The sequence below is a fragment of the Clostridium sp. ZBS2 genome (genome assembly GCF_023845855.1).
GTDB classification, from domain to species: domain Bacteria; phylum Bacillota; class Clostridia; order Clostridiales; family Clostridiaceae; genus Clostridium; species Clostridium aquiflavi.
In genome coordinates, this window is the sequence record NZ_JAMQIF010000007.1 from 1 (window position 1) to 93,876 (window position 93,876).

74 protein-coding genes, 20 tRNA genes, 2 pseudogenes, 2 riboswitches and 1 other annotated feature are annotated in these 93,876 nt (G+C 27.4%); of the genes and pseudogenes, 9 read left to right on the plus strand and 87 right to left on the minus strand.

Features of this window, described 5'->3' with window-relative positions; all coding sequences use genetic code 11:
* Positions 1-317: 317 nt before the first annotated feature.
* From NG918_RS04540 to rph, 24 genes are all read right to left on the minus strand, one after another.
* Positions 318-2,360, minus strand: a complete 2,043-nt coding sequence (locus NG918_RS04540) for a M13 family metallopeptidase (protein WP_252216952.1) — start codon at positions 2,358-2,360, stop codon at positions 318-320.
* Positions 2,361-2,575: 215 nt separating this feature from the next.
* Positions 2,576-2,652, minus strand: a tRNA-Arg gene (locus tag NG918_RS04545).
* Positions 2,653-2,790: 138 nt separating this feature from the next.
* Positions 2,791-2,864, minus strand: a tRNA-Gly gene (locus NG918_RS04550).
* 15 nt (positions 2,865-2,879) lie between these two features.
* Positions 2,880-2,954, minus strand: a tRNA-Gly gene (locus NG918_RS04555).
* 5 nt (positions 2,955-2,959) lie between these two features.
* A tRNA-Leu gene (locus tag NG918_RS04560) sits at positions 2,960-3,044 on the minus strand.
* Positions 3,045-3,051: 7 nt separating this feature from the next.
* Positions 3,052-3,127: transfer RNA gene (locus NG918_RS04565), tRNA-Lys, on the minus strand.
* A gap of 161 nt (positions 3,128-3,288) precedes the next feature.
* Positions 3,289-3,363, minus strand: a tRNA-Gln gene (locus NG918_RS04570).
* A gap of 5 nt (positions 3,364-3,368) precedes the next feature.
* A tRNA-His gene (locus tag NG918_RS04575) sits at positions 3,369-3,444 on the minus strand.
* Positions 3,445-3,452: 8 nt separating this feature from the next.
* Positions 3,453-3,528, minus strand: a tRNA-Lys gene (locus NG918_RS04580).
* An 11-nt stretch (positions 3,529-3,539) separates the two neighbouring features.
* Positions 3,540-3,613: transfer RNA gene (locus NG918_RS04585), tRNA-Gly, on the minus strand.
* 13 nt (positions 3,614-3,626) lie between these two features.
* Positions 3,627-3,701: transfer RNA gene (locus NG918_RS04590), tRNA-Gly, on the minus strand.
* Between the two features lie 5 nt (positions 3,702-3,706).
* A tRNA-Leu gene (locus NG918_RS04595) sits at positions 3,707-3,791 on the minus strand.
* Positions 3,792-3,797: 6 nt separating this feature from the next.
* Positions 3,798-3,873: transfer RNA gene (locus tag NG918_RS04600), tRNA-Lys, on the minus strand.
* A 33-nt stretch (positions 3,874-3,906) separates the two neighbouring features.
* Positions 3,907-3,981, minus strand: a tRNA-Gln gene (locus tag NG918_RS04605).
* A 3-nt stretch (positions 3,982-3,984) separates the two neighbouring features.
* Positions 3,985-4,060: transfer RNA gene (locus NG918_RS04610), tRNA-His, on the minus strand.
* Positions 4,061-4,065: 5 nt separating this feature from the next.
* Positions 4,066-4,142, minus strand: a tRNA-Arg gene (locus NG918_RS04615).
* A gap of 14 nt (positions 4,143-4,156) precedes the next feature.
* Positions 4,157-4,230, minus strand: a tRNA-Gly gene (locus NG918_RS04620).
* A gap of 22 nt (positions 4,231-4,252) precedes the next feature.
* A tRNA-Pro gene (locus NG918_RS04625) sits at positions 4,253-4,328 on the minus strand.
* A gap of 6 nt (positions 4,329-4,334) precedes the next feature.
* Positions 4,335-4,411: transfer RNA gene (locus tag NG918_RS04630), tRNA-Arg, on the minus strand.
* Positions 4,412-4,643: 232 nt separating this feature from the next.
* A tRNA-Gly gene (locus NG918_RS04635) sits at positions 4,644-4,717 on the minus strand.
* 17 nt (positions 4,718-4,734) lie between these two features.
* Positions 4,735-4,810: transfer RNA gene (locus NG918_RS04640), tRNA-Pro, on the minus strand.
* Positions 4,811-4,939: 129 nt separating this feature from the next.
* A complete protein-coding gene (locus NG918_RS04645) occupies positions 4,940-5,419 on the minus strand; it encodes a YfcE family phosphodiesterase (protein WP_252215341.1) in 480 nt (159 codons plus the stop codon).
* A gap of 11 nt (positions 5,420-5,430) precedes the next feature.
* Positions 5,431-6,048, minus strand: coding sequence for an XTP/dITP diphosphatase (locus tag NG918_RS04650; protein ID WP_252224910.1), 618 nt, complete (start codon positions 6,046-6,048; stop codon positions 5,431-5,433).
* 3 nt (positions 6,049-6,051) lie between these two features.
* Positions 6,052-6,801 carry a ribonuclease PH gene (rph, locus tag NG918_RS04655; protein WP_252215335.1) on the minus strand — a complete coding sequence of 250 codons (750 nt, stop codon included), beginning with the start codon at positions 6,799-6,801 and terminating at the stop codon, positions 6,052-6,054.
* A 227-nt stretch (positions 6,802-7,028) separates the two neighbouring features.
* Between rph and NG918_RS04660 the strand changes: the two genes are divergently transcribed.
* Entirely contained in the window at positions 7,029-8,675 is a 1,647-nt protein-coding gene (locus tag NG918_RS04660) for a hypothetical protein (protein ID WP_252215332.1), read from the plus strand.
* A 72-nt stretch (positions 8,676-8,747) separates the two neighbouring features.
* Here NG918_RS04660 and NG918_RS04665 read toward each other — a convergent pair whose 3' ends face one another.
* On the minus strand, positions 8,748-10,229 hold the full coding sequence (locus NG918_RS04665; RefSeq protein WP_252224914.1) for an ABC transporter substrate-binding protein: 1,482 nt from the start codon (positions 10,227-10,229) through the stop codon (positions 8,748-8,750).
* Positions 10,230-10,489: 260 nt separating this feature from the next.
* Between NG918_RS04665 and NG918_RS04670 the strand changes: the two genes are divergently transcribed.
* On the plus strand, positions 10,490-10,789 hold the full coding sequence (locus NG918_RS04670) for a hypothetical protein (protein WP_252215326.1): 300 nt from the start codon (positions 10,490-10,492) through the stop codon (positions 10,787-10,789).
* A gap of 60 nt (positions 10,790-10,849) precedes the next feature.
* Here the strand turns inward: NG918_RS04670 and gatB are convergent, their stop codons facing one another.
* From gatB to NG918_RS04920, 50 genes and pseudogenes are all read right to left on the minus strand, one after another.
* Positions 10,850-12,280 (minus strand): Asp-tRNA(Asn)/Glu-tRNA(Gln) amidotransferase subunit GatB, encoded by a 1,431-nt coding sequence (gene gatB, locus NG918_RS04675; protein WP_252215323.1) that lies wholly within the window; start codon positions 12,278-12,280, stop codon positions 10,850-10,852.
* Positions 12,281-12,300: 20 nt separating this feature from the next.
* Complete coding sequence (gatA, locus tag NG918_RS04680) at positions 12,301-13,758, minus strand: Asp-tRNA(Asn)/Glu-tRNA(Gln) amidotransferase subunit GatA (RefSeq protein ID WP_252215320.1); 1,458 nt, start codon at positions 13,756-13,758, stop codon at positions 12,301-12,303.
* An 18-nt stretch (positions 13,759-13,776) separates the two neighbouring features.
* Positions 13,777-14,070, minus strand: coding sequence for an Asp-tRNA(Asn)/Glu-tRNA(Gln) amidotransferase subunit GatC (gene gatC, locus NG918_RS04685; protein ID WP_252215317.1), 294 nt, complete (start codon positions 14,068-14,070; stop codon positions 13,777-13,779).
* 98 nt (positions 14,071-14,168) lie between these two features.
* Complete coding sequence (locus NG918_RS04690) at positions 14,169-14,441, minus strand: hypothetical protein (RefSeq protein WP_252215314.1); 273 nt, start codon at positions 14,439-14,441, stop codon at positions 14,169-14,171.
* Positions 14,441-16,444: an NAD-dependent DNA ligase LigA gene (gene ligA, locus NG918_RS04695; RefSeq protein ID WP_252215358.1), complete on the minus strand. Its 2,004-nt coding sequence runs from the start codon at positions 16,442-16,444 to the stop codon at positions 14,441-14,443. The genes NG918_RS04690 and ligA overlap by 1 nt, the downstream gene beginning before the upstream one ends.
* A gap of 91 nt (positions 16,445-16,535) precedes the next feature.
* Positions 16,536-19,862 carry a UvrD-helicase domain-containing protein gene (locus NG918_RS04700; RefSeq protein ID WP_252215311.1) on the minus strand — a complete coding sequence of 1,109 codons (3,327 nt, stop codon included), beginning with the start codon at positions 19,860-19,862 and terminating at the stop codon, positions 16,536-16,538.
* 536 nt (positions 19,863-20,398) lie between these two features.
* Positions 20,399-21,115, minus strand: coding sequence for a pseudouridine synthase (locus tag NG918_RS04705; protein WP_252215308.1), 717 nt, complete (start codon positions 21,113-21,115; stop codon positions 20,399-20,401).
* A 215-nt stretch (positions 21,116-21,330) separates the two neighbouring features.
* Entirely contained in the window at positions 21,331-22,071 is a 741-nt protein-coding gene (locus NG918_RS04710) for a lytic transglycosylase domain-containing protein (RefSeq protein ID WP_252215305.1), read from the minus strand.
* 195 nt (positions 22,072-22,266) lie between these two features.
* Entirely contained in the window at positions 22,267-24,294 is a 2,028-nt protein-coding gene (locus NG918_RS04715) for a triple tyrosine motif-containing protein (RefSeq protein ID WP_252215302.1), read from the minus strand.
* 150 nt (positions 24,295-24,444) lie between these two features.
* Positions 24,445-24,891, minus strand: a complete 447-nt coding sequence (locus NG918_RS04720) for a YaiI/YqxD family protein (protein ID WP_252224922.1) — start codon at positions 24,889-24,891, stop codon at positions 24,445-24,447.
* 3 nt (positions 24,892-24,894) lie between these two features.
* Positions 24,895-26,244: a glucose-6-phosphate isomerase gene (locus tag NG918_RS04725; protein ID WP_252224925.1), complete on the minus strand. Its 1,350-nt coding sequence runs from the start codon at positions 26,242-26,244 to the stop codon at positions 24,895-24,897.
* A 201-nt stretch (positions 26,245-26,445) separates the two neighbouring features.
* Positions 26,446-27,114, minus strand: a complete 669-nt coding sequence (gene fsa, locus NG918_RS04730; RefSeq protein WP_252215293.1) for a fructose-6-phosphate aldolase — start codon at positions 27,112-27,114, stop codon at positions 26,446-26,448.
* Between the two features lie 158 nt (positions 27,115-27,272).
* Positions 27,273-28,094 (minus strand): SDR family oxidoreductase, encoded by an 822-nt coding sequence (locus NG918_RS04735; protein WP_252224928.1) that lies wholly within the window; start codon positions 28,092-28,094, stop codon positions 27,273-27,275.
* A gap of 269 nt (positions 28,095-28,363) precedes the next feature.
* On the minus strand, positions 28,364-28,729 hold the full coding sequence (locus NG918_RS04740; RefSeq protein WP_252224931.1) for a PTS glucitol/sorbitol transporter subunit IIA: 366 nt from the start codon (positions 28,727-28,729) through the stop codon (positions 28,364-28,366).
* A 46-nt stretch (positions 28,730-28,775) separates the two neighbouring features.
* Positions 28,776-29,765, minus strand: a pseudogene (gene srlE / locus NG918_RS04745) (PTS glucitol/sorbitol transporter subunit IIB).
* 80 nt (positions 29,766-29,845) lie between these two features.
* Complete coding sequence (srlA, locus tag NG918_RS04750) at positions 29,846-30,406, minus strand: PTS glucitol/sorbitol transporter subunit IIC (protein WP_286673952.1); 561 nt, start codon at positions 30,404-30,406, stop codon at positions 29,846-29,848.
* A gap of 31 nt (positions 30,407-30,437) precedes the next feature.
* Positions 30,438-30,854, minus strand: a complete 417-nt coding sequence (locus tag NG918_RS04755; RefSeq protein ID WP_252215288.1) for a transcriptional regulator GutM — start codon at positions 30,852-30,854, stop codon at positions 30,438-30,440.
* 3 nt (positions 30,855-30,857) lie between these two features.
* Positions 30,858-32,822 (minus strand): BglG family transcription antiterminator, encoded by a 1,965-nt coding sequence (locus NG918_RS04760; RefSeq protein ID WP_252224935.1) that lies wholly within the window; start codon positions 32,820-32,822, stop codon positions 30,858-30,860.
* 352 nt (positions 32,823-33,174) lie between these two features.
* A complete protein-coding gene (locus tag NG918_RS04765) occupies positions 33,175-33,624 on the minus strand; it encodes a Yae1 family protein (protein WP_252224939.1) in 450 nt (149 codons plus the stop codon).
* A 308-nt stretch (positions 33,625-33,932) separates the two neighbouring features.
* Positions 33,933-34,784: a polysaccharide deacetylase family protein gene (locus tag NG918_RS04770; RefSeq protein WP_252224943.1), complete on the minus strand. Its 852-nt coding sequence runs from the start codon at positions 34,782-34,784 to the stop codon at positions 33,933-33,935.
* A gap of 101 nt (positions 34,785-34,885) precedes the next feature.
* Positions 34,886-36,049, minus strand: a complete 1,164-nt coding sequence (fliB, locus tag NG918_RS04775) for a flagellin lysine-N-methylase (protein WP_252224946.1) — start codon at positions 36,047-36,049, stop codon at positions 34,886-34,888.
* Positions 36,050-36,363: 314 nt separating this feature from the next.
* A complete protein-coding gene (guaA, locus tag NG918_RS04780; RefSeq protein WP_252224949.1) occupies positions 36,364-37,905 on the minus strand; it encodes a glutamine-hydrolyzing GMP synthase in 1,542 nt (513 codons plus the stop codon).
* An 87-nt stretch (positions 37,906-37,992) separates the two neighbouring features.
* Positions 37,993-39,447 carry an IMP dehydrogenase gene (gene guaB, locus NG918_RS04785; protein WP_252215276.1) on the minus strand — a complete coding sequence of 485 codons (1,455 nt, stop codon included), beginning with the start codon at positions 39,445-39,447 and terminating at the stop codon, positions 37,993-37,995.
* A gap of 140 nt (positions 39,448-39,587) precedes the next feature.
* A riboswitch (purine riboswitch) is annotated at positions 39,588-39,685 on the minus strand.
* A 98-nt stretch (positions 39,686-39,783) separates the two neighbouring features.
* Positions 39,784-40,188: a type II secretion system protein gene (locus NG918_RS04790; protein WP_252215274.1), complete on the minus strand. Its 405-nt coding sequence runs from the start codon at positions 40,186-40,188 to the stop codon at positions 39,784-39,786.
* Between the two features lie 215 nt (positions 40,189-40,403).
* Complete coding sequence (gene groL / locus NG918_RS04795; protein ID WP_252215272.1) at positions 40,404-42,026, minus strand: chaperonin GroEL; 1,623 nt, start codon at positions 42,024-42,026, stop codon at positions 40,404-40,406.
* Positions 42,027-42,039: 13 nt separating this feature from the next.
* The gene (gene groES, locus NG918_RS04800; protein ID WP_252215270.1) at positions 42,040-42,324 is read right to left on the minus strand and encodes a co-chaperone GroES; all 285 of its coding nucleotides are present in this window, start codon (positions 42,322-42,324) and stop codon (positions 42,040-42,042) included.
* A gap of 413 nt (positions 42,325-42,737) precedes the next feature.
* Positions 42,738-43,775, minus strand: coding sequence for an ABC transporter substrate-binding protein (locus tag NG918_RS04805; protein WP_252224955.1), 1,038 nt, complete (start codon positions 43,773-43,775; stop codon positions 42,738-42,740).
* Between the two features lie 20 nt (positions 43,776-43,795).
* Positions 43,796-44,635 (minus strand): DUF3919 family protein, encoded by an 840-nt coding sequence (locus NG918_RS04810; RefSeq protein WP_252215267.1) that lies wholly within the window; start codon positions 44,633-44,635, stop codon positions 43,796-43,798.
* Between the two features lie 29 nt (positions 44,636-44,664).
* Positions 44,665-46,074, minus strand: coding sequence for a sensor histidine kinase (locus NG918_RS04815; protein ID WP_252215265.1), 1,410 nt, complete (start codon positions 46,072-46,074; stop codon positions 44,665-44,667).
* A gap of 3 nt (positions 46,075-46,077) precedes the next feature.
* Entirely contained in the window at positions 46,078-46,773 is a 696-nt protein-coding gene (locus tag NG918_RS04820; RefSeq protein ID WP_252215263.1) for a response regulator transcription factor, read from the minus strand.
* A 197-nt stretch (positions 46,774-46,970) separates the two neighbouring features.
* On the minus strand, positions 46,971-48,455 hold the full coding sequence (locus NG918_RS04825) for a 4Fe-4S dicluster domain-containing protein (RefSeq protein ID WP_252215261.1): 1,485 nt from the start codon (positions 48,453-48,455) through the stop codon (positions 46,971-46,973).
* Positions 48,456-48,625: 170 nt separating this feature from the next.
* On the minus strand, positions 48,626-49,552 hold the full coding sequence (locus tag NG918_RS04830; protein ID WP_252215260.1) for a DNA-3-methyladenine glycosylase family protein: 927 nt from the start codon (positions 49,550-49,552) through the stop codon (positions 48,626-48,628).
* A gap of 259 nt (positions 49,553-49,811) precedes the next feature.
* Positions 49,812-50,246, minus strand: a complete 435-nt coding sequence (locus NG918_RS04835; protein ID WP_252215257.1) for a C-GCAxxG-C-C family (seleno)protein — start codon at positions 50,244-50,246, stop codon at positions 49,812-49,814.
* A gap of 158 nt (positions 50,247-50,404) precedes the next feature.
* The gene (locus NG918_RS04840; protein ID WP_252215254.1) at positions 50,405-51,253 is read right to left on the minus strand and encodes a 3-hydroxybutyryl-CoA dehydrogenase; all 849 of its coding nucleotides are present in this window, start codon (positions 51,251-51,253) and stop codon (positions 50,405-50,407) included.
* 102 nt (positions 51,254-51,355) lie between these two features.
* Positions 51,356-52,363: an electron transfer flavoprotein subunit alpha/FixB family protein gene (locus tag NG918_RS04845; protein WP_252215251.1), complete on the minus strand. Its 1,008-nt coding sequence runs from the start codon at positions 52,361-52,363 to the stop codon at positions 51,356-51,358.
* A 22-nt stretch (positions 52,364-52,385) separates the two neighbouring features.
* The gene (locus NG918_RS04850) at positions 52,386-53,168 is read right to left on the minus strand and encodes an electron transfer flavoprotein subunit beta/FixA family protein (RefSeq protein WP_252215248.1); all 783 of its coding nucleotides are present in this window, start codon (positions 53,166-53,168) and stop codon (positions 52,386-52,388) included.
* 19 nt (positions 53,169-53,187) lie between these two features.
* Complete coding sequence (locus tag NG918_RS04855) at positions 53,188-54,327, minus strand: acyl-CoA dehydrogenase (RefSeq protein ID WP_252215245.1); 1,140 nt, start codon at positions 54,325-54,327, stop codon at positions 53,188-53,190.
* 84 nt (positions 54,328-54,411) lie between these two features.
* Positions 54,412-55,194: a short-chain-enoyl-CoA hydratase gene (locus tag NG918_RS04860; RefSeq protein ID WP_252215242.1), complete on the minus strand. Its 783-nt coding sequence runs from the start codon at positions 55,192-55,194 to the stop codon at positions 54,412-54,414.
* 348 nt (positions 55,195-55,542) lie between these two features.
* A complete protein-coding gene (locus NG918_RS04865) occupies positions 55,543-56,175 on the minus strand; it encodes a redox-sensing transcriptional repressor Rex (RefSeq protein ID WP_252215239.1) in 633 nt (210 codons plus the stop codon).
* 544 nt (positions 56,176-56,719) lie between these two features.
* A complete protein-coding gene (locus NG918_RS04870; protein ID WP_252224965.1) occupies positions 56,720-58,987 on the minus strand; it encodes a heavy metal translocating P-type ATPase in 2,268 nt (755 codons plus the stop codon).
* A gap of 17 nt (positions 58,988-59,004) precedes the next feature.
* On the minus strand, positions 59,005-59,370 hold the full coding sequence (locus tag NG918_RS04875; RefSeq protein ID WP_252215234.1) for an ArsR/SmtB family transcription factor: 366 nt from the start codon (positions 59,368-59,370) through the stop codon (positions 59,005-59,007).
* A 130-nt stretch (positions 59,371-59,500) separates the two neighbouring features.
* Positions 59,501-60,082, minus strand: coding sequence for a zinc dependent phospholipase C family protein (locus tag NG918_RS04880; protein ID WP_252215353.1), 582 nt, complete (start codon positions 60,080-60,082; stop codon positions 59,501-59,503).
* 288 nt (positions 60,083-60,370) lie between these two features.
* Positions 60,371-61,438: a mannose-1-phosphate guanylyltransferase gene (locus NG918_RS04885; protein WP_252215230.1), complete on the minus strand. Its 1,068-nt coding sequence runs from the start codon at positions 61,436-61,438 to the stop codon at positions 60,371-60,373.
* 141 nt (positions 61,439-61,579) lie between these two features.
* On the minus strand, positions 61,580-62,794 hold the full coding sequence (locus NG918_RS04890; RefSeq protein ID WP_252215227.1) for an SEC-C metal-binding domain-containing protein: 1,215 nt from the start codon (positions 62,792-62,794) through the stop codon (positions 61,580-61,582).
* 180 nt (positions 62,795-62,974) lie between these two features.
* The gene (locus tag NG918_RS04895; RefSeq protein WP_252224970.1) at positions 62,975-63,817 is read right to left on the minus strand and encodes a patatin-like phospholipase family protein; all 843 of its coding nucleotides are present in this window, start codon (positions 63,815-63,817) and stop codon (positions 62,975-62,977) included.
* Positions 63,818-64,222: 405 nt separating this feature from the next.
* Entirely contained in the window at positions 64,223-65,626 is a 1,404-nt protein-coding gene (locus NG918_RS04900) for an FAD-binding oxidoreductase (RefSeq protein WP_252215221.1), read from the minus strand.
* A gap of 4 nt (positions 65,627-65,630) precedes the next feature.
* Positions 65,631-66,821 carry an electron transfer flavoprotein subunit alpha gene (locus NG918_RS04905; RefSeq protein WP_252215218.1) on the minus strand — a complete coding sequence of 397 codons (1,191 nt, stop codon included), beginning with the start codon at positions 66,819-66,821 and terminating at the stop codon, positions 65,631-65,633.
* Between the two features lie 102 nt (positions 66,822-66,923).
* The gene (locus tag NG918_RS04910) at positions 66,924-67,712 is read right to left on the minus strand and encodes an electron transfer flavoprotein subunit beta/FixA family protein (protein ID WP_252215215.1); all 789 of its coding nucleotides are present in this window, start codon (positions 67,710-67,712) and stop codon (positions 66,924-66,926) included.
* Positions 67,713-67,738: 26 nt separating this feature from the next.
* Positions 67,739-68,032, minus strand: a pseudogene (locus tag NG918_RS04915) (L-lactate permease); the annotation flags it as partial.
* A 406-nt stretch (positions 68,033-68,438) separates the two neighbouring features.
* Complete coding sequence (locus NG918_RS04920; protein WP_252215213.1) at positions 68,439-69,137, minus strand: FadR/GntR family transcriptional regulator; 699 nt, start codon at positions 69,135-69,137, stop codon at positions 68,439-68,441.
* A 374-nt stretch (positions 69,138-69,511) separates the two neighbouring features.
* Here NG918_RS04920 and NG918_RS04925 point away from each other — a divergent pair, with 374 nt between their 5' ends.
* Together NG918_RS04925 and hydE are read left to right on the plus strand one after the other, a co-directional pair.
* A complete protein-coding gene (locus tag NG918_RS04925; protein WP_252224976.1) occupies positions 69,512-72,181 on the plus strand; it encodes a cation-translocating P-type ATPase in 2,670 nt (889 codons plus the stop codon).
* A 171-nt stretch (positions 72,182-72,352) separates the two neighbouring features.
* On the plus strand, positions 72,353-73,399 hold the full coding sequence (hydE, locus tag NG918_RS04930) for a [FeFe] hydrogenase H-cluster radical SAM maturase HydE (protein ID WP_252215207.1): 1,047 nt from the start codon (positions 72,353-72,355) through the stop codon (positions 73,397-73,399).
* A gap of 139 nt (positions 73,400-73,538) precedes the next feature.
* Here the strand turns inward: hydE and NG918_RS04935 are convergent, their stop codons facing one another.
* Together NG918_RS04935 and NG918_RS04940 are read right to left on the minus strand one after the other, a co-directional pair.
* The gene (locus NG918_RS04935) at positions 73,539-74,387 is read right to left on the minus strand and encodes a YitT family protein (protein WP_252215205.1); all 849 of its coding nucleotides are present in this window, start codon (positions 74,385-74,387) and stop codon (positions 73,539-73,541) included.
* A gap of 67 nt (positions 74,388-74,454) precedes the next feature.
* Positions 74,455-75,180, minus strand: coding sequence for a DUF3298 and DUF4163 domain-containing protein (locus NG918_RS04940; protein ID WP_252215203.1), 726 nt, complete (start codon positions 75,178-75,180; stop codon positions 74,455-74,457).
* A gap of 243 nt (positions 75,181-75,423) precedes the next feature.
* On the opposite strand from NG918_RS04940, the gene NG918_RS04945 reads away from it, so the two are divergent.
* Positions 75,424-76,347: a polysaccharide deacetylase family protein gene (locus NG918_RS04945; RefSeq protein ID WP_252215200.1), complete on the plus strand. Its 924-nt coding sequence runs from the start codon at positions 75,424-75,426 to the stop codon at positions 76,345-76,347.
* A 175-nt stretch (positions 76,348-76,522) separates the two neighbouring features.
* Here the strand turns inward: NG918_RS04945 and NG918_RS04950 are convergent, their stop codons facing one another.
* Positions 76,523-77,554 carry an anti-sigma factor domain-containing protein gene (locus NG918_RS04950; protein ID WP_252215198.1) on the minus strand — a complete coding sequence of 344 codons (1,032 nt, stop codon included), beginning with the start codon at positions 77,552-77,554 and terminating at the stop codon, positions 76,523-76,525.
* 445 nt (positions 77,555-77,999) lie between these two features.
* On the opposite strand from NG918_RS04950, the gene ispF reads away from it, so the two are divergent.
* Positions 78,000-78,473 carry a 2-C-methyl-D-erythritol 2,4-cyclodiphosphate synthase gene (gene ispF, locus NG918_RS04955; protein WP_252215195.1) on the plus strand — a complete coding sequence of 158 codons (474 nt, stop codon included), beginning with the start codon at positions 78,000-78,002 and terminating at the stop codon, positions 78,471-78,473.
* Between the two features lie 211 nt (positions 78,474-78,684).
* Here the strand turns inward: ispF and NG918_RS04960 are convergent, their stop codons facing one another.
* The 3 genes from NG918_RS04960 to NG918_RS04970 all read right to left on the minus strand — a co-directional run bounded on the left by NG918_RS04960 (position 78,685) and on the right by NG918_RS04970 (position 81,720).
* A complete protein-coding gene (locus NG918_RS04960) occupies positions 78,685-79,281 on the minus strand; it encodes a hypothetical protein (RefSeq protein WP_252215350.1) in 597 nt (198 codons plus the stop codon).
* Positions 79,282-79,716: 435 nt separating this feature from the next.
* On the minus strand, positions 79,717-81,045 hold the full coding sequence (pgtP, locus tag NG918_RS04965; protein ID WP_252215192.1) for a phosphoglycerate transporter protein PgtP: 1,329 nt from the start codon (positions 81,043-81,045) through the stop codon (positions 79,717-79,719).
* Between the two features lie 114 nt (positions 81,046-81,159).
* On the minus strand, positions 81,160-81,720 hold the full coding sequence (locus NG918_RS04970; protein WP_252215190.1) for a glycerol-3-phosphate responsive antiterminator: 561 nt from the start codon (positions 81,718-81,720) through the stop codon (positions 81,160-81,162).
* A gap of 256 nt (positions 81,721-81,976) precedes the next feature.
* On the opposite strand from NG918_RS04970, the gene NG918_RS04975 reads away from it, so the two are divergent.
* Together NG918_RS04975 and thrS are read left to right on the plus strand one after the other, a co-directional pair.
* Complete coding sequence (locus tag NG918_RS04975) at positions 81,977-82,390, plus strand: HNH endonuclease (protein ID WP_252215187.1); 414 nt, start codon at positions 81,977-81,979, stop codon at positions 82,388-82,390.
* A gap of 71 nt (positions 82,391-82,461) precedes the next feature.
* Positions 82,462-82,713: a binding site (T-box leader), on the plus strand.
* Positions 82,714-82,782: 69 nt separating this feature from the next.
* Positions 82,783-84,714 carry a threonine--tRNA ligase gene (gene thrS / locus NG918_RS04980; protein WP_252215184.1) on the plus strand — a complete coding sequence of 644 codons (1,932 nt, stop codon included), beginning with the start codon at positions 82,783-82,785 and terminating at the stop codon, positions 84,712-84,714.
* 308 nt (positions 84,715-85,022) lie between these two features.
* Here thrS and NG918_RS04985 read toward each other — a convergent pair whose 3' ends face one another.
* Both NG918_RS04985 and NG918_RS04990 read right to left on the minus strand, forming a co-directional pair.
* Positions 85,023-86,288 (minus strand): O-acetylhomoserine aminocarboxypropyltransferase/cysteine synthase family protein, encoded by a 1,266-nt coding sequence (locus tag NG918_RS04985; RefSeq protein WP_252224985.1) that lies wholly within the window; start codon positions 86,286-86,288, stop codon positions 85,023-85,025.
* 131 nt (positions 86,289-86,419) lie between these two features.
* Positions 86,420-86,532, minus strand: a riboswitch (SAM riboswitch).
* Positions 86,533-86,618: 86 nt separating this feature from the next.
* Positions 86,619-87,200 (minus strand): 5-formyltetrahydrofolate cyclo-ligase, encoded by a 582-nt coding sequence (locus NG918_RS04990; RefSeq protein WP_252215177.1) that lies wholly within the window; start codon positions 87,198-87,200, stop codon positions 86,619-86,621.
* A 249-nt stretch (positions 87,201-87,449) separates the two neighbouring features.
* Between NG918_RS04990 and NG918_RS04995 the strand changes: the two genes are divergently transcribed.
* A complete protein-coding gene (locus NG918_RS04995) occupies positions 87,450-88,010 on the plus strand; it encodes a beta-class carbonic anhydrase (RefSeq protein WP_252215175.1) in 561 nt (186 codons plus the stop codon).
* A gap of 96 nt (positions 88,011-88,106) precedes the next feature.
* On the opposite strand, the gene NG918_RS05000 is transcribed toward NG918_RS04995, so the two are convergent.
* From NG918_RS05000 to NG918_RS05015, 4 genes are all read right to left on the minus strand, one after another.
* A complete protein-coding gene (locus NG918_RS05000) occupies positions 88,107-88,511 on the minus strand; it encodes a hypothetical protein (protein WP_252215174.1) in 405 nt (134 codons plus the stop codon).
* A gap of 260 nt (positions 88,512-88,771) precedes the next feature.
* Positions 88,772-89,533: a formate/nitrite transporter family protein gene (locus NG918_RS05005; protein ID WP_252215172.1), complete on the minus strand. Its 762-nt coding sequence runs from the start codon at positions 89,531-89,533 to the stop codon at positions 88,772-88,774.
* Positions 89,534-90,143: 610 nt separating this feature from the next.
* A complete protein-coding gene (locus NG918_RS05010; protein WP_252215170.1) occupies positions 90,144-91,556 on the minus strand; it encodes a potassium/proton antiporter in 1,413 nt (470 codons plus the stop codon).
* A 389-nt stretch (positions 91,557-91,945) separates the two neighbouring features.
* Positions 91,946-93,469, minus strand: a complete 1,524-nt coding sequence (locus NG918_RS05015; protein ID WP_252215167.1) for a phosphohexomutase domain-containing protein — start codon at positions 93,467-93,469, stop codon at positions 91,946-91,948.
* Positions 93,470-93,876 lie beyond the last annotated feature (407 nt).

Sequence of the window (93,876 nt, forward strand, 5' to 3'; positions counted from 1 at the left end):
CAAAGACCAAATTTTCTTTTTGTTGACTTTATTGTCAACTTTTGTTTTAATCTGTCGCACTTAAGCGACTTCTTAATATTATCATTTATCTCAATTTGTGTCAACACTTTTTTTAATGTTTTTGTTTAAACATTATTTTGAGTGTTGTTTGTTGTCACCTCAGCGACGAGATTTATTCTATCATATCAGATAATGTAAATATATATCTAATTATCTGATATTAGAGAATATCTTTAATTTATTATTATTTGTTTTATTTTTCTTAATTATCCATATGCGGATACACTAGGCTATGTTTTTACCATATTATTAACTTACTACCATACTTTTATTCTATTTTCTGGAGATACATACATATCATCGCCTTGTTTTATACCATAAACATTATAAAATTCTTCAAATTGACTTAATACAATATTAACTCTTGCCTTTTTAGGGGAATGTACATCATTTTTCAAAAGATAGGATTCCATTTCTTTAGTATTAATTCCCCTCCAAATAATTGCGTAATTTTTAAATAGCTCCTTTAAATTAACATTATTAATGTTATTAGCTATATCTATTATGCATGCAACTCCACCTAAATCGCTTATATTTTCACCTGATGTAAGTTTTCCATCAACAAATTCCCCACTGTTAATTTGGATATGTGAGTAATAATCCATTACTCTCTTGCTTCTAATATTAAATTCTTTGTAATCTTTATCTGTCCACCAATTATTTAAATTTCCACATTCATCAAATTTAGAACCAGTATTATCAAATGCATGAGTTAACTCATGACCAATAACTGCTCCAATCCCCCCTAAATTTTCTACTTTATTATTTTTTATATCATAAAATGGCTTCTGAAGTATTGCTGCTGGAAATACTATTTCATTTTTAGTTGGATTATAGTATGCATTAACTGTTTGAGGTGACATTTCCCACGAATTACGTTCTACTTCTTTATTTAACAATGATAGTTCTTCTTTTAATTGAAAACTATATACATTTAATACGTTTTCTAATAAACATCCACAATTATTGTGACTTTTTATTGTTAATTGTGCATAATCTCTCCACACATCTGGATATCCTATCTTAACATTAATATTATTAAGTTTTTTCACTGCTTTTTCTTTTGTAATTTCACTCATCCACTCTAAATTATTTATTCTATATTTAAAATTATCTATTATTTCAGAAGTTAATGTTTCTACCTCTTTCTTTGAATCTTCACTAAAATGTTTTTTTACATATATTTTTCCTAATGGCTCACTTAAAACTGAATTAACTAAGTTAATTGCTTTTTCTTCATCACTTATTTTATCCTTTATTCCATAAATTGTTTTACTTAAACCATCACTGGCATCTCTAAAATCTTTTGATAAGTAATCTGAACTCTTCATAAGTATATTAGTTTCTAAAAATAATTTTATATCTTCAATATTATTTTCAATCATTAATTTATTTAATTGTTTGATATACTGTGGATTATTTACAACTATTTTATTTGGATCATCTATATTTAACTTCTTAAATATTTCATTAAATTTAATATTAGATGCTAATTCATCTAATTCTTTTACTGAATATATATTGTAAGATTTCTTTATTATATCTAAATCTTCTGCATTTTGTTTTATAGTAGGAATATTTTTAGCTAATTTTTTTTCCATTTCATAGAATCTATCTGCTTTCTTATTAGCATTGTTTCTAGATTCTCCAATCAACTTGTATAATTTCGATATGTATTTCTTATATTCAGTTTCTATTTTTTTATTTAAATCATTTCTTTCTATATAATATTCTGAGTTGTTTAATCCAAGATCACTTTCACCTATATAAAGAATATTAACAGTGCTATTTTTCAAATCAGCTCCTACTCCTATATTAATTATAGATTGCGTAGAGAATGCATTTAAATCTGTTAAATAATTTCTAAAATCATCTAGTGTCTGTATATTATGTATATTTTCTATATAATTTCTTAATATTTTTATTCCTTCTGTTTTTTTATTATTTTCATCTAAATAATTATCATATAAATTTAGAATCTTTATTTCTTCACTACTATCTTGATACTTATTTTTATTGCTTCTTATATCATTTATAATGTTCTTTAAATCTTGTTTTACTTTTATATTTGCTTCTTCAAAAGAACTATAGGTTGTATAACCTTTAGGTAATTTGGCTTTACTTAGCCAATCATCATTTATGTAATTATAAAAATCATCTTCTAATCTTACTTCACTCTTGCTATTTACTTTATATATACTATATGCATAAGCATAGGTATAATAATTATTAAAAAATAATAATATAGTTAAAAACATTACTAAAAATCTATATAGCATTTTATTTGATAACTTTCTCATTATTTATAGTCTCCCCTTATATAAACATTTTTATATGCAATTTAAAATCTACTTGTAATATTATTTAACATTAACTAATAAATAATACATATAACACTATAAAGTTTTAGTTACTATGAAACAATATTCAAATATTGCACTAAAAATATAAGAAGATAACAAAAAAAATACCAATAGTTTATACTGTCTATAAACTATTGGTATCACTATGTTTATGGTACATCTAACAGGATTCGAACCTGCGACGCTTGGATTCGAAGTCCAACGCTCTATCCAGCTGAGCTATAGATGTATAAATATAAAATAAAAAGTCGCCTTAGCGATTTTTTGAAGCTGTCAATTTTTTTAACCATGTGCCTTTTTAAGAGCTAATCTAAGAATAACATAATTTCTCAAAGAATAAAAAAACAACTGACATCAGTTGTTTTAATGGAGCGGGTGATGAGAATCGAACTCACGTAACTAGCTTGGAAGGCTAGGGCTCTACCATTGAGCTACACCCGCATATTTAATTTTTTTTGGAGCAGAAGACGGGACTCGAACCCGCAACATCCACCTTGGCAAGGTGGCACTCTACCATTGAGTCACTTCTGCTTATTTGGTGCAGATGAAGGGAGTCGAACCCCCACGCCGTAAAGCGCTAGATCCTAAGTCTAGTGCGTCTGCCAATTCCGCCACATCTGCATTTTTTTGGTGGCTCACCCGGGAATCGAACCCGGGACACCATGATTAAAAGTCATGTGCTCTACCGACTGAGCTAGTGAACCATATTTCTTACTCGCTTATTAATCTTTATTACTTCGTTAACTATAAAATTTATTCATTCCTGTACATAAGTACTACTCATTTCATAAATTCATTGTTTCATCGTAGTAAACCTTACTAAGCTTCGTAATTAATTTACTTACTTAATTTTAGTAAAAGTAATTGGCTGGGATGGCAGGATTCGAACCTACGCATAATGGAGTCAAAGTCCATTGCCTTACCGCTTGGCGACATCCCATTACATGGGGTGAACGATGGGACTTGAACCCACGACAACCAGTGCCACAAACTGGCGCTCTACCAACTGAACTACATTCACCATTTATTTGGTGCGTTATCAGGGGATCGAACCCGGGACACCCTGATTAAGAGTCAGGTGCTCTACCAACTGAGCTAATAACGCATATTTTTTAATGGAGCGGGTGATGAGAATCGAACTCACGTAACTAGCTTGGAAGGCTAGGGCTCTACCATTGAGCTACACCCGCATATTTAGTTTTTTGGAGCAGAAGACGGGACTCGAACCCGCAACATCCACCTTGGCAAGGTGGCACTCTACCATTGAGTCACTTCTGCTTATTTGGTGCAGATGAAGGGAGTCGAACCCCCACGCCGTAAAGCGCTAGATCCTAAGTCTAGTGCGTCTGCCAATTCCGCCACATCTGCATTTTTTGGTGGCTCACCCGGGAATCGAACCCGGGACACCATGATTAAAAGTCATGTGCTCTACCGACTGAGCTAGTGAACCACATTTTTTACTTACTTTATTTAATAAAGTAATTGGCTGGGATGGCAGGATTCGAACCTACGCATAATGGAGTCAAAGTCCATTGCCTTACCGCTTGGCGACATCCCAATATGGGGTGAACGATGGGATTCGAACCCACGACAACCAGTGCCACAAACTGGCGCTCTACCAACTGAACTACGTCCACCATAATGGTGCGTCTTAAGGGATTCGAACCCCTGGCCCACGCCTTAGAAGGGCGTTGCTCTATCCAGCTGAGCTAAAGACGCATATTTTGTTTTAATGGAGCGGGTGATGAGAATCGAACTCACGTAACTAGCTTGGAAGGCTAGGGCTCTACCATTGAGCTACACCCGCATATTTATTTTTTTGTTGTAATTGGTCGGGGTGACAGGGATCGAACCTGCGACCTCATGGTCCCAAACCACGCGCGCTCCCATCTGCGCCACACCCCGAGATAATGGTGCGTCTTAAGGGATTCGAACCCCTGGCCCACGCCTTAGAAGGGCGTTGCTCTATCCAGCTGAGCTAAAGACGCATATTTTGTTTTTTGTATCTCTTGTTACAACGTTTATCATTTTAATTCATAAGGTTTATTCTGTCAAGTTTTTTAAAAACTCTTTTTTGAATTTTCAAAAATCGCTTTAAACTTTTAACCCAAGAACCTTTATCATTATAAATTATTCTCTAAGTTATGTCAAGTAACTTTTTCATTCTCATGTTTAAATTACTTTTAACATTCATCAAGGATTATTAGTTATTAATGTTAATGGAGCGGGTGATGAGAATCGAACTCACGTAACTAGCTTGGAAGGCTAGGGCTCTACCATTGAGCTACACCCGCAATATTACATTTTAACTTGGTCGGGGTGACAGGGATCGAACCTGCGACCTCATGGTCCCAAACCACGCGCGCTCCCATCTGCGCCACACCCCGGAGTCATTGTTGTTATCTCCTGACGACAATGACTATTCTACAATATACAAATTAATTCGTCAATACTTTTTTTGAAAAATTATTATATTTTTTTATATCTATACCTAAAATCATCTCTTACATTTTATTCTATATATCAATTTCTTTTAGATAAACACTGGGTTCTAGTCCTTTTTTTATTTCTATAAACCCTATATGTCTCCCCCTATTTCTTGGTAATGATAAACTACCTGGATTCATCAATATTACATCATCATACTTTTCTATCATTGAAATATGTGTATGTCCAAAAAGAGCTATATCTGCTTTTAGCTCTTTTGATTTATAATAAATATTATTTAAACCATATTTAACGCCATATAAATCACCATGAGTAAAAAATATTCTAATACCCTCTATGTCTATAATTCCTTCTTTAGGATATTTATCTTTATAATCACAATTTCCACTTACAATATAAATCTCACCATTAAATTCTTTTGATATTTCTTCTGCATCTTCAACGTTATCTCCTAAATGTATAGCAATATCAGCATCTTTTATATATTCACTAGCTATTTTTATATAATTGCTCATTCTATGAGTATCACTTATTACTGCAATTAACATGATTTGCTCCCCTATTCGCTTATCAGATTTAATATTGTGCCTTTTAATTTTTTTAAAGCTATTCCTCTATGACTTATATCATTCTTTTCTTCTAGAGTTAACTCTGCAAAAGTTTTATTTAATGGACCATAGAAAAATAAAGGATCATATCCAAAGCCATCATCTCCCTGTGGCTTTTCTAAAATATATCCATTTACATCTCCAGTTATTGAATAATACTTTCCGTATTCATCAAACATAGCTATTTGACACACAAATTTGGCGGTCCTTTTATTAGTAGGAACATTTGATAATTCTAATAATAATTTTTCATTATTCTTTTTATCATTACCATGCTCTCCTGCATACCTAGCTGAGTATATTCCTGGTGCACCCTTTAAGTAATCAACCTGCAATCCAGAATCATCGCTTAAAATTAAAAAGTCCTTTTCATATCTTAATTTTAATAAATTATATATTTCTTTAGCCTTTTTCTTTGCATTTTCTTCAAATGTACTACCATCTTCTTCTACATCTATATCTATATTTTCTTCATTTAAAGATTTTATTTCAATATTTAGATCTTTTAATAATTCTTTCATTTCTTTTATTTTTTTTACATTATTACTAGCTAAAATAAGTTTTTTCATAATCTAATTATTTCCTCCAGTACCAATCCAAAGAGATTCCATCTTTAATGATTCTTTTTGAACATTAATCATTTGTTTTATTCCCTTTTCTCCTAAATCCAATAACTCATTTAACTCATTTCTAGTATATGGACTCTCTTCTCCAGTACCTTGAACTTCAACAAAGCTACCTTCATCAGTCATAATTATATTCATATCTACTTTTGCTTTTGAATCTTCTTGATAACATAAATCTAATATTTTCTCATCATTAACTATACCAACACTTACTGCTGCAACAAAACTTCTAATAGGATATACCTTAAAAGGTTTTATTTTATGCAATTTATTGACAGCATCAACTAATGCTATAAATGCTCCTGAGATAGCTGTAGTTCTTGTACCACCATCAGCTTGAATAACATCACAATCGATCCATAATGTCTTTTCTCCTAAAGCTTTTAAATCTACAACAGATCTTAATGCTCTTCCTATAAGCCTTTGTATCTCCATTGTTCTTCCATCTATTTTTAATCTTGCGATATCTCTTATCTTTCTCGTTTCTGTTGATCTTGGAAGCATATTATATTCTGCTGTAATCCATCCTGATCCTGTTCCCTTCATAAATGGTGGAACTTTGTCTTCAATAGAAACATTACATAAAACTTTTGTATCACCTACTTCTATATACACTGAACCTTCTGCATACTTTGTATAATGTCTTGTCACTTTAACATGTCTTATTTGATCATTTTTTCTTCCATCAATTCTCAACGAAATCACACTCCAAACACATATATTTCAAAATTTATTATATTATTATATTGTATATATTTTTACTTAATTTATTAATATTAACATATATAAATAATAGATTGATTTAAAGACCTCTTTAATACCTTTATTAAAAAATTTCACCTTTTATTTAGATTTTATGCACTATTTTTGAATTTAACTCATATTAATTAATAGTATGAGAATTTTTAGAGAGGTGAATATAATTGAGATATATAGGGCCATTTTTTAGAATGAATAGTCTTTCTCAAAAGGAAATTAGTAGTCAGCTTTTTTATTTATCAAAAGAATCAGTAAAAACTATTGTTCTTAATTCAAAATCTGGTCTTCTAATTCCTATTAGAGTTTCAAAAAAATCTTCTTCTACAAATGATATTAGCATATTAAATGACTTTTCTCCACTAATATGTATATATAGGAAATCATCACCTATGTTTATACACAATAAAACTTCACATGGGTTTGACGAATCCACTTTTAAAAAGGAAATAAACCCTTCAACAAATGCTTTAATGACCTTGTGTCTATTGGAGTTAAGTGATTATTATTCTAATTACGATAAAGATAATAGAAATATTATATCTTTCGAAAAGCCATTTAAATATATAGCAAAACAACAGCTAAAATTCTATTCAAAAAACCTTCGAAATAATGAGGGCGTTTTTGTTGATAAAAAAAATACGTCTGATGGAAATTCTAAAGGTTTTAATCTAATAGATAAAAATGATAAGTTCAAATTCTGTGACCAAGCTTTTATGATGGCAGCTTATTACTTATATTCTTTTTATAATAAATCTGATGTCGACAGTAATGATTATGAAAGATTTTCTAATGAAATTTTATGTGTATTAAGAGATTATAAAGAATCTCTTTACGACTTATCATTTGAAGAAAACTTAAATATTTTATTATGCTTAAATATTTTTTACAAGTATTCAAAAAGTTCTACAGCTAAAGATCTAATATTAGACTTAAGTGATTTCTTGATAAATAGGTTTATGATAAAGGACTATTATGTAAATTCATTAGAAAATTGTTGTTTATTAGCTATATGCTTAATGGAATCTTACAAACATACAAATATAATTTCTTTTAAAGAAACTAGCAAAGAAATTAATGATAAATTATTAAGTCTATATGATAATGATAAAAATATGTTTATTAAGCTTACAGATAAAAAAGAAACTAAGTATTCTTGCTTAGAAATTAATCTTTATTTGTTATCTTTAATGATCTATTCAAAAGAAGAAGATAAAATATCAGAATTAAAACCTATTATATCTAACATATATAGAAAACTTTATGTGAATAATAATCTGTTAACAAGTTGGCCTGAAGCTCCAACTTTAGATGAAGTAGAACGCTATAAAAATTTAAGCTTAAAATCTGATGATATGCTAGATGAAACTTATTTTAGAATGCCTAACTTACCTACTCCAGAAAGTAATGGCTTAGCCCCTATATTTGTTAAAAACTTAAGTTATTCTAGAAAAAAAGATTGTTTTACAGTACCTAAAGTATCTTTTGATTCAAATAAAAACATGTTTTCTTTTCTACTATTTATATATTTTCTTAAAGACGATATTGAAAAAGAAATGGGATTTAGTAAAACTAAAACAAATATAACTGACTGCAGAACTACAACAGATATTAATGATGTAGTGAATAATGAAGTCATTAATTCATCAGAATTAAATAATATTGAAATAGAAGATGTTGATGTTAGTACAAACTTAAATTTAAAAGTTCCTGATTCTCCAAAATTAACAACTAATCTAAATAAAACAACATCTGATTCAGATGCTAAATCAAAAAAATCTTCTAAAGACAAATCTAATAATAAAAAAAGTTAATACAGTATTGTAAAATATATAAGGCTATATCATTGATGTATTACCAGTGATATAGCCTTAATCTATAATAAACTATTTTATAGATGAAAAATCCATATTTCCATTACCATCCATTTTAATATTTGATATTTTTTTAGAATACGCTATGTTTTCATTATAAAATATCAATGGCACTATTTTATATTCTTCAAAAATCTTATTCTCTAAATTTAGATATACATCATCATTGCAATTATTAGATAATAAAATTTCTTTTTCACTATCACTCATGTAATTAACAAATTTTTTATAAAATTTATCTTTATCTAAAATATTTGCTTCATTATTAATTAGTATCATATCATATCTTTTTTGTAATTCCTCATCATTAAATTCATCTTCTTTTAATAAACTATACTTTATGGATATATCTGTGTTTTCGTCAAACCACTTTTCTATAACCCTACATAACTCTCTGTTAATGCTATTGTCTCTACATAATATAGTAAGTACTTTTGGGGGAGACCACTCCTCTTCCTTATTACTTATTACTTTTCTTGTTTGTAATTTAGTTAAGTCTTCTTTATTTTCTCTAAAATAACTACCTTCAGCCAACTCAAATGATTTTTCATTTGAAGAAGAATAATCTTCCATAGATTCTGATATATACTTATATATTTCTCTTCTGCCTTGTAAAGAAATATTATTTTTATCATTTATGTATAAATACACACCTGTATCTTTGGGCATTGTTATTAAACTTCCATCATTACTTAACTTATTTAATTGGCTTTGCGGTGGATTTATAACAATATCTCTTTCTCCAATTTCAAATGATGCCATAGACAATTCTACATTACTATCATTTATTAAATTTATAACTCTTCTATTTCCATCATTGCTATTTGATTCTAATGTTATTTTATCATCCATAAATGATGTTATTTTATAATCTCCACTATAAATCACTTCATTATAATTCTTTTTAATATTTTCCCACATAACTAAGTACTTTCTTAATCTATATTGTGGCTTAGTTAATTCGCTTAAAAATTTATCATTTTTAGCATTAAGTCTTATAATGACACTGTTATCTTTAGATTTTATTGCAACTCCTTTTTCAAAAGTAGTTTTCCCATCTTTAAATTCTCTAGCACCATAAACATCTAATAATGCATGTATATTTTCTTCATCATCCTCTTTTAGTAGTTCTCTAAAAAACACAATTACATCACCTGAAGTTATTTTGCTTCCATCACTCCAATATATATTATCATCTATCTTAAATTCATATTCTATTCCATCTTCACTTTTAATTATTTCTTTAGCTAAAGAGGGCAATATATTATTATCTATATCCTTTGAAACTAAACCTTTACTAACAGCACAAATTATATCTTCATTTCGCTTAGATAAGTTAGTAACAGTCTTTAAATTATCCGGTATATCTTCTACTCCATAATTGATAATATCATCACCTTTTTTATCTGATGAAACATTATCAATCTGAATAAATCCTAATAAAAAAGCACCTATGATAAAAATTAAGGATATAGGTAACAAGTATTTTTTCAATGTTAATAACCTCCTTACTCTTATAATATACATAATTAAATTATTAACATTTTATTTAATTTATAATCATTAATATTTATAATTAATTTTATTGCACTATCCATCTTTACTTATGCATATATCATATATTATGCTAAAATAGGGCATTATATTTAAAATACATATTTTATCATTTTTGTTCTACTATACCATAAATATATATTTAAAATAAATATTCTATTATGGTATAATATTACCATATTTTATTGGAGGTTTTTAAAATGAAATTTTTAACGGCTACATTTCTAATAGTTGCAATACTATTCATGTTCGTTTTTATGTTTATAGGAATATGGTTATTTATAGTAGCAATAAAATCACATAAACAATTACGATATCAAAACTATATATTAGAAAAGATCTGTCAAAAGCTTAATGCATTATCTAATAAAATGTATTTTAATGAATCCATAAAAGATAATCCAAATTATTCAACAGATGATTTTGATTTAAATCAAACTACTGAAGACAGTGACTATGATGATATATCTAGTTTTGATAAATCCGAAGAATTAAAATAAGAAAAACCTACTATGAAACATCTTATTTCATAGTAGGTTTTTTACCTCTAATAGTTTTTTCTATCTTTTCTCTACTTCTTCAGTAACTAATTTGTTAACAATTCCTGGGTTTGCTTGACCTTTAGTTTCTTTCATTACTTGACCAACTGCAAATCCAAGTATTCTAGTTCTTCCACTCTTGTATTGTTCAATAACTTGAGGATTTTCATCAAGAACTTTATTAACTAATTGACGAATAGCATCTTCATCATTATTTTGTTTTAAGCCTTTTTCATCAATTATAGTCTTTGGTGATTTTCCTTCTGCAAACATATCATCAAGTACTTTTTTACCTATAGCACTTGATATAGTTCCGTCTTTTATTACTTCTATTAATTCTGCTAAATCTTTAGGAGAGAATTTTAAATCTTCTACCCAAGTACTTTCTTCTTTCATAAGTCTTGAGATATCTCCCATGATCCAATTTGATGCTGCTTTAGGATCTCCAGATAATTTAGCACATTCATCAAAATAATCTGCCATTGAATCTGTAAGCGTTAATACATGTGCATCATATTTAGGTAAACCATATTCTTTTACAAATCTATCTGCCTTTTGATATGGAAGTTCTGGAATAGTAGCTCTTATTTCTTCAATCCATTCATCAGAAACATTTAAAGTTACTAGATCTCCTTCTGGGAAGTATCTATAGTCATTTGCTTCTTCCTTACTTCTCATAACTATAGTTTTATTGTTTGTTTCATCCCATCTTCTAGTTTCAACACTTAAAGCTTCTCCATTAGTTACAGCTTCAACTTGCCTGTCAAATTCGTAATTTAATGCCTTTTCTAATGCTTTAAATGAATTCATATTCTTAATTTCTGATCTTATACCAAATGGTTCTGTTCCCTTTTCTCTAATAGAAATATTTCCATCACACCTTAAAGAACCTTCTTCCATCTTACAATCTGATATTTCAGCAGAACTTAATATGCTTCTAAGCTTTGTAAGATATAGTGTAGCTTCTTCTGGAGTTCTAATATCAGGTTTAGATACTACTTCTATTAATGGAACGCCTGCTCTATTAAAATCAACTAGTGTACCTCTTTTAGTATGTAGTAACTTACCTGCATCTTCTTCTATATGAATTCTTTCTATTCCGATTCTCTTAACTTCTCCACTTTCAAGTTCAATATCAATATATCCATTTCTACATATTGGTAATTCATCTTGTGTTATTTGATAATTCTTAGGACAATCTGGGTAGAAATAATTCTTTCTATCCATTCTCCCAACTTTAGTTATTTCACAATTTAAAGCTAATCCTGCTTTTATTCCTAGCTCTAAAACTCTTTTATTTAATTGTGGTAATGATCCTGGAAGACCTAAACATACAGGACAAACATGAGTATTAGGTTTTCCTCCGAATTCTGTTGTACAACCACAGTATATTTTAGTATTAGTTAAAAGTTCAGCATGAACTTCTAATCCTATGACTGATTCAAATTCCATTGTTTCTTCACTCCTTACCCCTATAGATTTGGATGCATTTCATGCCATTTAGTTGATTGCTCATAGCTATATGCAAGGTTAAATAATGTATCTTCTTTAAAATAATTACCCATTATTTGAAGTCCTACTGGAAGACCATCAGTAACTCCACATGGAAGTGATATTGCTGGAATACCTGCTATATTTACAGGAACAGTATAAATATCCCCTAAATACATCTCTAATGCATTTTCTGTTTTTTCTCCAATTTTATAAGCTGGCGTTGGTGCTGTTGGTGATATTATAGCATCAAAATCTTTGAATATATTTTCAAATTCACCTTTTATAAGATTTCTAACTTTTAATGCTTTCTTATAATATGCATCATAATATCCTGCTGATAATGCATAAGTACCAAGCATTATTCTCTTTTTAACTTCTTTTCCAAATGCTTCACTTCTTGATTTAAAGTATACATCAACTGCATCTTCAACACTTTCACTTCTATGTCCATATCTTACTCCATCAAATCTAGCTAAATTTGATGATGCCTCTGCACATGCTAATAAATAATAAGCTGATATAGCATAATCTGCTAATGGAAGTGATACTTCTGTAATTTCTGCACCATTAGCTTTGAATACTTCTAATGCATCATATATAGCTTTTTGAACCTTAGGATCTAATCCATCTTTGAAAAATTCCTTTGGTAATGCTATTTTCTTTCCTTTAATATTTTCTGATAAAGAGTCTTCATAATTAGGTACATTTATATTAGCTGTAGTAAAATCTCTATGATCAACTCCTGATATTACTTGAGTTAATAAAGCGCAATCTTTAACATCTCTTCCTAATGTACCAACTTGATCTAAAGTAGAACCATAAGCTACAACTCCACTTCTTGAAACTCTTCCATATGTAGGTTTTAATCCAACTATTCCACAAAAAGATGCTGGTTGTCTTACTGATCCACCAGTATCAGTTCCTAATGCTAAAGGAATTTCTTTTGCAGCAACAGCAGCAGCGGAACCACCTGATGATCCACCTGGTACTCTATCTAAATCCCATGGATTTCTAGTTATCTTGTAAGCAGAATTTTCAGTTGATGAACCCATTGCAAATTCATCCATATTTAACTTACCTAATATAACTCCACCTTGTGACTTTACATTTTCAGAAACTGTAGCATCGTATGGTGATATATATCCTTCTAATATCTTAGAAGCACAAGTATTTTGCATATTCTTAACGCTTATATTATCTTTAATTCCTAAAGGTGCTCCCCCTAGTACTCCAATATCTTCACCCTTACTTAACTTTTCATCCAATACTTTCGCATCATTTAATGCTTCTTCTTCTGCAACATATAAAAATGCATTTACTTTATCATCTATATTTTTTACTTTTTCTAAATGAGCTTTAGTAACTTCTTCCACTGAAGCTTCTTTTTTAGAAATTAAGTTCTTTAATTCATGAGCTTTATAATTTGTAAAATCCATATTTCACCCTCCAATCTTCTATTGTTCTCTTATAATTGTTGGAACTAAAACATATTCTTCTAATGTTTCAGGCGCATTTTCTAAAACCTCTTCTAATTTAATTGAAGGGGTAATTTCATCTTCTCTAAATTTGTTTTCAATATAATAAGGGTTTACTATTATATCTTCCTTTTCAGTATCTAACTCTTGAAGCTTTTCAACATAATTTAAAATTTGATTTAAATCAGATGCTAAGCTTTCTTTTTCATCTTCATTAAAACTTAATCTTGCAAGTTCTGCAACATATTCAACATCTTTTTTAGTAACAGACATAGTTAACCTCCCTTTCAAAGTAAAGACAATTTAAAATTAAAATGTCTTATATATTATAAGTATCTTATTCAATACATTAAATTTTATCATAAAATCTTCTATTTTACTAAATTAACTATAAAAAATATTAAAGAAACAGATATTGTAAAACTAAAAGCAGAATACACTATTCTTTTTCTTCCAGTTTCATTAAGTAAAAATCTTACTGTAAGTACTAACATAGTTATACATATTCCCAGTTGAACAGGTAAATATGAATTAAAAATTTGGTCTATATAACAAAATTGATAACTAGTTAAAAAAGTGCATACTATTAAAATACTAGTTATAAAGCCACATATTAGTGTTAACCAATTTACTAGTGTCTTCATTAACTTTCACTTCCTAACATTCTTTCAAATTCCTCTTCTGAAATAACCTTAACACCTAATTCTTCTGCTTTAGTTAATTTTGATCCTGCTGATTCTCCAGCAATTACATAATCAGTTTTTTTACTTACACTACCTGAAACTTTAGCACCTAAACCTTCTAGCTTAGTTTTTATCTCAGTTCTAGAATAATTTTGTAATGTACCAGTAGCAACTACAGTTTTATCTTTAAAAATACTTTCCACTATTTTAACTTCATCAAATATAGGATTCACTCCTAAATTTAATAATTCATCAATAGTATTTATTACTTTTTCTTCTTTAAAGAATTCAATTATATCCTGTGCAACTATATCACCAACATCTTGCACTGATACTAAGTCTTCAAACATAGCATTTTTCAATCCATCAATTGATTTAAATTTATTTACAATATCCTTAGCTGTTTTTACTCCTACATTAGGAATACCTAAAGCATATATAAATGAATATAACTTACAGTCTTTGCTTTTTTCAATTGCATTTAATAAGTTTTCCGCTTTCTTTTCTCCAAACTTTTCTAAGCCTATTAAATCTTCTTTTTTTAATTTATATAAATCTGAAATAGATTTAATATTTAATTTTTCAAATAATTGTTCTGCTGTTTTTTCTGAAAATCCTGCTATATTCATAGCATCTCTTGAAGCATAATGAACTATAGTTTTAACCAATTGTGGTTTACAAGAAAGTGTATTTTCACAGAAATAATGCGCTCCATTTAAAACTACATGACTACCACATGCTGGACATTCAGTTGGCGGTACTATTTCCTCAGATTTTTCTAATGTATTCTCTACTGTTCCCATAATTTCTGGTATAACATCATTAGATCTTCTAACAAATACATCCGCTCCAATTCTTACACCTTTTCTTTTTATATCATCCATATTATTGAGAGTTGCTCTTTTAACAGTTACTCCTGCTAATTCTACTGGATCTAATATTGCTGTTGGACCTATTCTTCCACTTCTTCCAACATTCCATTCAACATCCAAAAGTTTTGTTGTAGCTTCTTGAGCTTCAAATTTATAAGCTATGGCCCATTTAGGGAATTTAACTGTATACCCTAATAATTCTCTTGTTCTAATATCGTCTATAGCTAATACTAAACCATCAATATCATAATTTAAATCAAATCTTATTTTTTCTATATACTCTATTTCTTTCTTTATATCATCAATAGATGTACATACTTTTAAATAATCATCAATAGGCAATCCTTTTTCTTTAATAAATTCCATCATTTCTAAATAAGTTTTAAATTGATATCCTTCTTTATATCCAACATCATAGAAAAATGCTGACAAATCTCTTCTAGCAGTTTCTTTTACATTAAGATTTCTTAATGCTCCAGCCGCACCATTTCTCAAGTTTTTTAATGGAACATTTGCACTATCATTATATCTTTCAAAAGCTTCTTGTGTCATAATGGCTTCACCATGTACTTCAAATAACTCATCATTTTCTTGAAGCTTTAGTGGTATAGATTTAATAGTTTTTACTTGAGATGTTACATTTTCTCCTATTTCACCATTACCTCTTGTAGCACTTACTTCAAGCAAACCTTCCTTATTATAAGTTAAGTTAACTGTTAAGCCATCAAACTTTTTAGTAGCTATATATTTTAAATCTGGTAATTCTTCACCTTTAGCTCTCATTTCATTAACAAATTTCACATTTCTATTATGCCAATCTTTTATTTCATCTAAGTTTTGAGCTTTATCTAAACTCCAAAGCTTTCCCTTATGTGTATATTTATTAAAACCTTCTAAAACAACATCACCAATTCTTAATGTAGGTGAATATGGTAGTACAAAGTCTGTTTCTTGCTCTAACGCCCTAAGTTCGTCATATTGTTTATCATAATCCTTATCACTTACAGATGGATTATCAAGTACATAATAATCATATGAATTCCTATTTAAATTTTCAACAAGTTCTTTTATTCTCTCTATTTTATCCACTATTATCTCCATCTCCTAAATTAAGAAATTTTATAATTAATCTATATATTAGCTTCATATAAAATTTTAAACTCTATATGAAGCTAATCTAACTTTAAATTCCTTTTAACTTAGCAAATGATAACATTAAATTTTTAACTCCTTGTTTATCAAATGCAATAGTTAACTTTTTATCATCTCCAGAATTCTGAACACTAACTATTGTACCAACGCCAAATTTTTCATGTTGTACTTTTCTACCTAATGTAATTTCGTTAGCATTTAAATATTCTGAATCACTATTTTTGTTATTAATTGTATCAGTAGATTTGCAAACATCTCTTATTATAGTGCTTCTTAAACTATGAGGATTATTATATGAATTGTTTTTTTGAGCCTTAACATTAGAGGTATTTCCAGATCCTATTCTATTTCCACTTACATATTCCTTAAGTTCTGGTTTTATTTCATTAATAAAATCAGACTGAGAATATGCTACTGTTCTACCAAATACTCTTCTAACTTCAGCCGAGGTCATAAATAATGTTTCTTTTGCTCTTGTTATCCCTACATAACATAACCTTCTTGATTCTTCCATCTCAGATTCTTTTTCAAACGACATATTTCCCGGGAAAATACCATTTTCCATTCCAACCATAAATACAACTGGAAATTCAAGACCCTTTGCACTATGAACTGTCATTAATACTATTGTATCCTCTTGTTCTTCAATCTTATCTGTATCTTGAACTAATGATACTTTTTCTAAATATGCAGCTAATGATTTATCTTCATTATTCTTTTCAAAATCAACTGCATCTGAAACAAGCTCTTTTAAATTTTCAATTCTACTTTTATCTTCTATTTCCTTAGATGACTCTAATTGTTTTAAATATCCTGTATCTTTAAGTATTGACTCAATTAATACAGATATAGGTGCTGTTTCACTCAGTGACATAAATTCTTCCATTAAATTTGTAAAAGCTTCTATATTATTAGCATTTCTAGGTGTTAGTGTTGGTATTGTTCTAACCTCCATTAAAGCATCCCACATGTCTAATTCGAAATTATTTGCAAATTCTTGAATTTTTGATACTGTAGCATCACCTATACTTCTTTTAGGAACATTTATTATTCTCTTTAAACTAACATCATCTCTTGGATTAACTATAGCCTTAAGGTATGCTAAAATATCCTTTATTTCTTTTCTATCGTAGAATCTCGTTCCCCCTATTATCTTATATGGGATTCCTCTTCTTCTTAAACTCTCTTCAAATATACGTGACTGAGCATTAGTTCTGTATAGTATAGCAAAATCTTTATACTCTTTATTTTCCTTAGATTTAATCTCTGTAATTTGCTTACTAACAAAATCCCCTTCATCACCATCCGAAAATGCCCTATATATCTTTATTTTATCTCCAGCTTCTTGTTCTGTTCTAAGTACTTTACTTTTTCTATTTGCATTATTCACAATCACTACATTTGCTGCATCTAATATATTACTCTTAGACCTATAATTTTGTTCTAATTTAATTACTTTAGCATTAGGATAATCTTTTTCAAAATCCAATATATTTTGAATATCTGCGCCTCTCCATTGATAGATACAATTATGCACTACAACATCATTTGCTATATAATTTCTAGCATTATCAATATTTAAATCATATACAAATCCATCATATTCTTCGCTTTCAACAGATACTATAATATCTTCTTTTATTACTCCATCACTTTCTATTGCAATTGCCATACCTTCTCTAAAACTTCCAAGTGGCATAAATAGAAAACTTTTTTCTCCAGTTAATTTAGCTTTTTTTAATATATCAAAATTTTCTTCAACTTCACTTAAACTTCTTGCAAATTCTTCTGCTTCATCATATAAAGCTCTTTCAGTCTCAACTCTATATGTATTTCTTTCACCATTTCTAACATTGAAACCCGCTTCTATAAATTTATTCTTTGTTTCATCACCAGAGGAATTAAGTCCTATTCTGTGAGAATATAATCCTCTTTGTAACGATTTTTTTCCTCCAAAGAAAGTCACATTAACTCTTTTTCTTACTGAATTTCCTCTTATTACTGCATTGCTCAAATGATGTGGATATTCCTTATATAAATGTTCATCATCCATTAGTTTTTCAGCAGCACTTACTGTATCAATGTCATTAAACATATTTTCTATTTGTTCTTGTGATACTGTTATATTTCTTCCTCTTGAATTAAATACAATAGTTGGTATTCCATATTTTACAGAATAATATTGTTCATAATAAGTTGCATCACCCTTTGAGTTACAAACTTTTATTATCCATATTTTATCTGCTTGCTCTCCATTTAATCTAACTGCTAAACCACTAGCTTCTCTTTCATCTCTAGATCTTACAGAAGATGTTTGACCTATTCTATATCCAAAACCGTTTTTATACATTAAATAAACATAGTAATTCTCTTCTTCTAATAGTACTTTTCCAAATGAAATATGGTTAGGTGTAGCTTTTATTACCTTATTACTCTTTGTAATAATTTTTATAACTTCTCCACAATACTTCTTTTTACTTATGTCACTTACTGATAATAATCCTATTTCTCCATTACCACATGCAACTTTAACTTTATCTTCGCAAGTTAATTTTTCTATTTCAACTTTTTTATCTTCGGTAGATATTAAAGTTCCTTCAACTAAACATTGATCATCATCCCCTACAACGCATATATTCTTATATTTTGATGCTAATAATTTAATTAATTCATATTGAGCACCATTAGTATCTTGATATTCGTCTACCATTATATACTTAAATTTATTTTGATAAAATTCTAGTACTTCAGGATTAGATTTAAAAAGCTCAACAGCTTTAAATATTAAGTCATCAAAGTCTAATGCATTATTTTCCTTTAGTCTTCTTTGATACATCTCATATGCTTCCGCAATTTTCTTTTCTCTAAAGTTAGATTCATTTTGTCTCATAAAACTTTGAGCAGTTTGCATAGTATCTTTTGCTTTTCCAATTTTACTTAGTATCTCTTGATCAGATATATCTTTATCATTAATATTTAAAAGCTTCATACATTCTTTTATTAATACTTTTTGATCAGATGTATCGTATATTGTAAAGTTACTATTGTAACCAATCTTATCTATTTCTCGTCTTAAAATTCTAACGCAAGTTGAATGGAATGTAGATATCCACATATTTTCAGCTTTACTACCAATTAGTGATATAACTCTATCTTTCATTTCCTTTGCTGCCTTATTTGTAAATGTAATAGCTAATATATTATATGGTGCTATGCCCATATTTTCTATCATATGTGCCATTCTATAAGTTAATACTCTCGTCTTTCCTGATCCAGCTCCAGCTAATATTAACAATTGGCCATCTATGGTAATTGCACCTTCATATTGTTCTTTATTAAGCAATGATTTTAACTCCATTTAGTTAATCTGCTCCTTTCTTAATCTCTAAATATTATAACATAGTGAAAGTATTAATAATATTTCTCTTTATATGTTGATTTAATCTTTATATACATTAATTATATCTAATTATTTCCTTTAAAATTATATACTTCTTTATTATCTCCTATTTTAAAATATAAAAACAAATAAAAATGAAGGAATTAAGTCATATTNNAATATGACTTAATTCCTTCACTTATTTTTTTCTATTTATTTTTTTATTAATCTCTATTAAAATGTACTATTTTTATGTTTTTTTATATATTAAATCAACTTTTCTTCAAAGTAAACATTTTCATAATTAAGACAAAAAAAACGCAACCCTTGGGGCTAGGTTGCGCTTTAGCAATAAGCAATAAGCAATAAATAAAAAGGGGGCTATATAATTCCTTTTATTTATCCTTGCAAAATTATTATAGGACATTCTATATTAAAATGCAAGTAATTTTACGAAAAATATTTACTCATGCGTCTAAAATGAATTATTTTATTGCATAATCTTTTAACGTTCGTTAATTTTTATTTAAAATAGCTAATTCTTCATCTGATAATTCTCTATATTCGCCTTCTTCTAAGCTTTCATCTAGAATCAAATTACCAAATTCTTCCCTTTTTAGATATACTACTTTTTTATCACGTGCTTCAAACATTCTTTTTACTTGATGATATTTTCCTTCTTGTATAGTAATTCTAACTTCTGAACCTTCTGGTGATGCAGATATAATATCTAATTTTGCTTCTAAGCATTTATACCCATCATCTAATACTACACCTTTTTTAAATGCCTCTTGATCTTTTTCATTTACTTCTTTATCTATTTTAGCATAATAAACTTTATCAACATGCCATTTAGGTGATATCATTCTATGATTAAAGTCCCCATCATTAGTTAATAACAATAATCCAACAGTATCTTTATCTAATCTTCCTACTGGAAATGGATTAAAAATTTGATGATCTAATTCTAACAAATCAATAACAGTTTCATCTTTTGAATCATGAGTTGCTGATATTACTCCTGTTGGTTTATTCATCATTAAATATATGTATTTACGATAAAATATCTCTTCTCCATTTATCTTAACTATAGATTTTTCAGGATCTATATTTACACTGCTATCTTTAATTATCTTTCCATCTACTTCAATTAATCCTTTTTTTGCTAACAATTTAGCTTCTTTTCTGCTTCCATATCCTAAATTAGAAATTATTTTATCCAATCTCTCCATTTACTTCACTCCACTCTATCATTTTATATGTCTCTCTACACAATAGTATATTATCACATATGTCAAAATAAATATTCATATAAATAAAAAATTATGTTTTAAATATATATTTATATATGCAATAGGCAAAGTGGCATATATAAAATTCTTACTAAAATAGAGCCAATAAAAAAATGAAGTTATTACTAAACAACTTCATTTTTTATTGATTCATGCTAAATTCCACTTTTATAATATCCCATTACTTTTGGAATATAGTTTTGAGTTTCTTTAGGCATTTTATATAAATGTTCAACAGAGCTAACTCCTCTTTTTTGCATTGTTCCAGGTCCTGCATTATATGCCATAAGAGCCATTTCTACATTTCCATCATACCTATCAATATATCCCTTTAATTGCTTAACTCCACCATTAATGTTTTGTTCTATATTAAAAGGATCACTTACTCCATCTTCTTCACAATTTTCCGGCATAAGTTGCATAAGTCCCATAGCACCCGCACCTGAAACTACTTTAGGATTAAAATCAGATTCCTGTTTTATTATTCCTAAAATCAAATTAGAATCTACACCATATTTTCTTGATGCTTCTTCTACTGCTCTATATATTCTTTGTTTACTTTCATCATCAGTATCTATATCGACAGTTGATGTAGTACTAGACCCATTTAATTTAGATGTTACATTCTCATTTAAAACCATTTTCATATAATCTAATCTTTGTCCAGGTGTTGTATTTGTATTTTCCAATGATTTCATTGCTTCTAATGCACTAGAATCCTTAGTTGATTCATTAGCTGATTCATTAGATTTATCTGTTAAAGCTTGCATAACTAAGGCAAATTCTAGTCCATTAGTTCCACTATTACTTTTATCATCACTACTATTACCACTATTATTAATTGCTGTTAATGCCATTAATTCATTTGAAAATGAATTTAAATTGTCTATACTCATAACTGCCCTCCAATTTTATTATGCTATATTTTAAATAATTGTTGATATATACAAATAGTACTATATTCCTAAGTTCAATTACTCAGTCCACTTTGCTTATTCATATATCAATGATTTGTTTAAATAGAATCTTTTATTAAAATCACAAACTTAAATTAATCTACTATATTTATTTTCGTAACAAGTTTATAAATCTTAATCTAATACCTTAAAAGATATTTCTGCATAATCTTCATAGTTAGTATTTTTATAATAACTTTTAGATAATACTAAAATCTTATACTTTCCTTTAATAAAAGGTATAAAGCTATAGTAATTTTTCTTACTATATGATTGAACTTTATTCCAGTTACCATGTTCCATTAAATAAAATTCATAGCAGACATCTTTTCCACCTGTACTCTTTACTTCAAATGATAATTCATGATTAATTTTAACCTTCTTTTTATTTATAATTATTTCTGTATTTATAACAGGTGATGCTTCATTTATATATAAACTAACTTCTTTTTTAGAATCATATTCATCTATACATTTTATATTTTTAGCATACACTTCTATTGTATATTTTCCTGAAGTTTTAGGAACAAATCTTAATTTTTTATTTTTAATAAATTCAGTTTCTTCAACTAAATGTCCATTAATTTTAGTTACATATTTAACCAAGACACTTTTTGTATTTTGAATTATTGATTCAAATTCTATGGTATCTCCAACTACATAATTATTTTTTAAAGGTAACATTATATAATCGATTTCTCCTGGTATATACTCATTTGCTTTTAAGTAAACAAAAGTATGTGCATCAAATTCTTTATCAGAATATCTGTCCTTAATAATAATCTCTATCTCATAATCTCCTTTTTCTTCAGGAGTAAAATTAATCCAATTTTTATTATTATTATTTATTTTTTCCACCTTTATTTTATTTCTATACACTACAAATGAATAATTTAATCTAGTTCCACCTTCTGCATTAACCATTATATTAACAGGTTGTTTAATCAAAACACTTTTTTCTTTATCTATAACAACATCAACTATTTTTACTGGCTTATTGCCTCTTTTTTCTATTTCAAATTCAATTTCTTCGCAAGCTTCATATTCACATTCAGACGATGCATCTTTGGCAAAAACTGATATACTATATCTTCCTGATTCTCTAGGTTGCCATATATATTCAGAATTCCTTATAAATCCAGTATCCTCTTCATATGAACCTTTTACTTTATATCTATATAGAATATTAATTCCACCCTCTACTTCTGCTTTGAATTTTATATCAGTTTCTATAATTTGAGGTGAACTTAAATCTGCTGCAAACCCTTTAATTAGTATATCCTTATATGGTTTTATATTATATAAAAGAACTGCCCTATCATCATATTCTTTATTTGAAAATATATCTTTTGCACATGCTAAAAGTCTATAACTACCATGAGCATGTTCTTTGTAATTCAAATAATTTTTAGTAGAATAATCTTGCATGCAGATTGCCTTTCCATCTTTTGAAATCTTATAAAATTTATATAAAATTGTTCTGTTACTTTCATTTTTGGTTTCTAATGTAAATTTAAGATCTTGTCCAACTATTAATTCAGTATTATGACATATAAAATTAGTTATTTCAACATCTTCAATATCATCCACATTTATTTTGATAGTAGTATAATCATCAAAATTTTCATCAGAAGTAGCTCTTTTACATTCTATTAAAAATTCTTTTTTGCCTGCATTATTTGCAGTATATAATAATGTATTATCTGTTGTATAGTCTATAATAGGTTCCCATCCTTGCTCTCCCTTTACATAAAATCTGTAAAGTAACTCTTCTTCCGCTGCTTTTACCTCTATAGAACACTTTTCTCCAACATTTAAACTAGTTTTATCAACCTTTACCTCATCTATAAGTCTTACTAAATCTTTGTTACTAATTAAATAATCTTCTTTAGCTACATAATCGAATGATTTTTTTCCTTCCTTATCTCTTGCTTGAACCATAACCGTATATTCCCCTTCATAAACTGGCTTCCAACAGCAATTATCTTTTTCTGAATAATCTTGTATAGTTGTCCATATACCATTTAAACCAATAATAAATTTATATTCTATGTCATCCTTAGGATTATTAACCTGACTTTTTATATTTATTTCCGTTCCTCTTGTTTGCGGTTTTTCTTTATTAAATATGAGTTCTATATTCTTTAACTGAAGCTCTTGCATCCTTCTCAAAACCCCTCTCTATATTACTCCTTAATTATATTATACAATTATTCCATTTTTTGTAAATAACTTCAGTTAATTTTTATTTAAATTATATCATATTTATATAATTCTTATCATATACTGAAAAAAAAATAGAGGTATTCTCCTCTATATATTTTTATTAACTAATTCAATTAGTTTTATTAAGTTTTTTTCTAATCTTAAATTATCCTCATTAGTCCTTTTTTTAGGATTGGAAGTTTTACCTCCACCTCTCCTAATTTTTTGGGATAAATGTCTTTCTTCTAATAATCGATCTATATTGCTTTCATCATAAATAAAACCTTTTGGATTTATTACTCTTGCTTTCTTAGGCAAACATATAGCTGCTACCCCATAATCTTGAGATACTACTATGTCATTAGCTTTAGTTTCATTAATTACAAACATATCCACACTTTGAAAACCACTATCCACAATTTTAACTTCTGAGTAATTACTTTGTATACAATGATTTATATCGCAATAAATTATTACTGATATATCTCTATCTTTAGCCACTTTTTCAATAATGGAGATACCTGGGCAGGCATCTCCATCAATTATAATTTTCATAAATTAAAGTCTCTTCTCTAATTCATCTTTCATATCTTCATATCCTGGTTTTCCAAGAAGCGCAAACATATTCTTCTTGTATGCTTCAACTCCTGGTTGATCGAATGGATTTATTCCTAAAAGATATCCACTTAATCCACAAGCTTTTTCAAAGAAATATACCATGTGACCAAAATAGTAAGGTGAAAGTTCTGGTACATTTAATACCATGTTAGGTACTTCACCATCATTATGAGCTAATAAAGTTCCTTGGAATGCTTTATTATTTACAAAATCCATAGTTTTTCCAGCTAAGAAGTTTAATCCATCTAAGTCGCCTTCGCTAAATTCTATTGTAATTTCTTTTCTAGCTTTTTCGACATTAATAACTGTTTCAAAAAGATTTCTTCTACCATCTTGAATATATTGTCCCATAGAGTGAAGATCAGTGCTAAAATCAACTGCTGCTGGGAATAATCCTTTTTTATCTTTTCCTTCAGATTCTCCATATAATTGTTTCCACCATTCATTGAAATAATGAATACATGGTTCATAATTAACTAATACTTCTATTTCTTTACCTTTATTATATAAAGCATTTCTTGTGACAGCATATTTATAACAATCATTTTCCTTAAGTGAAGGATTTGAATATGTTTCTCTTGCATCTGCTGCACCTTGCATCATTTCATCTATATTTATTCCAGCTACAGCTATTGGTAATAAGCCTACTGGTGTTAACACTGTAAATCTTCCACCAACATCATCAGGAATTACAAATGTTTCATATCCTTCTGAATCAGCTAAGCTTTTTAATGCACCTCTAGCTTTATCTGTAGTTGCATATATTCTCTTTCTTGCTTCTTCTACACCATATTTCTTTTCTAAGTATGATTTAAATATTCTAAATGCAATAGCTGGTTCTGTAGTAGTACCTGATTTTGAAATTACATTTACACTAACATCTTTTCCTTCTATAGCTTCTAATAGTTCTGCCATATAAGTTGAACTTATGTTATTACCTGCATAAAATATCTTTGGCACTTTTCTCTTATTGTCATCTAAAACGTTATGGAAATTACTTGTTAACATTTCTATTGCAGCTCTAGCTCCAAGATAAGATCCACCTATTCCTATAACTATTAATACATCTGAATCAGATTGTATTTTTTCTGCTGATTTCTTAATTCTAGCAAATTCTTCTTTATCATAATCTACTGGCAGGTCTATCCAACCTAAAAAATCACTTCCTTGACCTGTTTTACTATGAAGTCTATCATGTGAATCTTTTACCATTCCTTCCATGTAATCTAGTTCATAGTTTTTTACGAATCCTTGTGTTTTACTTAAATCTAATGTTAATCCTTTTTTCACAACCATACCTCCATATCTTAATTACGTAAATTTCACTTTTCAATTATATCACACTTTCATTAAACATTTCTTAAACATTTATGATATTATTCAAACCTTGGAATTTTATACTAAAGATAATAATTCTTAATTATTAAAGTAGATAGATCTATATAAATCTATCTACTTTATAATTAAAAATGTCTTTATTCTTTTACCTTATTATAATACTGTAATCTTATTATATGCATTTTCCCAATCATTAATGAATTGTTTTACACTTAATTCTGTTAATGGATGTTCTATAAGTTTATCCATTATGTCGCTTCCCACTGTTACTGATTGACATCCTCTTAAAGCAACTTCATTAACTTGTTGAACATTTTTAAAAGATGCTGCTAAAACTTTAGTATTTAAACTATTAAATTCTAACAATTTAATTATTTCTCCAACAACTTCTACTCCATTTCCGCTAATATTATCTATTCTATTAACATATGGTGCAACAAAGTGAGCTCCTGCTTTTGCTGCTATCAAAGCTTGTTGTGGTGTAAATATTGCAGTAGCTGTTATCTTATATCCAGCTTTATTTAATATTTTTATAGCCTTTATTCCATCTGGAGTTACAGGTATTTTAATATATATATTTCCTCCAACTTGCTCTGCTATATACTTAGCTTCTTCAATCATGTCTTCAGCTTTTAATGATAAAACTTGTGCATGTAACATGCTATCATTACCTATTATTTCTCTTATGTTTTTTAATATTTTTATAAAATCTTCTTTTTCTTTACTTATTATAGATGGATTTGTTGTGACACCTTCCATAGGATAAAATTCATACGCTCTTTTTATTTCTTGTAAGTTTGCAGTATCTAATATATATATCATTTTTTCCTCACATCCCTATTAATATTCTTAAAATTTATTTTTATAGCATTAAAAGTCCCTGATAATATTAGGAACTTTTAATGTTTATATTTATTTAAAATTTATGAGAGAGTACTAAATTGATTTAAAATACTTTTTTTGATTTTTACTAAATAAAATTAACCTCTAGTTTTTCCGCCAGCTACATTATAAGTTACTCCATGGATGTAACTTCCTCTTTCTGATCCTAAGTAACAAACTAAGTCAGCGACTTCTGATAATTTTCCTGATCTTCCAAGTGGAGTAGTTGATGTTTTGCTATATCCAGCTCTTAAATCTTCAACTGTAATTCCTCTAGTATAAGATAATGCTGTTTCATATTCTATAGTTCTTAATCCTGTAGCTTCTAATATTCCTGGTGCTACACCTACAACTCTAACGCCTTGTTTTCCTAATTCTTTAGACCAAGATCTTGTAAATGAATTTACTGCATTTTTAGTTGCTGCATAAATACTTTGACCTTCTGATCCTTCTAATCCACTTTCTGAAGACATATTTACTATTACTCCAGAACCTGCTTTTACCATTTCTCTAGCAACTGCTTGTGCACAGAAAAATACACCTTTTATATTAACATTAACTATTTTATCAAAAACAGCCTCATCTAATTCGTACTTACTATTTTCTTCTTTTGGATCTACTAATAATCTAGGTATATTTATACCTGCATTATTTACTAAAATATCTATTTTACCGAATGCTTCTTTAGTTTTTGAAACCATTTCTTTAACGCTATCATAATTTGTTACATCTGTATTTACATATACCATTTTTCCACTTGTTTCATTCATATCTAATTGTGGTGCATTAGGATTCATATCACATACAACAACATTTGAACCATTATTTAAAAATTCTTGTGCTACTGCCTTTCCTATTCCTGATGCTCCACCTGTAACTATTACTGTTTTTCCTTCTAAATTTAACCATGACTTTGTCATTTTTTATTCCTCCATTATTAAATTAATAATTTATATGAATATTGTTTCTCTATATCTGATAAATAAAATAGGTTTGATTATCTTTACTTATTTCCGATATAAGTACATTTATAATCAAACCTATTTAAAATTCAAAGAACAATTAATCCTCTAAATTATTTAATTATTTATATATAAGTTTGAAAATACTTTAAAACTCTTCGTTAAATTGACTTATTGTATAAATTGACTTATAATTTTCTTAAATATTATTTTTTAAATATTTAAAATTAATTTCTTATTATTTTTAAAATTGTACCAACGGCAATTGGTGCAATTTCTTTTTTTTCTAGATATAAAGTTCCACCTACTTGTGCTTCTTCTTCTCCTAGAAAATTATATGTTATATGTCCTAATTCTTTTAAATTTTTATTTACTAATTCACCTACTGCTTTTATCTCATAAGTAACATCACCTATTGAAAGTATGTCTTTTGGCATTATCTCTTCTAATAAATTATTTTCATTGTGAATAAAGCAATAATCAATTAATTCTTGAGGAGCATTGTCCTTAAAAGTTATGAACATATTTGCTGCAAAAAATTCTTCAGCATTTTCACCAATTTTTTCTATTTTAGTGCTATAAATCGTCTTCATAAAACTGTTCCCTTCTTTAACAATTAGATTCTTTAATTAATACAATTTAGCTGTATAGTCCAAAACTTACAAGCCAAGCTACTACAACTGTTGGAGCTCCTGTTAAGAATCTTGAGTATAGAACTGATGGAACACCCACTTGTACAGTGTCTGGTTCTGCTTCAGCTAATCCTAAACCTACTGGTATAAAGTCTGCTGCTGCTTGTGCATTTATTGCAAATAATGCTGGTAACGCTAAGTGTGGTGGTATAGTTCCTTTACCAATTTCAGTACCTATTAAAACACCAACTATTTGTGCTATAACTGCACCAGGTCCTAAGAACGGTGAAAGTAATGGGAATGAGCATATAAGTGCTAATACAACTAATCCGCCTACATTTCCTATTAATGGTGTAAGTAAATTTGCAATAAAGCTCCCTACTCCTGATTCATTTATAATACCTATCATTACTGCAACGAAAGCCATGAATGGTAATATTGTGTGAATTACTGTGTCAATAGTATCTCTTCCTGCTTGGAATAATGTACTACTAAAGTTCCCTATTGCTATACCAATCTTTCCAACAAGTCCCCCTGTTTGTTGACTAATCTTTTTACTAGTATCGTAACTCATTAAGTCTTCCTCCTTTAAATCCTATTCTTTATATCTTAGAAAATAAACCTATTCTATTACTTCTACATTTGCTGGTTTTACTGCTGAAACATAAATATCTTCTTTTATAAACATTGCTAAAGGTCCACTTCTACCTGTTTTCATAATATTAACTGTTGGTATCTTCTTTTGAGGATAGATTCCACATCTTAATGTTCCACCACAATTTATTATTACACAAGCAATTTCATCATCTTTAACTCCTGTTGTAAATCCATCTATTAATTCACATCCTGTTAATTCTGCTATTGTAACTGCTGTTTCTGGTTGAGCTCCTCCAGTAATATATACTACCTTGTTTCTTTTTTCTGTAGGTTCTATTAATAATGGTCCACCCCATCCGCCTGATCCTTTGTTTATCTTAACTTTTTTGTATCCCATAATTGCCAACTCCTTAATCTTTTATTTTTTTATTTATCTTATTTAACTTTAATTTTTATTCAATTAATTTTTTTATTTAATAATTATCCTAATTTAACTTCTGTGTTTAATTTAACACCTTGTTGTTTTTCTACATATGAAGTTGTGAAATCTGTTATCCAACCTCTAAAGAAGTTTGTTATTATACCTACTAATAAATATCTAACTGCTAGATCTGTAGTTGAAAAACCTAATGTAGTAATACCTGCTGCTATTCCTAAGAATACAAATAATTCACCTGGATTTATATGTGGAAATAATCCATTCATTGTGTGGCAAGAGAAACTTGCTGCTGCATAGTAACTTGGTTTATACTTTTCTGGCATAAACTTACCTAATGATAATGTCATTGGATTCGCAAATACGAATGTTCCTATAACCGGTAATAATAAGTATCTAGTTATTGGGTTTTTAGCACATTTCATAGCTAATTTTTCTACTTTCTCATCCCCAATAAATTTTATAATTGCATTCATTGTAACTAGTAGTGCTATTAGTAATGGTATTATGCCTGTTACAAAGCCCATAAATTGATTACCACCTGCTCTAAATAGATTCATGAATGAATCTGCACCTCTAGCTAATAATTCTAACATTTGTGTCATAAGAAAACCTCCTCATTATATATTACAATTCTTAAACAACCACTTCTAAGTCTGCTTCTTTTTTACTTCCCTCCTCATGTCTAAACTTTTTATAGTTTTTAACAGCATCTAAGATTGCTCTTTTAAGTGGTTTGTTAAATTCTTTTAAATCGTTTTCCTCAATACTATCTATGTACATATTTTCAAGACCTTTAAATTGCTTAACTCTTGCTGCTACTGTTACTCCCTGCATTTTTCTAGATTCTAAAATTAATCCATCATCTTGAATTCTTATAAGAACTATAGTACCTGAGTTAATCATTCCTTTTTTTCTTCCTATTGCTACTTTTCCTAATCTTCTTAATTCTATATAATTTTTATTGAAATCCTTGATTTGTATTAATCCAAAGATAAAATTAAGTATCCAAACAGCAATTCCTATAATTATTAAAAATACAACCGAATTCATAATTTATCTCCTTCCTAAAACTTCTTTAAACTCTTTATAATTTTTACTTTTTATTAGCTTTTGAACTATCTTCTTATCACTTGATAAGTCTATAATTTCTTGATATGTTTTTACTATAATATCTTGACTATTTTGGCTTTCTGAAGGTATTACAAGTAATATTATGAGTCCTACTTCCTTACCATCAACCACAAGTAATTTATCTAGTATTCCATATGAAACTATTACACTATTTACCTTTTCATCTACTGCATGTGGTAATGCTATATTTCCACCAAATGCTGTTCCTGCTTTCTTTTCTCTTGCTATAACTCTTTTCTTATATTCATTTGATACAATATTTGATTTTATTAAGCTATCCAACATATCTTCTAAATTGTCCATGAAATTGTTTTTGTTTAAATAAAATACTAATTTTTTATCCAACATTCCATTTAAAATATATTGTTCTGTATCATTTCTTTTCTCATTAGTCTTATTTAAAAATATTTGACTTTCTATTTCTCCTTTTAATTGACATTCATCAAAAATCGAAGTGATTTTTACTATTTGTGTTTCAGTATTTATATCTAAATCTACAAGAGTAAATATCATATCATAATTACTTGCTATTTCTTCTGTAAAATCTAAATCTGAAAATGATTTAAAATTAATTTCTTCTCCAAGTATTTTCTTTAACTTTATAATTAGTAACTTTGCTGTTCCTAACCCTGTCCCGCAAACAATTGCTGCTTTTTCTATTTGAATAAAAGATTTGCCTGCTTTTTCAACATAAGTTCCAAAATGTAATGCTAAGTATCCAATTTCATCATCTTCTACTTGTACCTGATACTTATCTTCAATTACTGAAGCAGCTATTTTAGCAACTTCATAAGGCAATTTATACTTTTCTTTTATTTCTTTTAACATAGGATTTTTATATTTTATATTTAGTACTATTCTATTTAGTGCATAATATAAATGATATTCTAATCCTTGTATTAATTGTTCATCTTCTTCTAAGCTTAATCCAGTAAATTCAAAAACCTTGTCAAAGATTTGCTTTCTTAATAAAGTTACATTTTCACCTATTGTTAAATTTCTTAATACTTCATGATACAAAGGTGCATTTCTTCCAAGTAAAGGCATTACTATAAAAATTATTTCTAAATCATCTATTTTTTCATCTTTTAATGTTTCAATTGTATTTTTTATAGTTTTTCCTATTTCATACTCTTCTGATTCCTTTATTATTTTATATTGTGATTGTAGTGAAATTATATTTTTATTATTCTTCAATCTCATTAGCATTACTGCTATATATCTTATTAAGTTATTTATTAAGGCTTCAGTTACACTAAATCTATTTTCTTTTAGATTTATTACTATTTGTTCTTGAAGTTTAATAATCTCTTTTTTAGTAAGAATATTATTGCTTTCTAATAAAATTATTGAATCATTATATGTTTTACATAAATGTTCAAGTATGATTAATCTTAAATTAATTTCATCGCCTTCAATTTTTATTCCTGAATTTGTTTTTCTCTTTAATATTAATCCATACTCATCTAACTTCTGATCTACTTTTTTTAAATCTTTAACTAAAGTAGTCCTTCCTACATTTATTTCTTCTGCTAAATCATCAATTGTCACAATCTCATTAAGTCCTACTAACCTGTTTATTAAATAATCAATTCTTTCTTCTGGATTATTTAATTGACAAAATTTTTGTTTTTGTCTTCTATTTAACTCTAGCAATTGCTTAAATTTTTCATCATCTTTCACATTTAGCTTATACTGAGAATTATTAGTCTTTACTATTTCTACAACATCCTTAGGTATTTCTTCCTGTAATTGCTTTAAGTAAGTTCTAATACTTCTAGTACTAACACCAAGTTCATCCGAAAAATCTTTTAAAGCTTTTTCTTTGCTATCAGCTAACATTTCAAGTATGGTAAATAACTTTCTTTCTAATGATTGTGTAATCATTTTCAACCCCTCATTCCATCTTACAATTATATAATAGTACATTAATGTAATTTATTTAATATTCACTTTTTCATTACAGTTTGGAAAAAATGTATACTAATAAAAAAAACTTAGATAAATGTGTTATAAAACTAATTTTGCAAACCATTTCATTTTTATTATAACATGTTTGTATACATTTATACTTATTTATACACATTTATACACGTTTCATAATTTTTCTCACATTAAATAGTCCTTTTTTTACTTAAATTAAAAAAGAAGAATTTATACAGAGTATAAATTCTCCTGTGGTAAGATTTTAGATTATTCTATTAAATTTAATATTATAGCTCAATTACGCTTTAAAAATTTAACAGCGTGAATTATTTCTATTTAAGCATTTCATAATATCTTGTATAGCTTTTTCATATCCTTCTCTAAAACCAGCTTTGCATCCTTCTTGGAAACCTTTTTCACGGCCATCTTTAAATCCTTTCTTATATCCTTTTTTACAGCCATCTCTGAATCCTTCTTCATATCCTTTTTTACAGCCGTCTCTGAATCCTTCTTCATATCCTTTTTCACGGCCATCTTCATATCCTTCTTCATATCCTTTTTCACGGCCCTCTTTAAACCCTTTCTTATATCCTTTTTCACAACCTGCTTTAAATCCTTTTTTATAACATTTTGCACATACTGAATTATTATCAGTTCCTGTTGTGTCTGAGCAATTCATTTCATTATAATCTGCTTCTTCACAATCACTAACTTCATCAAATTTACAAACTAATTCATCTTCATTACAATAATAATCGTTCATCTGTTTATCTCCTTTGGTAAATAATTATAATATATAGTATGTTAAAATTAGTGTATTGGTTAATTTTAATCAGACAAAATTTAAATATAATTTTGTATTCTTTAATAGTACTCATCATACCCTTAAAACACGGTATTCTAGAAGTTATCCTTAAATTTAAGATTTTTATAATTTCCTAAAGAAAAAAATAGTTATCATTTTGTATAATTAAATACACAAAAATCTAACTATTTTTTAATACTTGTATTCTAGATTTTATAAATAATATTAATTATAAGTTAAATTAATATTATTTATAATCTACTATTTTACTTTAAATCTCTTTTTATATGTCTTGGTTTATAAGTATAATCAACTAATACTCTGTTTATTTCATATTGATTGTCACCTTTATGTGCTTGTCCCTTTTTAACAGTAAATGCCATACTATATCCTGCTTCTTTAACAGCTTTTAAAGTCTCATCGTTATAACTACCAGAAGGATATGCAATAAAGTTAATATTTTTACCTGTTATATTTTCAAGCTTAGTTTTAGATTCTTTAACTTCTTTTAATTGTTCATCATAATTTAAAGTTGAAAGCTCTCTATGAGTAAGTGTATGACCTTCAATATCAATCCCATAATCACTCATCTCTTTTACCTGTGAAGGTAACAAATATACATCACCATCTAAATAATTACCTATTATAAACATAGTTGCATTCATTGAGAATTCTTTAAGAATAGGAAATGCATTTGTATAATTATCTTTATATCCATCATCTAATGTTATAACTACACTTTTCTTAGGAATTTCCGCTCCATTATATAGGTAATCATATAACTCATGTAATGTTATAGTTGTATAACCTGCATCTTTTATTGCTTGAAGATGCGTTCTAAATAAATCTTTAGATACAACTAATGGATCTTTCTTAAATTCATCTCCAATAGAGTGATATCCTAAAACAGTAACCCCCATATCCTCACTTGTAACATCTATACCTTCAAATGGATTTTTAATATCTTTATTTTCTAATACATCTGAATTTTCAGTTTCTAATGCTGGAACAATTTTTCCTTTAGTATTATTTTTAATTTGAAATGTAAATAAAGAAACAATTAATAATAATATTACTACTAATAATCCTTTCAAAATTGTATTTTTTTTATTCTTCAAAACTTGCCTCCTAAAAATATAAAGTTAAACTATACCTTTTGGTAATTAAAATATCTTTTTTATATTGACTTCTGTAAATAACCTCTAAGATACTAAATCTTTTAATTCATCAACATAGTCATTAGATTATTTAAGTTAAAAATTTTATTTGTTTCAAATATTTCTGCTAATGCTTCTAAATTTTCTTCTGAATGTTCAATATCTTTAGAGTACATATGCATTATATCTATCTGATCATCTTTATTAAATTTATATCCATTATCACACCATCGTACAACATCTAATTCTTTAATAATTAGATAGCTAATAAGTGCAAGTTTTACTTTTGCAATTACATCGTAGTCATAGATAGATTTCATAAAATATCTAAATATAAAATATACCATTAAATGTTCATATTCATACATTTTGTTTACATAATATTTATCAAATTTATCATGTTTACCCACATAAAACGTAACATTATGTTCTTTATCATAAAAATATTCTGTAGTATATTTTAAAACATTAGGCCATTCTTCATTTATATGATCAATATCTTGATATACTTTTAAACACTTAAAAATGTTTTTATATTTTTCTATATTTTTTGCTTTGTAATTATCTAATTGATCTATTAATTTTTTTATAAATTTATCATCCGAATACTTATTTCTAATACTTGTTATTTCAGATATTTTATTTGCATCTATTTTATCTTGAATTTCTTTTGCAAAATTAAGAATTATCGCCATTCTTTTATTTAATTCAATAGATCTATCCTGTAATATATCTATGAACATTTTTCTTGAGCTAATTATTTGAATAAACATATCATAACTAATATCATTATATGTACATACCATTTCATCATTTTCTTCTAATTCAAATTCAACTTTTTTAGAATTATTTAAGATTATTCTAGCTGCTTCTGGACATGATAACGAAATCCCTATTTCTCGTGTACTTCCATACTCTTCAATAAATCTTGGATATTGTTTGCATGTATTGCATAATCTCTCTTTTCCAAGATTAATATATATATCACATTTCTTATATTTATTTAAGAAAGAGCAATTATCTCCTTTTAATACAAAAATATTTTCTCCGTCTTCATCTGTAACTATTTCATTTTTCAACCTATCTCCAAATTCATCATTTACAGTTTTATAATAATCATATGTTTCATCATCTATCACAATTTCCCATCCTGCACAACATGTATCTTCACACTCTGATGCAATACATTCAAAATCCTTATAATAATCTGGTACTCTTATCCTCATTTTTCTACCTCTTGTTTTTATATTAATAAAATTTACTATATAATTCTATCATAACTTCACAAAATTCCCAAAATAAAAAAATTATAAAACCATCTCTTTTTAATTACAATACTTTACAAGCTCAAACTAGGAATAATAGTGTGTTGTATAATTATTTTTTATTCTTTAGATGTACTCATCATACCTCTAAAATACAGTATTCTATAAGTTATCCATAGATTTTTAAGTCTATATAATTTCCTAAAGAATAAAAAACATTTCAACAAACCTACTTAATTTAGATTTTGTTGAAATGCTTATTAACTTATTTAATATTATTCAAATTCTATAGTTGCAGGTGGTTTTCCTGTACAATCATACATTACACGGTTAACACCTTTTACTTCATTTACAATTCTAGTTGTTACTTTTCCAAGTACTTCCCATGGAAGATCTGCGCTTTCAGCTGTCATGAAATCACTTGTAGTTACAGCACGAAGTGCAATTGCATAATCATAAGTTCTTTCATCTCCCATAACGCCTACTGAACGCATATTAGTAAGAGCTGCAAAATATTGACCAATTTCTTTATCAATACCTGCCTTTGCAATTTCTTCACGATAGATTGCATCTGCATCTTGAACTATTTTAACTTTTTCAGCTGTTACCTCTCCAATAATACGTATTCCAAGACCTGGACCTGGGAAAGGTTGTCTAAACACCAATTTTTTAGGTATTCCAAGTTCTAATCCAGCCTTACGAACTTCATCTTTAAATAATAATCTAAGAGGTTCTATTATTTCTTTAAAGTCAACATAATCAGGAAGTCCTCCAACATTATGGTGAGATTTTATAACTGCTGATTTTCCAAGACCACTTTCAATTACATCTGGATAAATAGTTCCTTGAACAAGATAATCAACTACCCCTATTTTTTTAGCTTCTTCTTCAAATACTCTTATAAATTCTTCACCAATAATTTTTCTCTTTTGTTCTGGTTCTTCTACGCCAGCTAACTTTTCATAAAATCTTTCTTGTGCATTTACACGAATGAAGTTTAAATCATACTGACCATTAGGTCCAAATATTTCTTCAACTTCATCGCCTTCATTTTTACGAAGTAACCCATGATCAACAAATACACATGTTAATTGCTTTCCAACAGCCTTTGAAAGCATTACTGCTGCTACTGATGAATCAACTCCACCTGATAATGCACATAATACTTTACCATTTCCAACTTTTTCGCGAATTTCTTCAATTGTCTTCTCAACAAATGAATCCATTTTCCAATCTCCAGTGCATCCACAAATATTATATACAAAATTTGAAAGCATCTTTGTACCTTCTTTTGTATGCATAACTTCTGGATGGAATTGAACTGCATATAAATTCTTATCTTCACATTCCATACCAGCAACAGGACAAACAGGGGTATTACCTATTACTTTAAATCCTTCTGGTGCTTTTTCTATGTAATCAGTATGACTCATCCAACAAATTGTTGAAGGTGATACTCCTTCAAAAAGCTTAGATTCTACCTTTACATCAACTTTTGTTTTTCCATATTCACTTACAGGTGCAGTTGCCACTTTTCCTCCAAGCATATGAGACATAAGTTGAGAACCATAACATATACCAAAAATAGGTACTCCTATTTCAAATATAGCTTTATCACATAAAGGAGAATTTTCACCATATACGCTGTTTGGTCCACCTGTAAAAATGATTCCCTTAGGATTCATTTCTTTTATCTTATCAACACTTAAATTATAAGGATGAACTTCACAATATACATTACACTCTCTCACTCTTCTAGCAATTAATTGATTATATTGTCCTCCAAAATCTATAACTAAAACTAAATCTCTCTTCATCATTTCCTCCTAAATTGTTCTTTATAAATTTAATTATCTAACAACTAAGAACATTACTCAATAAAAATTAATAATTATATATATTTTTTATTGTCCTACACTATAATTTGGAGCTTCCTTAGTTATATTTATATCATGTGGATGACTTTCTCTATATCCTGATGCTGTTTGAACAACAAATCTAGCAGTTTCATATAAAGTATCTAAATCCTTTGAACCTAAATATCCCATTCCTGATTTTATTCCACCTATTAATTGGAATATTGTATCTGAAACATATCCTTTATACGCTACTCTACCTTCAACACCTTCTGGTACTAACTTTTTGTTTCCATCTTGGAAATATCTATCTTTTGATCCACAAGCCATAGCTGCTAATGAACCCATTCCTCTATATACTTTATAACTTCTTCCTTGATATATTTCCATTTCGCCTGGTGCTTCTTCACAACCTGCAAATAATGATCCCATCATTGCTACAGATGCACCTGCTGATAAAGCTTTTACTATATCCCCAGAGTACTTTAATCCACCATCAGCAATTACTGGAATTCCATATTTTTTACCAACTTCTGCACAGTCCATAACAGCAGTTAATTGAGGTACTCCAACGCCCGCAACTACTCTTGTAGTACATATAGATCCAGGACCTATACCTACTTTAACACAATCTGCTCCAGCTTTTATTAAATCTTCTGTTGCTTCTGCTGTAGCAACATTTCCAGCTATAACTTGTAATTCTGGATGCTTATTTTTTATTTGTTTAACAGCTTCCATAACTCCTCTTGAATGACCATGAGCAGTATCTACTGTAATAACATCTACTTTAGCTTTTACTAATGCATCTACTCTATCCATCATGTCTGCTGTAACACCAACAGTAGCTCCACATAATAATCTACCATTTTCATCTTTTGCAGCATTAGGGAATTGTTTAGCTTTATCAATATCTTTAATTGTTATTAATCCCTTTAAATTTCCTTCTGAATCAACTAAAGGTAATTTCTCTATTTTATGTTTCTTTAAAATTTCCTTTGCTTCATTAATAGAAGTATTCTCTGGAGCTGTAATTAAGTTTTCTTTTGTCATAACTTCAGATATTTTTTTAGTAAAATCAGTTTCAAAAGTCACATCTCTATTTGTAAGTATACCCACTAATTTACCATTTTCAGTTATAGGTACTCCAGATATCCTATATTGAGCCATTAAGTTTTCAGCATCTTGAAGTGTATTTTCTTTTGATAAAAATATTGGATCAGTTATGATTCCATTTTCTTGTCTTTTTACCTTATCTACTTCTTTTGCTTGCTCATCTATGCTCATGTTTTTATGGATAATTCCGATTCCACCTTCTCTTGCCATGGCAATAGCCATTTTAGATTCTGTTACTGTATCCATTGCAGCACTCATTAAAGGTATATTTAAAGATATTTTCTTAGTTAATTTTGTCTTTACACTTACCTCTCTAGGTAATATTTCTGATTTATTAGGTACTAATAATACATCATCAAATGTATAAGCTGTTTTTATTATTGTAGCCATAATTATGCCCCCTTGATTTTTATATTTCATATTTTTTGTTTTATGAATTTTTTCTTGCATTTTTTTCATATTTTTATGTATAAAAAAAAACGCATCAACCCCGTAAGTGAAGTTAATACGTTAATATATTTTAAATATACTAATATATTAATATCACTCATAGTCAGAAATTTAAGGTTTCCGGTAGATACTCCTTGCCATATCCAAGGTATATACGAGTTTTAAAATATTTTCTTTGTTTGATTAAAAATATTATAATGTATGCTATGCCCAAAGTCAATGAAATTGAAATTAAAATTGCAAAAATAGAAAAATTATTTTATTTAACCGATTTCATTAATTAATTGTAGATAAATCTAATATTTCACTATCCGTTTTTAATTTAAATTCTTTTCCATTTAACACATCATAACAATTTTGAATTGTTGTAGTTAAATCCAAATTATTAAATTCAACACCTTCTAAATATTTATTTACACTTTTATCTTCTTTAATATTAGATATATTTTTAGTTTTTTCATAATTGGACGAATGTGTTAAATTATATGATTCTACTGCCATTACAACTTTTCTACATTGATCTAAGACCTTAGTTTTTTTAGCTTCATTTATATATCCAGTTACTTTAGGTAAAATAGCAGTTGCTAAGATTGTTATAATAGCCATTACTGCTATAAGTTCCAATAAAGTAAATCCCTTATTCTTCTTATACTTATCATTTAAACAAAATTTGTTTTTCATAATATTATCCTCCAATAATTAAAATATAATTATTTTAATTATTGCTATCTAAGTTAGTTAATATACAAATTTTGTTAATATATCTCTAAATAAAGCTATTTTCAAATAAATACTTACCTAAAACTAGATTTCATCAGCTTTTCAATCTTAAAAAGTTATATAATTTTCTATACACAAAAGAGACTACCAAAGTTAGGTAGTCTCTTTTTATTACATTAATACATGCCGTCCATTCCCATTCCTGGTGCTGGCATTGCTGGTTCTTTTTGAGGAATATCAGCAACTGCAGCTTCTGTTGTTAAGAATGTTGCTGATACTGATGCTGCATTTTGTAAAGCTGATCTTGTAACCTTAGTTGGGTCAACAATACCAGTCTTTATCATATTTACATATTTTCCATATAGAGCATCATATCCAGTTCCTACTTCACTATTTTTAACTTTTTCTATAATAACAGATCCTTCAACTCCAGCATTACTAGCTATTTGTCTTAATGGTTCTTCTAATGATTTTACAATTATTTTTATACCAAGTTCTGTATCTTGAACATCAGATGTTAATTTTTCAACTTCTTTTATTACATTAATATATGCAGTTCCGCCACCTGGTACTATTCCTTCTTCAACTGCAGCTTTTGTAGCAGCTAAAGCATCTTCTATTCTAAGCTTTCTTTCTTTTAATTCTGTTTCAGTTGCAGCACCGACTTTGATTACAGCAACTCCACCAGCAAGCTTAGCTAATCTTTCTTGTAATTTTTCTTTATCAAATTCAGAAGAAGTTTCTTCTATTTGAGCTTTTATTTGTGATATTCTATCTTTTATGTTTTCAGGATTACCTTTACCATTAACAACAACAGTATTGTCTTTACTTACTTTAACACTCTCTGCTTGACCAAGCATGTCAAGAGTAACTTCTTTTAAATCTCTTCCTAATTCTTCAGCAATTACTGTTCCACCTGTTAATATAGCTATATCTTGAAGCATTTCTTTTCTTCTATCACCAAAGCCCGGTGCTTTTACAGCTACACAAGTAAATGTTCCTCTTAATTTATTTACAACTAATGTTGCCATAGCTTCGCCTTCAATGTCTTCAGCTATAATCAATAATTTCTTACCACATTGAACTATTTGTTCTAATATAGGTAATATTTCTTGAATATTTGAAATCTTCTTATCAGTTATTAAAATATATGGATTATCTAATATAGCTTCCATCTTTTCTGTATCTGTAGACATATAAGGTGATACATATCCTCTATCAAATTGCATACCTTCAACTACATCTAATTCTGTTCCCATAGATTTAGATTCTTCTATTGTAATAACACCCTCATTACCTACTTTTTCCATAGCATCAGCTATTAACTTACCAATTTCTTCATCTGCTGCTGAAATAGCTGCAACTCTTGCTATATCTTCTTTTCCTTCTACTGGCTTAGAAATTTTCTTAATTTCTTCTACTGCTTTTTCAACAGCCATTCTTATACCATTTCTAATTAACATAGGATTAGCCCCTGCAGTAACATTCTTTAAACCTTCTCTAATAATAGCTTGAGCTAATAAAGTTGCTGTTGTTGTACCATCTCCTGCAACATCATTGGTCTTTGTTGCTACTTCTTTAACTAGTTGAGCTCCCATATTTTCATATGGATCTTCCAATTCTATTTCTCTTGCAATAGAAACACCATCATTAGTTATTAATGGTGAACCAAATTTCTTGTCTAAAACAACGTTTCTCCCTTTTGGTCCTAATGTTACCTTAACTGTATCAGCAAGTTTATCAACTCCAACTTGCATAGATCTTCTTGCATCTTCTCCAAATTTCAACATCTTTGCCATTTATACCACTCTCCTATTCAACTATTGCTAATATATCATCTTGTTTTAATATCATATATTCTTCACCGTCTAATTTTACTTCAGTACCAGAATATTTAGAATATAAAACCTTATCTCCTACTTTAACTTCCATTTCTATTTTTGTACCATCAACAATACTTCCTGGACCTACTGCTACAACTTCTGCTTCTTGTGGTACTTCTTTAGCAGTTCCAGTTAAAACTATACCGCTCTTTGTCTTTTCTTCTGCTTCTAATCTCTTGATTACTACTCTATTTCCAAGTGGTTTTATTCTCATATAAGTCCCTCCTATATTTTAAATATTAAATATTTTTTAATTAACTATTAGCACTCGATAGCATTGAGTGCTAATACAATTATTATAATATCCTTTATGACCATATAATTCAAATATTTTTTATAATATTATATAGCTTTATAAGTTTAAAATTTGTAATTATATATATATTGCTCCTATTTACTTATATTTTCTCTTATTTTCTTTTTTAATTTCAATAATATGTTTTTGTGTATTATTTCTATTTATGTATTTTATTGTTTCATTGTATTTTTATTAATAAAACTAGCCTATTAATTAGTTTTTACTTCTAACAATTAATATATACATTAATATTTAAGGCATCATTAGCTTAACGATAAATTAGGATATTAAATATATCAATGATTTTATTTAATATCCTAATTTTCTTATCACATTATTTCTTCTAAATCTTCTAATAATTCTTTTCTATCTTTAGCTGCTTTTTTAAAATCATATTCTTTACTCAATTTGTATGAAGTAAAATCTTTTTCTATGTTAGGATAATTAACACCTGGTATTGTTGAAAATCCCATAGAAAAATCTTTAAGCGATATCCCTGCTTCTTTAGTTACACAGTAATTCATAAACGCTTCAGAAGCCTTCTTATTCTTTCCATCCTTTATTTTAGCTATAGGACATATTGTCCATCCTGTATTTTCTGGAACAATAGATTCTACATTAAATCCTGAATTTCTAACTATAAGTTGTTGATTTATAAAGTTTACCGTTATTAAATATTCCCCCACTCCAACTTTTTTAGCTGGCGTAAATCCACTATCAGTAAATTGCCCTACATTATTTTTCAACTTCTTAAAAAATTCCAATGCATTATCTTTTCCCATAGTTTGTACTAAGTAAGATAAAAAAGTATATCCTGTTCCTGATGTCCTTGGATCAGCAAGTACTATCTCACCTTTAAATTTAGGATTTATTAGTTCCTCTATTGTTTTAGGTTTCTCAACATCTTTAAATTCTTCATTCCATCTTTCTTCATTTATAGCTATAGATAAAGCCTCAACGTATAATCCTATCCAATACCCATCACTATCCATATACTCTATAGGGATTTCACTTGAACTGTTTATAGTATATTTTTCTAGACAATCATTCATTTTTAATAGTTCAACAGCATCAGCTGTTCCCCCTAAAAATATATCTGCTTCTCCTAAAATTTCTTTATTATTAATCTTATCAGCTAGTTCTTCTGTTGGATATCTTAAAAATGTATAATTGCACCCAGTTTTTTCTTTAAATCCATCAAGTAAAACTTTAGCTTCATCTTCATTAAACGCAACATAAACTACCAAATTATCATTTTTAAGATTTGGTAGTTCCTTACTACTAGACATATTATTAGAGCATCCATTAAGAATACAAAGCATAAGTAAAATAAATATTAATAAAATACCCCTTCTTTTATTTAACATATTTTTACCTCCAATAAATATTACTGATTAAACAAGTTGTTACATATATTATTCAAATCTCCCTCCATATAGAAGGAATTTACTATTTCATCACCATAATCTCTAACAATTACATAATCATTCTCATAAATATCAAGACTTATTACATCATAACTATTTATATCATCTTCTATTTTATTATCATAAAATTCCTCAGATTCTTCTCTGTAAATTCTAATATGATAATTCAAATCGCCCTTATTAGCTACAGCCCATTCTAATTTTTTATTATCTGTAATTCTTTTTAAATTCATAACTTCATCTTTTATTAAAATTTTATCATTACTACCACACTTTTTAGTATTATTATAAATATCTACAATGGTTATTTTATTCTTATCATTTATAAGTTCTGATAATACTGATGGTGTACAGAAAATATCATTAATGTAATTTTTAATTCTATTTATATATGCAGAACTTTCATTACCACCATAATAAATATCATCTATTCTAAGAGTATTATTTAAATATAATGTACCTTTTTCACCATCCAAATAATATATAGTACCTGTTATTTCATTAAAAGAATTTTCTATTTTTGAATTATAAAAATTATTACTTTTAGGCATAGATTCAACTATGTTCCAAAACTCTTTTATTTCATCATTAGAATTTATAACTAGCTTACCCCATCTTTTACTATATAGTTCTACTTTAACAGGTATTGAATGACTTGAATGCTGCATAACCTGTTCTTTATCATCTAAAATAATTAAATTGTTATAAATGCTACTTTTTAAATATACATATATACTAGCTAACAATATAACTAGTATAACAAATAGATTTATAACTATCTTGTAGTTAAAGTTTATCATAAATTTGTTTCACCCTACTTTGTATAATTTTAAATTGCATGTTTGAAACTTAATTTTACAGTAGTTCCATTTAAGCTACTTATTTCAATTTTTCCAGATTGCTTTTCCATAAATTCTTTACATATTGATAATCCTAGTCCACTTCCACCATATTTTTTTTGTAATGCTTTATGTGCTGTATAAAAATTTTCAAATACATTTTTTAAATCTTCTTTTGGTATACCTTGTCCATTGTCAATAATATATATTATTACATAAGATTCATTATATTCCATATATATATTTATCTCAGTACATTCACTATATTTAATTGCATTATCTAATAAATTAAGTATAACTTGTTCTGTTTTTTCTTTATCTGCATAAACATTTTTGCTAACTAAATTCATATTAAGTTTAATCCCAAATTTACTCATTCTAGGATTTAACATTATTGCAGCACTTTCAACCACAGATTTTATATCAACATTTTCATTTTTTATTTCTATTTCATTTTTATTAAGTCTTGATAAATCAAGAAGTTGTTCAACAAGTTTTAATAATCTATTACTACTTTGCACTATATATTTTACACATTGTTCAATATCTTTTTTTTCTTTTACTCTTAGTAACAAATCTGAATATCCTAGAATTGCTGCTAATGGAGTTTTAAATTCATGAGTGACATTATCCAAAAACCTCTTTTGAGTGTCTTTTTCTTCTTTTAAATTTTCAATCATTATTTCTATATTATTAGACATTATATTAAAAGAATTAGACAAATCTTCTATCTCGTCTTTACTATTTATACTAATTTTCTTAGAAAAGTCTCCAAATGATACTTTCCTTGCAATATTTTTCAGACTAACTATTGGTCTAACTATTCTATTAGAAAATGAATTACTCATTATACTAGAAAATATTATTGCTACTATAGCAAATAAAACCATACTAAGAATCGTATTAGTTATAATTGTATTTTCATTATCAAGATCATATACATATCTTATACACCCTATAGTACCATCTGAATAATAAATCGGGCTTGAAAAGAGTATGTAAGAAGATTCTTCAATTCTTCTTATAATATATGATTTATTTCCTTTTAATGCTGTTACCACATCATCATCTTTGCTTATATTAGGATAATTGTCTGAATCTCCAATTAAAGATGAATTATTATAAATTTGAACCCTAAATTTACAACCATTAGATAAGTATGTTGCAATAAAAGGGCTCATCTCATTCAAAACGTTTTCTACATGAAAATCATCTTCCGTCTCTAAATATTTCATAATAAATGATTGACTTGTATAACTTTCTTTTTTTAGCATATCTATTGAATTATTTATTACTCTACTATACAGAGTATAAATTGTTACTGCATATATACTTAATATAGCTATTATCAGTACAACTATATTCATTATTACTATTTTTCCTTTAATACCCAAATTCATCTATTATACCTCTAACCTATATCCTACTCCATATATTGTTTTTATAACGTCTTCATTTCCTGCGAGCTTTTGTCTAATTCTCTTTATATGAATGTCCACAGCTCTAGTATTTCCTACAAAACTATACCCCCATATCTTGTCCAATAATTCTTCTCTTGTAAAAACTTTATATGGATTTTGCACCATTAATAAAATTATTTCAAATTCTATATGTGTAAATATAACCTCTTTTTCCTCAATAAAAACTCTTCTTTCCGGAACAATTATTTTTATAAACCCTTTTTCTATAATATCATTTGTTTTATTTTTAACTTCATTTTTTCCAATGGCCTTAGCTTTATTTATTCTTCTAGATATAGCTCTAATCCTTAATATAAGTTCTCTACTGTCAAATGGTTTTGTTATATAATCATCAGCTCCAAGCTGAAGACCTAAAAGCTTATTATTTAATTGATCTCTTGCACTAAGTATAATAATTGGAACTTCACTATTTATACCTTGAAATTCATGTATAACTTCAAACCCATCTTTGTCAGGAAGCATTAGATCTAATACAATTAAATCAGGAGATTCACTTTTAAATAGGTTTATGGCATCTATTCCACACTCCGCAGTTATTACTTCATAATTTTCAAATATAAGATTCATTTTTATTAAATTTAATATTGATTCTTCATCATCAACCAACAAAATTTTCATAAATCTACCCCCTAAACATACCTATAATTTATATAATACACCTTTTAATAATTATATAGTAACTTTTTTTTTACTTAATGAATATTTTTTAATATTTTAGTTTAAAAAATATATAATTACGTTTTTTCTTTACATATAATTACCAATTTATTCACAAAAAAAGAAGTCCTAAAAGGGCTTCTTTTTTGAATTAAACTCTATCTTTCTAAATTTATATCTTTATAATCATCTATTTTAGAATTTTCCAATACATTTTTCATGCTTGCTTGCTGATTAATTTTGTTAAATGATGCTTTAGCTTTCATTGGTGATAATATTTTTCCTGACCCATTAATACATCCACCTTCACACATCATTCCTTCTATGAAGTTTCCAGATAATCTCCCCATTTTGGCCATCATCATAGTTTTCTTTATATCAGCTCCACCAGAAACTTTAACTGGTTTAAAATCACACTCTATCCCTTTATCTTTTATATAATTTTCAATAGCAGCAGTTAAACCACCACCAACTCCAAATCCTCTACCAAAGATTGAAGCTTCATCAACAACAATGTCATCAAAGTTAATTGGATCTATATCAAATCCTTCGAATAATGCTAATAATTCCTCAAATGTTAATACATAATCAACAGCATCCTTTATCGAGTCTCTTAAAATTTCTGATTTTTTTGCAGTACATGGTCCAATGAATACTACTTTTGCGTCTTTATCATTAGCCTTTATAAACCTTCCTGCTGCAACCATTGGAGAAACTGTTTCTGATATTCTCTCTACTTGATCTGGCATCATTTTTTCTATATAACTTAAAAATCCTGGACAACATGAATTAGTCATGTATGGGTCTCCATTCTCCATTCTGTGAACAAATTCATTACTTTCATGTACAGTTACTGCATCAGCACCACACGCTGCCTCTACCATATCTGTAAATCCTAATTTCTTTATTGCATTTTTAACTTGTCCATAAGTTGTTTTTGGACCTAATTGCCCAGTTATTGCTGGAGCCACAACAGCATATAAATTTCCAGTGTTAGTTAATTCTTTAACAACTTTAACTAAAAGACTTTTATCTTCTAATGCACCAAAAGGACATGCAGCCATACAAGCACCACAATTAACACATTTTTCTTGTTTTATCATGGCTCTCTTATCACTATTAATATCTAATGCTCCAGTTGGGCAAGATCTTTTACAAGGTCTCATATCTTCTGCAATAGCATCATAAGGACATGCTTTTTTACACATTCCGCATTCTTTACATTTATCAGGATCTATATAAGCTTTACCATCTACATAAGTAATAGCTCCAAAATTACAAACACTTTGACATTTATGTGCTATACAATTTCTACACGCATCAGTTACTTCAAACTTTTTAGTTGGACACATATCACATGCATTCTTTATAACATATAATATTTGTTTTTCATCTTCTATGTTAATTAATTCATCTGTACCTTTTCCATTTGGAATAAATCCAGCTGCTAGTTTCAATCTTTCTAATAATACTTCTCTTTCATGTATTACACTTTCTCTGTATTGAGGTTCATCCCCTGGTAACATATCGTAAGGTATTCTATCTAGATTTTCTTTAGTTATTTTATCTTCTTTAGCTAATCTTACAATATTACTTAATACTTCATGTTTTAACTTTATAAGTTGATTTTCAAATTTGAACATATTACGCACACACTCTCCCAGCAAATTATTATATTAATGTAATGATAGGATAATTATACCATAGTACTAATTAGATTCATGTCATAATCATATTATTCAAATTTTTCTGAATTTGCTATAAAACTTACCAAATTAAAGTTATTATATAAATAACCCTTAACTATTAATTTCTATACCTTTATATTATTTTCTCTTGCATAATAAAATAAGTATTGTTGGGCAAATCCTGATAACTTTCCAAATTTATTTCTTGCAAATACTCTAATTTTATTTAATGAGCCTTCTTCTGCATTATAAAAATGCATCATTGCACGTTTAACCCAAACATCTACTGGAAAAGCTGATGTTTTTCCCATTGAAAACAACATTATACAATCAGCTACCTTTGCACCAACTCCTTTAAATTCTTGAAGAGCTGTATGGCAGTCATCATCACTTAAACTTCTTATATAATTTAAATCATATTTATTTAATATATTTCTTTCATCATCTGATGATTTTGGGTCATTATTAATAGACTTATATATATTTTCAATTGTATCTAATAAATACTTACTTCTAAATGATGCCCCTGTTTCTTTTATCTCATCTAATTTAGCATCTTTTATTTGTTCTATTGTAGGAAATGCATAATATACTTTTCCTTTGTATTCAATTTTGCTTCCCCATTGTTCTGATATTTTATTTACTGTCTTTCTTATAGATGGAATACTATTCCTAGCTGAAATTATAAAGCTAATAAGCATTTCAAATGGATCTTGATTTAAAACTCTAACACCACTTCCAAATTCTATGCTTTGTTTTAATAATTCATCTTTAGATAATTCTTCTTTTATAAGAGAATAATCCCTATCTAAATCAAAATAATTTAACCATATTTCTTTAAACTCTTCTTCCGTTGTATTATATATAAATACATTATCATTTTTTTGAACTAATTCAATTAATTTACCAAATGCAATGACTATAAAATTATCCTCTTCAATTTCTTCAAATCTAAAAACTTGACCACATTCAAAAATATGTTTTAGCTTAAAATTTTTAACCCCTCTTATAATTACACCATTTTTGCTAGTCTCTATACTTTTATAATCCATTAAATAAGATTCTCCTCTCTATTTACAGTACAACTCTGTTTTTAATATGTGTTGATATATGCATAAGTAAAATGGACGGAGTAATTGAACTTAAGAAGACTAAAATGAATATAGTCCCATTTTAGCTTGCTCTCAATATAGAATTGAGACAAGCAGTAAATATGATAATACTCATTAAGAGTTCTAAAAGTACAATTACAATGCCACTTTACCTATTGCATATATCAACATTTTTCTAAAACAGAGTCTTATTTTTAAATTAGCGCCTCTTAGAATTTAATCTAAAATCAGCATATATATTTACAATACCTTCAAGAATATCTGCTGCAGTTTCAACCATAACTATACAAGTTCCTTCTTTTTTAGACTTTCTATATTCTTTCCTTAATTCAATACAATTATTACTTCCAAGCTTATTTTTAAATTTATTTATAAAGTCTGTAGTCATCTCTTTAACAACTGGACTCCTATGTCCACTTACATCTGTAAACATAATTCCAATTACAGCTATAGCTCCAGAAATAACTCCACATACATCCCCTATAGCCATTCCTCCACCAAAAGCCGCCATTGTCTTCAGTGCATCGTCAGATAAATTCAAATCATATTCTTCATTTGATGCATATATTAAGCACTCTGCACAATTTAAATCGTATTTATCATCCCAATATTTTATTGCTGTTTCTTTTAACATTTAAAACGCTCCTTGTAGAAAATAATTCTTTCTTAATACATTATATCACTTTAATATATTACTTAAAGACAAAAATTCACACAAAAGTAAAATTAAATATAAATTCCTAAACAATAAAAAAAGACCCAAGCATAATGCTTGAGTCCAAAAATGTAATATTATCTTGAATAGTCGTAGAAACCTTTTCCAGTCTTTCTTCCTAACCATCCAGCTCTTACATATTTTCTTAATAAGCTATGAGCTCTGTATTTAGTATCTCCTGTTTCATTATATAAAACATCCATGATAGCTAAACATACGTCTAATCCGATAAGATCTCCTAATGCTAAAGGTCCCATTGGATGATTTGCGCCATATTTCATAGCTGTATCTATATCTTCAACTGAAGCTATACCTTCTGCTAATATTCCAATTCCTTCGTTGATCATTGGAATTAATATTCTATTTACAACAAATCCTGGAGCTTCTGCAACTTCTACTGGATTCTTTTCAATTGCTACTGTTAATTCTTTTATAGCATCGAAAGTTTCTTGTGAAGTAGCCATTCCTCTGATAATTTCAACAAGCTTCATTACTGGAGCTGGGTTGAAGAAATGCATTCCGATAACTTTATCAGCTCTCTTAGTTGCTGAAGCAACTTCAGTTATTGATAAAGAAGAAGTGTTAGATGCTAAGATTGTTTCTGGCTTACAGATTCCATCTAATTCAGCAAATATTTCTTTCTTTATTTTCATGTTTTCAATAGCAGCTTCTACTACTAAATCGCAGTCAGCAGCTAATTTCATATCAGTAGTTCCTGAAATTCTTGAAAGAATTTCTTCTTTAACTTCTTCAGTCATTCTTCCTTTAGCAACTTGCTTAGTTAAACCTTTGTTGATTCCAGCTATTCCTCTTTCAACAAATTCATCTTTTATATCTCTTACGATTACTTCATAACCATGTTGTGCGAATGCTTGAACTATTCCAGCACCCATTGTTCCAGCACCAAGTACAAAAACTTTTTTCATTGATAAATCCCCCTTAAATGTTTTATAAATATCCTTCATTAAAAGAAATATCTTTTAATGAAGGATTAAAATCTATAATAATTTTACACTATAATATTTTAATTATTCAGCACTCTTTACAGCTTTAGCTTGAGCTATTAATTCAGGTAAAACCTTCTTAACATCTCCAACTATAGCATAATCTGCAACTTGCATTATTGGTGCAGTTTCATCTTTGTTGATAGCTATAATCATATCTGATTCTTGCATACCAGCAACGTGTTGAATTGCTCCTGAAATACCACAAGCAATGTAGATTGATGGTCTTACAGTCTTACCAGTTTGTCCAACTTGGTAATCTCTTTCTAACCAACCATTATCAACAGCAGCTCTTGATCCAGCTACAGTTCCGTCTAAAACTTCTGCTAATTCTTGTAATAAAGTAAAGTTTTCTTTTGAACCCATTCCTCTACCACCAGCAACAAGTATTTTAGCTTCTGATATATCTACAACATCTTTGTGTGCTTTAATGATTTCTACAACTTTAGTTCTAACATCACTATCAGCAAGTTTAACTTCTACTTTTTCTACAGTACATTTGCTTCCATCAGTATTTACTTTACCGAAAACTCCTGGTCTTACTGTAGCCATTTGTGGTCTATGTTCTGGACAAGCGATTGTAGCCATTAAGTTACCACCGAATGCTGGTCTAGTAGCTAATAAAGCTCCATCTTCAACTTCAACATCTAATGATGTACAGTCAGCAGTTAATCCAGTTGATAATCTAGCTGCAACTCTAGGACCTAAATCTCTTCCGATGAAAGTAGCTCCTATAAATAATATTCCTGGTTTTCTTTCATTTGCTAAATCACAAATAACTTTTGTATAAGCATCAGTAGTGTAGTGTTCTAAGTTTTTGTCATCTGCAACTAAAACTTCATCTGCACCATGTTCTGCTAATGTTTTAGATAAGTTTTCAATATTATTACCTAATAATAATGCTGTTAACTTAACTCCTAGCTTATCAGCAATTTTTCTACCTTCGCCAAGTAATTCTAAAGATACTTTTTGTAATTCGCCTTCTCTTTGTTCTGCAAAGACCCAAACGCCTCTGTAATCTGCTATATTCATAATAAATTACCCTCCTATTATCCTAGATGTAGTGTTTTTCTTGTAATTTGCCTAAAACGTAAGTTACTGCTTCTTTAGCTGGCTTGTTAACAACTTCGCCTGCTCCCTTAACTTCTTTAGTCATTGACTTTTTAACCTTTGTAGGTGAACCCTTAAGTCCTAATTCAGCCTTATCTACATCTATATCATCTGCACTCATAACTTTGATTTGATCATCGTTAGTTGAGAATATGTTTGCAACATTCATATATCTTGCTTCATTTAATTCTTCAATTGCAGTTAATAGACATGGAGTCTTTATTTCAATTTTTTCATATCCATCTTCTAATGCTCTGTTTACTAATAAAGTTCCTTCATTCTTAGCTTCAACGCCTTGAACATAAGTAACTTGAGGTATGTTTAAATGTTCAGCTATTTCTGGTCCAACTTGAGCAGTATCTCCATCGATAGCTTGTCTTCCTGCAAATACTAGATCATAATCTAATTTAGCTATAACTCCTGCTAATGCTTTTGAAGTAGCTAAAGTATCTGCTCCTCCTAATGCTCTGTCTGTTAATAGGATAGCTTCGTCAGCTCCCATGCATAGTGCTTCTCTTAATGTAGCCTTAGCCATTGGAAGACCCATGCTTATAACAGTTACCTTTGCACCTAAAGTCTCTTTTAATTGTAATGCACCTTCTAATGCGTGCTTATCTTCTGGATTCATAATTGATGGAACACCATCTCTTATTAATGTACCAGTCTTAGGATCAATCTTTACAGCTGTAGTATCTGGAACTTGTTTTACACAAACTACTATATTCATTATAAAAGTCCTCCCTCTATTATCTTAAAATGCTTCCTGCGATAACCATTTTTTGAACTTCTGAAGTTCCTTCATAAATTTCAGTTATCTTAGCATCTCTCATCATTCTTTCTACTGGATAATCTTTAGTGTAACCATATCCACCAAAGATTTGAACTGCTTTAGTTGTAACATCCATTGCAACTTCTGCAGCAAATAACTTAGCTCTTGCAGCATCTACTGAGTATGGTTGTCCATTTTGTTTCTTGCAAGCAGCTTTATATACTAAATGTCTTGCAGCTTCTATCTTAACGTCCATTTCAGCAATATACCATTGTAAACCTTGTTGAGCTGATAATGGTCTTCTGAATTGTTTTCTTTCTTTCATGTAGTTAACAGCTTCTTCAAAAGCACCTTCTGCGATACCTAAAGCTTGAGCAGCTATACCAATTCTTCCTCCATCAAGAGTCTTCATTGCTATACCAAAACCTTTACCTTCTTTACCGATTAAGTTTTCTTTTGGTACTATACAATCTTCCATTACAAGTTCAGTAGTAGAAGATCCTCTGATTCCCATTTTATCTTCTAATTTACCGATTGAGAATCCTGGGAAAGATTTTTCAACTATGAAAGCTGAAATTCCTTTAGTTCCTTGGCTCTTATCAGTCATAGCGAAGATTATGAAAGTTTCAGCAACTCCACCATTAGTTATGAAGATTTTTGATCCATTTAATACATAGTGATCTCCATCTAATACAGCTGTTGTTTGTTGTCCAGCAGCATCTGTTCCAGCACCTGGTTCAGTTAAACCGAAAGCACCTATTTTCTTACCTTGACAAAGATCTGGTAAGTATTTTGCTTTTTGGTCTGGAGTACCATGTTCGTTTATTACTGATGCACATAATGAAGTATGAGCTGAAACTATAACTCCTGTTGTTGCACACACTTTTGACAATTCTTCAACTGTCATTATATATGAAAGAACATCTCCACCTGCTCCTCCAAATTCTTTAGCAAATGGTATACCCATCATGCCTATTTTACCCATTTTTTCAACGTTTTCCATTGGGAATCTTTCAGTTTCATCCACTTCAGCAGCAATTGGTTTTACTTCGTTTTCAGCGAATTCTCTAACCATTTGTTGTACTAATTCTTGTTCTCTAGTTAATTGGAAATTCATTAAATTACCCTCCTTATTGATTACACTCTATTGATGATGAATATATATAAATCTGCAATAGATTTTTAACTTATTTTATAAATATTATTTATTTTTGAAGTTCTTTTCTCTTCTTTCTAAGAATGCAGTCATTCCTTCTGTTTGATCTTCAGAAGCAAAACATTTTCCAAAATCTTCAGCTTCAATTAAGACTGCTTTATCTATAGAAACTTGCATGCCTCTATTGATTGCATCTTTACAAAGTTTAACAGCTATTGGAGCGTTTGCTATTATTTTATTAGCCATAGCTTTTGCTTCATCCATTAAACTTTCTAATGAAACTACTTTATTAACTAATCCTATTCTATAAGCTTCTTCTGCTTTGATTATATCGCATGTATAAATCATTTCCTTAGCTTTTCCTAGTCCTACTATTCTAGCTAATCTTTGAGTTCCACCAAATCCAGGTGTTATTCCAAGACCTGCTTCTGGTTGACCAAATTTTGCTTTTTCTGAAGCTATTCTTATATCACATGACATAGATAATTCACATCCGCCACCTAAAGCAAATCCTGAAATAGCTGCAATTACAGGTTTGTCTAAATTTTCTAATCTTAGGAATACTTTATTTCCCAATTCTCCAAATTCTCTACCTTGTTCTTCATTAAGGTCTTTCATTTCTGATATATCTGCTCCAGCAACAAAAGATTTTTCTCCTGCACCAGTTAAAATAACTGCATATATATTGCTATCGTTTTCTAAATTTTCTAAAACTGAGTCTAAATCTTTTAATGTTTCTGAGTTTAATGCATTTAAAGCTTTTGGTCTATTAATTGTAACAATTGCTAAATGATCCTCTTTTTCAAGAATTACATTTTTTAATTCCATCTTTATAATCCTCCCTTAAACTTATATATTTAAATTTATGTTTTTTACTTAAATAAATTTGTATTTTTAGGTTTTAGATATGGTAAAAATTAATTCTAAACAATTCTTAACAATTTATTTTTAAATTAAAATTGTTATAATATTAACAATTAAATTTAAAAATAAAAGGCTTGTAATAGTCTTATAATGTCAACAATTGTCGCCAATTGTTATAATATTAACAATTGCTTGCAAAAAAATATGCAACCAATATCTTTCTTTTCTTAAATTATAATACTTATAATTATTATTTGCAATAAAATATTGTATTATTAGCATATTTTTTATATAACCCCTCAAATTCTCACTCTATCTTTGCTGATGTAATTGATAAATCAATGTCGATACACTCTCACTTAAATGAACATTTTCAACTTTTACATCTTCTGGCACAACCAAATCTATAGGTGCAAAATTCCAAATACCTCTTATTCCTCCATTTATCAATTCATCACTAACCTTTTGTGCACTTTTTTTAGGCACACATATAACTCCAATATCTATTGAATCTGACTTAAGAAAGCTTCCTAATTCATCAATATCCCTAATTTCAATATCTCTAATTTTTATGCCTATAAGTTTAGGATTTGCATCAAAAATAGCTGTTATCATAATTCCTAATTTATCAAATCTAGTATAATTAGCTATTGCCTGCCCTATATTACCTGCCCCAATTAAAACAGCATTATATTCCTTATCTAATCCTAATATTGAGTTAATTTGCGTATATAATTCCTTAACGTTATACCCATATCCTTGCTGACCAAAATCGCCAAAACAATTCAAATCTTGTCTGATTTGAGATGCTGTAAACCCTATTTTTTCTCCAAGTTCCTTTGACGATATTCTATCTACATCATTTTTCATAAGTTCATTAAGATACCTATGATATTTAGGCAATCTCTTTATAACTGCCATAGATATATTCTTATTTTTATCCATATCATTACTCCTTATTTTTTATTTATACTTAATCTTTTCTCTAAAAGTCCAATTTATTGCTATTTATTCTAATAAATCTTAAAATCTAAACTTTAAAGTATTAGAAAAATATTATTTTAACATACTAGTTAATAACACAAATGTTATTTTAATAACTTACTAAAAACACATATACAACATACTTAAAACACCTGTAAATCATTATCATCTAAACAAAATTATAAGTTGATATAAAAATCACCTATATTTTATCATAATATAAAATTTTATTTTTTTCTAGGCTTATCTTTAATAATTATTTTTTATAAAAATTAAAAATGTTTACATAGTAGTATTAAATTAAAATTCAAAAAATTTAAGAGCAGCTACATTAAAAGCTGCTCTTATTATTATTTTATGATTTATTATAAAATATAACTCTTTTTTTAATTTGTCTCTGTTTTATCAGAGTGTTGATATATGCATAAGCAAAGTAAGCGGAGTAATTGAACTTAGGAATGCTAAAATGAGTATTGTCACATTTAAAACAGAGCCTTTAATTTAATTAGTTTTTTAAACTCCTCATAGAATTTAATATAGCAATTAAAGTAACACCTACATCCGCAAATACTGCTTCCCACATATTTGCAATTCCTAATGCACCTAATAGTAATACAAATATCTTTACCCCAAGAGCAAAAATTATATTTTGCCATAATATAGAATTAGTTTTCTTTGCTATTTTTATTGCATCAACTAATGCTAAGGGGTTATCTTTCATAAGAACAACATCTGCTGCTTCTATTGCTGCATCAGATCCTATACCCCCCATTGCGATACCTATATCGGCTCTTGCAAGAACCGGTGCATCATTTATTCCATCACCAACAAACATTACTTTACCTTTTGAAGTGCTACTAGATATTAACTTTTCAATCTCTAATACTTTATCCCCTGGTAAAAGCTCACTCTTCACTTGATCTACACCTATATTTTTTGCAACACTGTTTGCTACACTCTTATTATCACCCGTAAGCATTACCGTTTTCTTTATTCCAATCATTTTTAATTTTTTGATTGCTTCAATTGAATCTTCCTTTATTTGATCTGCTATTACTATATTCCCACTATATTTATTATTTATTACAACATATACTACAGTTCCTGTTTTTTCTACTTTTTCTATATTAATATGATTATCTTCAAGTAACTTATAATTACCTAATATAACATTTTTCCCTTCAATTGTAGCTTTTACTCCGTGTCCAGATAATTCTTGATAATTTTCTACCTGTTTCTTTTCTAATTTACCTTTAAATTCTTTTACTATTGATTGAGCAATTGGATGATTAGAAAAACTTTCACCTAAAGCCACAATTCTTAAAAAGTCTTCTTTATTCATGTCTATTGAATTAATTTCTGTAACTTTAAATACTCCTTTTGTTAAAGTTCCTGTTTTATCAAATACAATAGTTTCAACATTTTTTAAAACTTCAATATAGTTTCCACCCTTTATTAAAATCCCCTTTTTAGATGCCCCTCCAATTCCTGCAAAAAGTCCTAATGGAACAGAAATTACTAGTGCACATGGACATGATATTACTAAAAAGATTAATGCTCTATATATCCAATCTGAAAATACTTGCCCTGGAATTATAATTGGAGGAATTATCGCAACAGCTATTGCTAAAAACACTACTATTGGAGTATATAGTCTTGAAAATTTAGTAATAAACTTCTCTGTCTTAGCTTTTTTACTACTTGAATTTTCTACTAAGTTTAATATTTTAGACACTGTTGATTCACTAAAAATTTTAGTGACTTTTAATTTTATAACTGAACTTAAGTTTATGCTTCCTGATAATAATTCATCACCTATATTGACTTCTCTAGGAAGTGATTCCCCTGTTAATGCTGATGTATCTATACTTCCTTTTCCGTCTGTTACTATACCATCAAGAGGTATCCTTTCTCCAGGTTTTATAACTATAAAATCATTAATTTTAACTTCCTCTGGAGATACCCTTTTTTCTCCATGTTCAGTAATTATATTTGCATACTCTGGACGTATATTCATAAGTGATGTTATAGATTTTCTTGATTTATTGACTGCATATCCTTGAAATAATTCCCCTATCTTATAAAACATCATAACTCCAACAGCTTCTGGATATTCACCTATTGCTAATGCCCCTACTGTTGCTATAGTCATCAAGAAATTTTCATCAAAAATTTCACCTCTTAAAATATTTTTAAAAGCAGTTTTTAATACATCACCACCAATTAAAATATAACTAAGAACAAATATAGAAATGTCTAAATAACTATTTTCTTTAAACAAAATAGCAATTAAATATAAAATTAATCCTATTATAAATATTTGATTTTCATAAAAAAAATTCTTTTTATTAAAGAAGCCTGTCTTCTCATTTAATTCGTGACTATGTGAGATATTTTCAATATGATTATGCTCATTATCATGAGAATGTATTTGCTTAGCAATATGATTATGAGCTGAATAATGATCATGACTACAACAAGATTTATTACATTTTTCACCATAATCTAATTTTTTTATATTTAAATTATTATTAAAATTATTTTTTTGATGAATTACAATTACATCTGGTTCTAATTTATTAATTATATCTTTAATAACATTAAAAACTTTATCTTTATCCTTATTTTCATGCAATTTAACAGTTAATTTTCCTAAAGAAAAATTCATATTAGCTTCAATAACCTCTTCTATATCATTGACTTTTCTTTCAATTTTGTTAGCACAATTAGCACAATCCAAACCTTTAAGTAAAAGTTTAAGTTCATTTTCCATAATTAATCTAATCCCCCTTATTCAGTAATATGTTTAAATCCTTCGTCAAATATATGTTTTATATGTTCATCATCTAATGAATAATAAATTACTTTTCCTTCTCTTCTAAATTTAACTAATCTAGCTGATTTTAATGTTCTTAATTGATGAGATATGGCTGATTGAGTCATTCCTAAAAGAGCTGCCATATCACAAACACACAATTCCGATTCAAATAATGCACATATTATTTTAATTCTTGTAGAATCTCCAAAAACCTTAAAGAATTCCGCTAAATCATATAATGTTTCTTCTTGTGGTAATGAGTCTTTTACCTTCATTACTGTATCTTCATGTATAATATTACATTTACAGCTTTCTACAAAATTACTTTCGTTATTCATAATCGATTCCTCCGTTCACTTGTTCATATGTTTAATCATTCATATGTTTTTTTATATTATATTCCTATATTTCCATTTATGCAACTAAAAAAAGAAACTTATAAAAATAAGTTTCTTAATCACAATCTAATTATACTACTTTTGATAAATTGCACTCATTTAAAAATACTTTATTTAAAACCATATTCACTATACTATTACAAACATAATAGGCATATGTTAAATCATTCTTAAAATCTAAAGAGCCGTCATATTGATTTTGTAAATCGTAAATAAATTTTTTAATATTATCTACATCTACATTGGAAGTTATAATTCCCTTTGAATTGAATTCTTTGGCAATTTTAGCTAAATCTTTTTCATAGATAACATGATTTTTAACTTGACTTGTACTCTTAAATTCCCATCTATAATAATGAGGAGCACAAAAAAAATCGCACATAAAGTGACAAATAACACCAAGTTCTTCACTAAATTTATTAACAGACATTTTATAATAAACATCTTGTAAAGATAGAGAACATAACTTTTCAATTTTTTTAATAATAATATCTATACTCTCAATAAAATAATGTTTTATCATTTTATATTTAAGCACACAATCTGGTTTTATATTACCCCATATAAATCTATAATCATTGATTAAATAAATACTCTTACTATTTGTGTAATTTAAAATACTCTCTGCAATAACTTTATGAGTATTGATCATCAATTCTATACACACCCTCTCACTTATTATTATTATTAAAAACATTTTTTATTAATAATAAATAGTTAATCTATTCTTATAATAATATTATATAATTCAATTTACAATGCTTTTATAAGTATTTTTTATGTTATTTTTAGAATTATACTATATAATTTTTATAATTTTCTATTTATTGATAAATTTATTATGAAATTAAAAATAAGAGTGTTAAAAAGCATAGGTACTGATTTTAAGAAATCTATCCTTTTTAATACTCTATATTTTTAAATATTATAAATTTAAATATCATAAAAATTCATTATATTTATTTTCATCACTCAATTTATTTAGCAGATGCTTTATCTCTTGATCTTTGTTTTTATCCATAACTAAAATAACATCTCCAGCATCCACTATTACCAAATCTTTTATTCCAAAACCTATTATTAAATTTTTTTCTCCAAATACGGAGCAACTTTCACAGTCTTCCATATAAACATTTTTAGATATGCTATTACTTCTATATTTACCTAAGAATCTACTCAGAGCATTAAAACTTCCTATATCATCCCAATTAAAATCGCACTTTATTACAAAGGCTTTTCGTGTTTTTTGCATAACTCCAAAATCTATTGATATTCCATCAATAATATCGTATTCTTCTTTAATTATTTGTTCTTCATCCTCTTCTCCTATATGCTTATATATTTCCATTAATGATCTGTGCATTTTAGGAATATATTTTTCTATTTCTCTTAAAATAACATCTGCTCTAAAAACAAACATACCGGAGTTCCATAAATAAGTTCCCTTTAATAAAAAGTCCTTAGCAACTTCTAAATTTGGCTTTTCTGTAAATCTAGCAATTCTATAAGTAGATATATTACCTGTTGATCTATCTCCCATTTCTATATATCCATATCCTGTTTCTGGGCGTGTAGGCTCTATACCTAAAGTTACTATGCACCTTCTTCTATTAGCCATTTCTACTGCTTGTGATAGGGTATCTAAATATTCTTTCTCACCTTGGATATAGTGATCTGATGGTAACACTACCATAACTGCATCTGCATCTTGTTTTAAAAGCTTAACTGCAGAGAGCCCTATGCATGTAGCAGTTTCTTTATTTGCAGGTTCTATAAAAATATTTTCTTCTTTAATATCTTTAACCTCTTCTTTTATTTTATCTTCATAATCTTTATTAGTTACAACATAAATATTTTCTCTATTTATTAATGGCTTTATTCTTTCTACTGTATTAACTAAAAAGCTCTTTTCGTTAATAATTTTCAAAAATTGTTTTGGTTGATTATTTCTTGATAATGGATATAATCTACTTCCTTTACCGCCAGCTAATATCAGCCCGTATATCACGAATTTTCAACTCCATGTAATGATACTAATTTAATATATGTTTAAATATTAACATTTGTGAAAAACAATTTATTTACAAATAAAAGCCATAAAAATATTACTTTCTATGACTTTAAAAATAATTTATTAATAAATTATTATTTAATTTTTTCCACAACATTTTTTATATTTTTTTCCACTACCACAAATGCATGGATCATTTCTACCAATAGTTACTTTCGATTTTACTTCTATAACTTTCCCACTTATTTCATTAATTGTAGCACCTTTATATTTCCAAAGTCTTATATTACTTAAAAATTTAGTTGCTACACCTTTTACATAAGTTCTAAGTTCTAAGTTATTTGCATTTATTAATTCTAGCAAACTATTTATTGTATCATCTATATCATTATCTTGAATATCAAATGATAAATCATCCATTATTTGATATACCATTTCTTTTTCTATTTCAAATATACTAGTAAACTCTTTAAAGAATGACTTTCCAAATTTACTCTTATATATGAATTTTGAATCAAGCATATCCAATAATTCATTTTTATCTATATTATAATATTCTAAATTTTTATTATCTTTTTCTATATCCTTTAATAAATCTGACCAATTTTCTATATTATTATTTATAAAAATTCCTTTTTCTTCTCTATATTCTCTGTAATAATATTGAGCTTCTTTTATTATTTCATTAATATTACATTCATTTGAATCTTCTATATCATATCTTTGTAATAGCGCTATAACATCCTTAGTATTTACGATACCATATGTTTTATTTAATCCTCTATATACATCTAGCACTTCTTTATTTCTTTTTAATCTCTCTATATATTCAGTAGTATCTTTTTCCATTATTATATCTTGAACTATTTTTGGCATTAAAAATACTGCTTTTTCTTCTTTTGTTGACGGAAATATAATTCCTTGTTGCATAAAATATGCTGTTCTACTAAGTTCATAAGCATCAATATCATCAAAGATTTTTACTCCATCATTATTAAGATAACTCTTTAGAATATTAAATCTTTCTTCTTCAAAATATATAAATTGTTTTGCAATTATTTGAGTATATTCATTAAGAACTTTTTCAATTAAAGCATCTTTATTTAATGTTGAAATTTTACTCATACCTAAATTTCTAGCTATATTATATACAGCTTCCTTAGATAATGATTTTAATTGATCCGATACTTCAAAAGAATATACTCCTTTTACAAACATTTTATTCATTTTATTTTCATATTTCTCAAATAAATCATCCATCATATTATCATATAATTCTGCTGATTCATCAGTTTCTTTATTTTCAATAAATTCGTTATTTGTATCTTTATTAGAACATTCTTTATTAACCAAGTAACTATTTCTCCTTTTTATCTAGTTTTTATCTGTTAAGTATACATTTTATTATATAAATTAAATTTTATCTAAACATTATATGTAAATAAATAAAAATCCATTTACTTATTTACTTATACTTTTATTGCAACTACCTAATTGAATATGGTTTTAAATAAATTCAATACCATATTATTTTTAATCAATAAATTTTATTAACTCATCTTTAATCTTCATAGTTTCATTATATCCATTATTATAAATTGCTTTTAGTTTATCCTTATTTCGTTCAAACCTTCCTACATCCATCCTTATTGTTGGTCTAATAACTATAGCTTCATTTTTATTCTCCAATTCTTTACAATAATCTAATTGAGCATTATATGAAATATGTCTGTTTCTTAAAGCATTGGCTAGCTTAGGATACTTTTTCTTATATAACTTATATGCAAACTTATTTCCCCTTGATTCATACTTTCTATAACCTTCGTTTCTTGTCAAAACTATTATATTTTTATTATTACCATCAGAAATAGATTTTTTTATAGGTATAGCATCTACTAATCCTCCATCAGCATAAAGCTGATCTTTTATTTTTACAAATTGAAATAAAAGTGGAATTGAACATGTAGCTCTAAGTATTGTATTCTTTTTTTCTAAATAATCTTTATCAAAGTACTCTACTTCACCAGTATTTACATTAACACTTCCTGCTAAAACTTTACCATCAAATTTATTAAAAGCTTCATAATCAAAAGGACAATATTCATTAGGAATTTCATCAAAAACAAAATCCATGTCCATTATTGATCTACATTTTAATAAATTATTATACCCAACATATCTTTTATGATTTATGAATCTTTCCATAACTTCTAAATTTCTTCCTCTTTGTTTTGAAACAAATGAGTAACCATTAGTAATCCCCGCTGATACACCTACTATATATTTCATATCAATATTTATATCTATCAAAGCATCTAAAACCCCTGCAGTAAAAAGCCCTCTAAATGCTCCACCTTCTAAAACAAGACCTATCATAAACTATTTGTCTCCTTTTTATTATTGGCTCTGTTTTAGCAGGGTTTTGATATATGCATAAGCAAAGTGGGCGGAGTAATTGGACTTTACCTATTGCATATATCAACACACATTTAAAACAGAGCCTTATTATTCTATATTATGTTACTACCAATATAGAAATTATAAGACAATTTTCATTTTTTTTCTATAATCTAAACCTCTTAAACTTAAATTTTATCAATTATTTAATATTTATATAATTTCTTCTCTTACTTCTAACTTTTAAACAATATTTGCTTTTCCCTATTTTTAATAAACTTTTGGTAATTTAAAAAGAGTTTAATTTCTGCACCAGAAAAAACAAGAGTGTATCAAAATTTGATACACTCTTTAGAAGAAAATTTATTTAAATTGAGAGGTAATTTATTTAAATATTTTTCCTGGATTTAATATATTTTTAGGATCAAATGCTAATTTAATTCCTTCCATTACTGAAAGTACATCATTTGAAAGTGATTCCTTTAAATATGGTTTCTTAGCAAAACCTATTCCATGCTCTCCTGAAACTTGTCCTTTTAATTCTTTTGACTTATCATACATATCTTTCATAACTAATTCAAGTTTTTCATGCCATGTATTTTCGTCTAATTGATCTTTTAAAATATAAATATGCAAGTTTCCATCTCCAGCATGTCCAAAGCTCTTTATTCTAATATTAAATTTACTTTCAAGTTCATGAGTAAATTTAACAAATTCACCTATTTTATTTCTTGGAACAACTACGTCAACTTCATCCATTTCTGTAGTTAATGCCTTTATCGCTTCAAGGAAACATCCTCTAGCTGACCAAATTGATTCTTGTCTTTCTTCTGTATCAGATATAAATACATCTATTGCATCTGCATCTAAACATATATTAGCTACATTTTCATATGCTTTTTCAATTTCTTCTGTTGAATTTCCATCAAAAGTTAATAGAAGATATGCATCTGATGATTTATCTGGGAAACTCTTTCCTAAAAATTCTTCAGCTGCTAATATAGCTTCTCTTTGCATAAACTCAATAGCTGTTGGTATTGTTTTTGATTTAATTATTTTAGGTACTGTATCTATAGCATTCTCTAATGTTGGGAATGGTATAAGTAAACTTAATGATTTTTTAGGAAGTGGTAATAATTTTAGTATAGCTTTAGTTACTATACCTAAAGTTCCTTCTGATCCTATTAATAGATCTTTTAATGAGTAACCAGAACTATTTTTAACTACCTTTCCGCCTAACTGTACTACTTCTCCATTTGGCATCACTACTTCTAGTCCTCTTACATAATCTCTAGTAACACCATATTTTACTGCTCTCATTCCACCTGCATTTGTACTTATGTTACCGCCAATAGTTGCTGATTTTTCACCTGGATCTGGTGGATAAAACAAATCAAATTCTTCAACATATTTGCCTATTTCCATAAGTAATACCCCTGGTTCTAATGTAAGAGTAAGATTTTCTTCATCTATTTCTAATATCTTATTCATTCTACAAAGATCTATAACTATTCCACCTTTAATCGGAACAGCTGCACCTACAAGACCTGTACCTGAGCCTCTTGGAGTTACTGGAATAGAATTTTCATAAGCATATTTCATTATCTTTGATACTTCTTCTGTACTTATAGCTTGTACTACTATATCAGGCATTTTCTTTATTCCACCTAATTCATCATGGCTATAATCTTCGTTTATTTCATCTCCAAAGAAAACTCTCTCTTTATCATTTTCAGCAATAGATAGTATATATTCATAGTCTTTAACATCAATATTTTTATAAGTCATAGCCTTATGCCTCCTTGCTCATTTTTATTTTTTCTATAAGTTGTGGAATAATTTCATATATATTACCTACTACTCCATAATGAGCAACTTTAAATATAGGAGCTTTATCGTCATTATTTATAGCAAATATATGTTCTGAATTATTCATTCCAGCTGAGAATTGAACTGCACCTGAAATTCCACAAGTTATTATAAGTCTTGGTCTTACTGTTCTACCACTTAATCCAATTTGTCTTTTAGCATCAACCCATCCTGCTTCAATTAAAGGTCTAGTACATGCAAATTCTGCACCTAATAACTCTGCAAATTCTTTTATCATATTTAAATCTTTTTCTGACTTAACACCTCTACCAGCTGCTACTATTACTTCAGCATCACTTATTCCTACCTCTGTATTTTTTTCTTTAATTTCAAGAACATTAATACCAGATTTAAGCTTATCCTTTTTAATGTCACATTTAATTATTTCACCATTAATATCATCTGTTCTTTCTGGTGCTGTCATTACTTTATATCTTACTGTTGCAAGTTGTGGTCTTGAATTAGGTGTAACTATTTGTGCCATTATATTACCACCAAATGCTGGTCTAATTTGTACTAAGTCCGTATCTTCTTTTATATCAAGGATAGTACAATCAGCTGTAAGACCTGTTCTAAATCTAGCAGCCATTCTAGGTGCTAATGATCTTCCTATTGTTGTAGCTCCAACTAATATTGATGATGGTTTTACATTTTTAATAAAATCTTCAAATGCTGCTGCATAAGGTTCTATTCTAAAATCTTTTAGTTCTTCATCATCATATACAAATACTTTATTTACTCCGTAATGCAATAACTCTTTTGCTTCCTCTGAAACTTTATGACCAATGAATACACAGTAAACAGGGTGATTTATTTTAGCTGCTAATTCTCTAGCTTTACCAATCAATTCATAAGTTACTGGATGAATCTTCCCATTAACATGATCTACGTAAACAGATATTCCTTTCCACAAATCCTTATCTATTGACTTAACTTCTTCTTCAATATATTCAATTGCTCCCTTTGGTCCTTTCTTTACACAAAGCTTACACATTTTACAAGCTCCATTTATCTCAACTTTTCCATCATTTATTTCAAGAGCACCAAATGGACATATTTTTATTAACTCTTCCTTATTAGTTATTTTTTCTTGATTAACAACTAACTTTGCCATAAATCATTCCTCCTTGATTAATGTTTTTATTTATATATCCTTAATAATCCTTTTTAATATTATTTATTAAAATCCTTAAACTCACTAAAAACTAATTTATAATTAAATAAACTTAAACTCTTTTAATTTATGTTCCATTTTTTCAGATAACTCATTTGAATTGCCTGTCCACATTTCTCTATCATCATTAACTTCTGGTGGGAATATTCTTTCAACTTGAGTTGGTGAACCATTTAGTCCATATTTCTTTTCATTTCTATCTTCAAAATCATTTAAACTCATAATTGAAATTTCTTTGTCTTTAGTTGCAATTTTCTTTCTGTAAGATGGAAGTCTTGGTTCAAAAATTCCTTTATCTACAGTTATTAAGCAAGGATATGAAATTTCAACTACTTCTAAAGTTTCAGGCATATCCATTTCAACTATAATTGATTTTTCCTTAATCTCTATGATTCTCTCAACATTTGCTACATGAGGTATGTCTAAGTATTCTGCCATTTCTGGTCCTACTTGAGCTGTATCTCCATCAGTAGTTTGCTTTCCGCAAATTATTAACTCAAAATCTCCCATTTTTCTTACGCCTTGAGATATTGTATATGATGTAGCTAAAACATCAGCACCACCAAATTTTCTATCTGATAATAATGCTCCCTCATCAGCACCCATACTATACGCTTCTCTAATTACGCTAAGCGCTTGATTAGGTCCCATACTTAAAACTTTTACATTTCCACCTTCATTTTCTTTTATTCTTAATGCAGTTTCTAATGCATATAAATCATATGGATTCATTTTTGAATCTATACCATCTCTTTTTAATACTCCAGTAACTGGATCAACCTCTACTTTTGAAGTTCCTGGTACTTGTTTAATACAAACTAAAATATTCATGTAAATACCTCCTAAAAAACTATATTTTAAAATCCAAATAGTGGTCCACAGAAATATATTAATAATCCTGAAAACACAATATAGAATGAACAAACTTTTAATGTTGAATTTAATATTTTACCTTCACTACCAACAAGATTGGTAGCTGCTGTTGCAACTGCTATACTTTGTGGTGAAATCATTTTTCCTGCTGTTGCTCCCATTACATTTCCTCCTGCAATCCAATATGGATTTGCTCCAATGGAATTTGCAGCTTGTACTTGTAATTCTCCAAATAAAACATTTGCTGAAGTATCGCTTCCTGTTATTAAGAGAGCTATAGGGCATGCCTTATGGCCTGCAATCTTAAGCTTTCCTAATGAAATCATAAGCCAAATAATAGAAATACAAGCTAAAACAAATAAAATGTACACGGTTATCCCTCCATTTTGGTAACATATCATACCAATTTACGATTGGTACTACCACTTACAATTATTATTATATATTTAAAACTTTGCCATGTAAATAATTGTTATTAAATTAACAGAAAACATTTACATGGAATTTATAACAACGCTTACAACTTTTTATAGCTAGAGTTGTATTTTTTCTCCTCTTTAACATAATAAAATTTATAATTTTCTATAAAAAAAAGTTTCTATAAAAATAAAAATTTTGCTTTTATTTTTATAGAAACTTCTTGTTTGATATTTTATTAACAATACTTTACTTAAGAATAATTTACTATTCTTCGTATCCATATGCCTTCCATATTAAATCAAAATGTTCTAGCATTGCATTAAATACTTCTTTTTCATTTCTAAATTTTAATGCTCTCACTAAATTTTCATGTATTGATAATAATATTTCTCTACTATTACCAGTATGTAAAATTTGCATTCTAGATGATTTTATAAATTCATCCATAAGCTGAGATATTACTTCAAGTATATTAATGAGCAAAACATTTCTTGCTGCTTTTGCAAGAACATAATGAAATTTAATATCTAATTCTAAACTCTCCTCTTCTGTTCCTGCTTCATACATTCTATCTAATATAGCGCTTAAATGATCTAACTCATTATCTGTTATATTCTTTGATGCTAATCTTCCACACTCTAGCTCTAATGTTTTTCTTAAATCATACATTTCTTTAAGAGAACTTTCTTGAAGCATAAACATAACTGACAATGGTTCAAAAAGTGAATTGTCAAAATTAGTTTTTATATAATTTCCTGCGCCTTGCCTGCTCTCTATAAGTCCTATAACTTCTAAAGCCTTTATAGCTTCCCTTACTGAAGTACGGGAAACACAAAGAGATTCTGCCATCTCTCTTTCAGATGGAAGCTTATCACCTTTTTTGAGTTCACCACTTTTTATTTTAAATTTTATCTGTTCTATGACTTGATCGTATACTTTTGGTGTCTTAATAGGCGTGAACATAATAATTAATCTCCTCTTCAATAACATTGTTAATTATATTATAACTAAAAATTAATATTAATTACTAGTTATAGTAAAATTTAATTGACAAAATTTTAAAATTAGAATATATTAGTCTAAAGAAGATTAAATTTAATATTGAATTAAGAGGGAGTAGTTATAATATAACATCAACATGCTCGGTTATTTATTTACCTGGTGTTATGACCTTTGTGGTGACGAGACTTTTAATATGATTTCAGAATTCTGAAATTATATTAAAAGTCTTTTTTTGTTCATTGAGCATTTCAAATAAAATAATGAGCAAACTATATAATAATATTGCTTATTATTTTATATATATGATAACTAATATAAGAAGGAGATTGAATGATATGGAAAAATATTTTTGTAAAAGTTCTGAGGATACTTTAAAAGATTTTAATGTAACCTTAAACGGTCTTACCGAAGAACAAATTAAAGAACAGTTAAACAAATATGGAGAAAATGCATTAACCGAAAAAAAGAAAAAGAGTATTGTTTCTATATTCTTAGAACAATTTAAAGACCTGCTAGTTATTATTTTAATAGCTGCCGCTATTATATCAATAGCAACTGGTAATATTGAAAGTACTATCGTTATTTTAGTAGTTATAACTATAAACGCTATTTTAGGTACAGTTCAATATGTTAAAGCGGAGCAATCATTAAGCAGTTTAAAGGCACTCTCCTCTCCTACTGCTAAAGTTATTAGAAATTCCAATAAAATTGAAATTCCGTCTAAAGATGTAGTACCAGGTGATATATTAATATTAGAAGCTGGTGATTTAGTAGTCGCAGATGGAAGAATAATTGAAAGTTTTTCATTACAAGTTAATGAAAGCTCTCTAACTGGTGAATCAGAAAGTGTAGATAAAATTTCCGAAAAAATCGATAAAACTGAAGTAGCTTTAGGGGATCAAAAAAACATGGTATTTTCAAGCTCACTTGTAACTTACGGAAGAGGTACAGTACTTGTTACAAGTACTGGTATGAATACTGAATTAGGTAAAATAGCAACTTTGATGGAAGAAACTCAAGAAAAAAAGACTCCTCTTCAAGTATCTTTAGATGATTTTTCTAAAAAATTAGCTATTGGTGTAATTATTATTTGTGCAATAGTTCTTGCTTTAAATGTCTATAGAGGAAATACAATTTTAGATTCATTAATGTTTGCTGTTGCTCTTGCTGTTGCAGCTATTCCAGAAGCTCTTAGCTCAATAGTTACTATAGTTCTTTCTATCGGTACTCAAAAAATGTCTAAAGAACATGCAATTATTAAAAATCTTAGAGCTGTTGAAGGTTTAGGTTGTGTATCTGTAATTTGTTCAGATAAGACAGGTACTTTAACTCAAAATAAAATGACAGTTAAAAGTATCTTTGTAGATGATAAGTTAATAACTTCTGAAGAAATTAATTTAAATAATCCACTTGCCAAATTCTTAGTAGATAGTTCTATACTTTGCAATGATTCTACATCTGTTGATGGTAAAGAACTTGGTGATCCAACTGAAGTGGCTTTAATTAATTTAGGTCATAACTTTGATATAAATGAGATTAATTATAGAAAACAACATCCTAGATTAAGTGAAATTCCTTTTGATTCTGATAGAAAATTAATGAGTACTCTTCATAATATAGATGATAAGTATTTAATGATTACAAAAGGTGCTATTGATGTATTATTAAAAAGAACAACCTTAATAAAAACATCTGATGGTATAAGAAAAATTACTGAAAAAGATATTAATGACATAAATAAAATTAACCATCAATTATCTTCTAATGGATTAAGAGTTTTATCATTTGGCTATAAAAAATTAGATACTAAAAAAGATCTTGTATTAGATGATGAAAAAGATTTTATATTTGTTGGATTAATTTCAATGATAGATCCACCTAGAGAAGAATCAAAAGCAGCTGTTGGAGATTGTATTAAAGCTTCAATTAAACCAGTAATGATTACAGGTGATCATAAGATTACAGCTTCTGCTATTGCTAAAGAAATAGGTATATTACAAGATACTGATATATCAGTTGATGGTATTGAATTAGATAAGATGTCTGATAAAGATTTATTAGATAAATTAGAACATATTTCTGTTTATGCTAGAGTATCTCCTGAACACAAAATTAGAATAGTTAAGGCATGGCAAAGTAAAGATAAGATAGTTGCTATGACTGGTGATGGTGTAAATGATGCTCCTGCCTTAAAACAAGCTGATATTGGTATTGCGATGGGTATAACAGGTACAGAAGTTTCAAAAGATGCTGCTTCTATGATATTAACTGATGATAACTTTGCAACAATAGTTAAATCTATAGGTAATGGTAGAAATATTTATGCTAACATAAAAAATTCAATTAGATTTTTACTTTCTGGAAATACTTCTGGAATATTAGCTGTATTATATGCATCATTAAGAGCTTTGCCAGTACCATTTGCTGCAGTTCATTTATTATTTATAAATTTACTTACTGATAGTTTACCTGCTATTGCAATAGGTATGGAAAAATCAACAAGAGATGTTTTAAATGAAAAACCTAGAGATAGTAAAGAATCTATATTAAATAAAAGTTTTGTAAAAAGTATACTTGTTGAAGGATTATTAATTGCAATTGCTACTGTTTCAGCTTACCATATTGGATTATCTAGTGGCCCTGTAGGAACTTCTAGTACAATGGCATTTGCCACTTTATGTTTAGGTAGATTGTTCCATGGTTTTAATTGTAGAGGGAGAAAATCTATATTTGCATTAGGTTTATTCGATAATAAATTTAGCTGGATGGCTTTTGGAATTGGCTTAGTACTACTAAATGCAGTATTATTAGTTCCTCCATTACAATCATTGTTTGAAGTTATACCATTAAGTGGATCAAATTTAGGATTTATATATTTATTTGCATTCCTTCCAACATTAATAATTCAAATATATAAAATGATTAGATATGATTCAGAAAAAGATGATTATATAAGTTCTGAAAATAAGGGTGGTAAAGTTAAAGAAAAAAAGCAAGTAGCTTAAAATAAAATTATAAATTTACTGTATTTTTAATATATGTTTATATATATCTAAAATATAGCTTAAAGTAAAAATACTAAGAGTTAAATGGCAAAGTCTTGTCCTTTAACTCTTATTTTTTATATAGTATACTAAGTTTAAAGTATTACGATAAATTAAACTTATGGAGGATAAATGAAAAATTTAATTGAAAAAGCAAGTGTTACACATGAATTAAGTAAAGATGAAATATTACAATTATTATCATCTGATGATATAAATGATGATTTATTTAAAGCTGCTGACAAAGTAAGAGAAAAATCTTTAGGTAATATTGTTCATTTAAGAGGACTCATAGAATTTACTAACATATGCAAAAGAAATTGCTTATATTGTGGATTAAGAAGAGATAATAAAAATATAAAAAGATATAGATTAAGTAAAGATGAAATTATAGATTTTGCAAAGAAAGCTGTATCTTATGGTTATAAAACTATAGTTCTTCAAGGCGGAGAAGATGACTTTTTTACTAAAGAAAAAATGGTGGAAATAATAAAAGAAATTAAAAGTTTAAATGTGGCATTAACATTAAGTTTAGGTGAAAAAACTTATGAAGAATATAAAGCTTTTAAAGAAGCTGGTGCTGATAGATATTTACTTCGTATTGAAACAACTGACAAAAAACTTTATGAAGAAATGGATCCTATGATGAGTTATGATGAAAGATTAAACTGTCTAGAAAATTTGGGTGATCTAGATTATGAAGTTGGAACAGGTGTATTAGTTGGATTACCAAATCAAACATTAGATTCTTTAGCAGATGACATTTTATTTTTCAAAAAATTAAATGCTGATATGATTGGTATTGGTCCTTTTATTCCTAATGAAGATACCCCACTAAAAAACTCTGAAGGTGGGAATTTAAATTTAGCTTTAAAAGTAATGGCTATAACTAGATTACTACTTCCTGATATAAATATTCCTGCTACTACTGCAATGGAATCATTACATAAAAATGGACGTATCTTAGCACTTCAAAGCGGTGCTAATGTAGTTATGCCAAATGTAACTGAAGGTGAATATAGAAAGCTATATGCATTATATCCTGGTAAGATTTGTACAGGAGATACACCATCTCATTGTAGAGGATGTATAACAGGAAAAATAACCTCAATTAACAGAGAGGTTTCTGATGGATATGGCTTTAGAGGAAATCAAAATAAAAATTCTCACACTAAATAATTGATTAACTTTATAAAGTTTTCTGTTTTAAGACAATGTTGATGTTTTAGTATAAAAGCAAAGTGGCATTGGAATTTACTTTTTAGAACTCTTAAAGTAAATTTCTCTGTCCATGAGTTTTATACTAAAATATCAATTTTTAATTATCTAATATATTTTTAAATCCTTGACCTAATACTTCTGTTATTTCATTTACTGTTATAAATGCCTTAGGATCATTCTTCATAATAAATTGCTTTAACTTAATAAATTGAGTTCTACTTAATATGGTTAAGATAACACAGTTTTGTTTTTTAGTATATCCACCTTTGCCATAAAAAACAGTACATCCTCTCTCAACATCTTTCATTATGTAATTTGCCACAAGCTCTTCTTTATCAGTAAAAATCATAACTTGTTTAGATAAGTTAAATCCATCTATAAATTTATCTATTAAAATACCAGTTAAATACACACTTAATAATCCAAACAATCCCAGTTCTACGCCAAATGTATAAATTGCTAATAATATTACTACCGAATCTGATATTAACAATCCCTTTCCAAAGTCCATATGACAATACTTACTTAATATTTTAGCTGTAATACTAGTACCTCCTGTAGTAGCATTTTTAGTATACATAATTGCTGTTCCCATAGCTACTAATGTACTTCCAAATATAGTTGCTAAAACTAAATTATTAGTTATTGCTATTGGCTTATGAAATTTTTCAACAGCTGATAATATGAAAGATAAACCAAATGCAGCATACATACTTTTTACTCCAAAACTACCACCAATAAATATAAAAGCTGCAATAAATAATACAATATTACATACAATCATTACTATTCCAGGTTCAATTCCTAAAACTTTATTTAAAACTAATGCTAATCCAGAAACTCCTCCAGATGCTATATTATTAGAATAGAAAAACATTTCAAGACCAATGGCAACTATTATAATTCCTATAGTTATTATAGTATATTCTTTTAATAACTTCTTCATTTTAATCTCCTTTAAATCGTTTATATCTAAAATAAATATTACCATGTAACTAACGTATATTAAAACCCTAACTATAAATAAAATTATCTCCAAACAATTCTATTGGAATTTTGAATTCTGGAATACCGTATACATATGGTGCTATCTCATATAATTGATAATATATAATAATATTATCTTTATCTAAATAGAAATCCTGATTTTCATTTATACCTTTAAATATTTTTCCTGAATCAAAATAATTATCAGGATTATTTCCTATTTGCTTTTCAATTTCTTTATTTATTATATTTGAATAATCATATCCTAATTTAAATAAATCATTTAGTTTTAAAATTTCTTCTTTATTTTTATCTATTGTATATGAAGTTCTAATAGTCATTCCATGTGCTCCACCTAAAAATTCATAATAATCATTATAAAAACTTAAAATATTATTATCATTTCTACTAACAAAATATTTAGATACTATTTGATAAGGAAAATTAGGAATAATATTATTATCCTTAAAATACTCTGCTGAAGTTTTTTCTGCTTCCATTATAGGATTCATAACATCACCATTTATCTTTGAATTTATATTATTAATTTTGTTTTTATCTTTTCCACCTTCTATTTGCAAAATTCTAACATCTTCTATTAAATAACTTAAATTTTTATTTATAGACTTTTCCACAATTTTTAGATTATTGTCGTTTTTTATTCTATTATTTATAAACATGTACTGTGGATAACTTTGTGATAACATTAAGGGAATCAAAAATACCGATACAATATTTGAAATTAAATGCATTATCTTATTTTTTCTCCTTCCATAAAAACATACCTTTTAAAAAATATTAACAAAATACACAGATAGTTTTTTTATATTAAATTGATTTTATAACAGGTTATCCACAGGCAATTGTGGATAATGTTGATAAGTTGTAATTTTTTTCTTTTTTGTTTTTTGTTATAAAAAAAATATTATGTTAAAATATGCTTATTGTGTTTATATTATAAATAAAGACTTAAAATAACTAGGAGGATACTATCATTGAAAAATTTAAATAATTTTTTTACAAAAAAAAATATCATTATATTGACTTGTGTTTTAATTTGTGTAATTATTTCATATTTTATGTATAATAACTTATTCTTAAAAGATACTGTTGATAAAAATTCAAATAATTCTACTACTACTGAGGCTATTGATGATAATAATCCAGAATTTAATGATACGGATAAAGAAATCTCTGATGTTGAAGATGAAAAGGAAATTAACACAAATAATGATTTAAAATTAACTAATGAGAATATTGGGGTTCCAGTTTTATACTATCATTCAGTTAAAAATTCTGAAAATAACGAGGTTATTATAGCTCCTCAAAAACTTAGAAATCAACTTAGATATATAAAAGATTCTGGATATACTACTCTAACTCTTAAAGAGTTAGAAGATTATCTATTAAACAATACTCCTATTCCAGAAAAAAGTATTGTAATCACTTTTGATGATGGATATATGGATAACTATACTAATGCATTTCCTATATTAAAAGATTTAGATATGAAAGCTACTATATTTTGTATTACTTTTGAGTTAGATGGAGAATATTATCTTTCAGAATCAGCTATAAAGAAAATGTCTGATTACGGAATAGATATTCAAAGCCATACTGCTGGACATCCTGATCTTACTAAAATGACATATGATGAACAATTAAAAGAATTTTTAGAATCTAAAGAAACATTAGAAGCAATTACTGAGAAGCCAGTCACTAGTATTGCTTATCCTTATGGAAATTATGATGATAACAGTGTAAAAGCTGCTAAAGATGCTGGTTTTAAATTAGGATTTACTACAGATTTGGGTCTTTCTGATAGGGATGACAATCCTCTATTGCTTAACAGAATTTATATAAGTTCTAATTATGATATGGATACATTCAAACAGTTATTAGAAAACACAAAAAAATAAGGCTCTGTTTTAGCAGAGTTTTGATATATGCATAAGCAAAGTTGGCGGAGTAATTGAACTTAGGAATGCCACTTTACCTATTGCATATATCAACACACATTTAAAACAGAGCTAAAAATAAAAGATTATTTTTAAAATATATCAATATACTGCTTAAACATATCTATCTTTTTATCTATTCATATAAACTCGTTGTTAATTTATGTTGATTTCCACCATTATTTATTAACACAGAAATTTGACTCTTGTTCTCACTTTTATTCTTTTCATTTATTTCATTTAAAAATTTACTAGTCTCTTTTAGTGCACCGTATTTTAAAGCTTCTCCATTTACAGTTATTAATATTTTATTATCAGTGGGTATCATTTCATTGTTAATTGCATAATCTAAAATCTCTTTTATAGACTCATCGATGTCCTTATGTAAAACATCAGTTGAAATTATAAGCTTATTTCCCTTTTCAGTTTCAGAATATGAATATATAACCTTGTCTAGGAAATTACATTCTAATTTTATAGCAGAGGTTGTATTTACTATTATTGTACTTTGAGAATTATAATAATGTGAATATAAAGACATTCCTATTATAATTATTAAAACTATTAATATACAAAAATATATTTTATAATTCCTAAAAGATTTTTTCTGTTGTCCACTAATTTCTTGTCCAATTTTAGTATTTTTATCACACTTTATTTTAATTATTTCACCACTTGATGTTAAAATATATGCACTACTATTTAAACTTTTTAATACTATTCCTCTAAAAAATTCTGTTTTCTTTACATTATTTAAATTTACCACATTATTTGATTTTTCTTCTATTTTTAAATATTCTTGAATAAGCTTATAATCTACATTGGAAAAAATAATATAATAAAATAAAATATATTCTTTCCATTTTCTTAAAAATTCATCACTAATATCAAGCTTTTTGCAAACATTTCGTATAGGTAAATCTTTTTTTCTTTCAACAGAATCTCTTAAATTATCATCTTCCAGTATATAATAAGAAATATTTAAAATTATATTACGCTGTTTTTCTTTAGGAGGATAATTAATTAAGTCCTTAAGTAAAATATTGTATAAAGACAATTTTTTTAAAAATAATTCTATTTGTTTGTTTCTATTTATATCTGTTTTTCCACCTATTAATAACATGTTTGGTGTTGATGAAAAGACATATTTAATTCTTAGCTTGTCCATTTTAATTTTCCCCCAAATTATAATATTTCATTTAATTAATATTATAAATATCAAAATTAACTAATGTTTCATATGATGTTATTATATCATAGAAATTTATTTTACTGCTATCCACATTCAACTCCAGCCTAAACAATTTTTTCTAATCTCCAATTATCATAATTCTAAAAATATGAATATAGTACTTAAAAAATTAATATATTTATGGAGATTAATATGAGAAAAAAAGTTATATATGTAGATTTTATAAAAAAGCGTAAAATAAATTTTCTTACTTTTATTTTCAATCGGCTAATTTCTTATATACATGTCAAATTCTCTTCAAAGTACCTTAATAATAATTATCTAATTGATAATAATACTAAAATTGATTACTATAGATTTAAATGATAAAATTAAAATATAATTATTAAAATTTATTTTAACTTGAAAGGAACTTTGTTATATGAGAGTGGGACTTGGATATGATGTTCATAAGCTAGTTGAAAATAGAAAATTAATTTTAGGTGGAGTTGAAATTCCTTATGAAAAAGGATTATTAGGTCATTCTGATGCTGATGTTTTATTACATGCAATAATGGATTCATTATTAGGAGCTTGTGCTTTAGGAGACATTGGTAGTCACTTTCCTGACACTGATAGTAAATTCAAAGGGATCTCTAGTATAAAACTTTTAGAAGAAGTAAATAAATTAATCATAAAAAATGGATATATTATAAATAATATTGATTCTGTTGTTATTGCTCAAAAACCTAAATTATTCCCTTATATAGAAAATATGAGAAAAAATATAGCTAATGCACTTAATATAGATATTAATCAAATTAATGTTAAAGCTACTACAGAAGAAGGTCTAGGATTTACAGGAAGTATGCTTGGAATATCATCACAAAGTATATCATCTGTTATTAAAAAATAATATTTTAAGGGTTACTAGAAATTATTTAAAAATCTTTTCTGGTAACCCTAATTAATTTTACTTTTTTTAATTCATATTTACTGCTTGTCTCAATTTTATATTTGGAGCAAGCTAAAATGAAATTATATTCTTTTTTAGTATTCCTAAATTGAATTACTCCATCCACTTTGCTTATGCATATATAAGCACTTTGATAAAACATTACCTTATTTTAAAATACTTCTGTCAACTTCTTTAATAATATTTTTCTAAATTTTTCTCCCTTTCCTTTATCTTTAGCTACATTATCACAAATATCTTTCCATTCTTCTAAAGATACACCTATCTTTTTTTCCAACTCTTTTTCTGTGTTAGTTATTAAACTAGATGATATTACAAAATCACCTAATTCTTTAGCATCTTTAAATATTTTTAAATATATAAATTGATTATTATCTACACTCCACTTAGCATTGAAATCTTTTATAAATTTTCTTACTTCTAAATCAAGTTTACTTATAGGCGCATCCCAAATACTATTCAATTTATCATAGTCATGCTTCATCTTATTCGCTATCTCTTTATTAATTTTTTTTAATTTCTCGCCTTCTTTAATAATAACTTCAACAGGTAAGGGTGGAATTTTAGTAACTAATTTTTCTTTTCCATATATCCATTTATAAAAAGCTTCTTGTAAAAATGAATGCTGAAAATACCCGAGTAAAGTTTTTGGATTAGGCATATATCCCCAAATACTGCTCACCCCTGCATTCTTATTAAAAATAATTGTATGAAAATAAAGACTTTTTTCTGTCGGAAGTTCTTCCATAAACATATGTCCTCTAATTGTTTTATTTTTGCTAGTTATATCGTCCCAATATCTAAATGAATTATATTTTTCTTTCAATTTAACCACCATTCTTTCATTTATTTAAACCATTTTATTTTATATTTCATCTATATACCTATATTATATAGTATATAATACTGTCTTAACAAATTATTTATACCATATTTTTTTGTGTTTTTATCATTAATATAGATTTTTTAAATTATATTACTATTATTGTTATTTATTTCTATAAATATTCTATTAGTTTTTATATGATTATAGTCATTAAATTAAAGAAAAATAAAAAAGTGTACTTTCAAACTTTTAGTCTGAAAGTACACTTTTTCATTAATATAATAATTTATAAAATTGGGGATTGGTAAATTGTTTTTTAATTTTTATTTATTTATTTAATTTATTTATTTAGCTTTTTTAGTTAGCTTTTTTCGCTGCAATATTATGAGAATTCCATGTGAATGATAAGAAGAATATTGCTAAAACACATGAAATCATTAATAATATGAATCCACCGTCCCAGCTAAACTTATCAACAACAGCACCCATTGCAACTTCTGCTGCAACTTGTCCACCCATATATCCAAATAGTCCAGTGAAACCAGCAGCTGTTCCTGCAGCTTTCTTAGGTACAAGGTCTAATGCACTAACACCTATAAGCATAACAGGTCCGTAGATTAAAGCACCGATTGATGCTAAAGCACAATTAATTGCCATTGGGCTTGTACTCTTCCAATAAACATATGTTGCAACTGCAACACCAACCATACAAATTATTCCTATCGGAGCACGTCTTCCATGGAATATGTGGTCACTAATCCATCCAACTATGATAGTTCCTGGAATAGCTGCATATTCAAATAAAGCAAATGCTACTGAAGAATCTTTTGGGTTAAAATGTCTTACTTCTTGTAAGTATGTTGGAACCCAGTTTATAACACCATATCTAACCATGTAAACAAATACATTGGCTATAGCAATACACCATAATAATTTGTTATTAAATACATATTTAAATAATATTTCTTTTGCAGTAAGTTCTGCTTCTGCATCTTCAACTTGTTCTGCAACTTCTGGATAATCATCCATATATTCTTCTATTGGTGGTAAACCAACTGATTGAGGAGTATCCTTTGCAAAGATCATATAAACGATACCACCAACGATAGCAATTATTGCTGGTAAATAGAATGAACCTTTCCAACTTCCAAATATAGATACACCAAGTAATACCACTGTAGCGATAAATCCGCCACCTACATTATGTGCTGTATTCCATATTGACATTTTAACTCCACGTTCACTATCTGAGAACCAATGTGTCATTATTCTACCACATGGAGGCCATCCCATACCTTGGAACCATCCATTAAGTAACATTAATATAAACATCATACCTATATTAGTTGCATTAGGTAAGAATAAGTTTGTTGCACCTGATAATATAAGACCTATTGCTAGGAAAAATCTTGGATTTGACCTATCGGACATATTACCCATTACGAACTTACTTACACCATAAGCTAATCCTAAAGCTGAGGCAACAAAACCTACTTGAGTTTTTGTAAATCCTTGGTCTATAAGATATACCTTAGCTAATGAGAAATTACTTCTTACAAAGTAATAAATAAGATATCCCATGTATATACTTAGAAATACTTGTATACGATATCTCTTGTAGCTTGATGGTATCTTTTCTGCTGGCATTCTCTCAATATGAGGTGCCGGTTTTAAAAAGTTAAACATAAAAATCCCTCCACAAAATTAATCTTTTAGTCTGTAAAACTTTATTTGTTTTATACTATAAATAATTCCTGTAATAAATTAAAAGAAATATTTAAAATATGCTTAAATTAATAACTAAACACTCCAAAGTTCTTGCTTAGTTGTAGATATACATGTTGCACCAGATTGTAATGCTGAAATAATTTCTTGTTTATTCTCAATTAATCCACCTGTAATTATTGGTTTTAATGTATTTTTAGACATATTTTCTATAACCTTAGGTAAAATTCCAGGTAATATTTCTATTGCATCGGCTCCTGATACTAAATGATTCTTAGAATTGGTAAATGACAATGTATCAAATATAAAAAATCTTTGAATTGCTAGTAACCCATAATTTTTAGCAATTTTAAGGATGTGTGGTTTTGTGCTTATAATTCCTTTGAAACTAGTATTTTCTTTTAAATAACTAATTACTACTTCTTTAGTTGAAACAAAACCATCAACTAAATCTAAATGAATTATTCCTATCTTCCCTTTTTCCTCTATTAAATCGCCTATCTCTTTTATATTCATAATACTGCCAAATAACACAAATATAATCTGTACTGAAGATTCTAGCGCTAATGCTAATTCATCTTCATTTTTTACAGATGCTATAATAGGGTTCTGTTCTAATAACTCTACTGTACTCATTAAGCTTCCCCCTCTTTGAAACGTTTACTATGTTTATATAATAACAATTAATCTTTTCAAAACTTAATCTTAATTGTTTCAAAAATGTAACACTTGTGATTTTTTTTAAATACTATTTATTATAGGTAAATATGTATATATTTAGGATTTATATCATAAAAACTTCTAATACTTACCTATAATAGAAGCTAAGTAAATTGATATTTTATTCTGATTATTTTATAATATATATACAAGCTTTTAAGGAGGAATGCAGTTGTATTTGTGTGAAATATGCCAAAAACAGGCTGATATTCATCATATTGTTCACAGAAGTGAAGGTGGATTGGATATAAAATTAAATTACAAGTATTTGTGTCCATATCATCATAGAGGTAAACCAGGTCCTCATCATTGTGAAGAAACCGATATTTTGTACAAGTTAGAACTTCAAAATAATTTATTTTATCTACTTCAAAATGATTATTATAAATTTAAAGAATTAATGTTAATACTTGAAGTATCTAAAAATCAACTAAAAAGAATCGTTAAAGATTTAAAAGTATATAAAGAAGGATTTAAAAAATTAGATATAATAGTTAAAATTATGGGTGGAAAACTATATGCTGAAGAAATGATTGAAAATTTAACTCTAAATAAATTAATCGACAATATAGATAAAGAACCTTAATTTTATAACAAATATTTTTCTTATTTTATTGACATAAAAAAATGCAATGATTATAATAAAAAATAATATATGATAATACGTTGATGAGGACAGTAAACTAAAACCTTATTTTCAGAGAGAGAATATGTTGGTGGAATTATTCTTAAATATCTTTAGTTGAAAACCACCTCTGAGTGACCTTAATACAGTCCGTTTATTGCCACGTTACGGTAATTTCAAGTGATCTAGTACTCTACTTTTTAAATTAAAATAAGTATATTTTTAATTTAAATAGATGTATTAGATAATTAGAGTGGAACCACGGATATTACTTCGTCTCTATATATTTAGAGACGGAGTTTTTTTATTTTGTACTAAATTTTATTTTACAGTTTTGAAAGGAGTTTTTTATAATGATAAAAGTAACTTTAAAAGATGGTTCAGTTAAGGAATTTGAAGCTGGATTATCTATATACGAAATAGCGAAATCAATTAGTGAAGGTTTAGCTAGAAACGCTTGTTGTGGTGTTGTTAATAATAAAATTTGTGACCTTAGAAAAGAAATTAATGAAGATATTTCTTTAAGCATATGCACTTTTGATTCTCAAGAGGGTAAAGATGCTGTAAGACATAGTATATCTCATGTTTTAGCTTATGCTGTTAAAAGATTATTTCCTGAAACAAAATTAGCTATAGGACCTTCTATTGCTACTGGTTTCTACTACGATTTTGATAAGGATGTTGCATTTTCAGCTCAAGATTTAGAAAAACTTGAAGCAGAAATGAAAAAAATAATCAAAGAAAATCCTTCAATTGAAAAATTTGAACTTCCAAGAAATGAAGCTTTAGAATTAATGAAGGATGAACCATATAAAGTAGAATTAATCAACGATTTAGGTGAAGATGAAATAATCTCATTCTATAAAATTGGTGAATTTACTGATTTATGTGCTGGACCTCACGTTATGTCTTTAAAACCAATTAAAGCAATTAAACTTATTAGAAGTGCTGGTGCTTATTGGAAAGGTGACGAAAAAAATAAAATGCTTACTAGAATATACGGTACTGCTTTCTTAAAGAAATCAGAACTTGACGAATATTTAGAAGCTGTTGAAGAAGCTAAAAAGAGAGATCATAATAAATTAGGTAGAGAACTTAAATTATTTACTACTGATGAAAATGTAGGTCAAGGTCTTCCTTTATTAATGCCAAAAGGAGCTAAGATTGTTCAAACTCTTCAAAGATGGGTTGAGGATGAAGAAGAAAAAAGAGGTTATGTATTAACTAAAACTCCACTTATGGCTAAGAGCGACCTTTATAAAATCTCTGGTCACTGGGATCACTATAAAGATGGAATGTTTGTATTAGGAGATGAAGAAAAGGATGAAGAAGTGTTTGCTTTAAGACCTATGACTTGTCCGTTCCAATATACTATATATAATGCAGAACAACACAGTTATAGAGATCTTCCTATAAGATACGGTGAAACTTCTACTCTATTTAGAAATGAATCTTCAGGAGAAATGCATGGACTTATAAGAGTTAGACAATTCACTTTAGCTGATGGTCACTTAATTGTAACTCCAGAACAATTAGAAGAAGAATTTAAAGGTGTACTTGAATTAATTCAATATCTAATGAAAACTTTAGGAATTGACGAAGATATAAGCTATAGATTCTCTAAATGGGATCCAAATAATACTGAAAAATATATAAATGATCCTGAAGCTTGGAATAAAACTCAAGATACAATGAGAACTATCTTAGATCATTTAAAAATTAATTATGTTGAAGCTGATGATGAAGCTGCATTCTATGGTCCAAAACTTGACTTACAATGTAGAAATGTTCATGGTAAAGAAGATACATTATTCACAGTTCAAATCGACTTTGCTTTAGCTGAAAGATTTGATATGAGCTATATTGATAAAAATGGAGAAAAGAAACGTCCATATATAATTCATAGATCATCAATTGGATGTTATGAAAGAACTTTAGCAATGCTTATAGAAAAATATGCTGGTGCATTCCCTACTTGGCTTTCTCCAGTTCAAGTAAAAGTGTTACCAATATCAGATAAATACAATGATTATGCTGAATCAGTAGTTAAATCATTAAGAAATAAAGGTGTTAGAATTGAAGCTGATTATAGAGCTGAAAAAATCGGTTATAAAATCAGAGAAGCTAGACTTGAAAGAACTCCTTATATCTTAGTTGTTGGAGAAAAAGAAGCTGCTAACAACGAAGTTTCTGTAAGAAGCAGAAAGAATGATGATGAAGGTGCTATAAAATTAGATGCCTTTACTGAAAGACTATTAAATGAAATAGCTACAAAAGAAAGATAATTTCTTTTGATTCACTGAAAATGCGATATATGCATAAGTAAATTGGACTGAGTAATTAGACTTAAGAACACTAAAATGAGTATAGTCCCATTTTAGCTTGCTCTCAATATAAAATTGCCACAAGCAGTAAATGTGACAATACTCATTAAGAGTTCTAAAAGTCAAATTACAATGCCACTTTACCTATTGCATATATCGCATTTTATTTAAATCACAAAATAAATTAAAATAGGAAACATTTATATAGATAATTTGTTTCCTATTTTTTATTTATGCATATATCAACATTTTCTTAAAGAAAATGTTGATTAAACTTGATCTAATGCTTGTTTAACATCTTCTAATATATCATCTATGTTTTCTAGTCCAACTGATAATCTAACAAGTCCTGGTGTTATTCCAGCTGCTACAAGTTGATCATCTGTAAGTTGACGATGTGTTGAACTTGCTGGATGAAGTACGCATGTACGAATATCTGCTACATGAACTACATTTTCTGCAAGTTTTAAATTATCCATAAATCTGATAGCATTTTCTCTACTTCCTTTTATTGAAAATGATACTACTCCACTGCAACCATTCGGTAAGTATTTTCTTGCTAAATCTTCATACTTATTTCCTTTTACTGTTGGGTAATTTACAAATTCAACTTTTTCGTTATTACTTAAAAACTCTGCAACTTTTTCAGCATTTCTACAATGTTTTTCTATTCTAACTGAAAGTGTTTCAAGACCTAAATTCAGAAGAAATGCAGCATTAGCTGGTATATATGCTCCTAAATCTCTCATAAGTTGTACTCTAGCTTTTGTTATATATGCTGATTTTCCAAAATCTTTTGAATAAATTACACCATGATATGATTCATCTGGCTCTGTAAATTCTGAGAATTTACCATTTGTCCAATCGAAATTACCACTATCTATAATAACTCCTCCAACTTGAACTGCATGGCCATCCATATATTTAGTAGTAGAATGAATAACTATATCTGCTCCAAATTCTATCGGTCTGCAAAGTATAGGTGTTGCAAAAGTATTATCTATTATAAGAGGTACATTATTCTTATGTGCTATTTTAGCAAACTTTTCTATATCAAATACAGCTATAGCTGGATTTGCAATAGTTTCTCCAAAAACAACTTTAGTATTTTCTCTAAATTCTTTTTGTATTTCTTCCTCTGAAGCATCAGGATCAACAAATGTACAATCTATTCCAAATCTTTTAAGTGTTACTGCAAACAAATTAATTGTTCCCCCATAAATTGTTGCAGCACTAATGATATGATCCCCAGCTTTTAAAATGTTTAATATACTTATTAAAGATGCTGCTTGACCTGAACTAGTACAAAGAGCTCCTATTCCACCTTCTAATGAAGCTATTTTATCTTCTACAGCTCCAACTGTTGGATTTGATATACGTGAATACATATGACCTTCAGCTGTTAAATCAAATAATTTTCCTATTGCTTCTGTACTATCATATCTATATGTAGTACTTTGATAAATCGGTAATGCTACTGGTTCTCCATTCTTTGGTTTATATCCTTCATGTAGACATTTTGTTTCAATTTTCATATTTTATTACCCCCTAAAATTTATTGCTTATTTATTAAAACATATTTTAATACATTAAAAAAAACTATTTCTCCTGTTTAAAGATAGAGAAATAGTTAATAAAAACAAATTTATATATAACTTCTATGCATCTCTTATCTTTCAGGAAATTTCCTGCAGGATTTAGCACAATTCTAACTTTCGCATTAAAGTTAGCTGTTGCTAGGCTTCATAGGGCCAGTCCCTCCACCATTCTTAATAACAGATTTATTTTTAATATGTTTATATTATATATCATTTTTTAACATTTGCAACCATAATTTAAAAATATTTTATTATATTGTTATTATTTTAAATATTACATACAATTTCTTTATTCTCTGTAATAATAGAATTAACCCTTGTATCATGGCTGTCCATTGGAACATTATCTAATATTTGAAAATCATATGCTAAAGAAATCTTCTGTATATTTTTTGAGCATTTACTCATATATCTATCATAAAATCCTCCGCCATATCCCATTCTGCCCCCATTATTATCAAAAGCTACACCTGGCATAATTATCAAATCAATTTCTTCTAATTCAACTGCTAATCCACTTTCAGTAGGTTGTAAAATTCCATGTTTGTCTTTTATAAGATTTTCTAATGATGATATTTTAACAGCCTCCATCAATTTTGTATTATAGTTTGTTCTAGGAACATAAATATTTTTTCCATCTTCTAATGCTTTTCTTATTATAGTTTTAGTGTCAATTTCAGAATCATAAGAAATATACACAAAAATATTTCTACACTGTGAATAAAACTTACTTTTTAAAAATTTATTGTGAATTATATTATCAAAATTTCTTTTCTTATTAATATCCATTTCTTTTCTTATTTTTAGTATTTTTTTTCTTAATTCTTTCTTTTCCTCTGAGATATTCATTACTATTTCGCCCCTTACAACATTTTTAATTATTATGAATAAAACTTCCCCATAATATTAATACTATATTTTATTATGAACAAGTATAGCTAAAATTTAATTTATAAACAACTTAAACTTTAACTATTTTTATAAAATTAATAGTTTATGTTAATTTTTAATATAAATCATTTATTAAAATAGTATTTAATAAATAAAACTTTAATTGTATAATCTATTTAATATAAAATAATAAAGGTGGGGCAACAAATGAGTAAATTAGAAGAAATAATGAAATATAATAACGACTTTGTAGAAAGTAAAAAATTTGAAGAGTTTATTACAACCAAAACTCCTAAAAAGAAAATGGTTATATTATCATGTATGGACACTAGATTAACAGAATTATTACCTAAGGCTATGAATATAAAGAATGGAGATGCAAAAATAATAAAAGACGCTGGTGCAACTGTAATTCATCCATTTGGTAGCGTAATAAGAAGTATATTAGTTGCAATATATGAATTTGGAGCTGAAGATATATTTGTAGTAGGGCATCACGGTTGCGGTATGAGTAATTTAAATACCAAAACTCTTATAAGTAAGATGGTTGATAGAGGAATAAGTAATGATACTTTATCTATTCTAAATAATTCTGGAATAAATATTGAATCATGGCTTCATGGATTTGAATCTGTTGAAAATTCTATAAAAGAAAGCGTAAAAATGATAAAAAATCATCCTTTAATTCCTAAGAACATAAGAGTTCATGGATTAATTATCAGCCCAGATACAGGAAAGATCGATATTATTGTAAATGGCGATATTTAAATAAATATATTCTTATTTTAATTTTAATACTACAAAATTAGAAATATCTATATAAAAAGTTATTTCTAATTTTTTATTTTTATATTAAACCACTAGTTATTCAAAATAAACTTTAGGTTTATTAAAAATAATTTCCTTTTCTATATTGCAATTATCCTTATCAATAGTTACTTTATAAATTTCAGGACATCCCTCTTCTCTCCATCTTTTCATATAGTTAGGAGTAGCTTGTGTTTCATTATAATAATTTTGATCATACATATCCGAAAATTCTAAATAACATAACAAACTATCTTTATCTAACAATATATCTTTTTTATTTATATTTTTTACTATTGGAATAAAAAATCTTAAAGGTACTTGATAATCAAAGTTTCCTTTTATTTTTTTACCCTCTATAATAGCTCTTTTAAAAAATAATTTATTTTCTTCACCATCTGTAAATTTAATTTTAAAAATAATTTGTCTTTTCTTATTCTTTTCTAACTTTACTATAACCACTTAATCACCATCTATCTATAATGTATAAAACTTAATTATTTGGCTATATTTTAAAACAGTGTTGATATTGTAGTATAAAACTCATGGACAGATGAATTTACTTAAAACATAGCCTTAATTTAAGAAAAATATTATTCTATAACTTTATTTTATCACGGAGAATATCTACTGTCTAAGAATTTAACATTTATTTAAACTAATTCAAAATAAAAAAAGTGTTTTAGATAATCTTAAATTAGCTAAAACACCTTTTTATAATTTTATTCTTCAACACTCATATATGTTAATGGCAATGCTAATAATACTCCACCACCAATTATATTACCTAATGTTACCCAAAATAAATTTTTTATTATTAAGGTCATTGATAATCCACCTAATGCAAAATACCCAACTGAAAAAATACCCATATTAGCTATGCTATGCTCAAATCCAGCAATAACAAATGCAAATACACACCAAAACATCATTATAGATTTACCACTTTCAGATTTTAATCTAATAGTAGATAATACACCTAGACACACAATAAAGTTGCATAGAATTCCTCTTATGAGCAATTCAAATGCTGAAAGAGTAAATTTCGTAGTTACTATACCTCTTATATACTCTTGTATTAAAGAAAGTGATGCTCCACTTTTGACAAATAAAAATGATATAACTATTGCTCCTAAAAGATTTCCTAAGTAGCTTAAACACCATACTTTTAATGCCATCTTTAAAGTACATGTTTTAGTATAAGCCCCTACTGCCATAACCATATTATTACCTGTAAATAACTCACCACCTAAAAAAACAATGAGTGCTAACGCTATTGAGAATGTAGCTGCTACCATTATTCTAGCTAGTTCTGGGTAATTAGGATTCAAAATAGCACCTATTGTATATGATAAAATTATTGCTACTACTAAATAAAATCCTGCTACAATTGCTCTAGTTATATATTTTGTCGGTGCATTTTTAGATAATTCGTATTTATTTCTTGCCGACTTTGAGATAATTTCAACATCACTAATATACATATCTTTTTCCCCTTTACAATTTAATGTATTTTATTTATATAAATTAATTATTATTTTCATATCTATATCATAGCTAAAATAAAAAATTATTAATCTTATGAAATTTACTAAACGTTTTCTAATAAAAAGTTCAAATATTGTATCTACTATATTAAATATCTAAACTTCTTATTAAGAGGATTGGTATATATTAATAGGTGTAGTCAATAACTTTAAATATTTGTTAAATTATTAACAACTTAATTATATGTTAATTATTTTATTTCTTCAATGCATAAAATTATATTTTATTAGTTTATTTATTTTTCCATATATTTTTTGTTATATTATTATTTAAGTCATACTTTTTTACTTAAAATCAAATCATCTATTAAATTCATATATTGCTTATAATTTGTATTTTTTATGTTTTTATGATAATAATAACCATAGACCTGGTAATTTGTTAATATATAATCAAACTTTGTATTCTAAATATCCCTTAAATATACTTTAGACATAAAAATTAAGGATTATATTAAGTTTTATCCTTAATATAATCCTACAACATATCTATTTATTTTTAATATACTTTGCTAAAGCATTACTATATACATAAGAAAAGTTATTTTTAAAAGTCTATATTATCAAAATTTTCTCCTGTTAAGACTAAAATATCACCACTATAAATAATAGTTTTTCCTTTCGGATGTAGTATTTTTCCATTACGTTTTATCATAACAACTAATATATCTTCTGGTATATTAGCATCTATAATATTTTTATTAACTAATTTACTTTCTGGTTTTATTTCAAGTTCTACCAATTTAGTGTTCATTTCTTCTTGATAATCATTAAAAGTCTTTAATACTACAGCATCATTATCAACAAGATCTAGTTTTTTAGCTATAGGAGATATTAAAGTTCCTTGTAATGATACAGAAAATAATGCTATGAAAAATACTATATGAAATATATCAAAATTTATCAATGCATCATTCGTTACTGCTAATATAGCAAAAACTATTGACGCTGCCCCTCTAAGTCCTACCCATGAAACAAAAATTTGTTGTTTTATAGGCACTTTAAACCAGCTTAATATTGCAAAAGTTGATATTGGTCTTGCTATAAAAATTAAAAATATAGAAATTAAAAATCCTGGTAAAAACGCTAAATGTATTTGTGATGGAAAAGATAATAATCCTAATATAAAGAATAACATTATCTGCATTAACCAAGATATTCCATCAAAAAATTTAACCAAACTTTTTTTATTTTGTATTTTACTATTACCAATTATTATTCCTGCTATGTAAACACTTAAATAACCATTTCCACCAAGCCATATACTTAAAGAATATGCCAAAATAGCAATGGCCATTACAAAAACAGGATAAAGTCCTTCTATTTCAAAAACAACATTTTTTAAAATCCATGTACTTATTTTAGCTAAAACAACTCCAATTATTATTCCAAATAATACTTGAAATAATAAAAGTTTAAAAATTGATTGTTGTGCTCCAGACATAAAGCTTAATATTATTACAGTAAGCATATATGCTACTGGATCATTACTACCACTTTCAATTTCTAACAAAGATGCTAAGCCATCTTTTAAATTTAAATTTTGAGATCTTAAAATTGAAAATACAGATGCTGCATCTGTTGATGCTACTACTGCTCCAAGTAGAAAACCTTCTAATAAAGAGGATTTAAGAACCCACGTACAAAATATTCCAGTAAGACCTGCTGTTATAATAACTCCTATTGTTGACATTAATGTGGCTTTAGTAACAACTGGTTTTGCTAATTTCCAATTAGTACAAAAACCTCCATAAAACATTATAAAAACTAATCCAAATGATCCAATTTCTTCAGCTATTTTATAATTATCAAATCTTATTCCAACAATTCCTTCGCTTCCAAATATCATTCCTAACACCAGAAATATTAATAATGAGGGTACTCCAAATCGATATAAAACTTTACTAGAAAATACACAAATTATTAATACTAAAGAGGCTAAAATTAATGGTATTGTCATATACTTACACCACTTCCTTTCAATTTAATATAAATGATTGTTATATTAATTTTACAAATTTTTTAATAAAATATATAATATTTTAAAAATCAATCAATTATATAAGGATAAAATTATTATATAATTGATTAAATATACTTTATTTTCTATTTTATATAAACAATCTCATTATATATAGTATAGCATTTATGTACTAATAGGTACAATCTAAAATATTATTAAAACATTATTAATGTATAATAAGATTTATATTTAATATTAGAATTATCCTTTAATAGCTATATTTATGCAAAATTATATATAAATATTTTTAAGATTACAATAAAATAAAGCCATATATCATGATTAAAAATGATATATAGCTTTAAATGTAATTCTATATTTTTAAATTAGTTTAAATAACTTACGTTATAATTATTAATAAAGTTTTTAATAAATTCTAGTATTTTTTCACATCCTGATGTTTTATTAGATTCAGCGTTAATTACTATTTTAGGCTCATGTAAAGAAAGTCTTAATGTAAACCAACCTTCTCCAAATTTTTCATTGAATATAACTTTTATTCCATCACAATTATCTTCATCAATTTGCATATTATCATTATCAGCAATCACTTTAACAAAATCATATAATATTTTATTAGCATAATTATTAAAATCCTTTTCATTAATTGCTAATTTTATTTCTCTTTCCTCATTTGGTAATTCTAAATCACTTATTAAATCCTCAATAAATTTATTTTCATTTTTTAATTTAGCCATAACAATAAGTATTTTTGATGCAAAATAAGCTGCATCATCTAAAAAATAATTTTCTTTTAATACAACATGACCTGATGTTTCAATAGCTACATAACATTCTTCCCTTTTATTATTTAGTTTCATAGCCTCATTTATAATATTTTTATATCCCTTTTTAACCTTATGATGTTTACCACCTAATTTTTTTATAAATTTGCTTACTCCATCGGATGTCACTGAATCAGTAACTATAGTAGATCCTTTGTGTTCTTTTAATACAATTGCAGAAATAAGTGCAATTAAAGAGTTTCTATTTATAAATCTACCTTCTCTTCCAACCAAAGCAGCTCTGTCTACATCTGTATCAAAAATAATTCCTAAATCAGCATTGTTATCTATAACTGCATTACTTATTAAATTCATAGAAATATCTGTTTCTGGATTTGGAATGTGATTAGGAAATGTACCATCAGGCTCTATAAATTGACTTCCTGTTGTGTCAGCACCTAATTCTTCTAATACTTTTTCTTTGAAAAATCCTCCTGAACCATTTCCTGCATCTAATATAATTTTCATTCCTGTTAAAGGCTTATTGTAATTTTCTGAAGAATTAATTTCTTTTCTTATTTTTTCTACTAAGAGTTTAGAATAATCATTAATAAGTGGCTTAAAAATAGTCATTCTTCTAGCTTCCATTTCACTTACAAAAACATTTTCTTTATTGTCTTCATATTTTGATGCTATATTTAATACCTCTTTAATTTCTTCTTTATCTAAACATCCATTTTTAGTAAATAGTTTTATGCCATTATAATAATAAGGAAGATGACTTGCAGTTATCATTATAGCTCCATCACATTTATAATCATCCATAATAGTTGTCATATACATTGATGGTGTAGTTGATAATTTGCAATCATATACTGTGACTTTACACGCGACTAATGTGTTGATTATAGTGTGTTTAAATTCATTTCCCGTTATTCTAGAATCTATCCCCACTGAAATTTTTAAATTATTAAGCTTATTTTTATTTTTTAACCATTCATGAAATGCTATTGTTATAATTTTAATTTCTTTATTAGTTAAATTTATAACTTGATCTTCATTAGTTAATACAATTCCTCTAATGTCACTTCCATTTTGTAAGTCATGCAAACAGTTATTGTTCATACCCATCCCCCTATTTAATAATTTATTATAATTTAAATAAACTAATTATCATGTTGAGTAATTTCTTATTCTATTATGATAATATAATATCATAATAAAACCATTTTTATACTTATTTTACTTTTATTTGTTTGAATATTATAGCGTTTTTATTAAGTAATAATTAGTTCTATGTATAAAAAAAAAGCACAAAATAATACTTAAATTATTTCATACTTTCTCTCAATCACTAAAGTAATCATTAAATTTATCTTCTATCAAACTTATGTAAATATATTCAATTTGTAAATTATATCATTTTTACATAAAAAAATAAAGACTATATATTAATTAATATAAATTTTAGGCTCTGTTTTAAATATGTGTTGATATATAAAATAGGTGAAATGGCATTGTAATTGGACTTT

Coding starts and splice junctions, on each gene's coding strand:
- NG918_RS04710 (WP_252215305.1), bottom strand. CDS start 22,071: ATGAGTATAGACAATTTAAATTCATTTTCAAATGAATTAATGGCATTA.
- NG918_RS04740 (WP_252224931.1), bottom strand. CDS start 28,729: ATGAAGACGATTTATAGCACTAAAATAGAAAAAATTGGTGAAAATGCT.
- NG918_RS04790 (WP_252215274.1), bottom strand. CDS start 40,188: ATGAAAAACAAATTTTGTTTAAATGATAAGTATAAGAAGAATAAGGGA.
- NG918_RS04540 (WP_252216952.1), bottom strand. CDS start 2,360: ATGAGAAAGTTATCAAATAAAATGCTATATAGATTTTTAGTAATGTTT.
- NG918_RS04845 (WP_252215251.1), bottom strand. CDS start 52,363: ATGAATATAGCAGATTACAGAGGCGTTTGGGTCTTTGCAGAACAAAGA.
- NG918_RS04865 (WP_252215239.1), bottom strand. CDS start 56,175: ATGGATAAAAATAAGAATATATCTATGGCAGTTATAAAGAGATTGCCT.
- NG918_RS05015 (WP_252215167.1), bottom strand. CDS start 93,469: ATGAACAATAACTGTTTGCATGACTTACAAAATGGAAGTGACATTAGA.
- fliB (WP_252224946.1), bottom strand. CDS start 36,049: ATGAGGATAAGAGTACCAGATTATTATAAGGATTTTGAATGTATTGCA.
- groES (WP_252215270.1), bottom strand. CDS start 42,324: ATGAGAATAAAACCACTTGGAAATAGAGTAGTAATCAAGAGATTAGAA.
- NG918_RS04650 (WP_252224910.1), bottom strand. CDS start 6,048: ATGAAAAAACTTATTTTAGCTAGTAATAATGTAAAAAAAATAAAAGAA.
- NG918_RS04700 (WP_252215311.1), bottom strand. CDS start 19,862: ATGGAGTTAAAATCATTGCTTAATAAAGAACAATATGAAGGTGCAATT.
- NG918_RS04810 (WP_252215267.1), bottom strand. CDS start 44,635: ATGATAAACTTTAACTACAAGATAGTTATAAATCTATTTGTTATACTA.
- NG918_RS04920 (WP_252215213.1), bottom strand. CDS start 69,137: ATGTTCACGCCTATTAAGACACCAAAAGTATACGATCAAGTCATAGAA.
- groL (WP_252215272.1), bottom strand. CDS start 42,026: ATGGCAAAGATGTTGAAATTTGGAGAAGATGCAAGAAGATCTATGCAA.
- NG918_RS04995 (WP_252215175.1), top strand. CDS start 87,450: ATGAGTAAATTAGAAGAAATAATGAAATATAATAACGACTTTGTAGAA.
- NG918_RS05010 (WP_252215170.1), bottom strand. CDS start 91,556: ATGACAATACCATTAATTTTAGCCTCTTTAGTATTAATAATTTGTGTA.
- NG918_RS04670 (WP_252215326.1), top strand. CDS start 10,490: ATGAAATTTTTAACGGCTACATTTCTAATAGTTGCAATACTATTCATG.
- NG918_RS04870 (WP_252224965.1), bottom strand. CDS start 58,987: ATGGAAAATGAACTTAAACTTTTACTTAAAGGTTTGGATTGTGCTAAT.
- NG918_RS04690 (WP_252215314.1), bottom strand. CDS start 14,441: ATGAAGACACTAGTAAATTGGTTAACACTAATATGTGGCTTTATAACT.
- NG918_RS04705 (WP_252215308.1), bottom strand. CDS start 21,115: ATGGAGAGATTGGATAAAATAATTTCTAATTTAGGATATGGAAGCAGA.
- srlA (WP_286673952.1), bottom strand. CDS start 30,406: ATGACACAAATGTTAGAATTATTAGCTAGAGGTGCAGATTCATTCATG.
- NG918_RS04765 (WP_252224939.1), bottom strand. CDS start 33,624: ATGAACGATTATTATTGTAATGAAGATGAATTAGTTTGTAAATTTGAT.
- NG918_RS04875 (WP_252215234.1), bottom strand. CDS start 59,370: ATGAATAACGAAAGTAATTTTGTAGAAAGCTGTAAATGTAATATTATA.
- NG918_RS04835 (WP_252215257.1), bottom strand. CDS start 50,246: ATGTTAAAAGAAACAGCAATAAAATATTGGGATGATAAATACGATTTA.
- NG918_RS04970 (WP_252215190.1), bottom strand. CDS start 81,720: ATGAGTACAGTAGAGTTATTAGAACAGAACCCTATTATAGCATCTGTA.
- pgtP (WP_252215192.1), bottom strand. CDS start 81,045: ATGTTTAACTTTTTAAAACCGGCACCTCATATTGAGAGAATGCCAGCA.
- NG918_RS04715 (WP_252215302.1), bottom strand. CDS start 24,294: ATGCAAGAGCTTCAGTTAAAGAATATAGAACTCATATTTAATAAAGAA.
- NG918_RS04985 (WP_252224985.1), bottom strand. CDS start 86,288: ATGAAAATTGAAACAAAATGTCTACATGAAGGATATAAACCAAAGAAT.
- ispF (WP_252215195.1), top strand. CDS start 78,000: ATGAGAGTGGGACTTGGATATGATGTTCATAAGCTAGTTGAAAATAGA.
- gatC (WP_252215317.1), bottom strand. CDS start 14,070: ATGTCTGTTACTAAAAAAGATGTTGAATATGTTGCAGAACTTGCAAGA.
- guaB (WP_252215276.1), bottom strand. CDS start 39,447: ATGGCTACAATAATAAAAACAGCTTATACATTTGATGATGTATTATTA.
- gatB (WP_252215323.1), bottom strand. CDS start 12,280: ATGGAATTTGAATCAGTCATAGGATTAGAAGTTCATGCTGAACTTTTA.
- NG918_RS04645 (WP_252215341.1), bottom strand. CDS start 5,419: ATGTTAATTGCAGTAATAAGTGATACTCATAGAATGAGCAATTATATA.
- guaA (WP_252224949.1), bottom strand. CDS start 37,905: ATGAAGAGAGATTTAGTTTTAGTTATAGATTTTGGAGGACAATATAAT.
- NG918_RS04910 (WP_252215215.1), bottom strand. CDS start 67,712: ATGAATATTTTAGTTTGTATTAAACAAGTACCAGGAACTTCAAAAGTA.
- NG918_RS04925 (WP_252224976.1), top strand. CDS start 69,512: ATGGAAAAATATTTTTGTAAAAGTTCTGAGGATACTTTAAAAGATTTT.
- NG918_RS04895 (WP_252224970.1), bottom strand. CDS start 63,817: ATGATAGGTCTTGTTTTAGAAGGTGGAGCATTTAGAGGGCTTTTTACT.
- NG918_RS04815 (WP_252215265.1), bottom strand. CDS start 46,074: ATGAATTTGGGTATTAAAGGAAAAATAGTAATAATGAATATAGTTGTA.
- thrS (WP_252215184.1), top strand. CDS start 82,783: ATGATAAAAGTAACTTTAAAAGATGGTTCAGTTAAGGAATTTGAAGCT.
- hydE (WP_252215207.1), top strand. CDS start 72,353: ATGAAAAATTTAATTGAAAAAGCAAGTGTTACACATGAATTAAGTAAA.
- NG918_RS04830 (WP_252215260.1), bottom strand. CDS start 49,552: ATGGATTATAAAAGTATAGAGACTAGCAAAAATGGTGTAATTATAAGA.
- NG918_RS04850 (WP_252215248.1), bottom strand. CDS start 53,168: ATGAATATAGTAGTTTGTGTAAAACAAGTTCCAGATACTACAGCTGTA.
- NG918_RS04905 (WP_252215218.1), bottom strand. CDS start 66,821: ATGGCAAAGTTAGTTGTTAATCAAGAAAAAATAACTAATAAGGAAGAG.
- NG918_RS04855 (WP_252215245.1), bottom strand. CDS start 54,327: ATGAATTTCCAATTAACTAGAGAACAAGAATTAGTACAACAAATGGTT.
- NG918_RS04860 (WP_252215242.1), bottom strand. CDS start 55,194: ATGGAATTAAAAAATGTAATTCTTGAAAAAGAGGATCATTTAGCAATT.
- NG918_RS04900 (WP_252215221.1), bottom strand. CDS start 65,626: ATGACTTATAAAAATATTGATGTTAAAGACTATGAATATATACTATCT.
- fsa (WP_252215293.1), bottom strand. CDS start 27,114: ATGATATATATATTAGATACTGCAAACTTACAAGAAATAAAAAGAGCG.
- NG918_RS04805 (WP_252224955.1), bottom strand. CDS start 43,775: ATGTTAAATAAAAGAAGGGGTATTTTATTAATATTTATTTTACTTATG.
- NG918_RS05005 (WP_252215172.1), bottom strand. CDS start 89,533: ATGTATATTAGTGATGTTGAAATTATCTCAAAGTCGGCAAGAAATAAA.
- NG918_RS04820 (WP_252215263.1), bottom strand. CDS start 46,773: ATGAAAATTTTGTTGGTTGATGATGAAGAATCAATATTAAATTTAATA.
- NG918_RS04990 (WP_252215177.1), bottom strand. CDS start 87,200: ATGAATATCTCAGAGGAAAAGAAAGAATTAAGAAAAAAAATACTAAAA.
- NG918_RS04940 (WP_252215203.1), bottom strand. CDS start 75,180: ATGCATTTAATTTCAAATATTGTATCGGTATTTTTGATTCCCTTAATG.
- NG918_RS04735 (WP_252224928.1), bottom strand. CDS start 28,094: ATGACAAAGTCATGGTTAAATTTAGAAGGAAAAACAGTAATAGTTACA.
- NG918_RS04755 (WP_252215288.1), bottom strand. CDS start 30,854: ATGAATTCGGTTGTATTTTTAATAATTATAGGAATTGCTGTTTGGATA.
- NG918_RS04760 (WP_252224935.1), bottom strand. CDS start 32,822: ATGATTACACAATCATTAGAAAGAAAGTTATTTACCATACTTGAAATG.
- NG918_RS04960 (WP_252215350.1), bottom strand. CDS start 79,281: ATGGAAGAACTTCCGACAGAAAAAAGTCTTTATTTTCATACAATTATT.
- NG918_RS04950 (WP_252215198.1), bottom strand. CDS start 77,554: ATGGACAAGCTAAGAATTAAATATGTCTTTTCATCAACACCAAACATG.
- NG918_RS04935 (WP_252215205.1), bottom strand. CDS start 74,387: ATGAAGAAGTTATTAAAAGAATATACTATAATAACTATAGGAATTATA.
- gatA (WP_252215320.1), bottom strand. CDS start 13,758: ATGGATTTTACAAATTATAAAGCTCATGAATTAAAGAACTTAATTTCT.
- NG918_RS04825 (WP_252215261.1), bottom strand. CDS start 48,455: ATGTTCAAATTTGAAAATCAACTTATAAAGTTAAAACATGAAGTATTA.
- NG918_RS04880 (WP_252215353.1), bottom strand. CDS start 60,082: ATGATCAATACTCATAAAGTTATTGCAGAGAGTATTTTAAATTACACA.
- NG918_RS04720 (WP_252224922.1), bottom strand. CDS start 24,891: ATGAAAATTATAATTGATGGAGATGCCTGCCCAGGTATCTCCATTATT.
- NG918_RS04840 (WP_252215254.1), bottom strand. CDS start 51,253: ATGAAAAAAGTTTTTGTACTTGGTGCTGGAACAATGGGTGCTGGAATA.